The organism is Tessaracoccus sp. MC1756 (genome assembly GCF_014164735.1).
Lineage (GTDB): Bacteria > Actinomycetota > Actinomycetes > Propionibacteriales > Propionibacteriaceae > Arachnia.
This window is the reverse complement of record NZ_JACJFZ010000001.1, coordinates 57,672-173,014: the sequence shown is the minus strand read 5'-3', so window position 1 is coordinate 173,014 and position 115,343 is coordinate 57,672. Positions and strand designations below refer to the sequence as shown.

The following is a 115,343-nucleotide window of genomic DNA, read 5'->3' as shown; positions in this document are numbered from 1 at the left end:
TCAACGGCTTCCAGGTGGACGCCACCTGGGGCGACGGGCTCGACGGCTACGCCGACCAGAGCGTCGACGCGCTGGTCACCAATCCGCCGTTCCACCAGGGCGTGGCGAAGGACTCCAGCGACACGCTCGACATGTTCGTGGACGCCCGACGGGTGCTGAAGCCGGGCGGCCAGCTGTGGTGCGTGTACAACTCGCACCTGCCGTACCGCCGGGCCCTCAACGAGACGCTCGGGCGCACCCGGGTCGTCGCGCAGGACAGGCACTACACCGTCACGGTCACCTCGTCGGGTCGGTGAACCGCAGAGGTCCGAAGCTGACACAAAGAAACCTCACAGGAATCACATAGACTGGACGGGTTATCTAGGCGCGTACCCACCAAGGAGCCCAGATGAGCAACGAGCAGAACCAGCAGCCGGATCCGATGAACCGCCCGCCTCAGCAGTGGCAGCCCCCGGCGCATCCGCAGCCTTCTCAGCAGCAGCCCGTCCATCCGCAGCAGCAGTACCCGCCGCGGCCCACGTACCAGCAGTCGGGTCCCTCCTTCCAGCAGTCGGCCTACCCGCCCAGGCCCGCGTCGTACCCCAGCTACCAGCAGTCGGGGGCCACCAGCACCTCGACGCGGCCCCCGCAGAAGCGCGGCGGAGCCCGGGTGGCGGGCGTGCTCGCCATCGCGATGCTCGCGGCAGGCGTCGGCGGCGGCACGGGATTCGTCGCCTCGCGCTACGCCGCTGAGGACGCCGCGGCCCCCGGCATCACGTCGACGTCGCCGAGCGCCGGCCCCTCGACGGAGACCACCGAGGACGCGTCGGGCGGCCAGCAGACCACGGTGGTGCAGGGCGACCCCACGAACCCCGACTGGAGCGCAGTAGCGGAGGTGGCGTCGAAATCGGTCGTGGCTATCCAGGTGGCCGGTGGCGACGGGGGCAGCCAGGGCTCGGGCGTCGTGATCGACGGCGACGGCCACATCGCTACGAACAACCACGTGGTCGCCAGCGCAGGATCCGGCGCGCAGATCACCGTGCTCCTCGGCAACACCGCCTACCAGGCTGAGGCCGTGGGCTTCGACCCGTCGACGGACCTCGCCGTGATCAAGATGATCGACCCGCCCGCAGATCTCGCCGTGATGGGCTACGGCGACTCCCGGGAACTCGTCGTGGGCGACCCCGTGATGGCCATCGGCAACCCGCTGGGGCTGGCAGACACCGTGACCACCGGCATCGTCTCCGCGCTGAACCGCCCGGTGACCACGCGCGCCGTGTCGAACGAGACCGTGTCGCAACAGACCTCCGACAGCGTGGTGGTGACCGCCGCCATCCAGACCAACGCCGCCATCAACCCGGGAAACTCGGGCGGTGCGCTGGTCAACAGCGCCGGCGAACTGGTGGGGATCACGTCGTCGATCGCCTCCATCCCGTCGCCCGGGCAGAACCAGGCCGGCAACATCGGCATCGGGTTCGCCATCGGCTCGGACCAGGTGCAGTACGTGGCCGAGCAACTGATCGCCACCGGCCGGGCGGAGCACCCGCAGCTCGGCGTGAGCGCCAGCGACGTGCAGAGCTACGGCCCGATGGGCGCCGAGATCGTCCAGGTCGTGCCCGGCTCCCCCGCTGAGCAGGCCGGCATCGCCGTGGGCGACCAGATCACCCAGGTGGACGGCCAGCCCGTCAGCTCGACCGAGTCGCTCGTCGCCCTGGTGCGGGCCGGACGCGTGGGTGAGGAGATGGAGATCACCTTGCTGCGTGGCGGCAAGGAGACAAAGGTGGCGGTGACCCCCATCGCCGCACCCAACTGACGCCCCGGCCCGCTCGGGCATCCCAGCCGAGGCCGAGTGAAGTTGTGCAGCTACTCCGCTGCATAACTTCACTCTGCTTGGGGCCGGCTGGCCGCTGGGCGCCGGGCGACGGCGGGGCAAACCCCCTCTAAAGTTGGGGCCTATGGACATCCGCGTGACGCTGGCGGCCGTGGGCCCCATTCCCGAGTCGCTCCTCGCCTGCATTCCCGACCCGATCTCCAAGACCGTGGACCGCACGGCCTACGGGCAGCGGATCAACGTCTACGCCCGCCACGACGAGCCAGAGCAGTTACGCCAGGCGCTCCGCGCCGTCGCGGGCAAGGTCGCCGTCGGGGTACTCACCCGGCCGCTTGCCGCCCAGCCAGCCCAACTGCTGCTCATGGACGTCGATTCCACACTCACGACAACCGAGGCCGTGGACCTGCTGGCCCACCATGCGGGCGCGGGCGAGAAGGTGGCGGAGATCACCGAGCGGGCCATGCGCGGTGAACTCGACTTCACCGCGTCCCTCCGCGAGCGCGTCGCCACCCTGGGAGGATTGCCCGTCTCGGTGTTCGAGGACGTGGCGCCGGCCATGACGCTGTCGCCGGGCGCTGAGGACCTCATCCGCGCCGCGCGCGCCGTCGGGGCGAAGGTGGGCGTCACCTCCGGCGGGTTCACGCAGCTCGTCGGCCCCCTCGCCGAGCGGCTCCGGTTGGACTTCTTCCACGCCAACGAACTGGAGACCGAGACCGTCGACGGCGTGGAGCGGCTCACCGGCCGCGTGATCGGCACCGTCGTCAACCGCGAACAGAAGGCCCGCGACCTCCTGCGCTTCGCCCACGCCCACTCCATCGACCCCGAGATGACGGTGGCCGTGGGCGACGGCGCCAACGACATCGACATGTTCGACGCGGCAGGCCTCTCCGTCGCTTACTGCGCCAAGCCCGTCACGGCCGCGGCCGCGGATGTCGCCATCCCGTTCGCCAGGCTCGACGCGGTGGCCGCCTTCGCATTCAACCGCTGAGCGGCACCGTCGCAGAGACGGCCACAGGCGCGCCCCTGGACACAGAACAGCGCCTGAGCCTCCACGGCTCAGGCGCTGCCATTGACGGTTCCCTTCAGGTTCAGCTCACGAGGTGGCGCAGCGCCGCCTGGTAGAGCTCCACGAAGCGGTACTCGCGGGCGCCCTTCTCGTCGGCGTCGAACTTCTCCTCGGCCGCCAGGAAGTCGGCGATCGACTCCCCCTCGGCCAACGTGGGCTGGCCCAGCTCGTCGATGCTGGCTTCCTTCATGAGGGCCTGCACGGCGGGATCGGCGCGGAAGGCCTTGGCCTTCTCGGCCAGCATGAGGTACATCTCCATGTTCGCCTTGGCGGAATCCCAGATGCCCTGGACACCCTCGGTACGCGACGGCTTGTAGTCGAAGTGGACAGGCCCTTCGTAGCGGGGCGCCTCCGGCGAGAACGGGAAGCCGTTGACCAGGAGGTCGACGGTGAAGAACGCGCTGATGAGGTCTCCGTGGCCGAACACGAGGTCCTGGTCGTACTTGAGGCCGCGCTGGCCGTTGAGGTCGATGTGGAACAGCTTGTTCGAGTGCAGTGCCTGGGCCAGCCCGTGGGTGTAGTTGAGGTTGGCCATCTGCTCGTGACCGACCTCAGGGTTGAGGCCCACGATGTCGCCGTTGTCGAGCGTCGCGATGAGCGCCAGCGCGTGCCCGATGGTGGGTAGGAAGATGTCGCCGCGGGGCTCGTTCGGCTTGGGCTCGAGCGCAATGCGCAGGTCGTAACCCTGCTGCTTGATGTAGCCGGCGACGGTATCGAGGCCCTCGGCGTAGCGGGCATGGGCCGCGTAGAGGTCCTTCGAGGACTCGTACTCGGTGCCCTCACGGCCGCCCCACATGACGAACGTGCTGGCGCCGAGCTCGGCGGCCAGGTCCACGTTCTTCAGCACCTTGCGCAGGCCGAAGCGACGCACGGACCGGTCGTTGGCGGTCAGCCCTCCGTCCTTGAAGACGGGGTGCGAGAAGGTGTTGGTGGTGACCATTTCGATGACCAGCCCGGCCTTGTCGGCGGCGTCCTTGAGGCGGCCGACGCGGGAGGCGCGCTCCTCGTCGGTGGAGCCGAACGGGAAGACGTCGTCGTCGTGGAACGTGATGCCCCACGCGCCGAGTTCGGCGAGCTTCTCGGCGTATTCCCACGGGTCGAAGGCGGGGCGGGTGTTGCCGCCGAAGGGGTCCGTGCCGGTCCAACCGACGGTCCAGAGGCCGAAGGAGAACTTGTCTTCAGGGGTTGGTGTGCGGTTCATGCTCTTCACTCTCTTGGGCCGGGGTCTCCGGGGCGACTTTTCATCATCGAGGCGCCGCCACTTTTGTTTTGTGCTGAGACTAAAGAGGATCGGGCCGCAGAGTCAAGCTGATGCGATAACGATTCGGACACGTCGTAGTAGCACGCCATGCACAGCCGGAACGGCCACCGCTGCACCGTCCAATTTCGCCCCGACAGCCCCGGCAAAACGCCAGCCGGTATGGTGGGCCACGCCACCGAAATTCTTCAAGGAGGACAGATGTCAGGTCGCATCCGATACGAGGCGTTCAAGAACAAGGTGATGTCGGCCCACGACGCCGCCGCCCTCGTCGAAAACGGATGGAACATAGGCTTCTCAGGGTTCACCGGTTCCGGTTACCCGAAGGCGTTCCCCGAGGCGCTCGCCGCCATCATCGACGCCGCGCACAACCGCGGCGAAGAGTTCAAGATCGGCGTCTGGACCGGTGCGTCCACGGCCCCTGAGCTCGACGGCGCCCTCGCCCGCACAGGCGGCATTTCCTACCGCGCCCCGTACCAGTCGGATCCCGACATGCGTAACACCATCAACTCCGGCGTGTCCTACTACCAGGACATCCACCTGTCCCACATGGGCCCCCAGGTCTCCCAGGGCTTCCTGGGCAAGCTCAACGCGGCAGTCATCGAGGTGACCGCCATCACGGAGAGCGGCGACCTCATCCCGTCGTCCTCGGTGGGCATGAACCGCACCTACCTCGAGCACGCCGACAAGGTCATCATCGAGGTCAACGAGTGGCAGTCCGAGGGCCTCTTCGGCATGCACGACATCTACTACCCCATCGGCGCCCTTCCCCCGAACCGCGTCCCGCTGCCCATCCAGAACCCGGGCGACCGCATCGGCGGCAAGTACCTCACGGTGGACCCGGAGAAGGTCATCGCGATCATCGTGACGAACTCGCCGGACCGCAACACGCCGTTCAAGCACCTCGACGACGACTCCCGCGCCATCGCCGGCAACTTCTTGGATTTCCTCGGCCACGAGGTCAAGGTCGGCCGTCTGCCGGAGAACCTGCTCCCGCTGCAGTCCGGCGTCGGCAACATCGCCAACGCCGTGCTCCAGGGCCTGCTCGAAGGCCCGTTCGAGAACCTCACCTCGTACACCGAGGTGATCCAGGACGGCATGGTGGATCTGCTGGATTCAGGCAAGCTCAGCGTCGCCTCCGCGACGGCCTTCTCGCTGTCGCCGAAGGCCGCGGAGAAGATGAACGACAACGCCGCGCACTACGCCAAGAAGATCGTGCTGCGCCCGCAGGACGTGTCGAACCACCCCGAAGCCATCCGTCGCATGGGCGTCATCGCCTGCAACGGCATGATCGAGGCCGACATCTACGGCAACGTGAACTCCACCCACGTGATGGGCTCGCGCATGCAGAACGGCATCGGCGGCTCCGGCGACTTCACCCGCAACGGTTGGATCTCGTCGTTCGTCACCCCCTCGACAGCCAAGGGCGGCGCCATCTCGTGCATCGTGCCGATGGTCAACCACGTGGACCACACCGAGCACGACGTCCAGGTGATCATCACCGAGCAGGGCCTGGCGGATCTGCGTGGGCTCGCCCCGCGGCTGCGCGCCAAGGCGATCATCGACAACTGCGCGCACCCGGATTTCAAGGAGCCGCTGCGTGAATACGTGAAGCTCGCGGAGAAGAAGGCCAACGGCATGCACACGCCGCACGACCTGGCCACCGCGCTGGGCTGGCACGTGCGCTTCCTCGAGACGGGCACCATGGCTCAGTGAGCTGACAGCCACACGGGCACCGGGGGTGGGTTTCCACCCCCGGTGCCCTTTTCTGTGGGCCTGCGACGGGGATCTGTGGCTGGGCTCTGTTGCCGGGCTTTGAGCCTGCGTCGCCACCCCGCCCCCACGCGGGCGGCCGGACTCTGGCAGGCTGAGCACCGCCGCGCCCTGAAAGGAGCCCACACCCCGTGCTTTCCGCCGCCTTGACGTTCTTCCTGGTCATGGACCCGTTGGGCAACGTGCCCCTCTTCCTGACCGCACTGCGCAACACCCCGGAGGAACGGCGACAGTGGGTGATCCTGCGCGAACTCCTCATCGCCCTGGCCGTCATGGTGGCCTTCCTGTTCGCGGGGCGGGGCCTGCTGGACCTGCTCAACATCGGCAACGCCGCGCTCGAAACAGCCGGTGGAGTGATCCTATTGCTCATCGCCATCCGGATGGTGTTCCCCACCGCCGAGCGCAACCTGCGAGAGCCCCACACCGACGACGAGCCGTTCATCGTCCCGCTGGCCGTGCCCTATGTCGCCGGGCCGTCGCTGCTGGCCGTCGAGGTCGTGCTCATCTCGCAGAACCCGGCAGACTGGCCGATCTTCCTGGGCGCGCTGATCCTGGCGTGGTCGGTGACCGCCGGGATCCTCTACCTCTCGGGCTTCCTGCGTCGGGTCGTCGGCGACAAGACCCTCATCGCCATCGAGCGGTTGATGGGAATGATCCTGGTGATCCTCGCGGTCCAGATGATGCTGGGCGGCATCAAGGCCTTCTTCACGGGCTGACGCGGGGCGGCCGTCCGCCGCGACTGGTATGAATAGGGCCATGATCGACCTGGTTGCCCTACGCCGCGAATTCCATCAGATCCCCGAGGTGGGCCTGCAGCTCCCCCAGACCCAGGCCCGCGTCCTCAGCGCGTTGGAGGGGCTGCCGCTGGAGATCACCCTGGGCGAGTCCGTGACCAGCGTCGTGGGCGTGCTGCGCGGCGGGAAACCGACGGAGGGCAAGCGCCCCGTCGTGCTGCTGCGGGCGGACATGGACGCGCTGCCCGTCGAGGAGCTGACCGGCCTGGAGTACGCGTCGGCCAACGGCAACATGCACGCCTGCGGGCACGACCTGCACATGGCGATGCTAGTCGGCGCCGCCCACGAACTCTCCGCCCGCCGGGCGGACCTCGCCGGCGACGTGGTCTTCATGTTCCAGCCGGGCGAGGAGGGCGTCGACGGCTGCCGCTACATGCTGGAGGAGGGCCTCCTCGACGTGGCAGGGTCGCGGCCGGACTGGGTCTACGCCATCCACGTGTGGTCCGCCCTGGACCCCCATGGCACCTTCAGCACCAAGCCCGGCACCGTCATGGCCAGCTCGGACGTCGCCCGCGTTCGGGTGGTGGGCCGCGGGGGTCACGGGTCCACCCCGCAGCTCGCGGCAGACCCGGTGCCCGCGCTGGCGGAGATCACCACCGCGCTGAACACCATGGTCACCCGCCGCTTCGACGTGCAGAACCCCGTCGTGGTCACCGTCGGGTTGCTGCAGGCCGGCACCATCGCCAACGTCATCCCGGAGGACGGCCGCCTCGAAGCGACGCTGCGCACCTTCGACACCGGAGTGCGGGCCAAGCTCATCGAGATCATCCCCCAGGTGGTGGAGGGCATCGCCGCTGCGCACGGCGTCACGGGCGAGTTCTCCCTGCTCGAGCAGTACCCCGTCACGGTCAACGACGACGCGGAGGCCGACGTCGTGGCCGCAGCGGTGACAGACCTCTTCGGCCCGGAGCGCCACGCGCGCTGGGAAAAGCCGCTCGCCGGCGCGGAGGACTTCTCACGCCTGCTGGAGGAGGCGGCCGGCTGCTTCATCGGTCTGTCGGCCTGCCCGCCGGATCTAGACCCCGCCACCGCACCGTTCAACCACTCCGCCTACGCCCTCTTCGACGACGCGGTGCTGGCGGACGGCGCCCGGCTCTTCACCGAACTGACCCTGCGCAAGATCGCCTGAGAAGGCGCATCGCCACCATACGGGTGTGGCGGCGAGGGGGCGGGTCACGGGTACTGTCGAAGGATGGAACTCGACGACGCCGTTGCGGCGGCACTTGCCCACCCGCTGGTGGTCGCCGCCGCGCCCAGCAGCGAGCATCCGGGAATGATCACGCTCACGCTGCTCACTGGTGAAGACATCATCTGCAACCCGCAACTCGCCGAGCCTGATCCCGGCGAGTCGGGCGAGGACGCCCTCATGCGCTTCCATGCGTCACTGGACAAGCTCCTCGTCACCGTCCAGACCACGCTCGACGAGGAACACAGCCTCGACGACGCCATCCCCCTGGTGCGCAGCGCCGACTACTTCACCAGGCCGGAGGCCAGCCCGGCGCTGACGTTCCCCCTCACCGACTACATCGGCGTCGGGCTCGCCTTCGACCTGCCCACCGCCGTCATGCCCATCAGCGAGGACCAACTCGCCGGCGACACCGCCGAGGAGGCCGTGAACCGCGCGGCACGCGCGGTGCTGAACCTGCGCGACATGGCTGAGCAGTTCGGCCTCGCCCCCGTCGTCGAGGACAATTCGATCCTCGTCGTGCACGCCACCGAGGGCAACGACTCCGCCTGGTTCGCGGACCTCCAGACCATGGAGGCGGCGCTCACCCAGATGGAGAGCGTCACCGGCTCCGAATGGGCAGCGGTGCCCGCCTCCCGCGAGGATCTCTTCCTGCTGGACACCGACACCCTGCACTGGCCGGAGTTCCTTGACGTGCTGGAGTCGGTGCACGGCAGCCACAAGGAGGTGTGCCCACTGCCCCACGTGCAGGCGGACCACGCGTGGCGGGAGTGGCTGCCACCGGCGGGGCACCCGGCGGAGCAGAGACTGACCCGGCTGCGCGCCGACATCCACGCCCAGCAGCACGCCGAGCAACGCGAGCGGCTCCAGTCCGGCGGGCCGTTCCCGTCGTCGATGCTGCAGATCGAGCGCTCCGGCCGCTGGGAGACCCTTGCGGTGACCGCCGACGACGTGACCAGCATCCCGCGCACGGACCTGGTGGTCTTCTTCCGCGAAGGTGACCAGGAGCCGCTCGGCGTGAGCCTCGGCGACGCACTGGTGCTGTGCCCGCATCTCTTCTCGCTGCACGAGGGCACCTTCCCGCCCCGGCTGCTCGTCAAGCCGCCCACGGACGACGACCGCCGCGCGCTCGATCAGAATCGCGTCCAGTGGGGCGCCCGCGCCTGACAGAGGGGAGAATGGGCCGATGCGTCCCATGCTCGCCACCCCCACCGCCACACCCGGGGTCCCCCCCATCGGGCCGGGCTGGGTCCATGAGATCAAGTGGGACGGCGTGCGCTCGATCGCCGAGACCCGTGGCGGGGAACTGATCCTGTTCAACCGCACCGAGGGGCAGATCACCCTCGCCTACCCCGAGGTGGTAGAGGGCGCCCGCGGCCTGCCGGACGGCCTCATCATCGACGGCGAACTCATCGCGCTGAACAGCGACGGCGTGCCGTCGTTCCACGCCATCCAACCGCGGATGCACGTGCGCAACGCGGCGCGGGCGGCCAGGTGGTCCGCCGAGCGGCCCGTCACGTTCGTCGCGTTCGACCTGCTGAAGCTCGCCGATGAGGACCTGACCCGGCTGCCGCTGGCAGAACGGCGCGCACGGCTGGAGGAGCTCGACCTCGCCCGGCCGCACTGGCAGTTGTCGGACCAGCACGACGACGGCGAGGCGCTCGCCCGTGCCACCCGCGACGCCGGGCTCGAGGGCGTGATCAGCAAACGGGCCGATTCCCTCTACCTTCCCGGTGCACGGACCACGGACTGGGTCAAGACTCCGCACCGCACCGAACTGGTGGGCGTGATCGGCGGTTGGCTCCCGGAGACCACCAACCCGGCACGGCTGGGCGCGGTGTGGATCGGCCACCCGGCTGACGAGGCGACGTTCGAGACCGCACCGGTGCTGTACTCGCTCGGCCGCGTGGGCTCAGGGCTGAGCCACGCGGAGAAGGACATGTTGCTCGAGGTCCTCCGCACGACCGAACGCCCCACCCCGCCCTTCGATCCCGTCCCCTCAGACCCGGCAGTCCGTCGCACGCACTGGGTGGAACCCATGCTGTGCGTCCAGGTGCGCTACCTCAACGTCACGCCCGACGGGGTGCTGCGGCAGCCGGTGATGATGCGGCTACGCCCAGACGTGTCGCCGGCCGAGGCGGCCGTCGCCGAGATCGGTTGAGCCGGCCGCCGCTCAGTTGAGCCGCTGCGCCACCAGCACCACGTCGTCGCGGTGCTGCGCACCGGCCCCATGGGTGACGGCACGCTCGCGGTTGTCGAGGGTGATGACGCCCCACCCGTCGGGCAGCTGTTCGGAGATCAGCTCCGGGCTGAGGAGTTCCCGGCCGTAGGCCGGATGGTCCGCGTGCACCTGGGTGTCGAAATCTGCGTGGTGCACAACGAGGAGGTGCCCGCCGGGCGCCACCAGGCTCGTGAGGAGATCGGCCGTGTGCGCATCAGTGAACAGCGGGACATAGCTGGCGGTGACCAGGTCGTACTCGGCGTGCGGCAGGAAGGCGGACCCGAGTTCACCGTGCACCCACTCCACCTCGACGCCGGCGGCCTTCATGGCCCTGGTGGCACGCTCGATGGCCACCGACGACGGCTCCAGCCCGACGACCTCCCAGCCCTGCTGCTCGAGCCAGATGGCGTCCGCGCCCTCGCCCGAGCCGACGTCGAGGGCGAGCCCGGGGGAGAGCTTCGAGGCCTCCGCCACGAGTGCCGCATTGGGGTTGCCGGACCACATGGCCTCGGATTCGCTGTAGGTCTCGTCCCAGTCGTGGTCGTGCATGGCTCAAGTATGCCTCTGCCGCTGGGGCTGAACGGCTTGTAGTCTTGGCGGCGATGGACACCACCAAGCAGATCGCGACCCTCCCTCCGCTGGAGGAACTGCAGGGCGGCGTGCCGCTCAGCAGGCGCACGGGCGAACCCCGGCGCCCCGTCGTGATCGCGGTGGCGTCGGTGCTGCTGTACCTCGCCGTCGCCTCGGCCGTCGGCGCCTACGCCTGGCACTGGTGGATGGCGGCACACCCGGCCAGCTACGCCAACTCCGCGTGGCTCATCTCGTGGACGGATCCGGCACCGGGCAAGTGGTTGTCGCTGACGCTGGAGGTTGCGCTGGCCGGCGCGCTCGCACTGGCCGCCGGGGCCGCCGGCATCGCCGGGTTCCAGGCCTGGAACGGGTGGCGCTGGGCGCGCTGGGCCGGCCTCGTCGCGGCGGCACTGATGGGCGGCTTCATGGCGCTCACCCACTGGTACGCCGCCGTGCCCGTCGGCCTGACGGTGCTTGGCGCCGGGCTGCTGTTCCTGCCACCCGTCACCCGCTACTTCCGCCACTGGACTCAGGTGCGCGCCACCCGGCCCGCCCCGTACCGCCGGCCCGGCGAGATCCACTACGGCCGGCTCGCCCGGTTCCGCTGACTTATAGACTCCCCGGCATGGCCAACCCGCTCCTCAACGGTCTCCTCCGCGTGCTCCGCGACGCGGCCACCCGCTCGCTCCGGCGCCCGCAGGACGCCCCCGGCGGTGGGCCCCGCACCCGCGCGCGCTTCAAGCGGAACGAACCGTCGCCGGGGCGGCGCCGGGAGGAACCCTCGGGCGACTACCCGGGGGACTTCACGCAGCTGCCGGAGATCAGCTACGCCCCCCATCTCGACGGCCGTCCGGACCCGGGCGAGATCGTCTGGACCTGGGTGCCCTACGAGGAGGACCACACCCGCGGCAAGGACCGCCCCGTGCTGCTGATCGGGCACGACGGCCCCTGGCTGCTGGGGTTGCAGATCACCAGCCAGGACCACGATCGCGATGAGGAGCAGGAGGCGCGGGCCGGCCGGTACTGGGTCGACATCGGCGCCGGCGCCTGGGATTCGCAGCGCCGCCCCAGCGAGGTGCGGGTCAACCGGATCATCCGCATCGATCCCGACGGCGTGCGCCGCGTAGGCGCCATCCTCGACGAGTCCACCTTCCGCACCGTCGGGCGCGAGGTGCGCAGCCACTACTGACCGGGCGTCAGTACGCGGCCTCCGCCTCCAGCAGCAGGCGCTCGAGCCGGTCCGTATACGGGTCCGGGTGGGTGAGGTTCACCATGTGGGTGCCGTACCCCAACACCACCAACCGACCGCGCCGGGCGGCCCGCGCGAAGCGCCGTTCCTGCCCCCGGAACTGGTCGAACCGGCCGTTGAGGATGGTCACGGGGGCGTCGATGGCGGCCAGGTCGGAGAGCAGGTCGAACCGAGCCACCGCCCGCACCCCGGCCGCCACCGCAGCCAGATCGGCGCGGCCCCGCCGCAGATAGGCCTCCGCGCCGGCCGGGCCGAGCACGCGGCGCAGTGGCGCCTCGCCCGCCCGGTCCGTCCAGCCGATCAGCCGGCCGTAGAACGCGGCGCTGCGACGTCCAGGCTGGGTGGAGCACCCGGCCGCCACGAGCGAGCGGACCAGTTCAGGGAAGCGGGCGGCGGCATGGATCGCCAGCATGCCGCCCAGCGAACAGCCCACCAGGTGCGCCGGCCCCGCCGTCGACGCTTCGAGCAGGGCGGCCCTGATGGTGTCGAGGGCGCTCTGAGAGGTGAAGGTCTCGTCGCGACGGCTTCCGTGCCCCGGCAGATCCGGGCTGACGCAGGTCCAGCCGCGCTCGCGGAGCCGCGCCACCTGGGGGTCCCACATGGTCGACGAGGTGCGCAGACCATGGACAAAGACCACCGTGCGGCTCATGCGTCCCACCCTACGCACCCCGCCCGCCCAGGACTCCGTGAGCAATTGGATGGGGTCATGGGGCGCCGAGCCCGCATTTCTCGGCGTGTCGCGCCGTGACCCCATCCAATTGCTCACACAACGAGGGGCGGGGTACGCCGGTGGTGAACAAGTGGCCGGCCGATTCGGAGCGCCGGGCACCCGAGTGGTTGAATGATCGCGCAGAAGCACAGGAGAGTTCATGATCACCGTCACAGACCTCAGGAAGGTCTACCACCAGGGCAAGCGTGAAGTGCGCGCCCTCGACGGAGTCTCGCTGACCGTCCCCGCCGGGTCCATCCACGGCGTGATCGGGCACTCGGGCGCAGGCAAGTCCACCCTGGTGCGTTGCCTCACCATGCTGGACCGGCCGTCGTCCGGCACCGTAGAAATCAACGGCGTGGACCTCACCGCTGCCCGCTCCGACGCGCTGCGCACGGCACGCCGTCGCATCGGTCTTGTCTTCCAGCAGGCCAACCTCTTCGATTCACGCACCATCCTGGCCAATGTCGCCTACCCACTCGAACTCATCGGTGTGAGCCGGGAGAAGCGCCACGAGAAGGCCCAGGAACTGCTGCGGCTCGTCGGCCTTTCCGACGCGGGCAACGCCTACCCGGCGCAACTCTCAGGCGGCATGAGGCAGCGGGTCGGCATCGCCCGCGCCCTGGCCACAGACCCGGACGTGCTCTTGTTCGACGAGCCCACCTCGGCGCTGGATCCGCGCACGACGGACGAGATCCTCGACCTCATCGTCTCGCTGCGCGACCGCAGCCCCCAGGACCTGGCGGTCCTCGTGATCACGCACGAGATGCACGTCGTCAAGAAGATCTGCGACTCCGTCTCACTCCTCGAAGCCGGCCGGATCGTCGAATCCGGGCCGCTCACGCAGGCCGTCCAGCACCTCAGCGGCAGGCTCAGCCAGGCGCTGCTCGGCATCCCGCCACACGCCCCAGTCGAGGCCAGCGACGCGACCCTCGTCGACGTGCTGGCCAGCGGTGACCGCGCCGCCCTGCCGATGATCGCCCACACCTCCGGCGCCGTTGGCGCGGACCTCGCGATCGTCGCCGGCTCGGTGGAGCAGCTCGCCGGCACCACGTTCTCCCATCTCCGGCTCGCGGTGCCCCACGGAACCGACGCCAACCGCGTCGTCGACGAACTGAAGCTGCTGGGGGCCGACGCCCGCCTCACCACCGAGATCCGTCAGGAGGAACCCATCGCATGATCCTCCTCGACACCTGGTTCAACAACCCGGCGCTGCAGAAGGCGCTGCTCCCCGCGTTCGTCGAGACCATCCAGATGGTGGGCATCTCCAGCATCGCCACCGTCCTCATCGGCCTCCCGCTGGGCGTGATCCTGTTCGTCACCCAGCGCGGCGGGCTCGCCGAGAACCGGGCGCTCAACTTCGCGCTGTCACCCATCCTGGTCAACATCACCCGCTCGCTGCCCTACGCCATCCTGATGGTGGCGCTCATCCCGTTCACGCGCTGGCTCGTGGGCACCTCGCTGGGCCCCATCGCCGCGTCGGTGTCGCTGGCCATCGCCGCCATCCCGTTCTTCGCGCGCCTGGTTGAGACATCGCTGCGCGACGTCCACGTCGGCAAACTCGACGCCGCCCACGCCATGGGCTCCACGAAGCTACAGTCGGTGGCCAAGGTGCTGATCCCTGAGGCCATGCCGGCGCTCGTCGCGTCGATCACCACCACGGTGGTCACCATCGTCGGCTACTCGGCCATGGCCGGCCTCATCGGGGGCGGCGGCCTGGGCCGGTTGGCCTACAACTACGGGTTCCAGCGCTATCAGGCCGACGTGATGATCGTCACCGTCGTCATCCTGGTGGTACTCGTCCAGGTGATCCAGATGGCCGGCGAGGCCGTCACCAAGAAGATCGACCACCGCTGACCCACTCCCACAGACTCCCGCCGTCGAGGCGGGCGGCCCTTCGGGGCCACAGTAAGGAAGATGGCCGACTTGTTGTCGGCCCAGTAGCTAAGGAGAAAGACCTATGCGCAAAATTCTCACCGCCGTCGCTGCCTCGTTGGCAACTGTCATGGCCATGACGGCCTGTGGTTCTGACCCCGCCACGCCCGGCGCCGACGCCACGCTGGACCCGGCGAACCCCACCAAGGTCGTCGTCGGCGCCAGCCCCGTGCCGCACGCCAAGATCCTGGAATTCGTCAAGGAGAACCTGGCCGCTGAGGCAGGCATCGAGCTGGAGATCCAGGAGTTCGACGACTACGTGCTGCCCAACGAGGCGCTCGCCTCAGGTGAGCTCGACGCCAACTACTTCCAGCACGTGCCGTACTTCGACAACCAGGTGGCGGAGAAGGGCTTCGAGTTCGAGCACGGCGAGGGCGTCCACATCGAGCCCTTCGCGCTGTTCTCCGACAGGCACGAATCGGCGGACCAGGTGCCCGACGGCGGCGTCATCGCGCTGACCAACGACCCGTCGAACCAGTACCGCGGTCTGAAGCTCCTTGAAGAGGCCGGCCTGCTGCAGGACATCGCCGAGGACACCACCGCGCTCACCATTTCCGACGAGCAGAACCCGAAGGGCCTGAAGTTCGAGGAGGCCCAGCCTGAGGTCGTGGTGCAACAGCTCGAAGACCCGAAGGTCGACGCGGCGCTGATCAACGGCAACTTCATCCTCAACGCGGGCCTGAACGCCGACGACGCGATCGCCGTCGAAGCCGTCGAGGGCAACCCGTACGCCAACATCCTCGCGTGGCGCACGGACAACACCAACCCGGGTGTCGCCAAGCTCGACGAGCTGCTGCACTCGGACGAGGTGGCCGAGTTCATCAAGCAGGAGTGGCCTGCAGGCGACGTGATCCCCGGCTGATCACATCCCTTTGACGACGGGGCCACGCGGTTGATCCGCCTGGCCCCGTCGTCGTTTTTCCCCTTGTGAAATTCGGTTTCTCGGACTCTTCTCCCCGGACGCACCCAGGCGTACATTGTTTTCAAGACCCGGGCGACGCCGCCCGAGCCGGTTGGAAACAGGGGGATTCTGATGCGGCACATCACGAGGTGGATCATGACCGCGCTGACGCTTGCGTTGGTCGCGGCGGGCTGGGTGGCGGCACCCCCGGCCCAGGCCTTCGACGTCTACACCACGCCGGGCGAACACATCAGCGCCGGACGCGAATGGCGCACCTGGTGCGAGCCCTACTCGCAGACGGCGCGCTGCACGTCGCAGCTCAAGGTGGGGGGCGTGTGGACGTTCAACAACCTCACGTACCTGCCGTCGCCGAGGAGCCTGTGGACCGGCAATCCCCTGGCCACTCCGGGCGAGCACCACATCAACGGGCGCACCTGGTGGACCGAATGCGAAACGGCGACCACCGGCCGCAACGGCTGCCGTTCCTACCTGTGGAACGGGCGGCAGTTCGTGTTCAACAACATCGTGCAGTTCGGCACGATCCGCCCGGATCTCGCGTCGCTCTACTGGTACCGCCCGCCGGCCACACAGGCACCGTCCGTGCCGGCGCCCAGCCCCTACAACATCAACAAGGGCCCCAACGCGACGAACCGGGTGACGCTCACGTTCGACGACTGTCCCACCTCGCTCTCGGCCTTCAAGACCACCGTCAACGCGGCCACGGACCTGGGGATCGCCCTGGTGCTGTTCCCGACGGGGAACTGCATCAGCGCCGAGAGGTTCGACGCCGCGTATGCCCGCTCCAAAGGCCACTACGTGTTCAACCACTCCATCACCCACCCCGACCTGACGACGCTGACCTATTCGCAGGTCGTCCACGAGCTGGGTGCGCCGGGCGTGGTGACCACCTACGGCCGGCCGCCCGGTGGCGCCTACAACACCGACACCGTGAAACGGGCTTACGCCGCCGTCGGGATGAAGATCTGGCTGTGGAACCTCGACACCTTGGACTACCGGGGCCGCACCAGCCAGCAGCTGATCAACACCGTCGTCACCTCGGCCCGCCCCGGGGACAGCGTGCTGATGCACATGAAGTGGTACGCGTTCAACGGGCCCACGCTGAGGGCGATGCGTGACGGGCTGAAGGCCCGCGGCATCGGGGTGTGCGTCAACCGCGGCCCTGTCGTGGCGAAGCCCGCCGGCCTCGCCTGCTGAGCATGACGTCAGCCCTCGAACAGGGGCTCCTCCACCGCCGCCGCTGAACAGGGACCACAGCCGCACGGGGCCTGTCCAGCGGCCGACCATGCTTCTTGATCGAAGCCGAGGGGAAAGTTGAACAGATCCATACGTTGTCAAGGAACAGTGGTCAGATCAGCCGGAAGGACCGGCACCTGAATGAGGGAGACCACGATGATCACCAAGCGCAGGATCGCCGCCATCGCCGCCGCAGCCGCGGCCGTCGTCGCGATGACCGCCACCTCCGCCGGAGCAGTCGAACCCACCGGCCGCGAGTTCGCCGGCCACGTCCGCATGATGGCCCAGTCAGACATGGGCCTCGACGGCACCCACAACCCCGGCCTGCACCAGGGATTCTCCAGCATGGAGCACCACCACTCCTCCTGACCAGAGAGCTCAGCTCGTCACGTGATCCCCGCCGGGCCACAGGCCGGGCGGGATCGCACCGACTCAAGCCGCTCAACGCCGCACCGGTGGCGAAACGAGCGGCGAACACCCTGTACAAGACCCTCACGCCATCCTGCTCGTCGAGTTCGGGGCGCCAGAATGCGTGCGCACGGACGCTCGCCGTCAACCTCCCGGAACGAGCCAGCTGCCTCAACGGGGGGTGGCGACAACTCGACCAGCGCTCAGGAGCCGAACCGACAGTTGACCCGCGATGCGGTGGCCGAGGTCATGGCCGCCAGTCGTGACCACAGCGGCACCGGGTACCCGTGCGATTGAACGTGCGCCAGTCCGGCGGCTGCGGTGGCTAGGGTTGTCCTCATGACCCGCGCTGTTCTCTTCGACCTCGACGGCACGCTCGCCGACACCGTGCCCCTCATCGCCGAGTACATCGCCGGGGCGCTCAATGCCCACGGCATCGAATGCGTCCCGCGCGACGTCTACCCGCTGATCGGACGCCCCATCGAGTTCGCGATGGGCGAGTTGCACACGTTCGCCGACGACCCGGAGCGCATGAACCGCATCATCGTGGAGTACCGCGACGCCCTCCACCTCGCCGTGAACGCCGCCGGTTCCAAGCTCGTCCTCCCCGGCGTGCGGGAGATGTTGGAGGACCTGCGTCTGGCGGGCTACCGCGTCGGCGTGGTGACGGCGAAGGGCACCGGCTCGGCCATCCACCTGCTCGACATCACGGAGTTGAGCCACCTCATCGACGCCCTGGTCACCACCGACGACGTCGAGCACGGCAAGCCGGCGCCGGATTCGGCGCTGCTGGGCCTCGAGCGCCTCGAGGTGCAGGCCGAGGGCACCTGGTACGTGGGCGACGCCGTGAGCGACATGACCATGGCCATCGCGGCCGGGATGCGCCCGCTGGGCATCACCACCGGCGCCGCGACCCGCGAAGAGCTGCTAGCCGGCGGGGCCGAGGTCGTTGTGGACTCCGCCGCCGAGGTCACGGCACTGCTGACCACCGACAGCTGACCCTTCGGCGGGAGATTTCTGCCGCATCGGGCTGTATACGGGCGATGTGGCAGGAATGTCCCTTTGTTTCCGGGTCACCTCGGCCTGGGCGGGCGCTGGTGCAGGCCGGAACGCAGTTCCGCCCGCAAGGAGAGCTTCGTCGCATCCCAGGAATGGTGCACCTGGCTGAAGGCCAACCCGACGGGCGTGTAGCCGAGGTCACGCAGGCCGAGGTAGCGCTCGTAGTCCGCGTCGCGGTACTGGTGGAACTCCGCACTGTCGCACTCCAGGACGAGGGACCTGCCCACCAGGAGGTCCACCCTCCCCACACCCACGATCCACACCTAGGCCGTCACCGGAATGCGCTGCTGCTGCAGCCAGAGCCGCACTCGGGTCTCGGAACCGGATTCCGCAAGCGGGTTGAAGAACTTGAGCAACCGTTGTTTCCGCGCCGGGGCATCGGCGATGAGCAGCCGCGCCTGGCCCGGGGTGATCAGTGCCTTGTTGGCGGCAGACTCAAGGACCATCAGCGCTTCCCCCGGAGTGTGGTGCCGGATGACCTGGGCCAGGCAGTCGAGGACGGGGAACACCGCCTGCCCCGGGAGAGGACCGCTGTGGCGGTGCCGCCCGGTCCGCCCCACAGTGGCGCCTTTGCCGACCACGATGTGGGGCTCCGGGTGCGACGGGGTCCAAAGCCCGTGATGGCTGCAGCCCGACAGGCACCCCAGCCGGCCGCCCTTGCGCACAGCCTCGACCACCCAGGATTCAGCGCTCGGGTGGCGTACCAACCGCGGGCGATGTTCATGAGGGTGCCCGCCGCCACGGCGGCCTCGATGCTCTTCCGGGTCCAGTCCTGAGCCAGGAGGCCGGCCCGGGAGATGACACGCTGGTTCATCGGATTCCGGAGGGAGATTTCTGCCACATCGGGCTGTATACGGGCGATGTGGCAGGAATCTCCCTGCGAATTTCAGTGCCATATTCCATGGCAGCACTGTGGCCGGTCAGGCCACCGATTCACCGTTGTCCACAGCTTCCGCCACGCTGGCCTCGAAGCCGCCTTCGGCGTAGACCGGGTAGAAGCCCAGCGCCTCGTTGACCCGCAGCATGTGGCGGTTCTCCTCGGCGTTCCACGTCAGGATGGCCTGGGCGTTGGGCTCCTTGTCGCGCACCTGGATGAGGTTGGAGGCCTTCACGAGCATGCCCAACCGGTGGCCCCGGTGGTCCGGCAGCACGATCGTGTCCCACTGGTCCACGAAGGCCAGCGGATTGGACCGGTCCACGTGCATCTCGCTCAACGCCACCAGGTCGCCGGTGGGCAGGTGCCGCACCACGACCCGGTAGATCCGGTCGGTCAAGAGCCTCGTCGCCTCGGCCTGCCGTACGCGCTCGGCGTCCCATTTGCGCTCCACGACGGTGAGCTCACCCTGCGGAGGATCCACGGCCATCCGCTCCATCAACACGGCGTAGCCCGCCAGCATGTCGTCGGGCATCCGTCCCTCGACGGCGACCACCTCGTAGTCGGCACCCGCCACCCCTTGGGCCTCGGCCAGCGCCTCGGCCGGATCGACCAGGGGCCGGGCGAAGTCGTAGCGGCTGACGCGCTCCGCCTGCTTGAGCTTCAGTCCGTTCGCCAGGGCGAGCCTCACTCCCCCGTGGCCCGGGTCGACTCCCCCGAAACCCGACGACGGCCTCAGCGGCTCGTCGACGATGGGCGTGGTGATCCACACCTGGAACATGGTGACGCCCTCGGCCACCAGCGCCTCGCGCACCGTGTCGACCAGCGCCTGCCCCAACCCGGTCCCGCGGTGGGACGGGGTGACGTACAGCGTGACGTAGGCCAGCTCCGGCTCGTCGACCATGTTGCGGGCCGTGCGCGCCCACCCCACGGCGACTTCGCCGTCGCGGGCCAGGAACCAGCGGGTGGCCCATTCCTTCTCGGCCCTGGCAGAGACGAGGTCCGCCTCAGGATCGACGTCCCGCTCGGGCCCGCCGATGATCTCGCGGTTGCATTCGGTTTCGAGCCGCTTGTGGTCCGCCCAGTCGGGATCGGAGGCCAGTTCGGGCAGAGGGATTTCAAAGATGTCCATGCTGATTCCTAAAGAGGGTGCGATGAGGTCGTCGGGAAAGGCTGCAGCGACGTTGCCCGGGGCCGCGGAGACACAACGGCACGCACAGCGACAACGCCTGGGATAACCCGCGCGCTCAGAGCCTCATCATCATGGAAAATACCTTGGCACTGGGACGACGGCTGCGCAAGACCCCGCGCGGAAATTAACCCAAGCGTGCGGCCCGGTCTACAGTGGAGGCGCCCTCGAGAGAAAGCACGATCTGCATGCGCGAGACCCCCGTCGAGTCGGAGCACCGCGACACTGACGCGTCACCCGTCCTCCAGCCGGATTCCTTCGGTCGCTGGATGGCCCGGCTCCTCAAGGGCATCGCGGTCGGCGTCGGCGCGATCCTGCCGGGGCTGTCCGGCGGCGTGCTCGCGGTGATCTTCAAGCTCTACGACCCGCTGATCCGCTTCCTCGCCAATCCCCGCCGCAACTTCCTGCGCAACGTGCTGTTCTTCATCCCCGTCGGCATCGGCGTTGGGCTCGGCATTCTCGGCTTCGCCGTCGTGGTCGAAGCGGCCTTCGGCAAGTACGCCGCGCAGTTCGTGTGTCTGTTCATCGGCTTCGTCATCGGCACGTTCCCGTCGTTGTATTACCAAGCCGGCAAGCGCGGGCGCAGCACCAAACACCTCGTGATCATGGCTGTCTCCGCCGCCGCGATCTTCGCGCTGATGCTGGTGGGCGGCCAGTCCGGCGAACTCCTGCACGTGGAGCCCAGCATCCCCGCCTGGTTCGGCTCCGGCGCCCTGATCGGCCTGGGCCTGATCGTCCCGGGCATGAGCCCCTCGAACTTCCTCATCTACTTCGGCCTCTACGACAAGATGGCCAGCGGCATCAAGGCGCTGGACCTGGGAACCGTCCTCCCGCTCGCGCTCGGCCTCATCGTCTGCGTGCTGATCTTCGCCAAGGCCGCCGCGTGGGCCTTCGACCGCCACTACGCGGGCATGTACCACTTCATCCTGGGCATGGTGGTCGGTTCCTCGCTGGCCATCTTCCCGACGGTGGTCTTCCCCGCCTTCTCCGCCGAGGGGCTGCGCGCCGCAGACCTGAGCTTCACCAACGCCGTGCTGTTCGCCGTCGTGCTCCTGGTGGTGGGCGTCATCGCGTCCTGGCTGTTCAGCAAGGTGGAGGACCGGGTGACGGATCAGCGAGAGGCGCTCGCGGAGGCTGCCGACGAATAGTTCCGGGCAGCAATGGAGCGGGCGACGGGAATCGAACCCGCGTGTTCAGCTTGGGAAGCTGACGCTCTACCATTGAGCTACGCCCGCGTTTGCGAACCCAAGACTAGCAGGCATCCAGCGCCTATCCGGCGCACCCCCACATTGGCAGGACATGAGTACCCTTGGAGCCGTGACTGACGCACAGGCCCACCTCAAACGGGATGAACGCGCCATCACGCGCCTGGCCATGGCCCACGACGCGTCACATTTCCTGCTGACGCCGGCCGCCGTCGTCACCCCCACCAGCGTGGAGGACGTCTCAGACCTGATGGCGGAGGCCTCCTTCATCCGTCAGCCCATCACCTTCCGCTCGGGCGGCACCAGCCTCTGCGGGCAGTCGGTGACCGACGGAGTGCTGGTCGACGTGCGCAAACACTTCCGCGGCGTGGAGGTCCTCGACGGCGGTGAACGGGTGCGCGCCGGAGCGGGAGCCACGCTCGCGGCGGTCAACGCCCGGCTCGCGCCGTACGGCCGGCGGATGGGGCCGGATCCCACCAGCGAGGTGGCGTGCACCATCGGCGGCATCATCGCCAACAATTCCAGCGGGATGCTGGCCGGCCACGACGAGACGGCCTACCACACGCTCGAATCGATGGTGTTCGTCCTGCCAAGCGGACGCATCGTCGACACCGCTGACCCCACGGCCGACATCACGCTGCGTCTGGAGGAGACCAAACTGATCGGCGGGCTCCACATGCTACGCAACCGGTTGCGCACCAACCCCACCTCGATCGCCGAGATCAACCGCCTCTTCAGCATCAAGAACACCATGGGCTACGGCATCAACGCGCTGCTGGAGTTCCACCGCCCCGTCGACATCATCCCCCACCTGCTGGTCGGCTCCGAGGGCACGCTGGGGTTCGTCGCGGAGGCCACGTTCCGCACCGTGCCGCGCTACAGCCACTCGGCGGCGGCGCTCGCGGTGTTCCCAGACCTCGACGCGGCGGCCACCGCCGCCCAGGGACTTGTCGAACACGGGTTCGAGGCGATCGAATTGATGGACGTGGCAGCGCTGCGCGTGGTGCGCGAGCAGCCCACCGCACCGTCGATCATCCGCGACGCGGACCTCACCACGCAGGCCGTGCTGCTGGTAGAACTCCACGACACCTCCGCCGAGAACCTCGCAGAGCGCGTGACCCAGGCGGAGACGGCGCTCAGTGAACTGAACGCGGTGGACGTCGTCGAACTCACCACTGATCCCACGGAGCGCAACGCGCTCATCGAACTGCGCCGGGGCCTCTACGCCCTGGTGGCGGGCGCGCGCACCTCGGGCACCACCACCCTGCTCGAAGACCTGAGCCTGCCGCTCGAGAACTTCGCCGACATGTGCAAGGCCCTCGACGTGCTGTTCGACAAGCACGGTTACGGCATCGACAACGTGCCCCTGTTCGCCCACGCGCGCGACGGCAACATCCACTTCCTGCTCAGCGAACGCTTCGACCAGCCGGCCGGCCTGCTGCGCTACCGCAAGTTCACCCGCAGCCTGGTGCGCGAGGTGTTGCGCCGCGGCGGCGTCCTCAAGGCGGAGCACGGCACGGGGCGCGCCATGGCGCCCTTTGTCAACGCCCAGTACGGCGACGAGTTGTACGAGGTGATGCGCGAGATCAAGCACCTCTTCGACCCCGCGGGCATCATGAACCCCGGCGTCATCATCTCCGACGACCCGGACGAGCACCTGCGCAACCTGAAGCTCATGCCCACCATCGAGCCGGAGGTCGACTCCTGCATCGAGTGCGGCTACTGCGAATCGGTGTGCCCCTCGCGCGACCTGACGATCACCCCCCGCCAGCGCATCGTCCTGCGCCGCGAACTGGCAGCCCGCCAGTCGGACCATGAACTGCTCGACCAGATCACCGACGACTACCTCTACGCGGCCATCGAGACCTGCGCCGTCGACGGGATGTGCTCGGTGGCATGCCCGCTCGGCATCAACGTCGGCGACCTCGTGCGCCACCAACGCCAGGAACTCGCGCAGGGCGTGGAGAAGACCGCCTGGACCTCGGCGGCAAAACACTGGGGGCTCGCCACCCGGATGGGGTCTGCCGCCCTCACCATGGCCAAGACCACCACCCCACTCGCCCTGGCCGTGACCAGCGCCGGCCGGCGCAGGCTCGGCGAGGAGGCCGTCCCCGGCTACGACGAGGATCTGCCACGCGGTTCAGGGCTGAAGCGCAGGCCGAGCAGGAAGGACCGCGGCCGGATCTACGGGGTCGCGGCGTACTTCCCCAGTTGCCTCCAGACCGTACTCGCCCCCGCCGGGCAGGGCACCTTCCAGGCGTTCCGCGACGTCTCCAACCGGGCGGACGTCTCCGTCTCGCTGATCGATGCCACAGACCTGTGCTGCGGCGCCCCCTGGAAGGCCAAGGGTCTCGTCGAGGGCTACGAGATCATGACGGCCAAGACCCTCAAGAGCATCGACGTGCACGGCCCCGACGGCGCCAGCCTGCCCATCGTGATAGACGCCTCCAGCTGCGCCCTCGCGCTCCAGGAGATGGCCGAGGGACACGACATCGAGGTCCTCGACCTCGTCCAGTTCACCGCAGAGCACCTCCTGCCCCACCTGAAGGTCACCCACCCCATCGACTCCATCGCGCTGCACCCCACGTGCGCGTCGACCCGGATGGGGATCAACGAGCACCTGCTGGCCATCGCCAACGCCATCAGCGACGACGTGGTGGTGCCGGACACCTGGGCCTGCTGCGGCTGGGCAGGCGACCGGGGTGTGTTGCACCCCGAGCTGACGGAGTCGGCGACGCGGGAGATGGCCGAAGAACTCGGTGGGCGGCAGTTCGCCGCGTACGCGTCCACCAACCGCACCTGCGAACTCGCCATGACCCGCGCCACGGGGCAGACCTACCGCCACGTCATCGAACTGCTCGCGCAGGCGACCCGCCCTTGAGCTGACCGCCCGGTCTCGCCCGGGCGTCCCTCAGGAGGCGTCGGCGGCGGCCCGGATCAGCTCGGCGAGCCCCAGGTCGCGCGACTCGGGCGTGAACCCCATCCGCACCACCACCAGGTCCAGGCTGGGCGCGACATACATCCGCTGGCCGTCGTGGCCCTGCGCCCAGAACAGGTCCTCGGGGAGGTCCGGGTGTGCCAGGGTCCCGTCGCCGCGCAGGTTCGTCCACCACGACGACGCGTAGCCCGCCTCCTCCGTGGCGTACTCCCCGGTGTCGGCCCCGGTCAGCGGCACGACGGTGGTGGACTCCTCCACCCAGCCCTCCGGCAGCAGCCGGACATCGTCGACCACGCCGTCGTCCAGCACAAACTGGCCGATCCGGGCCCAGTCGCGGGGCGTGGCCCACAGGTAGGACCCGCACACCGGCGTGCCGGCCGCGTCCGGTTCCAGCACCGCTGAGGCCAACCCGAGCGGGGCGAACAACTGTTCGCGTGGCATGGTCGGGCCCGCCCCCAGACGATCGTTCAGGACCGAACACACCAGGGTCGTCGACCCCGACGAGTACTGCTGGAACGTCCCCGGCTCGTGCGCGGCAGGCTGCCCGGCGACGTAGGCCGCCATGTCGTCGGAGTTGAACAGCATCTCGGTGATGGGCGTGCCCAGGTCGTACTCCTCGTCCCATTCCAGCCCGCTGGTCATCCGCAGCAACTGGTCGACGGTGATCTCAGCGCGCTCATCCGTCCACTCCGGGCGCAGGTTGGCGTCGTCGAGGGCGACCGCTCCCTGCATCACCGCCCGACCCGTCAGGAGGTTCGTCACGGACTTGGTCATCGACCAACCGAGCTGGGGCGTGTTGGCCGTGAAACCGTCGGCGTAGCGCTCACCCACGATCACCCCGTCCTTGACCACCACGATGGCGCGGGTGCCCAGCGCCCGCGCCTCGTCGTCGGAGAGCCCGTCGCCGAACGCGCGGCCGATCGCCTCGTCCAGGGAGGCGTCGAGGGAGGGCTCGTCCGTCAGCAGGGAGGTGGGCGGCAGCGCCTCGGGGGTCGGGAAGACGGGGCGCCGCGGCGACAGCGTGCAGCCCAGGCCCTCCGTGTAGTAGGCGGTCTGGCCCGCGAACAGTCCGAGGACGTTGACGTAGGCGTAGCCGCCGTTCTTGAACTGCGTCAGGAAGGGCACCAGCGGGTTGGGCGGCAGGTCCTCCGACGCGTCGGTGCGCCCCGCGACCTCGGTGACCGCGCACAGGCTGTGCGCCGCGTAGCCCGTGCCCGTCCGCAGCAGCGGCCGCACGTAGAGATAGCCCGCCAGCACCATCGTCACCACGATGGCGAGCACCACGCCCACCACGACCCACCGGGGCCGGCGGCGTCCCACCCTCGTGGCCACTCAGTCTCCCAGGTTGGTGCCGACCCCGCGCGCGGCGCGGACCCACTCGTGGTCCACGGGCACGGTCTTCAGGTTGCCGGCGACGTCCTCCAGCGGGACGGGCACCGCCGCGCCGCACTGCGAAGCGACCGTGATACCGAAGGTGCCTTCCGCCACGAGATCCGCCCCGGCGGATCCCAGCAGGGTGCCCAGCACCCTGTCGTTGGCGTCCGGGATGCCACCGCGCTGCACGTACCCCAGGATGGTCACGCGCGATTCCAGCCCGGTGATCTGCTCGAGCGATTCGGCCAGCTTGAAGGCGTTGTTGCGGTGGCTCGCCACCACGGCGTCGCGGTGCTTGTCTGCGGCCGCCTTCGCCTCCGCGGTGGAGGCGTGCTTGCGCAGCACCTCCGCAGCGGCCAGGTCCGCCGAGTCCTTCTCGTCGCGGGCGCCCTCGGCCAGCGCGATGACGGAGAAGTTGCGGCCCGAGGCGGCCCGCCGGTGGACCGATTCCGCCACCGCCTCCACCGAGTACGGGATCTCCGGGATCAGGATGACGTCGGCCCCGCCGGCGATGCCTGCGCCCAGCGCGAGCCAGCCGGCCTTGTGGCCCATGATCTCCACGACGATGATGCGGTGGTGCGAGTGGGCTGTGGAGTGCAGCCTGTCCACGGCCTCCGTCGCGATGCCCAGCGCCGTGGAGAAGCCGAAGCTGGTCTCGGTGTGCGCGATGTCGTTGTCGATGGTCTTCGGCAGGTGGATGACGTTGAGCCCCGCCGCGGCGAGGCGCTTTGCGTTCTTGGCCGTGCCGCCGCCCCCGATGCACACGAGGCCGTCGAGGTCGTTCTTCTCGTAGTTCTCGAGGATCGTGGACGTCATGTCGCGGACCTCGCCGTCGATCACCATCTTGTGCGGCTTGTCCCGCGAGGTGCCGAGGATGGTGCCGCCGATGGTGAGGATGCCCGACAGCGCGTCCGAGTCGAGCACCTGGAAGTTGTTCTCGACGAGGCCCTTCAGCCCGGATCGGAAGCCGAGCAGCTCCATGCCGTGCTGCCCGATCGCAGCCTTGCCGAAGCCGCGGATGGCCGCGTTCAAGCCGGGCGAGTCGCCGCCTGCCGTCAGAATCCCGATGCGCTTTGCCATGTGCCCACCCTAGAGCGGCGGGGCCCCTCCCGTGTGCCGTTCCGCGCCCGCAGCCCCCGGCCATCCGTGGCATCCCTGAACCGACCCGGGATGCGGCCCGCCCGGCTGTCGGCGGGACGGGTAGACGACCTACAGTGGATCCATGTCGATCGAACAGAACCGGCTGCAGGGACTGCGGTGCGCGGACCAGGACCGTGAGTTGGTGGCGCAGTTGCTGAACAACGCCTACGCCGACGGGCGGTTGACGTTCGACGAACACGCGGACCGCATCGCCAAGGCCTACGACGCCAAGACCTTCGGCGACCTCACCCCCCTGACAACCGATCTGGTGGCCCCGCAGCCCCAGCCCGTCGTGGAGCCGTATTCGGCGCCCTCCCCGGTGGGGTCGCCGGGCCGCATGCCGGTGCCCGCCCAGTTCGCGGGGCCGCCCGCGGTGCCGGGGATCGACGCGTTCACCGGCGGTAACGCCGTGATGTCGACGTTCAAGCCCGGCCAACTCCACACGATCGCGTCCAACGTGACGATCAACTCGTGGCTGGGTGATGCCAGGATCGACCTGGTGGGCGCGGCCTTCGAGAGCCGCGACACCACCATCAACGTCGGCGGGCTGATGGGCGAGATCAGCATCCGCGTGCCCGAGGGCGTCTCCGTGGACGTGTCCCGGTTGAACATGATCATGGGCGAATCGAAGGTGGACGGTGCCGTGCCCCACCCGGACGGCATCCGGCTGCGGCTCGTCGGCACCTTCATCATGGGCGAGGTGACCGTGTTGGGCCCCGACACGACCCGCGTCCGCAAATACCAGAGGTTCACCCGTTGATGAATGACCTGTTCGACCCGCCCGGCACACCGTGGCAGCGTCTCTCCGGCAACTACCTGACCCAGAAACTGATCCTCATCCCCCTGGGATGGGGGTTCTTCTTCGCGTTCCTCGCTGTGCCCGTGCTCCTGTGGGGCGCCAGTTGGATGCGCTGGTCCTTCTTCGCCCTGGCGGTGGTGGTGATCGCGTGGCGGATGATCCGCGCGCCGCGGGTCTTTCGACGGTGGGGTTACGCCGAACGCGACGAGGACGTCTACCTCACCCGGGGCCTCTGGAGCCGGAGCCTGCAGTGCGTGCCCTACGGCCGGATGCAGCTCGTCCAGGTCCAGTCCGGGCCGCTCGACCGGCTGTTCGGCCTTGCCACCGTCCAGATGATCACGTCGTCCACCAGCGGCACCGTCACCATCCCGGGTCTCCCCGCCGCTGACGCGGCCGCTCTGCGCGACCGACTGATCGTCCGCGGCGAGCAGCAGCAGGCCGGGATCTGATGACCCACGGGCCTGATTTCCTTCCGCCTCTGCCTCCGCCGGATCCGGCGGACCGCGTCGAGGCGGCCGAACCGGTGGGGGTGCCGTCCGTCGATCCGCCGTCACTCGTCCCCCACGACGGCGCCCCGGTGCCGCAGCCCGATCCGTCGGCCTTCGCGCCGCCCTACCCGCTCGCGCCGGAGGTCCCCCACGCCAAGATCATCGAGCGTCCCCACCCCCTCACTGGCCTCGCCCGCGGGGGGATCGCGCTGGTGGCGGGCGGCTACTTCCTCACGCGCGAGATCCTCGAAGGCTCCTCGGGCTTCGGCAGCAGCGCCCTGTTCATCGGCGGCGGCCTGCTCCTGGTCGCGCTGATCGCCGGCGTCTCGGGGATCTTCACCTGGCGCACCACCACCTTCATCGCAGACGACGACGAGTTCCGCGTCGAGCGACGTTTCCTCTCCGAGACCTCCACGAAGGTGGACTACACCAAGGTGCAGTCCGTCGAGGTCTCCCAACCGCTGATCGCGCGCCTCATGGGGCTCGCCAAGGTGCACATCGACGTGGGCGGCGCCGGCGGAGTGGACCTGGCGTTCCTGTCCCTCGGCCGTGCGGAGTCGATGCGCGAGCACCTCGTCGCGCGGATGCGGCGGGCCCACACACCCGTCGCCGCCCCGAGGTATCCGGCCGACGTCGGGCCCACCCTGGGCGGCCAGCCCCCGGCGCAACTGCCCCAGGCCCGGGAGGACCTGGTAGTGGCGGTGCCGGCGAGCAACCTGCTGCTGGGCGCACTCGTGTCGCTGGGCACCGGGGGCGCAGTGGTGGGCGGCGGCATCCTGGTGGTCTTCGCGCTCCTCGCCCAGACGCCGGTCACCATGCTCGCGGCGGCACTGGGCATCGGCGGCTGGATCTGGAACCAGACCGGCCGCAACTGGAACTTCCGGATGACGCGCAGCGACGGCGCGCTGCGGCTCACGCGCGGTGCCCTGAGCACCACCAGCCAGGGGCTGCGCCCCAACCGCATCCAGGGCGTGGCCATCAAGCAGGACATCCTCCAGCGCGCCACCGGGCTCTACCAGATGACGGTCACGGTGCTGGGCTACGGCGACCCGTCCGGCGATGAGAACCGGCAGACCAACGCCGTCGTCCTCCCCTACGGGACGTGGGACGACGTGCTCACGGTCCTTCGGGCCCTCTGGCCAGAGGTGGAGCTGACCCAGGTGCAGGCCCATGCCCAGCCGGAACGGGCCCGCTGGCTCACGCCGTTCAACTTCGGCAGCCACACCTGGGGCATCGGCGAGCACGTCGTCGTGACACAGCACGGGTTGTTCGAGCGGGTCATCAGCATCGTTCCGCACCGACGGATGCAGTCGGCGAGCATCCACCAGGGCCCCCTGCAGCGCCGCCTGAGACTGGCGCACGTGCACGTCCACACCACCGACGGGCCGGTCACCCAGAAGCTCTACCACCTCGACGAGGCCGACGCCCGGCGGGTCTTCGAAGAGCAGGTCGCCCGCGCCCGCATCGCCCGCGCCACCGCCTGAGTCCCAGCAATCCGGGCGCGCCCCATTTGATCGTGCCAAGCTCCGCTACGCTTGTGCGTCATGAGCATCATCCTTGGCATCGATGTTGGCGGCTCCGGCATCAAAGGCGCACCCGTCGACCTGGCAGCGGGCGACTTCCTGACGGACCGCAAGCGCATCCCCACGCCGGAGAAGTCCACCCCGAAGAACGTCGCAGCCGTCATGGCCGACATCATCGAGGAGTTCAAGGAGCAGATCGGTGACGGCCCCGTGGGCATCACCATCCCGGCCCCCGTGGTGCACGGTCGCATCCCGTTCATCGCGAACCTCGATCAGAAGTGGGCCGGCCTGCAGGCCGACCAGTTCCTCGAGGACAAGCTCGGCCGCAAGATCACGCTGGTCAACGACGCCGACGCCGCCGGTCTGGCCGAGGTGCACTTCGGCGCCGCCAAGGGTCACCCCGGCCTCGTCATCCTGACCACGCTGGGCACCGGCATCGGCACCGCGATCATCTACCGCGGCGTGCTGATCCCCAACGCCGAGCTGGGCCATATCGAGATGATGGGCAAGGACGCCGAGACGCTGGCCGCCTCGTCGGTCAAGGACAAGGAGGGCCTGTCCTACCAGGTCTGGACCGAGGAACGCCTGCAGCCCTACTACTCGCGCCTGGAGATGCTGCTGTCGCCAGATCTGTTCGTCGTGGGCGGCGGCGTGAGCCGCGACTGGGACAAGTTCGGCCCGCAACTCCAGCTCACCACGGAGATCATCCCGGCCCAGCTCCGCAACCGCGCCGGCATCATCGGTGCGGCCATCGCCGCGCAGGACGCTGCGGAGAACCCGGACCTCCTCGCCAAGCCGCACTGACGCCGTCAGGACTCGCTGTGCCCCTTGCCCAGCGGGTCCGGACCGGGGATGGGGTCTGACGCCCCTGGCGTGGCGACGCCGAGGTTGACGTCGCCCGCCTCATACGTGGCATTGAGCCGTCGGTAGGTGCGCGTGAAGAAGACCAGCGTCGTCAGGATCAGGCCGCCGATGCTGACGATCACGAACACCAACGCAATGCCCCGCGCGTCGCCGTGCCCCAGCAACCAGCCCCACTGTCGCCGCCCGGCGGGCGACTCCGCGTAGGGGATCAGCCAGAACTGGGCCATCGGCCCGATGACGAAGGCGCTGATCGGGGCCGCGGACACCTCGACGGCCTGCGCGAACCCGAACACCCGGCCCTGCTTGGCCAACGGCACCACCTGTTGCAGCAGGGTCTGCTCGGCGCCCTCGATGAACGGCATCAGCGCCATGTAGGACACCAGGCCCGCCACCAGGAGCACGACGGAGTCGCGGACGGTGAACGCCCCGGCGACGACCCACATGGCGAGGCTGGCGAACAGCAGTGTGCGCAGCGGGAGCCGGCCCAGGCCCTTCCTGGCGATGATGCCGCCGCCGATCAGGAAGCCGAAACCCGACAGGCCGAACAGGATGCCCCACCATTCCACGGACACCAGTTCCAGGCCGTACGGGTCGAGCAGGCCCATGAAGACACCGCCCAGGAAGTTGTTGAAGGTGGAGAACAGGATCAGCCCCATCAGCCCCGGGACGGCGGCGACGGCGAGCCAGGCGCCCTTGAAATCCACGGCCTTCGGCGCCCCGTCGGCGTGCACGATCTCCGGCTCCGGGATCCGGATGGTCAGGAGGTGCACCAGTGACACCAACACGATGGCCAGGGAGATCATCAGCGTCCAGAACAGGCCCAGTTGTCCGATGGCCAGGCCGGAGAAGATCCCGGTCACCATCATGGTCATGCCGTTGACCGTGCCCACCAGGCCGTTGGCGTTGGCCCGCCTGTCGGACTCGACGAGGATGGTCACGCAGGTGGCCAACGCGATGGAGCGGATGCTGGCGAGCAGGGCACCGGAAAGCACCAGGAGGCAGAACACCCAGAACCAGGGCCGCCCCAGATCGACGAGGACCTCGGGCGGGGTCAGGAGATAGACGGCCACGGCCAAGAGGAACACCAGAGCCGTGCCGACGGCGGAAGCCACCATCACCTTGTGCTTGTGGTGCCGGTCCACCAGGGTCCCGAACGGCACGCCCATGACCGCCATGCCCAGCATGTAGGCGCCGCCGAGGAACGATGTCGCGAGCACCGACCTGGTCTCGAGGTAGGCCCAGAAGGTGATGCCGAACCAGATGAAGGCGGTGCCCAGCATGGCCGCCGCCGTGTTGCCCAGGACGCGGCCGAAGGTGCCGGGTCTTGCTGCCTCTCGTGAACCCACGAGGCAACCTAACACGCAGCGATGCCCGCCGGAACACGAGATCCGCGTCAGGTGCGCGGGAGCAGCGCGACCTCCCGGTCGGTCACATCCGGTCCGGCGCGTCGATGCCGATCAGGTCGAGGCCCTTGGCCAGCACCTGCTTCGTCGCCGCGCACAGGGCGAGGCGCGACGCGCGCACGTCGCCCTCGGACTTCAGCACCGGGCACGCCTCGTAGAACGACGCGAGCGCTCCCGCGAGGTCGTACAGGTAGGCGCAGAGCTTGTGGGGCTGCAGGTGGTGGGCCACCTCGTCGACCGTCTCGCCGAACCCGCTCAGCAGCAGCGCGAGTTGCTGTTCGGCCGGCTCCTCAAGCACGGTGACCGAACCCCAGTGGATGTCCTCGGCCTCGGCCTTGCGCAGGATCTGGTTGACCCGCGCGTGGGCGTACTGCAGGTAGGGGCCGGTGTCGCCGGTGGTCTGCACCATGCGCTCGGCGTCGAAGGTGTAGTCCTTCTGCAGGCCGTTGGAGAGATCGGCGTACTTGATCGCGGCCAGCGCGATGTTCGGCGCCGCGACCTCCTCAGCCGCGTCGAGCAAGGAGCCCAGGGTCGCGGCGGAGCCGTCGCGGGTCTTGAAGGGGCGGCCGTCGGTGCCGAGCACCATGCCGTAGCCGACGTGCTGCGCGGTGACGTCTCCCGGCAGGAAGCCCGCCTTGCGCGCGGCCGCGAACACCTGCGCGAAGTGACCCGCCTGGCGCAGGTCCGTGACGTAGATGATCCGGTCGGCGTGCAGTTCGTTCACGCGGCGACGGATGGCGGCCAGGTCCGTGGTGGCGTAGCCGTAGCCGCCGTCGGACTTGCGCACGATGAGGGGGGCTTCGAAGCCGTCGACGAACACGCAGAGGGCGCCGTCGTCGACCACCGCGACCCCACTCTCCTCGAGCTCCCTGACGAGGACGGGGAGGTCGGCGTTGTAGGTGGACTCGCCGGCGAGGTCGTCGTCGGTGAGCTTCACGCCCAGGCGGCGGTAGGCCTCGTTGAAGGCGGGCTTGGAGATGTCGACGAGCTGCTGCCAGATGCTCAGCGACTGCTTGTCGCCGCCCTGGAACACGGCGACGCGGGCGCGGGCGCGCGTGGCGAACTCGGTGTCCTCCTTGAAGCGGGCGGCGGCGCGCTTGTAAAGTGCGTCGGCCTCGTCGAGGCTCAGCGTGGAGACGTCGATCCCCTCGTCGAGGACCTGCTCGATGAGCATGCCGAACTGGGTGCCCCAGTCACCGATGTGGTTCTGCGGGATCACCGTGTGACCCAGCGCGGAGAGGACGCGGTTGAAGCAGTCGCCGATGATGGTGGTGCGCAGGTGGCCCACGTGCATCGTCTTGGCCACGTTGGGCGCCGAGTAGTCGATGACCACGCGCTGCGGGTGGTTGGCGGGGTTGATGCCGCCGTGGGGGTCCTCCAGCAGCGACGACACGGCCGCAGCGAGGACGTCGGAGCGCATCCGGAAGTTGATGAAGCCGGGGCCTGCGATCTCGAGAGGTTCGCACAGGTCGTCGACGTCGAGCTTGGCCACGATCTCCGCCGCGACCTCGCGCGGCGGCCGACCCTGCTGCTTGGCCAGCCGCAACGCGACGTTGGACTGGAAGTGACCGAACTGCGGCTTGGTGGCGGGACGCATCTCGGGGTCGACGCCGGTGACCTCACGGAGACGCGCGTCCAGGAGCGCGGGGAGAGACTGCATGAGGGCCATTGTTTCACCTGACGTGAAGCAGTCCCAACCGACGGCCGTTCGGCCGCACCTGCGGGCAATGAGGGGAGCTGATGGGGGCGCTGATCGGCCCCGGCGTCAGCTGGCGTCGACCGCGGCCCGTTCGATCGCGAGGCCCCGACGGTAACGCTCCATGAACTGGTTGAAGCCCTCGACGTCGCGGGGTTCCGGGTCCATCGTCGAAATCTCGGCCCCGGCGAAGACCTGAGTGGCCAACCACTCGCCCAGGCTCACGTCGCCCGCGTCGAGGAACGCGGCCAGCAGGGCCATGCCCCACGCGCCACCCTCACCGGCGACCTCACCGACGGACACCGGGGTGTTCATGGCGGCGGCCAGGAAGCCCTGCGCCACGCCCTCGGTCTTGAAGAGCCCGCCGTGGGCGAACAACGAATCGAGCCGGACGCCCTCGTCCTTCAGGAGCACGTCCATCCCGACGCGGAGCGCGCCGAACGTGGAGAACAGGTGGGTGCGCATGAAGTTGGCCAGGTTGAACGCGCTGGAGGGGTGCCGCACGAACAGGGGACGCCCCTCCTCCATGCCGACGACGTGCTCGCCCGCCAGGTAGTTGTAGGCGAGCATCCCCCCGCCGTCGGGGCTGCCGTTGAGCGCGGCGCGGTACAGCGACTCGAAGAGCGTGGTGGTGTCCACCTCGGCGCCGCAGGCGGCCAGCGCCTCGCCGAACAGCGACACCCAGGCCGCCAGGTCCACCGCGCCGTTGTTGCAGTGCGCCATGGCGACCAGGTCGCCAGCGGGCGTCGTGACCAGGTCGATCTCCTCGTGGAGGGCCTTCAGCTCGCCCTCGAGTACGACCATCGCGAAGATCGACGTGCCGGCCGAGACGTTGCCCGTGCGCTGGGCGACGGCGTTGGTGGCCACCATGCCGGTGCCCGCGTCGCCCTCCGGCGGCGCCATGGGCGCCCCGGGCTGCAGCGCGCCGGTGGGATCCAGCAGGCCCGCGCCCTCGTCGGTGAGCGCGCCGGCGTCCTGACCAGCGCCGAGCACGGTGGGCAGGATGTCGCCGATCTTCCAGCGGTAGCCCCGGTCCGCTACCAGCGCGTCGAACTGCCCGAGCATCCGCTCATGGAAGGCGCCGGTGGCGACGTCGATGGGGAACATGCCGCTGGCGTCGCCGACGCCCAGCACCCGCTGGCCCGTCAGCTTCCAGTGCACGTAGCCGGCCAGGGTGGTGAGGAAGTCGATGGACCCGACGTGTTCCTCGCCCCGCCGGATGGCCTGCTGCAGGTGGGCCACGCTCCACCGCTGCGGGATGTTGTGCTGGAACAACTGCGTGAGCTCCGCCGACGCGTCCTGCGTCATGGTGTTCTGCCAGGTGCGGAACGGGGTGAGCAGCTCGCCGTCGGCGTCGAACGGCAGGTAGCCGTGCATCATCGCCGAGACGCCCAGCGCCTTCAGCTGCTTCAGCTCGACCCCGGCCGCTTGGCGCACCGCTGCGGCCAGATCCGCGTAGGCGGCCTGCACGCCCGACCACACGTCGTCCAGGCTGTAGGTCCACACGCCGTGCGCCAACGTGGAGCGCCATTCGTGCCCCCCGCTGGCGATGGGCTGCAGGTCCGGGCCGATGAGGACGGCCTTGATGCGGGTGGAGCCGAACTCGATGCCGAGCGAGGCCCGGCCCTGCTCGACGGCGGTGCGGGCGTTGACGATGGGATCCACTGTGACCTCCGGAAAGAGTTTGTGCTCCCCCATCATCCCGCAGCACGCACGGGGCGCGCACCTCCGCCCCCGATTCCTGGCTAATCTGTGGGCCATGCGCATTTCTGTGATCGGTTGCGGTTACCTGGGAGCTGTACACGCGGCCTGCATGGCCGAGCTGGGCCATGATGTGGTGGGCCTGGACGTGGACGAGGCGAAGATCGCGAAACTCTCTCAGGGGATCGCGCCGTTCCACGAGCCCGGGCTCCCGGAACTGCTCCGCAAGCATGTGTCCACCGGCCGGATGCGCTTCACCACGGACCCGGCTTCGATCGCCGACGCACAGATCCACTTCATCGGCGTTGGCACGCCGCAGCTCCAGGGGCGGCTCGCGGCGGACCTCACCTACGTCAACCAGGCCGTCGACACCATCCTCGAGCACGCCGTCGTCCCGGCGGACGGCAGACCGGTGCTGGTGGCGGGCAAGTCGACGGTGCCCGTGGGCACGTCCGAGGGCATCGCCGCGAAGCTCGCCGCATCAGGCAAGGACATCCTCCTGGCCTGGAACCCGGAGTTCCTCCGCGAGGGGTACGCGGTGGGCGACACGCTGACGCCGGACCGCATCGTCTACGGCCTGTCCGAGGACAAGGAGAGCGGCCACCGCGCCAAAGCCCTCCTCGACGAGTGCTACGCGATCCCGCTGGCCGCAGGCACCCCGCTGATCCTGTCCAACTACCCCACTGCGGAGCTGGTGAAGGTGGCGGCCAACAGCTTCCTCGCCACCAAGATCTCGTTCATCAACTCCATGGCTGAGCTGTGTGACGCCACCGGCGGCGACGTCACGCGGCTGGCCGAGGCGATCGGGCACGACGACCGCATCGGCAAGAAGTTCCTCCAGGCCGGCATCGGCTTCGGCGGCGGCTGCCTGCCCAAGGACATCCGCGCCTTCATGGCCCGTGCCGGCGAGCTGGGTGTCGACGAGGCGCTCACGTTCCTGCGCGAGGTGGACACCATCAACCTGCGCCGACGCGACCACGCCGTCAACTTGGCTGAGGAGGCCGTCGGGGGCCGCCTCGTCGGCAAGAAGATCGCCGTGCTGGGCATCACCTTCAAGCCGGACACTGACGACCTGCGCGACTCCCCCGCCCTCGACATCGCCGGCCGCCTGTCGGCCCGCGGCGCGGAACTGGCCATCGTCGACCCCGCCGCATCGCACACCCTCCGGCAGCGGCGGCCGGAGCTCGACGTGCCGGAGACGGTCGAGGAGGCCGTCACAGGAGCCGACGTCGTCATGCTGCTGACCCCGTGGCGCGAGTACGTGGACCTGGACCCCGCGTCGCTGATCGACCTGGTCCAGACGCCCAACATCATCGACGGCCGCAACGTGCTCAACCCACACGACTGGGCCGACGCGGGCTGGACCTACTACGGCATGGGCCGCAGCGTCTCCACCTGGTGAGCCGACGACCGGCTCAGGTCAGGTGGAAGCGCTCAGCCTTCTCGATGGGGCCGGTGACGAGGATCTCGTCCTCTGCCGACAACACGGAGTCGCCTGAGACGTCCACCCAGCGGCCGTCCGCGCGCTTCGAGGCGATGACCGTCACCCCGAATTCGGAGCGGACGTGCACCTCGCGCAGCGGCTTGCCGAGCACCGCCGCGGGCGCGGTGGTGCGCACCAGCGCGTAGCCGCCACCCAGATCGATGTAGTCCTTCAGCTGGGCGCGCACCTGGTGCGCCACGCGCATGCCGCTCTCCCGCTCCGGATGGACGACGTGGTGCACGCCGATCTGCTCCAGGATGCGGCCGTGGGCGTCCGAGACGGCCTTGGCCCAGACATGCGGGATGCCGAAGCCGATGAGCAGCGAACTGGTGAGCAGGCTGGCCTCGACGGAGTCGCCGATGGCGACGACGGCGTGCGTGGCCTCGTGGATCCCCAGCTGGCGCAGCACGTCCTCGCGGGTGGCGTCCGCCAGCACCGCGTGGGTGATCCTGCCGTTGAACTGCTGGACCAGGTCCTCGTCGCGGTCGATGGCCAGGACGTCGGCCCCGTCGTTCATGAGTTCGAGCGCGAGCGACTGGCCGAACCGGCCCAGCCCGATGATGACGATGCTATCGGCCAGGGGTACGTTGCCCGGCCTCTTGAGGGGGCGCAGATTAACCAATGATCGGCCTTTCCTTGGGGAGTTCGTAGAGCCGCTGGCGGGGGCTCAGGGCGAGCGCAGAGGCGAACGTGATGGGGCCGAGGCGGCCGACGTACATGAGGAAGCACAGCACCAACTGCGAACCGCCATCCAACTGCGCGGTGATGCCGGTGGACAGTCCCACCGTGCCGAAAGCCGAGATGACCTCGAAGAGGACGTCGTCCAGGCGGAAGGGGCTCAGCAGCAGGACGGTCATGGTGGCGAGCACCACCAGCGCCACCGCCAACAGCGCGACGGAGATGGCCTGCCGGTGCACGGCGCGCGAGAGGCGTTTGCCGAAGATGTGGACGGCGGTGTCGCCGCGCACCTCCGTCCAGATGATGAAGAAGAGGACGGCGAACGTGGTCACCTTGATGCCGCCGCCCGTGCCGGCAGGGCCGGTGCCGATGAACATCAGTACGTCCATCCCGAACAGCGTGACGGCGTGCATGGCGCCGATGTCGATCGAGTTGAAGCCGGCGGTGCGGGTCTGCACCGACTGGAAGAAGCCGGCCAGCAGCTTGTCGTCCCACGCCAGGGGGCCGAGCGTGCCGGGGTTGGTCCATTCCAGCCCTGTGATGAAGACGGTGCCGCCCACCAGTAGCAGCGGCGTCATGATCACCACGATGCGGGTGTTCATGGTCCACGCGAGGAGGTCGGCGTGGTGGCGCCACAGTTGTTGCAGCACGGGGAAGCCGAGACCGCCGAGGATGGTGGCCCCCGCCATCGGCAGCAGGAGCCAGGGGTCGGCCACGAAGCCCATCATGTTGTCCGCGAACAGGGCGAAGCCGGCGTTGTTGAACGACGACACCGAGTGGAAGAGCCCGCGCCACGCCGCCTCGGGCAGGCTGAACCCATGCCCCAACCAGAACCGCAGCGTCAACATCATTGCGGTCACCGCCTCGATCGCGACGGTGGTCTTCATGATCCCGCCCAACACATGCGGCACCCCACCCGGGCCCTCCATGTGGCTCTCTACGGCGGCGGTCAGGCGTGAGCGCAGCGACAGCTTGCCCAGCACCGTCAGACCGATCAGCGTGGCCAGCGTCATGACGCCGAAGCCACCGATCTGGATCAGGGCGAGGATGACCACCTGCCCGAACGGCGTCCAGTAGGACGCGGTGTCCACGATCGTGAGGCCCGTGACGCAGATGGCGGACGTGGCGGTGAAGAGGGCCTCGATCAGCGAGGCGCCACCGGCGCCCCGCTTGGAGATCGGGAGCATGAGGAGGCCGATCCCCACCCAGGCCGCCGTCGTGAAGGCGACGAAGATCGCCCGCACCGGGGACAGCCGACGTAGCGCGTTGAGCACGGCGTCACACTAGACCCCAGCGGGGCCGCGCACCACTGCGGAGTGTTACTTGAAGCGGACGATGTTGTTGAAGACGTAGTCGACCTTCGACGTGAAGGTGTAGCCGCCGCCGGCCTTGGCGGTGGCGGTGACGACAGGAGTCTGGATGTAGGAGCGGCAGCCGTTGCGCCCGGTGGCGGCGGAGTCGCAGTCGGTGCGCCACTTGCGGCCGCTGATGACGTGGTCGCCCTTGGTGGCCAACGGGTTGCCCGCCCACAGGCTGCGCGCCGACGGCTGGTAGGTCAGGTTGTTGAAGGCCCAGCCGGTGCTGCGCTGGTAGTTGCCGCTCTTGTAGGAGATGACGGTGGCCCAGATGTCCGTACGGCAGCGCTGCGTCTGGGAGTACGGCTCGCAGGCCACCTTCCACAGGCGGTTGTTGTAGGCGTAGGTGCCGGTCTTGGAGTAGACGTCGTCGGCCTTCGCCGGGTTGACGGCAGTGATGTTCTGCTGCACTGCGGTCAGCCACTGCGTTCCCGAGTCGTAGGCGGTGCCGGCGTCGATCAGCGGCTCCTTGTAGAAGTTCACCGCGGCGTAGATCTCTGATTCAGAGCGCACCAGGCCCACGGCGATGTGGGTGTAGGACGCTTCCAGGATGTTGGCGCGATGGCTGTCCGAGGCCATCCAGTCGTCCATCATCGTCTGGACAGGATTGGCATAGCCGACGTTCCAGCCGACGTTCTCGCCCCAGGCCTCGGCCCCGTCCCAGCGGAAGTCGTCGTTGTGGGAGATCTTGCCGGCCTTCTGCATGGAGATGGCCCAGTCCTGCGCGATGGCCGCGGCCACCTTCGGCACGAACTTCAACGGTTTGAGGCCCTTCGACACCCGGATGGCGTTGTGCGCGTCGACCATGGTGGCGATGTCGGCGACGTTGGCCTTCTGCGACGCCTCGTCGGCCTCCGCCCGCGGGGCGACCATCCCTGCGAGTGCAATGGCGACGATGAACATCAGGGCGAACAGTCTCTTCACGGTGAGCACCTTCCGGGGAAGTGGGGTGGCTTGCGGTTATGACGGTAACACCGCACCCCCACGCCAACGGACAGCGGCACGCGGCCAGGCGCGAGATTCAGGACTGGGCCGCGGCCAGCAGCGACGGGTCCGGCGCGTCCGCCTGTGGGCGCCTGTGGGTGAGGAGGTCCCACTCCATCTTGAGGTTCGCCGGGAACTCGCGGACCCAGCCCTTGACCCAGTTGTAGGGGAAGCGTCCGAGCATGCTGGTGTCGCCGACACCGACGGTGTCGACGCCCACCTCGCGGCAGATCGCGATGGTGCGGCCCAGGTGGTAGTCCTGCGTGATGACGGTCATCTCCGCCACGCCGAACACGTCGCGGGCCCGCACGCACGAGTCGTAGGTGTCGAAGCCTGCCGGGTCCTCGACGATCCGGTCCGCCGGCACGCCCCGCTCCTCCAGGTACCGACGCATGATGAGCGGCTCATTGTTCGACCCCGGCCCGCCGTCGCCGCTGACGAGCACGGCGCGGATCTTGCCGGCCTGGAACAGGCGCACCGCGACCTCGAGGCGAGCAGCGAGGAACGCCGACGGCCCGGAGGGGTCAGCCTTGGCGCCGAGCACCATGCCCACGGGCCGCTCCGGCACGTCCTCCACCGTGTGCACGTGACCAGAGGCGAGCCACGCCACCCTCCCCGCGCTCAGCACCACCGGAAGCGCCCCCAGCAGGGCGACCACCCCGACGGCGATCAGCGCGGTGCGCCACCGTCGGGGCCGGACGGAGGGCTGCGGTTCAGTCACGGTTCTGTAGGTACCAGCTGACGAGGGACTGCGTGGACGGGTCCTGCTGGGCCAGCGCCTCGGCGTCGCCGAAGACCGCCGGGGCGATCTCCAGGGCGAGCTTCTTGCCGAGCTCGACGCCCCACTGGTCGAACGAGTCGATGCCCCACACGACGCCCTGGACGAACGTGATGTGTTCGTAGAGGGCGATGAGCTGGCCGACCACGGACGGTGTGAGCGCCGGCGCCATGATCGAGGTGGTGGGCTTGTTGCCCTCGAACACGCGGGCGGGCACGATCTCCTCCGCAGTGCCCTCGGCGCGGACCTCTTCGGCGGTCTTGCCGAAGGCCAGCGCTGCGGTCTGCGCGAAGAAGTTGGCCAGGAAGAGTCCGTGGACGTCGGTTTCGCCGTCCTTGACGGGGTGCGCCGGGTTGGCGACTGCGATGAAGTCCGCGGGGATGATGCGGGTGCCCTGGTGGATCAGCTGATAGAACGCGTGCTGGCCGTTGGTGCCCGGCTCGCCCCAGAAGATCTCCCCGGTCTCCGTGGTAACGGGGCTGCCGTCCCAGCGCACGGACTTCCCGTTGGATTCCATGGTGAGCTGCTGCAGGTAGGCCGCGAACCGGTGCAGGTACTGGGCGTAGGGCAGCACCGCGTGGCTGTGCGCGTCGAAGAAGTTGACGTACCAGACGTTGATCAGGCCCATCAGCAACGGCACGTTGCGCTCTGCCGGCGCGGTGCGGAAGTGCGTGTCGACGGCGTGGAAGCCAGCTAGGAAATCGCTGAACCCGTCCGGACCGATGGCGATCGCCACGGGAAGTCCGACGGCGGAGTCCACCGAGTAGCGGCCGCCCACCCAGTCCCAGAAACCGAACGCGTTGGCAGGGTCGATGCCGAAGTCGGCCACCTTGTCCAGCGCCGTCGAGACCGCGACGAAGTGCCTGGCGATCGCGCCGCCCCGGGCCTCATCGGAATCGTCGATGGCGCCGTCGGCGACGAGCGCGTTCAGGAGCCAGTCGCGGGCCATGCGGGCGTTGGTGAGGGTCTCCAGGGTGGTGAAGGTCTTCGACGCCACGATGAACAGCGTCGTGGCGGGATCGAGGTCCTTGACCTGCTCGTAGCAGTCGTTGGGGTCGATGTTGGAGATGAAGCGGCACTCCAGGCCGTCCTGCTTGTACGGCAGCAGGGCCTCGTAGACCATCACCGGGCCCAGGTCTGAGCCGCCGATGCCGATGTTGACCACCGTCTCGATCCGCTTCCCGGTGACGCCCTTCCACTCGCCCGAGCGGACCTGGTCGGCGAAGGCATACATGCGCCCGAGCACCTCGTGCACGTCCGCCACGACGTCCTGCCCGTCGACGGTGAGCTCAGCATCTGCCGGCAGGCGCAGGGCGGTGTGGAGCACGGCGCGGTTCTCGGTGACGTTGATGCGCTCGCCGTTGAACATCGCGTCACGACGCTCGGGCAGGTCGACCTGCTCAGCGAGGCGTACCAGCGCGCCCACGACGTCTTCGGTGATGAGGTTCTTGGAGAGGTCCACCCGGAGGTCTGCCAGGTCGAAGGTGAGTTCCTCGGCGCGATGCGGATCAGCTTCGAACCAGTGCCGCAGGTCGGGGACGAGAGCGTCCTTGAGGATGCGAAGGTCTGCCCAGGCCTCTGTGGCAGTGGCGTCTACCGGAGTGTTCATGGGCCCCAGCCTAGAACGCTCCCCCGGTCGGCGTCCCGCCGGGGCGTCACACAGACGCGAGGGTGCGGTTGGCCACCCGACGGACACCGGCCACAATGAGGGGCATGATGCGAGCCCTCTTCGAGGATGACCAGTACGGCGACGAGACCCCCGACCAGGGGACCGACGACGGGGCCGAGCGCACAAAGAAGCGGCGCGGCCCGCTGTTCGTGTTGTTCATGGTGTGCATCCTCGTGCTGCTCATCCCCGCCCTGGTCGTGGCGTTCTACGTCGGCCGGGGCTGGGTGGCACTGGACAGCATCGAGCGCGACCCGGGGCTCACGCCGTCGGAGTATGTGGGCCGCCCCTCCCCCGCCGCTCCCAATCCGGAGAAGCCGGAGGCCACCGCCCCGGTCAACTTCGTGCTCATGGGCTCGGATTCCCGGGAGGGCGACACCGGCCGTTCCGATTCGCTCATGGTGGCCCACGTCTCCGGCGACCGCGAGCACGTCTACCTCATCTCCTTCCCCCGCGACATGTGGGTGGAGGTGCCCGAGCGGGGCGAGGCCAAGATCAACGCCGCCTACGCGTGGGGCGGCGCGCCGCTGACGGTGCGCACGCTCGAGAGCCTGCTGGGCGTGCGGATGGACCACACCGTGGTCATCGACTTCGAGGGCTTCGTCAACCTCACCGAGGCCGTCGGCGGCGTGACCGTCTACAACCCGTGGGCCTCGGGGCAGGGCGCGAACAGGTTCGAGGAGGGCGAGATCAGCCTGGAGGGCGAGCGCGCGCTGACCTACGTCCGGGAGCGCAAGTCGCTGCCCAACGGCGACCTCGACCGCGCCTACCGGCAGCGCACCGTCGTCAAGGCCATCATCCGCAAGCTGGCGACGCCGGACACGATCACCAACCCGACGCGGTTCAACGACGTGGTGGGGCAGGTGGCGGACACCCTCACGGTGGACGACCAGATGACCAACGGGTACGTCACGAACCTGGGCACGCAGCTGCGGATCTTCGGCGCCGACGGGGTGCGGATGCTGCAGGCCCCCATCCGCGGGTTCGCGACGATCGACGGGCAGTCGGTCGACGTGGTGGACCAGGGTCGCCTGGAGATGCTGGCCAGGGCGCTGTCCACCGACACCATGGAGCACTACTTCAGCAGCTACGGCGCGGACTCCTACGCCAAGCTGCCGCAGGTCGACCCCGACGAATGAGTGGGGGCGGTCCCGTGGGGGCGCGGAGCTCGCGTGGTCAGGCCTCCTCGAGCGCCTTGTCGGTGTATTCGGGGAGGAACCACGCGGCCACCATGGCCATGGCGAACATGCCACCCAGCACCATGAACAGCGTGGGCCGGCCGGCTGCGCCCACGATCACGGGCACCAGCAGCGGTGCGGCCATGGCGGCGATCCGGCCGAACGCCGTGGCCGCGCCCGCACCGCTGGCCCGCACCGCCGTCGGATACACCTCCGGCGTGATGGCGTAGAGGGCGCCCCAGGCGCCGAGGTTGAAGAAGCTCAACGTGCAGCCGGCGGCCAGCGTGATGGCATAGGCGGCGGAGGCGCTGCCCGGGGCCACCGACTCGGCGATGGCGGGCGCCATGCCGAAGGCGAGAGCACCGACGACGGAGCCGCCCAGGAACGTGACCAAGGTGGGGCGACGGCCCCACACCTCGATGAGGATGGCCGCGACGAGGTAGCCGGGGAGTTGGGCCAGCGTCATGTACAGCGTGAACTCGAACGAGCGCACCAGTGTCATGCCACCCTCGAAGAGCAGCGTCGGCAGCCAGATGAACGCGCCGTAGTAGGAGAAGTTGATCCCGAACCACACCAGCCACAGCGCGACGGTGCGCCGGCGGAAGCGATCGCCGAAGAGTTCCTTCTTCGTCACCTTCGCTGCGGCGGACACCGGGGCGTCGGGAGCCTTGTCGCGGTCGTCGACGGTGACGCCCGCGGCGTCCTCGAACTCGCGCACCGCCTGCTCCGCCTCCGCGTGCCTGCCCTTCGCCTCCAGGAAACGGACGGATTCGGGCAGCCCGAAGCGGACGAACAGCGCGTAAGCGGCCGGCACCGCGCCCAACGCGAGCGCCCACCGCCAACCGTTCTCGGACGGCACGACGAAGTAGCCGATGGTGGCGGCGCCCAGCCAGCCGATGGCCCAGAACGACTCGAGCGCCACCACGACGCGGCCGCGGATCTTGCGCGGCGCGAACTCGCTGACGAGGGTGGACGCCACCGGAAGTTCTGCGCCGAGGCCGACTCCGACGATGAAGCGCAGGACGATCAGCATCGCCAGGCCGGTGGACAGGGCCGAGATCCCCGTCGCGATGCCGTAGATCAGCAACGTGAGCGCGAAGACCTGGCGGCGGCCGATCCTGTCTGCCAGCAGCCCGCCCAGCGAGGCGCCCACCGCCATCCCGACGAAGCCGATGGAGGCCAGCATGGACAGCTGCCCGGAACCCAGCCCCCACTCCGACGCGAGCGCGGCCATGATGAATGAGATGAGCCCGATGTCCATCGCGTCCAGGGCCCAGCCGATGCCGGAGCCGAAGAGCAGCTTGCTGTGCTTGCGGGTGTAGGGCAGTTCGTCGAGACGCTGCGCGCGGCTGAGGTTGAGGCTCATGCGCGGAAGCCTAGGCCCAAGCCGGGGCGCCGCGATAGGGCCGCCGGTTCAGGCGACGGCGGGCGTACGGCAAGATGGTCGCCATGACTCTGCGTGGAATTGTGGTGTGCCTGCCTGATGCGTCGCTTGACGACTACGTCGGCGTCATCGAGGTGCTCATCCAGGAGGGGTTCTCGCGGTTCGCCCTCCCGGCCGGCGCGGCGGCCTTCGCGGACGTGACGACGATCTTCGGTGCGCGGGCCGACTTCGGCGCGCTGAGGGTGTCGTCGAGCGCTGAGGTGCACCGCTCAGCCGAAGCGGGAGCCGCCTTCGTGTTCTCGGACGTGGCCGACAGCGATGTCGCCGACGCGGCGGACGAGCGCGGGCTCGAATGCTGGTGCTCCGCCATGACCCCGCGCGAGGTGCGGGCGGCACTGCAGCTGTCCAACGGTGCGCTGCTGTACCCCGCAGACGTGGTGGGCCATGCCATGGCAGCTCGGCTCAAGGAACTCGGCGTCGTGGACCGGGTCGTCCCCCTGGGCGGCATCGGGGCGTACGCGGCGGGCGAATGGTTCAAGGCCGGCGCCCCGGCCGTCGGGGTGGACCAGACGCTGCTCGGCGACGCGTTCGACGGCGGCTCGTTGTCGCAGCTGCGGGACCGCTGCAACTCCTTCATCGCGCTGGAGCGCCGCCTCGTGACCGACCCGGAGAACTGACCGTCCAGCATTGACTGGAGGCGATGTCTCTCAGCTTGGATTCCGCTCAAGCACGACCTATTCTGAGAAAATCTTAAGGCATTCTCAGGAAAGACGAAGGTATGGGAACACCCAAAAGGGCCGCAGCGAACGATGCAGCAGTGCAGGACGATGCAGCCGAGCTCCAGACAGTGACAGACGCCCGAAGGGCGGTTGGCCTCACCCGCGGACGGGGCAGGGCGGTGCGGTTCGCCATGGCGCCGGTCGCCATGCTGACGGTCGGCGGGCTGGCTGCGGGTGTGTTCTGGTTGGGACAACCGGCTGACAGCACGGAGACGGTTCAGTCTGCGCGCCCGGTGGCCAACCTCGGGGTGTCCCGGAGCCAGGCCAGGCCGGAGTTGTCGCCGTCGGCCTCGCCGTCGCCCTCCCGGGAGCCGCTCGACACTGCTGCCGCCGCTGCCGCGAATCCCGCGTTGCCGACGCCCACTCCCGTGGTGACGCCCAGCACCCCTGCCCCGGCCCCGGCGCCGGCCAAAGCGGTCTCCGACGAGGCGGCCTCGGGCGAAGTGGCCGGTGTCGCCGAATCGGCGCCCGCCGCGGTTGAGTCGGCAGAGCCGGTGGCGGAGGTCGTCGAGGAGCCCGCCGTTGACTACACCGCGCTGGGCGAGGCGTCCAGCACACTGTTCGTCACGGCGGCCGTGAACGTACGCACCGGCCCCGGCACGGAGTTCGATGTGCGGTCCTCGCTGGCTGAAGCCGCCCAGGTCGCGACGACGGCCTGGGAGGTGGACGGCTGGCGGCAGGTGTCGCTCGACGGGGAGGCCGGCTGGGTCAAGGGCACGTTCCTCACCGACAGCAAGCCCGCCGTCGAGGCCGTGCAGGAGGCCGCCTCGGGTTCGGGTTCCAGCTCGGCGGCCGCGGCACCCGACGCGGTGTGCGAGCAGGCCTCCGGCCTGGAGCGCAACCTCACCGACCGCACCGCCAACGTGCTGCGGGTGGTGTGTGCCGAGTTCCCGAGGGTCACCTCCTACGGCGGCTACCGCCCCGGCGACACCGACAGCTACCACGGCAGCGGTCAGGCGATCGACGTCATGGTCAGCGGTGAGTACGGCTGGGACATCGCCCGCTGGGCCCGCGCCAACGCCGGCGAGTTGGGCATCATCGAGGTCATCTACGCACAGCAGATCTGGACCACGCAGCGCGCGGGCGACGGCTGGCGGCCGATGTCGGATCGCGGTTCCGTGTCCGCGAACCACTACGACCACGTGCACATCTCCGTGCGCTGATCGATGACCGCCGGGGTCAGGTGCCGTCAGGGGCGACCTCTGGCGGTGCCGCGCTGCCGCCGGGGCTCTCCACGGGCACGACGGTGACCGCTCCCCCGCCGAGCCCCACCTCGGTGCGGCTGAGGGCCATGAACTGCAGCGCGGCGTAGTCCCCCGCCTCCCAGATCACGCCCAGCCGCCCGTCAGGCAGTTCAGCCGCGACCGAATAGGCCGCCGCTCCCGCGTCGAGGAGCACGGAGTCGCCCCAGGTGGCGCCGCCGTCGGAGCTGACGCGTAGCGCGAGTCGCCGTCGCTGACGGGGGTCGTCGAGGAGGGTGCAGACGAGGTCGTCGCCCCAGCGGGCCAGCCCGCCGTTGCAGGCCGGGTCGACGAGTTGTTCGTGCGGCACCGGCGCCGAGAACGTGAGGCCCCCGTCGTGGGAGATCGCCCACCGCCGACGGGGCCGGGTACGGGCATGCAACAGGACGCTGCCGTCGGGCAGTTCGACCACCTTGTTCTCGTCGCAGTCCGGGCCGATGCGCTCGCCCAGCTGCCAGCTGTCGCCGTTGTCGTCCGAGTAGGCCATCGCGACGTAGTGCTGCTCGTCCAGGGTGCGCAGGACGAACGGCTGCAGGAGCCGCCCGGTGCCGAGGGTGGCCCCGTGGCCGGAGGAGGCGAACATGCCGGTGACGTCGTCGGGCTTGAGTTCGTCGGTGAGGTCGCGGTGCGTCCAGGTGTCGCCGTCGTCGATGGACGTGGCGAGCCAGAGCCTGAGCCCCTCGCCGTCCCGCCCGGCGTCCGCGGTGAAGAACGACCGCCCCGTCGACCCTACGTACCAGCAGTAGAGGGTGCCGGTGGGGTCGACGACGAAGCTGGCATCCCCGAAGCCACCCTTGGCGGTGCGGGCGCGGAGGACGCGGACGTCCGACCAGGTGTCGCCGTTGTCGTCGGAGAGGCGGTAGACGACGTCGAAGGGGCCGGGGAGGTCGCGCCAGTCCGCCCGGACGTCCCAGGCGGCGATGACCCGCCCGGTGGGCGTCACCGCGAGGGCGGGGATCCGGTAGCAGGGCGCGTCGAAGGCCGAGCCCTCGAGCGGTTCGCCTGTCTTCGCGAGTGTGAACACGGATCTAGCCTTTCTGGCCGCCGCCCCAGGCTCAAGGAGTGTCCGAGGACGGGGGGTTGCAAGTGTGATCGCGGCACCGGACCCCACTCAGGTCGATGTTGCCCGGCAAGGACGATCAGAAGCGGCGTACCCCGTCCTCGGACGCTCCGGCAACCCGGGCTACGAACGGTATCGGCGGCGGCACAACGACCGCGAAACCTACAGCGAAGGTCGGGGAATGAAGGGTGCGAGTTTCGAGTCCACCCCAACCCGCACAGAGCCAACGTCGCCCGAACAGCGTAGGGAGAACACTCGCACCCTTCTTTCCCCGACGTTCGCGGAACACTGCGCAGTCGCGCCGAGAGACTCAGCCAGCGTTGTCGACGGCCTCGGCGAACCAGCCGGTGATGGTGGCGGGATGCGTGATGGCGGTGCCCACGACGACGCTCCAGGCGCCGCGCTTCATCGCCTCCACCGCCGCCTCCGGCGAGTGCACCCGGCCTTCGACGAGGACGGGGCGGTCGACTGCGGCCACGATCTGGTCCACGGCCTCCCAGTCGACACCCTTGGTCTTCGGGCGTTCGCCGCTGTAGCCCACGAGAGTGGTGCCGATCAGGTCGGCGCCCGCCGCCTCAGCGGCGATGGCGTCACCCTCGGACCCACAGTCGGCCATGACCAGCACGTCGGGGAACTGGGCCTTGAACTCGGTGATCGTCTCGGCCAGCGTCCGGCCGTCGGGGCGTTCGCGACGGGTGCCGTCGATCGCGATGATCTCGCAGCCCGTCTCGGCGACCTCGATGCAGTCCTTCAGCGTGGGGGTGATGTACACGCCGCTGGCGCCCACCTTCACCAGGCCGATCAGCGGCACGTCGACGCGCTGCCGGATGGCGCGGAGGTCGTCGAGCCCCTTGGCACGGATGGCCGCGGCGCCGCCGCGCACGGCGGATTCGGCGACCTGGGCCATGGTGTTGGGGTCCAGCATCGGCTCACCCGGGTAGGCCTGGCACGAGACGATCAGTTTGCCCTTGAGTTGGGCGATGGCGTCCATTTACTTCTCCTCGCTGGCGAAGACCTGGGCGGCGGCCCCGACCAGGGCGGCCGACGATCCGAGTTCGGCCTTGAGTACAGGTAGATCTGCGAGGACGGAAACGACCTCGCCGCGGATGGTGTCGCGCAACGGCTGCCACCAGACGGAGCCCGCATCGGCGACTCCCCCGCCGATCACGACGGCGGCCGGGTCCACCACGGTGACGACGCCGGCGATGGCCTTGCCCAGCGCGACGGCTGCTTCCCGTACGACGCTGAGCGCATCGTCGTCGTAGCCCGCGGCACGCTCCATGATCTCGCGGCCCGAGGCCCGGTCCCCGCCCAGCGACGCGTAGCGCCGCTCGATGGACGGCCCCGCTGCGATGGCTTCGAGGTGACCGAAGCGGCCGCAAGGGCACCGAAGCGATTCAGCACCGGGAGTGGGGATGTGCCCCATCTCCCCGGCGACGTGGTGCGCCCCGGTCCGCAGCCGCCCGTCGAGGACGAGCGCACCCCCGACGCCGGTGCCCACGGCCACCATGAACAGCGACTCGAGGCCGCGCGCGGCGCCGAAGCGGTATTCGCCCATGGCGTGGGCGTCGACGTCGTTGATGACCTGGATGCGGCGGCCCGGCGCCCAGCCGAGGCGGGCGCGGAGACCGGCCGTCACGTCGGTGCCCACCCAGTGACGAAACGTGTCCGTGGACGAGATGATCCGTCCGGCGCGCGAGTCCACGACGCCGGCGGTGCCGACCCCTAGACCCACGACGTCGTCGTTGGCGAGCTGGCGGATGAGGGCGGCGACCGTGTCGAGCACCGCTTCGCCGCCTTCACCGGCAGGGGTCGGCGCGGTCACGACATCGCCCAGCACCCCGTCAGAGGACACCAGTGCGACGGCGGTCTTCGTGCCGCCGAGATCGACCCCTACCGCGTAGCTCATGCGAGCAGGCCGACCTCACGCAGGATGCCTTCGATGGCAGGCTTGCACTCACCGTCGAGGGCGCGCAGCGGGGCGGGCATGGCGGGCGAGTCGATGACGCCGAGGCTGGCCATGGCCTGCTTGAAGGCACCGATGCCGCCGGCGTCGCCGGACATGCCCTTGGGCACGAAGGCGATCTCGAACAGGTTGGTGATGCGGTCCTGCTCGTCGCGCACTGCGGTCCAGTCGCCGGCTTCGGCGGCCTTCCACATGCGGGCGTAACCCTCGGGGTCGACGTTGGCGAGTCCGGGGACCGCACCGTCGGCGCCGAGCAGCAGCATGCCGTCGACCATGACCTCGTGGCCGGTGAGCAGTTCCAGCGGCGAGCCGGCCGCCTTGTTGGCCTGCACCAGGCGGCGGAAGCCGACGTCGTCGCCGGAGGAGTCCTTCACACCGGCGATGACACCCTCGAGGCCGAGGCGCACGAGCATGTCGACGGCGAGGTAGTTGTGCACGCGCACCGGCACGTTGTAGGCGTAGACGGGGAGGTCGACGCCGGCGGCCACGATGCGGAAGTGCTCCTCGATCTCGGCCATGTCGTTGAGCGCGTAGAGCGGCGAGGTGACGACGATGGCGTCGGCACCCAGGGCAGCGGCGCGGCGACCACACTCGACCATACGACGGGCGGTGAGGTCGGGTGTGCCGACGAGCACCGGCACGCGGCCGGCTGCACGTTCGACAGTGCGCTTGATGACCTCGTCGCGCTCGGAGTCGGTGAGGTAGGCCACCTGGCCGGAGGAGCCGAGCACGAACAGGCCGTGCATGCCACCCTCGATGAGGTGGTCGACGACCTTGTCCAGGCCTTCGTAGTCGACGGAACCGTCGTCGTGCATGGGGGTGATGACGGGGGGAACGATGCCACGCAGTTTCTGCATGATGATGGGATCTTCTTTCCGGTGGTGCGAGGGGATTACAGGAGCGAGGGGACAGCACCCAGGAGGGTGCGCGTGTATTCGTGCTGGGGGTTGCGGAACAGTTCGTCAGCGGGGCCGGTCTCCACGATCCGGCCGGCGAGCATCACCGCCATGCGGTCCGAGATGAAGCGCACGGTGTTGATGTCATGGCTGATGAAGACGAGGCCGAGGCCGAGCTGGTCCTTGAGGTCGGTGAGCAGGTTGAGCACCTGGGCGCGCACCGACACGTCCAGAGCAGAGGTGGGTTCGTCCGCGATGATCACGTCCGGCTCGAGCGCGAGCGCCCGGGCGATGGCGACACGCTGCCGTTGACCACCCGAGATCTGCCGGGGCAGGACGTCGAGGGCCGACTGGGGCAGGCCGACGACGTCGAGCAGGTGCTTGACGCGCTGCTCGCGCTCCCTGGGGCTGCCGACGCCGTGGACCTTGAACGGGTCCAGCAGCGCGTCGCGCACCAGCATGCGCGGGTTGAGGGCGGTGGCGGGATCCTGGAAGACCACCGACACTGCCCGGCCGAGCTTCTTGCGGCCGTCTGCGTTGAGCTTCATCTCTTCGCCGAAGTACCGGACCGTGCCCTCGGTGATGGGCTGGAGACCCACCATCACGCGGGCAAGGGTGGACTTGCCGCAGCCGGACTCTCCGACCAGGCCGAGGGTCTCGCCCTTGCTGACCTGGAGGTTGACCCCGTTGACCGCGTGGACGCGGTCCGGGCGGAAGAGCTTGCCCGTGCGGGCCTTGTGGACGACGTGGACGTCCTTCAGTTCGACGACCGGGGTGGTGCTCATCGGACTGCCTCCTTCTCCAGCAGATCTGCCAGTTCATCGGTGCGGGCGTAGAGGTGGTCCTTGCCCGGCACCGGACGCAGCGTGGGCTTCTGTTCGAGACCCACCGTCGGGTAGGACGATCGCGGCGCGAACCGGTCGCCCTGGACGAACTCCCTCGGCGAGGGCACGACGCCGGGCACCTGATGGAGCCGTCCGCCGCCCTGTTCGATGGAGAGCACAGCGCCGAGCAGGCCACGGGTGTACTCGTGGATGGGGTTGCTGAGCAGCTCGCGGGTGTCGGCCTGTTCGACGACCTGGCCCGCGTACATGACGGTGATCCGGTGCGCCACCTGGGCCACCAGGGCGAGGTCGTGCGAGACGAAGACCATGGCGAAGCCGAGCTTCTCGCGCAGGTCGTTGAGCAGGTCCACCACCTGGGCCTGCACCGTGACGTCGAGCGCCGTGGTGGGCTCATCGGCGATCACCAGTCGCGGGTTGCGGGTGAGCGCCATGGCGATGAGGACGCGCTGCCGCTGACCGCCCGACAGTTCGTGCGGGTAGGACTTCAGCGTGCGGACCGGGTCGAGTCCGACCAGTTCGAGGAGTTCCTCCGCAGTGCGCTGACCGCCGCGCTTGGTGAGCTGCCCCATTTGGCTGCGGATCAGCATCGACGGGTTCAGGGAACTGAGCGCGTCCTGGTAGACCATGCTCATCTCGTGGCCACGCAGCGCGTTGCGCTCCTTCGGCGACTTGGTGAGCAGTTCCTGGCCGGCGAACTTGATGGAGCCCTCGATCTTGGCGGTCTCGGGCAGCAGGCCCATGATCGCCATCGAGGTGATCGACTTGCCACAGCCGGATTCGCCGACGAGGCCCATGGTCTCGTTGGGGCGGACGGTGAACGACACGCCGTCGACGATCTTGACGTCGCCGTGGGCGCCGGGGAACGAGATCGACAGGTTGTCGACGACCAGCAGCGGCTCGGAATCCGGGTTGTCCAGGACGAGGCGGTCCGTGCGGGCCGACTCGGCCTGCATCAGTGCTCCCAGGCGGGCGTCGAGTGACTCACGCTGGGTGGCGTTGGAGTGGGCGATACCGTCGGCGACGGAAGCGCCGGCCATCGCGTCCTCTTCGGCCTGCACGTTGACGCGGACCTTGATCTTGGGCGAGGCCAACGCGTCGGTCAGGCCTTCGGAGAGGATGTTGAGGCTCAGCGTGGTGACCAGGATGAACAGGCCGGGGAAGAACGTGACCCACCAGTGGCCCGACAGCAGCAGCGCCTTGCCCTCGGAGAGGATGTTGCCCCAGGTGGCGGCGTTGACCGACGTGATACCGGTGCCGATGAAGGACAGCGAGGCCTCGAAGACGATGGCGTCGGCGACGAGCACGGTGGCGAACACCATGATCGGAGCCAGGCAGTTGCGGGCGACGTGCTTGATGAGGATCCACCAGGTGCGCGCACCCATCACCTTGGACGCGGACACGTAGTCCTCGCCGAACTGGGACAGCACGTTGGCGCGCACGACTCGGGTGAGCTGTGGCACGTAGAGGAACGCGATGGAGATGATCACGACTGGCAGGATCGGGAGTCGCGACGCCAGAGCCGTCACCATCACGGCTGCCAGCGCGATGCCGGGGAAGCTCATGATGATGTCCAGGATGCGCATCAGTACCTCCGCGACGACCTTGCCCGCGGTGGCGGCGATCGAGCCGAGGACCGCAGCGACCGCCAGCGCCAGGCCGGTGGCGGCCAGGCCCACGAGCAGGGAGACCCTCGTCCCGTGGATGACACGCGAGAGGATGTCACGGCCGGCGTCGTCGGTACCGAACAGGAACGTGGAGTTGGGGGGCACCGAGTTGTCGGGGATCACCTGGGTGCCGACACCCTCGATGGTGATCTCCTGCAACACGACCATGTCCTCAGGGACGAGGCCGGAGGCGTTGGGTGAGTAGGGGGCGATCAGCGGCGCGAAGAGGGCGAGCAGTCCCATGAAGACGAGCACGGCGATCGCGATCTTCGAGCTGATGGGCAGCGCCTTCAGACTCTGGAACCGCAGGCCGGGCTGCGCGAGCTTCTTCTTGGCTTCGGCAGACAGTGACAGCATCAGATGCTCCTGATCCGCGGGTTGACCATGACGTAGAGGAGATCCACGATCAGGTTGATGACGATGAAGGCGATCGCGACCGTGATGGTCACGCCCTGGACGATGTTGACGTCGTTGCGGGTGATGCCCTGGAAGATGAGCTGGCCCATGCCCTGGATGTTGAAGATCATCTCGATGACGACGGCGCCGCCCATGAGGTAGCCGACCCGGAGGCCGAGCACGGTGAGCGGGGTGATGAGCGCGTTGCGCAGCACGTTGCGGCTGACAACGACACTCTTCGGGATGCCGGCGCCGATGGCGGTGCGCACGTAGTCACGGTCGAGTTCCTCGACCATGGCGGTGCGCACGACGCGCGTCAGGGAGCCGGCGACGGGCACGGCCAGCGCGAAGGCGGGCAGGAAGACCATGTTCGCGTAACCCGCGGGATCCTGGCTGAACGGGACCCAGTTGACGACGGCGGGGAACCATCCCAGGCCGCCTGGGATGTTGCCGAAGCCCTGGATGAGCAGCAGCGCCAGCCAGAACGACGGCGTCGCGAGGCTCGCGATGGAGAACAGGCGGATGGCCTGGTCGGGCCACCGGTCGCGGTAGAGGGCAGCTAGGACACCGAGGATCAGGGCGAGCAGGACGGCGATCGCCAGACCGATGAAGGTGAGCTGCAGAGTCTTGGGGAAGTTCTCGGCGACCATCTGCGAGATGGGCACTCCGGTGAAGGACTCGCCGAGGTCGCCCTGGACCAGGCCGCCGAGGTACCTGAAGAAGCGCACCAACATGGGGTCGTTCAGGCCGAGGGCCTCGCGGTAGTTGTCAAGGGCCTGCTGTGAGGCGCTCTCGCCGAGGGCCAGTCGGGCGGGGTCTGCGCTGGAAAAAGACATCACGATGAAGACCAGCAGCGTGACGCCCAGCACCATGATCGGCAGCGCGATGAGGCGCCGACCCAGTAGCCGGATGAGATTGGACACGTGTGTCGCTCCTTGCGGGCGGGTTGTCCGCCCATAGGGGTGCGTCAGAGGGGACGGCTCGCACGGGGCCCCTTGTCAAGGGGCCCCGCAGAGGCCTGTGGGGTACCGCTTACGGGGAGACTGCGGCGGGGTGGCCGGGCCCCGGCATTGCCAGGGGCCCGGCGGGCACGCTACCGGTACTACTTGGTGGAGCCGACGCCGACGAAGGACAGGCCGGTCACGGGGATCGGCTTGAAGTCCTGCAGCGTCTCAGCATCGAACGCGGTCGGGGACTTGCGGTGGAAGATCGGGTACAGCGGGGCGTTCTCGGATACCAGGTCGAAGACCTGGTGCCAGATTCCGACCTGCTCGTCGCCCGTGGACTCGGAGGCCTGGCCCAGAAGGTCCTGGACCTGGTTGTAGGAATCCTGGCCCTTCCAGTGCATGCGGGCGTCGGTCCACGTGTCACCGGCGTACCACCAGCGCAGCAGGAGGTCAGCGTCGTCACCGAACACCGACGGGTCACCGGGGGCCATGACGACGTCGTAGGCGTCGACGGCACCGTCAATGGTGGCGTAGACGTCCGAGGACTTCTTCTCTTCGTAGGCGACGGTCAGGCCGGCGGCCTCCAGCGACTCCTTGACGATCGGGCGCACAGCGGCGAACCAGCCGTGGTCCGAGGACAGCAGGCGCACGCTGGTGAGACCGGTTTCGGCCAGCAGTTCCTTGGCCTTCGCCACGTTGCCGGCGTACTGGACGGACGCTTCCTTGAACGCGGGGTGCGCCTCGTGCACGAAGGACTTGGCCGGGCTGGCCAGGTCCGACATGCCGACCTTGCAGATGCGGTCGTAGTCGAGGGCGTACAGGATGGCCTGACGGTTCTTGACCTCGTTCATCGGAGCGGCGCCACAGTTGAACATCATGAACAGCAGACCGAAGCCCTGCTCAGCGGCGACCGACTTGGTCTCGGCCAGCTGCGCCAGGTTGGCGGCCGGCACGGAGTCGATGGCCTGGACCGTGTCGGAGCTCAGCGCGTTGGTACGGGTGGAGTCATCGGGGATGATCTGCCACTCCATTTCGGCCGCGCGGGCCGCCTGCGGGCCGGTGTACTGGTCGAAGCGCTCGAACTTGAGCACCTGCGAGGCCGCACCGTTGTCGGTGAGCTTGTAGGGGCCGGTGCCGATGGGGGCCAGGTCGAAGGCCTTCTGGTCCGCCTCGACGAGGGCCTTGGGGACGATCTTGACGACCGCCAGGCGCTCGGGGACGAGGGAGAAGGGGTACGACGTCTTGATCGTGACAGTCTTATCGTCCTTGGCCGTGACCGACTCGATGAAGGGGATGAATGCGGCGTAGAGCGAGGCGTTGTCCGGGTTCAGGACGCGCTCAAAGGAGAACACCACGTCTTCGGGGGTGACCGGGCTGCCGTCGTGGAACACTGCGCCGTCACGGAGGGTGACTTCCCACGTGGTGTCGTCGACCTGCGACGGCATGTCGGAACCCAGTGCGGCGAACACCTCACGCGTGGCGGGGTGGAGTTCCGTCAGGCCTTCCATGGTGTGCCAGTTGGCCGCCACGGTGAGCGCGGCGGTGGTGGTCATCGGGTCATACCCGTTGGTGCCCAGTTCGTACGAAATGGCGGCGGTGATCTTGCCGTCGGTGACCGCCGCGGCCGACGGGCTCGCGCTCTCCGAACCTGCCGGCGACGTGCTGGCGCCCGGGGTTGGCTGCGACGCCGACGGGCTGCACGCCGCGAGCGACCCGGCGAGCGCCGCGGCCGCGCCGAAGGAACCAGCGAGCTTGAAGATGGAACGGCGCGAGGGGTGCGCGCCCATGGGATTCGTCATTGAAAACTCTCCTAGTTATCGGACATCCGATGTCTGACCTGCTGTCAGTATTGCATGATACATGGCGATACACTCGTCACGCTCACCGAAAGTGCGCAGCCCGATCGAAAGAGTCTGAATTGTGACCAACAGCCACGAGCCGCAGCGTCTCCGGCAGACCGCCCAAGCGGTGAAGGAGCACATCCTGCGCGAAAAGCTAAAGACCGGCGACCCCATGCCCACGGAGATCCAGCTCGTCGAAGCGCTGGGCGTCTCACGCTCAAACCTACGCGAAGCGATCCGCAGCCTCGTCACGCTCGACATCCTCGAAGTGCGCCACGGCACGGGGATGTTCGTCGGCCGGATGTCGATGCGTCCCCTGGTGGAGGCTCTGGCCTTCAAGGGCGTGGTGCTGCCGGGCGAGGATTTCGAGACCCTGCGCCAGATCGTCGAGATCCGCACGGCGCTCGACTACGCCCTGGCGCCCGGCATCGTCGAGCGCATGAGCGGGCACGACGCCCCCGAACTGGCCGGACTGTGCAATGCCATGACCGAGAAGACGGCCGCCGGCGAGAGCTTCGCCGCCGAGGACCGCTCCTTCCACCTCAAGCTCGCCGAGGTGCTCAGCAACGAGTTGTACGCGCAGCTCGTGGGCGCCTTCTGGGATGTGCACACGCTGATCGCTCCCCGTCTGGGCGTCCCCACCCCCCGGGACCTGGACGAAACCCTCGACGCCCACCACAGCATGCTCCAAGCCGCCCTGGCGGGAGACCTTGACGCCTATCGCGACGCCGTCGACCGGCATTACGCCCCCCTGCTCAGGGTGCTGGACTCGTCGAAGAAGGCCGTCGCTTCAGGGTCCTGAACCGCAGGTCGCCGCCCCTCTCTCACCGCTGAGTTGGTTGCCACAAGAAAAGCGGCCCAGCCCCAAGGGCTGGGCCGCTTCCCACTTTCAGGCGAGGCGCACCACTGCGGCGCCCGGGCGGTCCGGGGCCAGGGTGAGCACGCCGTCGACGAGGCTCCCCCACTCAGGAGTGAGCAGCTCGCCGTCGACCTCGACGGGGGTGTCGGCGTCGATGAACGCCAACGTGGACCCGTCCTCGGCCGCGCCGAGGCGCACCCAGACGTCGTCGCCGAGGCTGAGCGTGCGGTCGGTGGGCGCCACCTGCAGGAATCCTCCGGCGGGTCGCACCCACCTGCCGACGGAGGCGACAACTTCGGACTGCCACCCGGGCAGCTGGCCGTCGGCCATCGGCCCGACGCCGAACAGGAGCCGGCCGCCGCGGGTGACGACGTCCACGAGGTGGCGGATCGCCATCGGACCGGCCAGTGCGTGTGACAGGTCCTCCTCCTGGTTGTAGGCGAATGACAGGCCCACGCCGCGGCAGTTCTCCCACATGCGGGCGTCCTCGTTGTCCAGCATGTGCTGGTACTCGCTGGTCACATAGTCCGCGTGCGGCACGTTCCAGCGGTCGTTGACCACACCGTCGGGATTGGCGGCGTAGAACTCCTCGAAGACCGAGCCGATGCCGTGCGCCTCGAAGTTCTTGCCTGCATCCGGCCACTCGATGTCGTCCCACAGCACGTCCGGCTGGTAACGCTGCACCAGGTCACGGACGTGGCTGGCCGCGTAGGCGGCGTAATCCTCGTCCAGCGGGCGCAGCCCGTCCCAGGACCAGGTGTCCGCCTCGCCGATGGGGGCGAACGGCCGCTCGTGCCAGTCGAGGCCGCCGGAGTAGTAGGCGCCGAACCGGACACCGTGCTCACGGCACGCGTCGGAGTACGCCCCGACGAGGTCCTTCTTCGGACCGCGGGCGACCGTGTTTCGGTCCGTGCCCGGGGCATCCCACAGGCAGACGCCGTCGTGGTGCTTGGTCGTCAGCACTAGGTAGTCGGCGCCGGCCGCCGCGAGCTCCCCCACCAGAGCGGAGGCGTCGAAGTTCTCAGCCTTCCACTCGTCGATGAAGTCGTCGTAGGGGCGGCCTCCGTAGACCTCCTGCTGGTGCTTCCAGGCCGCACTGCCCTCGAGCCGGATGGTGTTGTAGTACCACTCCGAATACGGGTTGTGCGTGTACCACTCGGTGGCGGATTGGATGGTGCCTAGCTCGCCCGTCGGTTCCGCCCACGCCGGCACCGAGTACGGCCCCCAGTGGATGAAGAAACCCAGCTTGGCGCGCCGGAACCACTCCGGCGTTGCCCTGTCATTCAGCGCCTCCCAGCGCTCTTGGTCATCGACCACCGAAACCTCCGATATTCATGCCTCGGGACAGCTGGCGCTGCATGAGGAAAACAATGATGAGAGAGAACGCCACTGCGACGGAGCAGGCGGCCATCAGCGGACCCCAATCCGTGCCGCGCTCGCCCGAGAACATGGACAGACCCAACTGCAGCGGAGCCTTGGCCGGATCAGTGATGATGATCAGCGGCCACAGGAAGGCGTTCCAGTAGTCGATGAAGGCGAACGCCGCGACGATGGCGATGGGTCCGCGCAGCAGCGGCACGATCACGTGCCACAACAGTTGGATCTGGCTGGCGCCGTCGATCCGCGCGGCCTCTTCGTAATCCGGGGGCAGCGACAGCAGGAACTGGCGCAGCAGGAAGGTGCCGAACGCGCCGAACGCGAAGGGCAGGATGACCATCGAATAGGTGTTGACAGCACCGAACTCGTTGGCCCCGATGAACAGCGGGATGACGAGCACCTCGATGGGCAGCATCAGCGTGGCGATGAACACGGCGAACAACTGGTTGCGGCCCTTGAACTGCAGGCGCGCGAACGCGAACGCGCTGAGCACCGAGACGGTCACTGCGATCAGCGCGCCCATGCCGGCGATGAAGAACGTGTTGAGCAGGATTCGAGCGAACGGGATTGCCGTGAAGACCTCCGCGTAGTTGCTCCACCGCACCTCGGAGCCAACCAGGTCGGCCCCGCCCAACAGCACTTCCTGGCTGGGCTTGATGGAGCTGATGAACATCCAGAGGAACGGCACGAAGAACACGAAGCCGAACATCGCGAGCAGCACCTTGCTGATGATCCTCGTGGGGCGCACGCGGCGCGCCCTGTTGCTCACTTCGGCGACCCGGAGGGTTTCTTCCCTTGTCAGAGTGTCAGGCATCGTAGCTCACCCACTTCTTCTGCCCCAGGAACTGCAGGGCGGTAAACAGCATGATGATGACGAACAGCACCCACGCCATGGCCGACGCGAACCCCAAGCGGTCGTAGGAGAAACCGGCGCGGTAGAGGTACAAGACGATGGTGTTGGTGGTGTCGCCGGGACCGCCCTTGGTCAGCATGTAGGGCTGCGTGAACACCTTGAACCCGCCGATGACCGTCATCACCGAGGCGAAGAACAGGGACGGGGACAGCATGGGGAACGTGACCCGCCAGAACCGGCTCCACGCGCTGGTGCCGTCGATCCTGGCGGCCTCCATCACCGAGGGGTTGATGTTGTTGAGGCCTGCGGCCAGCACCACGATGTTGTAGCCGACGCCCTGCCACAGAGACATCATCACCAACGAGATGAGCGCCCAGTTGCCGTCACCCAGCCACGAGGGGCCAGTGATACCGATGTTGCCCAGCAACGTATTGACCAAGCCGTTGTCCTGCAGCATGAGCCGCCACACCAGGGCGTTGGCCACCATGGGGGTGACCACCGGGATGAAGAAGAGGATCCGGAAGAAGGCTCCCCATTCGGGCAGCGAGTGCAACCACACCGCGATGCCGGTGCAGATGATGAGGTTCGCGATGGTGTAGCCGATCGCGAAGACCGCGGTGTTGCGCAGCACGGTGAAGAACACCGGATCGGCACCCGACAGAAGCTGCACGTAGTTCTCCACCCCCACGAACTCACGCTCGCCGTACAGGGGCCAGTTGTACAGGCTGATCACCAGGGAGGCGATCAACGGCACCACGATGAAGATGAAGAAGCCAGCCATCCCGGGGGTGAGATGGAGGAAGGCCAGCAAGCGCTGGTTGAAGCCAGGCTTGCCGGTCCGTTCCACCTTCACCCTCGGCCGAGCTTCAATCGGAGCTGCCGAGGAGGTCATGATCAGCCAACACCCTGGGAGATCTGGGTGAGGATGTCTTCAGCGGTCTTGTTGCCCCGGTAGCCATCGGACGAGTACTGCGCGAACTGGGTCACGACCTGGTTCCAGGTGGGAGTGGTGACCAGCGGCCGGCCGCCGGCAAGAAGCGCCTTGACGACCTCGACATCAGCCTCGGGCTTGCCCTCGGCCCAACCGTCGATGGCGGACTCGATGGACGGCACGGTGCCGCGGTTGGCCCCCACGTAGGCAACCACGTCCGGCGTGGTCATCTTGATGATGTTCTCAAAGGCGGCGGCCTTGTCCGGGCAGGAGTCAGCGATGCCGAAGCCGGAGCCCTGGATCATGCCGCCGGGGGTGCCGTCGTTCGAAGGGGGCGCGGCGATGCCGACCTCGAAGTCTGAACCCTCCTGGTAAGTGGAGTAGAACCAGGGGCCGTCGATGAACATGCCGACGTTGCCGGCCATGAACGCCTGGCGACCGATCTCATCGGTGTCGCCGGGGTTCGGCGCAGCCGCGACCTGCTCCTTGTTGACCAGGTCCATGGTCCACTGCACATCCTCGATCAGCGCCGGGTCCGTGAGGTTCAGTTCGCCGTCCTCGGTGGGGCCGACACCGTTGGCGAAGCTGAGGGCGAGGGGCGGGTAACCGATGTCGGCGGACACGGCGAAGCCGTACTTGTCGTCCTTGGTGAGGGCCTTCGCGTCGGAGAGGAACTGCTCGCGCGAGTAGTCCGCACCCGGCAGTTCAAGGCCGGCGGCCTCGAACATCTCCTTGTTGAAGAACAGCAGCATGGGCTCTGCGTCGTAGGGGATGGCCCGAATAGTGCCGTCCACCGTCAGGCCCTGCATCATGGCCTCGTTGTACTGGTTGAGGTCGAGGCCTGCATCCTTGGCGAGGTCGTCCAGCGGCGAGAGGAGGCTGCCGAGCTCCTGGGCGCGCGCGGCCTGCGTCGTGATGATGCACGGGGCGTCGGAGGCGGCCATACGGGTCTTGACGAGGGTCCAATATTCCTGGAACGACGGTCCGTCCAGCGTGATGTCGAACTCGCTGTCACCGCCCTCCTGCACGCCGGTGATGAACGTCTCCCACTGTTCACGGTCGGACTCGTTCGAGACCCACGTGTACATCTGGTTGGCGCGGGGGTCCGCCTCACCATTGGCTCCATCGGTGCCGGTGCCGGAATCGCCGCCACAGGCCGCGAGGCCCAGAGCGAGAGTTGCACAGGCCGCAATTGCCGTGACTCGACGAATGTTCATTGGGATAAGCCCTTCTTCTTTGAATGGGTTTCGAGGGTTCGGCCCAGGCCAGCGGTGGTCTTGGTGATGCCCTCTGGAGCAATTGTAAGAGCAATGCTAACTCAGGTCAACCAAAATTGCTAACGTTCCCATAGGGTGTTGCGGCGTATGTTTGGCTGGCATCACGGAACTTGAGCCCCCCGGCGCTGCAGTTGGGCTTTTATGTACACACATGCACCGCGCCTGCGTCAACGATTGTGCGTTACGCCTTCGACGGGCGGGACGTCGTGCCACCGGCCGTCGGCGGCCGACGCCATGGCGGCTTCGTCGACCTCGGCGGCCGCCAGCCCGTCATAGACCGACGGGGCAAGCTGCTGGCCGGCGAGCACCGACCCGATGAACTGGGACGCCTCGACGACCTTCAGGTCATCGAACCCCATCGACGTACCCGGGGAGGGCTGGAAGTTACCGAAGCGCGGGAAATCGTGCCCCGCCATGACATGCTTGTAGCCGGTGAACTCCTGACCACGCCCCACGGCCACCAGCAGGTCGTTGAGGTGTTCGAAGTTCCAGCGCACCGAACCGTCGGAACCGTACACCTCGACGACGTACTCGGCGCGCGGGCCGGTGGCCACCCGGCAGGCCTCGAGCGTGGCCAGGGCCCCGCCCTCCAGGCGACCGATCATCGCGATCCAGTCCTCGTTCTCCACGGGGCCCTTCTTGTCGCTGACCTCCCAGCCGCTGTGCCCGACGCCCGCCTTGAGCGGGATGGGGCGCTCGGTGATGAACTGCCCGGTGGCCGCGGTCACCGATTCGATGCGCCCCACCAGGTACTGCACGAGGTCGACGCCGTGGCTCATCAGGTCGCCGATGACACCGCTGCCGCCGTATTCGCGGCTGTCGCGCCAGGTGAGCGGCCCGTCCGGCGACGAGGCGTAGTCGGCGATCAGCCAACAGCGCACATTGGTGATCCGGCCGAGACGGCCGCCGCGGATCAGCTCGCGGGCGCGCTCGATGGCAGGGGCGTGGCGGTAGTTGAAGCCGACGGCGGTCACCAGACCCGCGGCACGCGCGGCCTCGGCGATGTCGCGCGACTGCGCCGCGTTGGTGCCCATCGGCTTCTCTATCCAGAACGGCTTGCCGGCGGCGGCCGCGGCGAGGGCGATCTCGCGATGGAGGAAGTTGGGCGAGCAGATGGACACGACGTCCACCTCGGGGTCGGCGATCACCTCGCGGTAGTCCTCCACCGCCCGCTGGAATCCCATGCCCTCCAAAGCGGCCTTCCTGGTTTCGGGCTGCGCGTCGCAGGCGCTGACGAGGCGCACCGTGGCGCCGAGCTCAGGGAACTTCTCCGCGAGGGCGCGGTAGCTGCGCGAATGCAGGCGCCCCATCCATCCCAGACCTACAGCTCCGACACCGATGCTGCGATCCGTCACTGGACCACTACCCTTCACAAGACCGATCATTTTCGTTGTCCAGGCGGTGGGAACTCACTCTTCGCGCTTGAAGGACATGGTCGCTTCGAAGGTGCGCTCGGACGGCCAGCGGCTGGTGACAGCCTTCAGGCGCGTGTAGAACGACACGCCCTCGGGGCCGTGGATGTGGTGGTCGCCGAGCAGCGAATCCTTCCAACCACCGAATGAGTAGTAGGCGACGGGGGTCGGGATCGGCACGTTGATGCCCACCATGCCGGCCTGCACGTCGAGTTCGAAGCGGCGCGCGACACCACCGTCGTTGGTGAAGATCGCGGCGCCGTTACCGAACGGGGAGCCGTTCACGATCTCGATGGCCTCGTGGTAGCTGTCCGCCACCACGATGGTGAGCACAGGGCCGAAGATCTCCTGGTGGTACGCCGGGGCATCCAGCGGGACGTTCTTCAGGACGGTGGGACCAACCCAGAAGCCATCCTCGTAGCCGTCGACGGTGAGGTCGCGGCCGTCGAGCACCACCTCGGCGCCACGCTCCTCGGCGTCGGTGATGAGGCCCTTGATGCGCTCCTGCGCCTTGCGGGTGATGACGGGGCCCATCTGGACGCCCTCGTCGAGCCCGAAGCCCACCTTGATCTTGGCGGCGTTGGCCTTGACCAGATCGGCGAGCTTGTCCTCCACACCGCCGACGGCGACGACCACCGGCAGCGCCATGCACCGCTCACCGGCGGCACCGAAGGCCGCGGCGGAGATGTGCTGGGCGGCGAACTCGAGGTCCGCGTCGGGCATGACGATGGCGTGGTTGTTCGCGCCGCCGAGCGCCTGGACGCGCTTGCCTGCCAGGGTGGCCTTCTCCTGGATGATGTGGGCCACCGGGGTGGAGCCCACGAAGGAGATGGCGTCGATGCCCTTGTGCTCGAGCAGCCCTGTGACGGTCTCGACGTCGCCGGCGACGACGTTGAAGACCCCGTCGGGGAGGCCGGCCTCCTTGTACAGCCGGGCCACGACCAACGACGCGGTGGGCGTCGGGGTGGCGGGCTTCAGGATGAAGGCGTTGCCGGTGGCGATGGCGATGGGGTGCATCCACATCGGGACCATGACCGGGAAGTTGAAGGGGCACACGCCCGCGACGACCCCGACGGGCTGGCGGATGCTGTGGATGTCCACGCCGGAGGAGATGTCGTAGGAGTGGTCGCCCTTGAGGGCGGTGTTGATGCCGCAGGCGAAGTCGAGGGTTTCGCGGCCGCGCTGGATCTCGCCGATCGCGTCGCCGTAGTCCTTGCCGTGCTCGGCCACGATGGCCTTGGCCAGCTCGTCCTGGTTCGCAAGCACGAGCTCGCGCATCTTGAACATGATGGCGGTGCGCTTGGCCAGCGAGGTCGCGGCCCAGCCCTTCTGCGCTTCGCGGGCAACCTCGACGGCATGGTCGATGTCGGCGAGCGACGCGGCGAGCAACTCACCGGTCACCTCACCGGTAGCTGGGTTCTCCACGGGGATGCGGTGTGTGGGCGAGCCCTCGTACGGGGCTCCGCCGATCCAGTGGGTGATGGTCTCAGTCATGGCTCAACCTTCCATTCTTTGGCCACGTCGCCTATTTGTTCTAACAATAGCACGGATCAGGCCAGAGCCGAAAGAGCGTCGAGCGAGGCCTTCGCGTTGGCCACGGGGCCACCGTCTGCCGGGGGCTCCTCGTCGAGCATGATGTCCTGTTCCAGGACGTAGTAGCCGTCGAAGCCCGCCTTGTCGAGGAGGTCGACGATGGCGGAGAAGTCGATGTCGCCCTGGCCGATGGGGGTGAACATGCCGGCCTTGATGCCCTCGCTCCAGCTGAGCTCGCCAGTGAGGAGTCGGTCCGTGAGGTCCTTGCGGATATCTTTTGCATGAACAATGTCGACGCGGTCGGCGTAACGGCGCACGAGGTCGACGACGTCGGCGCCGCCAGCGCTCAGGTGACCGGTGTCGAGGCACAGGCCCACCGTCGAGTTGTCCAGCACGCGCTCCACCTCGTCGAGGTTCTGCACCATCGTGCCCCAATGGGGGTGGATGCAGGCGGTCACGCCGCGGGCGGCGCACACCTCGGTGATGCGCGAGAGGTTGCCGAACAGCGTCTGCCAGCCGGTCTCGTCGAGGACAGGACGGTCGTCGTAGCCCTCGCTGCCGGAATCCGCGGCGAGGATGAGGAACTCGCCGCCGGCCGCCTCGAACGCGTCGAGCTCCTGGTTGACCTGCGGGATGGGATCGAATTCGGGGTCGTGCATGACGGCGAGGAAGAAGGAGCCCACCGGCTTGAGGCCGAACTCGCGCACCGCGGCAGCGCGCTCCTCGGCGTCGATCGGCAGCCAGCCCTGGGGACCGAACTCCGTGGCGGCGAGGCCGATTTCCTTCATCTCCGTGAGCACCCGCTGGGGGCTCATCTGGTAGCCCCACCCCGGGACCTCGCATACGCCCCAGCTGATGGGGGCACCGGCGATCTTCATGGTTCTCCTATTTCTCGGTCAGAGGTAGTGGCGCTGGGGGACGCGGTTGGTTTCGTAGCGGGCGCGAGCCTCCTGCGTCGAGGAGATGCGCGACACCTCGGCGATCGGCACGTCCCACCAGCTGCTGCTGGGCGGGTTGGGGCCGATGAGGGCCGTCTCGATGTAGATCATCACGGCGCGGTCCATGGCTTCGGCCTCGCGGTAGGCGGCGCGGAATTCCTCCATGGTCTTCACGCGCAACACTGTGACGCCCCAACTCTCGGCGTTGGTGGCGATGTCGACGGGGAGCAGGTCACCGTCCCGGTTGTGCGGCACCGAGCCCTTGCGGTACCGGGTGCCGAAGCGCTGCGAGCCGTGCGATTCGGACAGCGCGCCGATGGACGCGAACCCGTGGTTCTGCAACAGGACCAGGATGACCTTGAGGCCCTCCTGCACGATGGTGGCCAGTTCCATCGGCAGCATCTGGTACGTGCCGTCGCCGACGATGGCCACCACTTCGCTGTCCGGCAGCGCGAGCTTGACGCCCATCGCCGCGGGGATCTCATAGCCCATGGTGCTGAACGCATACTCCACGTGGTACTGCACGGGGGTCTTGGCGCGCCACAGCGACTGGAGGTCGCCGGGCATGGAGCCGGCCGCGTTGATCACGACGTCGTTCTCGCCCATCATCTCGTTGAGCGCGCCGAAGACCTCGATCTGGGCGGGCTGCGGCTGATGGCCGACGTTGACGCATTCGTCCGTGGTGGTGGCCCACTCGTCACGCAGGCGGGCGACCTCGGCGGAGTACGCCTCGTCGACCCGGTAGCCCTCGAGCGCCTCGCTCAGGGCCACCAGGGCCTCGCGCGCATCGGCCACCACCATCTCGGCGGCGTGCTTGGCCGCGTCGAAGGCGCCGACGTTGATGTTGACGAACTGGAGGTACGCGCTGCGGAACGCGGTGTGCGACGCGGTGGTGAAGTCGGAGTAGCGGGTACCGATGCCGATCACCACGTCCGCCCCGCGCGCCAGTTCGTTGGCCGACTCGGCGCCGGTGGACCCCACGCCGCCCACGGAGCACTCGTGGTCGGCGTCGATCGCGCCCTTGCCCGCCTGGGTGTCCGACACCGGGATGCCGGTCGCCGAGGCGAAGGCACGCAGCACGTCGCTAGCCCCGGAGTAGATCGTGCCACCCCCGGAGACGATGAGCGGGCGCTTGGCGCCGCGGATGATCTCGGCGGCGCGCTCGATGGCGACCCTTTCCGGCGCAGGACGGCGGATCCGCCAGACCCGCTTGGCGAAGAACTCCACCGGGAAGTCGTAGGCTTCGGCCTGCACGTCCTGGGGCAGGGCGACGGTGACGGCTCCCGTGTCGGCCGGATCGGTCAGCACGCGCATGGCCTGCATCAGCGACGGGATGAGTTGTTCGGGGCGTGTGACGCGGTCGAAGAACCGCGACACGGGCCGGAAGGCGTCGGTGGCCGCCGTCAGCGGCGACACCGGGTCCTCGACCTGCTGCAGCACCGGATCCGGCGCGCGGGTGGCGAACTGGTCCGACGGGAACAGCAGCACGGGCAGCCGGTTGGTGGTGGCGACGGCGGCGCCGGTCACCATGTTCAATGCCCCCGGGCCGATGGACGAGGTGCACATCCATGTCTGCGTGCGGTTGGTGGACTTGGCGTACGCGGCGGCGGCGTTGACCATGCCCTGCTCGTTGCGGGGCATGATGTAGGGCATCTCACCGCCATCCGGTTCCGGGTCGAGGTCGTTCTGGAGCAGCGCCTGGCCCATGCCGGCGACATTGCCGTGGCCGAAGATGCCGAAGGCCCCAGCGATCAGGCGGCGCTCGACGCCGTCGGATTCGGAGAACTGGTTGACGAGGAATCGGACGACAGCCTGCCCGACGGTAAGGCGAACGGTGGTGCTCATGCTCACTCCTGGGGATTGAGGGGGGTCATGGGGAGACGGGGGTCGACCTCGGATTCTTCCCAGGCCTGGCGGATCCACGTGTAATGGGGGTCGTCGGTCATCAGCCAGGTGGAGTCCTCGGAGGGACCGGCCATGACGTTGAGGTAGTACAGGTCATAGCCGGGGGCGGCGACCGACGGGCCGTGGTAGCCGAACGGCATCACCACGACGTCGCGAGAGTTGACCTCGGTGCACACGTCGATGGGCTTCCCGGGCGACGGATAGATGCGCTGGAGCGCCATCCCCTTCGAACCGTCGCGGCCGGGGCGCACCTCGTAGTAGTAGATCTCCTCGAGGACGCGTTCGTCCTGAGTGTGTTCGTCATGCTTGTGGGGCGGGTAGCTGGACCAGTTGCCGCCGGGCGTGAGCACCTCGCACGCCAGCAGGTGGGACGTCTCCAGCGGGTTGCCCAGCGCGTAGTTGTTGACCTGCCGCGAGCAGTTGCCGGTACCGCGCAGCGTCGTGATGACCTGCGACGACGGGCAGTACACGACGGGGAGGTCCTTGGTGGCCTTCGATCCGGGCAGCGCGAACCGGCCGCCCTGCTCGCTGTGGATGACGGCGGTCTTGCCGCGCGGGACGTACAGGTAGTCGGTGATCTCGGTCCAGACCTCGCCGCGGCCCTCCAAGCGGTGGGTCTCACCGTCGACCTTCACGGTGCAGGATCCGCTGAGCGGCAGCACCAGGATCTCCTCGCCGCCGGTGTCGACGGTCTGCGCGGCCCCGGCCGGCAGCCCGAGCACCCGGATCGAACACCACTCCCAGCCGGCGCGCTGCGCGGTCACGTCCGTCTCGAAGTTGCCATGGGCGGTTTCCCCCGCAGGGATGACGTACTTGGCGTTGTCGTTCACAGAACCTCCACGAGTCGGTCCACCGCGCCGGCCACATCACCGTCGCGGGGGAAGAGCAGGGCGCGCCCGATGACGAGCCCCTTCACGCTGGGATTGCGCAGTGAGCTGGCCCAGGCACGGACGGTTTCGTCCATCTGCTCCGGCACCGGGCCGCCCAGCAGCAGGACCGGCAGCGTGGTGGACTCCAGCACGCGGTCCATGTCCGCCACGCACGGCAGCTTCAGCCAGGTGCGCGCCGAGGTGTGACCCAACGCGGAGGCCACGCTGATGGCGCGGATGACTTCGTCGGGAGACAGGTCGTTGGTGAGTTGACCCTCCACGCGGCGGCTGATGAAGGGTTCCAGCATCGCGATGCGCCCCGCCGCGGCCAGGTCGTCGACGGCGCGCGCGGCCTGTTCCAGCATGGCCGGGGTGGCCGGGTCCTGCAGGTCGATGCGCAGGAGGAGTTTGCCCCCGTCGAGGCCCGCCTGCTCGATGCCGGGCGCGGTGTAGCCGGTGATGCGGTCGTCCACCTCGAACGTGGAGCCGGCCAGGCCGGAGCGGTTCATGGAGCCGAACACCAGCTTGCCCTCAAGCGCGCCGAGGAGGGCGAGTTCCTCGATGAGGTCCGGGGTGCCGAGGAACCCGCCGACGCCGGGCCGGGCGATCGCCACGGCGCACCGTTCGAGGAGTACGCGGCGCGACGCCATGGCCAGCTCGTCGCTACCGGCCTTGAGGGCCCCGCGGCCCGGGTGGTCTGCCGCGATGACCAGCAGCTTCTCCCCCGGTGCCGGCATGACGCCGGGCGCGCGAGCGGCGAGGGCCGCAGCCACTGCGTCGGGGCGCGTGAAGCGCACGTCAGTGAGGTCGTCGAAGGTGATCATGCCTGCCCCCGTGCGTCGGTTTCCACGTGGCGGGCCAGCATGTCCTCGACCTCCGCCTGGTCCGGCATGGCGGGGGCCGTCTCGAGCTTGGACGCCACGATGGCGCCGGCCGCGGAGGCGAACCGGATGAGCTGCGGCAGTTCCCAGCCGTTGAGGAGGCCGTGGCACACCGCGCCACCGAACGCGTCGCCGGCGCCGAGGCCGTTGACGACCTCGATCCGGCTGGCCGGCACGAAGGTGCTCTGGGTGCGGGACTTGGCGAAGGTGCCGACGGGGCCCTGCTTGACGATGGCGATGTCGACGCCCCGGTCGAGCAGCGCGTCGGCGGCTCGCTCCGGGTCGGTCTCACCCACCGCGATGCGACACTCCTCGAGATTGCCGATCGCGACGTCGGCGTGTTCCAGCATGGAGCTGATGTGCCCCGAGGCGGTGACCTCGTCGTCCCAGAAACGGGCGCGGTAATCCAGATCGAACACCAGCATTCCGCTGCGCTCCGTGCGGGCCAGGGTTCGGTGGGTCTGACGTGAAGGCTCAACCGACAGGCCGCTGGCGGTCATCCAGAGGATGCGGTAGTCGGCGAGGTCGGCCGGCAGATCTTCCGGACGCAACTCGAGATCCGGTGCGGTCGGCGCGCGATAGAAGTAGAGCGGGAAGTTGTCCGGCGGGAAGATCTCGCAGAATGTCACAGGTGTGTTGAACGCGGGATTGGTCACCACGTGCGAGGCATCCACCCCGCGACGCCCCAGCTCGGCGATGATGAAACGGCCGAACGGGTCGTCGCCCACGCCGGTGAGCGCCGTGACGTTGCGGCCGTAGCGCGCGGCCGCGACCGCGACGTTGGTGGCGGAACCGCCGAGGAACTTCCGGAAAATGCTCACATCCTCGAGGTGGACCCCGACCTCGAGCGGATACACGTCGACGCTGCAGCGCCCCACCACGAGAATCTCGGGCACGTGTTCGCCATCCACAGTGATGACCTCCTTCGTCGGCCCTCAGTCTGCCTGACTGGAACAGCGTGGTCAACTCTTTGTGCACACATTCGAGACGCGCGCTTCCGGAGTATGATCTGTCGCAATACCGCTCTGGCGGTTCATACCGCTGCCAAAGTCGGCCAGGTCAAGGAGTATGCATGGACGAGACCTACACACCGGACATCACAATCGACCGCCACTCGGATCGTCCCCTGTATGAGCAGATCGCCCAACCCATCGAGGCGGCGATCCTCTCCGGTGAACTCGCAGCAGGCGCGCGCATCGAGGACGAGGTCTCGATGGCCCAGCGCCTCGACGTCGCCCGCCCGACGGCGCGCCGCGCTCTCCAGGAACTGGTCGCCAAGGGCCTGCTGACCCGCCGACGCGGCGTCGGCACCCGCGTCGCCCCGCCCCACGTGCACCGCCCCATGAAGCTCTCCTCTCTCAATGAGGACCTCGTGGAGGCAGGCTTCTCCCCCTCCACCAAAGTGCTCAAGTACCAGGTGCGCGAGGCGGCGCCCGACGAAGCCGAGAAGCTCGGGATGAAGCCCGGCGAGGGACTGCTCGAAGTCAGCCGCCTGCGCTACGCGGACGACCACCCCCTCGCCATCCTCACCAACCTCATCCCGCTCGACATCGCCCCCACCTGGCAGGAGCTGGGCGAACACGGCCTCTACCAGTGTCTGCAGAAGCGCGACGTGCTGATCGCGGCGGCGCAGCAGTCGGTCGGCGCCCGCGGCGCCACGGCCGAAGAGGCAGAGCTCCTCGGCGAGGACAAGGGCGCGCCACTGCTGACGATGCACCGGGTGGGCCGCACAGCCGAGGGCCGCGCCGTGGAACTGGGCAACCACGTCTACCGCCCCTCGCTGTACTCGTTCCAGTTCACGTTGTTCACGTCCTGAGTAAATGTTCTGACAATCGCTTGACTATGCATAGACAATGCGATTAACTGAGGTCACATACGGCGACGCCGCCGCTCTCCGTGAAAGCAGGAGCCAGATGACTGACTACACCCCCGGGCCGCTGCTGGCCGCAGCGCAGACCACCCCCACGTCCCTGTGGAACGATTCCTCGGATCTCGATGAGCTGAAGCAGTCCATCGCGTTCGGCGGGGTCGGGGCCACATGCAACCCGGTGATCGCCTACACCACCATCAGGCAGCACCTCGATGAGTGGCGTCCGCGCATCGAGGCCATCGCGGCCGAGCACCCCACCTGGGGCGAGTCGCAGATCGGTTGGCAGGCCGTGAAGGACATGTCCGTCGAAGCAGCCGCGCTGCTCGAGCCGATCTTCAGGGAGCACAACGGCCGCAACGGTCGCCTGTCGGTACAGACCGACCCGCGCCTCCACCGCGACGCCCAGGCGCTCGCGGACCAGGCCGTGGAGTTCCATGAGCTGGCCGACAACATCGTTGTGAAGATCCCGGCCACCAAGACGGGCCTGGAGGCCATCGAAGAGGCCAGCTACCGCGGCGTGTCCATCAACGTGACCGTCTCCTTCTCCGTACCCCAGGCGGTGCAGGCGGGCGAGGCCATCGAGCGCGGCCTGAAGCGCCGCGAGGCCGAGGGTCATGACGTCTCCGAGATGGGCCCCGTCGTCACCATCATGGTGGGACGCCTCGACGACTGGCTCAAGGAAACCGCCGAGCGCGAGGGGCTCTCAGTGGACCCGGAGGCCCTCGAGTGGGCCGGCGTCGCGTGCATGAAGCGTGCCTACAAGATCTTCCAGGAGCGCGGGTACCGCTCGCGGGTCCTGTCCGCAGCCTTCCGCAACGTCAACCACTGGGCTGAGTTCGTGGGCGGCGACGTGGTGGTCTCCCCGCCGTTCACGTGGCAGAAGACCATCAACGAGTCCGGATATGAGACCGTCCCCCGCATGGACGAGCCCGTCAAGCAGGAGCACCTCCAGGAGTTGCTGAAGATCGAGGACTTCCGCCGCGCCTACGAGGTCGACGGGATGACGCCCGAGGAGTTCGAAGACTTCGGCCCCACCCGCAAGACCCTCCGCCAGTTCCTCGCGGCAGACGCCGATCTCGATGCTCTCGTCCGCGACATCCTCGTTCCAGCCCCCTGAGGAGTGGGTACATGACAGACAAGTTACTCCGCGTAGCCATCATCGGCGCCGGCCGCATCGGCCGGGTGCACGCCCAGGCGATCGCGTCGCACCCCCGCGCCGAACTCGTGCTCGTGTCGGATCCGTTCGGTACCGCGGCAGAGGATCTCGCCGCCGCGCATGGCGCACGGGCCGTGAAGGACGCCGCGGAGGTGTTCGCAGATCCTGAGGTGGACGCCGTGATCATCGGCTCGCCCACCCCGCTGCACGCCGAGCAGGTCCTTGCCGCGGCACGCGCCGGCAAGGCCGTGCTCTGCGAGAAGCCGGTTGCTTCGTCGGTGGCGCAGGCGCGCGAGCTGGAGGCCGATCTGGCCACCTTCGAGCACCCGCCGGTGATGGTGGGTTTCCAGCGTCGCTACGACCCGTCGATCAAGAAGGCGCACGATCTCGTCGCCGCCGGAGAGATCGGCCGCGTCGAGCAGATGACCATCCAATCGCGCGATCCCGCCGCTCCCCCGGCGAGCTACATCGCGTCGTCGGGAGGCATCTTCAAGGACTGCACCATCCACGACTTCGACCAGGCCCGGTTCTTCATGGGCGACATCGCCGAGGTCACCGCGTTCGGACAGAGCAACATCCCCGAACTGGCGGGCACCGGTGACTTCGACGGCGCGGTCGTCGTGCTGCGCAGCGTCGACGGCGCCGTGGCGTCGATCACCAACAACCGTCACTGCGCCGCCGGCTACGACCAGCGGATGGAGGTGCACGGTGCGGACGGTTCGCTGTTCGTCGACAACCTGCGCCCCACGTCGTTGACCGTGAACAAGAAGGACTTCAGCGCGGCCCAGGACCCGTACCTGGACTACTTCCTGGAGCGCTACGCCGACGCGTACCGCGACGAGCTGGCGTCCTTCATCGACGCGATCAACGAGGGCGTCGAGGTGTCGCCGACCATCAGTGACGGCATCGAGGCCCTGGTGCTGGCCGAGGCGGCCGAGGAATCGGCCCGCAGCGGCCGCCCCGTCAAGGTTCAGTAACGCAGACCCCGTGAACCCGCCGGTTGCCTCCCAGGCACCCGGCGGGTTTTCGCTGCCCGGTGCCTGACGCACGGCGTCGTCCCCCTATGCACCGCCCCTTCGCGACATCTAGTCTCATCCCCATGCTGGAAGACATCCTCGGGCTGCCGGCCCACCCGCTGTTCGTGCACCTGCCGGTGGTGTTGCTGCCGTTGTCCGCCGTCTCGATCGTGGCGCTGACCCTCCGGCCGGCCTGGCGGCCGAGGTTCGCCCTGCCGGTGCTGGGGCTCCTCGCCCTCGGCGCCCTGGGGGCGGTTGCCGCCTGGGGAACCGGCGACGACCTGGCCGCGAAAGTGGGCCTCCCGGTCACCCACTCGGAACTGGGCATGTGGACCGCGCTGGCCTCCGCCGTGCTGCTCGTGGCGGGCGGCGTCTGGTTGTGGCGCGTGCGGCGGGCCGACCCGTCGTCGGCGCGTGGCGTGTTCGGCTGGGTGGTGTCGGCGCTGGCTCTCGTGGTGCTCGTGCTCGTGACCCTCACCGGCCACTCGGGCGCGACGGCCGCCTGGTCCGGCGTGGCGGCGACGGCTGCGGCACCTGGGCAGAGCGCCTACACGATGGCCGACGTGGCGGCCCACAGCACCCCCGCCGACTGCTGGATCGCCGTCGACGGCAATGCCTACGACGTCTCCAGTTGGATCCCGCAGCACCCGGGCGGCCCCGAGCGGATCGAGCCGCTGTGCGGCACTGACGCGACGGCCCAGTTCACCGGCCAGCACGGTCAGACCGAAGTCGCGCAGGCGACGCTGAAGACCTTCCTGCTCGGACCACTGGCCTGACGGCGCTCGCTGACCCGGGGATCGGTGGCAGGTCAAGCCCACCGCGGGCGAACGCGGATCAGTACCGCGGAAGCGGTCAGGACCACCAGCGCAGATACCCAGAGGTTCACTTCGCCCCAGAGCCAATGCGCGCTGCCTTCCTGCCCGCCCATCACCTCGACGATGGCTCCGACGGCGAAGGTCAGGAGCGCGCCGGCGACCACGACGCCGACGAAGGACAGCACGCGGGTCCACCTGCGGGCGCCGCCGGTTGCTGCGGTGACGAGTGCGACGACGGCGATGACGAACGCCAGCAGCCCGCCGAAGAAGAGCGGGTCTTCGAGAGGGCTCCTGCCCGGTCCGCCGGCGACGCCGATCGCAGCCGCCTTGAGTGCCCAGATGATGACGGCCGCGACGGCGGCCCATAGCGCGAGTCGGTGTGCATTCATGGGTTCAACGCTCGCTCAGGCAGGGCAGTTCCGTCATCCCTCCGGAGAGTGACGTGTGATGAGATTGCGGTGACTAAACTCGGTTTCGTGACACGCAGGGTCATCGCGGCCACACTGTTCGTCTGCTGCGGACCGGTGTCTCTCTTGGCCGCCTGGAACGGCTTCGACTGGTATCTCGACGGGCCCACGCTCCTCATCGCGATCCTCGCGGGGTACACGGCCGGGGCATGGTTGCCGCGCCTGGGGGCCGCTGGCAGCGTCGCGCTGAGCACCAGCCTGTTGGTGCTCGCCAACCAGGCCCTCGGCGACGGGTTCCACTGGCTCGACGACCTCGTGTTCTTCGCGGTCCTCGTCGGGGGTCCCGCGCTCGCCGGGGCCGCAGTCAAGGCCCGCGCGCTGCACGTCGGTCGACTCGCTCGGCTCCAGGCGCAGTTGGAGGAGCAACAGCGCATCGACGTCGAGGCGGCGCGGCTGGACGTGCTCAACGGGGTGCAAGCCGAGGTGCACGCGGACCTGGCCGAGCGCATCGCCGGGATCGCGCTCAGGGCCGAAGGCGCACTCCGCGGCGGTGACCGCACCGCGTTGCCCGTGCTCGAGCGCCAGGCGCGCCAAGTACTTGACCTGCTGCGCGACGCGGTCGGTTTCATGCGTGAGGAGGCCCCGACGGCGGCGGCGGACGTGCCGGGGCCGGAGCCCACGGCGCCCCGGACCGACTGGTCTCCGTCTGACGCCCTGATGGCAGCCGCGCTGGCCGTCGCGATGGGGGTCGAGGTGGCGTTGATCTCCGACGGGGAGGGTCCCCTCCTCTGGGTAGCTGTCGTGGGGGCCGCCGCCGTTTGCACACCCCTCGTCTGGCGCCGGACCCACCCCATCTTCGCGGCTGCCGCCGCCTCGGCACTCGGGGTACTGGTGAGCGCGTGGCTGACGCCGATCTCCTCCCTCGTCACGGGCATCGCTCTGCTTTCGGCCCTCTTCTACAGCATCGGCGCATGGTGCCCGGCGCGCCGGTGGCTGTTGGGCGGGGCGATCACCGCCGCCGGTGTGGTCGCGATCGAGTTCGTCGGCCCTGGAGAGGGCGTTGGGCCCGTGCTTCTGTGGTCGCTCAGCGCGCTCCTACTGGGCCGAATCGTCAGCGGATGGCAGGAACGGCTGCGTCGGACACGGGAGGTGGTGGAAGCGCTCGAGAGCGGGCGGGGCGCGGCGGTCCGGCTCGCTGTCGCGCGGGAGCGCGAGGCGCTGGCCAGCACGCTGCACGACACCGTCGCACATGGGATGACCGTCGTCTGCCTGCATGCGGGCGCACAGCAGCGGCAGGGATCCGGCCAGGATGCCACGCTGAGCCTCATCGCGCAGGTCGCGGCGCAGAGTCTCGACGAGCTGAAGAACGGCCTCGAAACCATCGAATCCCGCGCGGCACCCCTGGACCCGGCCCGCCTCGCCGCCATCGGCCGACGAGCCGGCGTCGACGTCACGGTGAGCGCGGACCCCGTGCCCGCCGGCGCCGCCGCCGTCCTCGCGTACCGTATCGTCCGCGAGGCGATCATCAACGTCGCGCGCCACGCCGCCGGAGCGACGGCGCACGTGCGCGTCAGGAGACTCCCCGGGGCGATCATGCTCGAGGTCGTCGACGGCGGCGCTGAGCACACCGGCAACGCGCTCACCGGTGCCGGCACGGGCTCAGGATTGAAGGGGCTCGCCGCGGCCATCGCGGCGGTCGGAGGAACGCTCGACACCGGCCCCACCGTCGGGGGCGGCTTTCGCGTCGCGGCCACCATCCCCCAGGAGAACCCATGACCACCATCCTGCTGGCTGACGACCAGGAACTCGTCCGCACCGGCCTGAGGATGATCCTCTCCGCGGAAGATGACCTCGACGTTGTCGCGGAGGCGGCGGACGGGCGGGAGGCGATTGACCTGGCGCGCACGCTCCGCCCGGACCTCGTGCTGATGGACATCCGGATGCCGAACGTCGACGGCATCGACGCAACACGAGCGATCATCACCGCCACCTCGGGCGTCCGCGTCGTCATGCTCACCACCTTCGACCGGTCCCAACTCGTCTACGACTCGCTCGTTGCCGGCGCGAGCGGCTTCCTGCTCAAGGACGCACCCACAGACCAGCTCCTCTCGGGCGTGCGCGCCGTTGCCCGGGGAGAGGAACTGTTGGCGCCAAGCATCACCAGGCGACTGATCGAACAGTTCACGCGCACAGGACACGTGGGCCCGCCGCCCGGGTACCACTTCCTCACCGAGCGGGAGGCCGAGGTGCTGACACTCATCGCCCGGGGAAAGTCGAATGCGGAAATCGCCGAAACGCTGTTCGTCGGCATCCAGACCGTGAAGACGCACGTCGCGCGGGTGTTGCAGAAACTCGGGCTCCGGGATCGCGTCCAGGCTGTCGTCCTGGCCTATGAGCACGGGATCGTCCGCCCCGGGGAGTGACCGGCCGTCAGTACGGGTTCAGGGAGAAGTAGATCCACCCGGCGATCACGAGGATGAGCACCATCGTCGAGACAATGATCCGCGCCGTCCTGTGCTGGACCACGCCCGTGACGATGCCCCAGATGGCACCCAGGCACAACAGAATTGCGACCACCATGTCGGCCTCCCCAGGACCCCGGGCCGCTCGTCAGCCCGTGGGCTGATTCTGTCATCCCGGGCCCATCCATGCGCCGTTCCTCCGCAACGGCGCAGAACCGCCCCTGCTACTACAGCGCGCAGTACAGTTCGCTCGTGTCTACCACCCGCACGTCGAACTCCGCCCTCACCTGGTCCCTGCCCATCGCCGTCCTCGTCACCATGGCGAGCGTCGTGGGGCTGATGGTCCCGGCCGTCTACGCCCAGGAAACCGCGAACTGGACCCTGCAGGCCAAGGGACAGGACATCGGCAACCTCATCGCCGTCGTCGTCCTACTGCTGTCGGCGCGTGAGTACCGTCGGGGCAGCACGCGCGCCGGCCTCGTCTGGTTGGGCACGGTTCTCTACCTGATCTACGCCTACGTCGTCTATGCCATGGCCGTGCACTTCAACGGGCTCTTCCTGGTCTACGTCGCGGTGCTGGGGCTCTGCGTCTACGCCGTCGTGTACTCCATCGACGGCCTCCGGGGCCATGACATCGCCTTCCCCGACGGCGGGCGGCGGCTCGCGGCCTGGACGCTGCTGGGCACCGGCGTCCTCTTCGCCGTGCTCTGGCTCTCGGAACTGATCCCCGCGCTCGTCTTCGGCCAGGTTCCCGGCAGCCTCGTAGAGGCGGGGCTCTGGGTCAACCCCATCCACGTGATCGACCTGGCGATGGTTCTCCCAGCGTTCATCATTGCGGGTGCGCTGGCGCCGAGGGGCCGGCGCAGCGGGCTGTTCTGGCTCGCGCCGTGGCTGGCGTTCTCGGTGCTGATGGGCACCAGCATCGTAGCCGCGATGCTCCTGATCGCGACGGCGGGTTTTGACGGCACGCTTCCCCCCACCGTCATGGTGTCGGTGGTGGTCATCCTCAGCGCGGTCGCCCTGGTGCGCTATCTCGCAGGCGCCGAAGAAGCAGTGACTTCGGCCTGACGGGCTCCGGCTGCGACGATCCTTCTGAGTTCGTCGGCGAGGGCGCGACCCACGCTGCGCTAGCCATGCCATCTCCTCAAGGACGACTGCGCCATCCCTTGTGTCAGGTTTGTTCAACGTTTACAGTCGCCTCCATGGATAACCACACGACTTCGGCGGAGCACGCCGCTAATCTCGAGGACCTCATCAAGGGCCAGCGCTTCGTGATGTTCACCACGCGCGACGCCGACGGCGCGCTCATGAGCCGCCCCATGACCATCGCGGAGCGGGAGGAGTCGGTCTTTCGTTTCATCACACAGGACGACAACGACGTCTCGACCCAGTCCGACGGGCAGCAGGTGAACCTTTCGATCATGGACGGCAGCGCCTACGTGTCGATGTCGGGCACTGGTCGGGTCGAACGCGACACGGCCAAGAAGCGCGAACTGTGGAACCGCATCCAGGAGGCGTACGCCGGGGATGCCGAAGACCCGGCCAACGTCGTCCTCGAGGTGAGCGTCAACACCGCCGAGTATTGGGACGGCGGCAGTCAGGTGGGGACGCTGATCGCGTTGGCCAAGGCCGCTGTCACGGGCAAGCGACCAGACCAGGGTGAACACGGCACGGTCCAACTCTGACCTGGCCACATCGCGCTGCGTCGCTACAGACAGGAAATCCCCAGCCGGGGTGACCGGCTGGGGATCTCTCACCTGTTGTGGTGGTTGTCGTCGTGCGCGCGAGAGGAGTTGAACCTCCACGCCCTTGCGGGCACCGGCACCTGAAGCCGGCGCGTCTGCCATTCCGCCACGCGCGCATCCGGGTCTCTCGACCCGACGTCAAACCTTAGCACCCCCTCACCGCGGCGCACAAAACGACGACAGCCAGGGGCCGCCGCGGCATCACGGGACGAGGTACCCGGCGGCCCTGAACAGCTCGTACCACTCTGGGCGGGAGAGCTCGACGTCGGCCCCGGCGGCTGCCTTCGTGACGCGCTCTGGAGTGGTCGTGCCCAGTACAACCTGGATGCTGGCAGGGTGGCGGGTGATCCAGGCGGTGGCAATGCCCTCCGGCGCGACCCCGTACTTGGTAGCCAACCGGTCGATGACGGCGTTGAGCTCCGGGTAGTCGGCGTTGCCGAGGAACACGCCGTTGAAGAACGCCGCCTGGAACGGCGACCACGCCTGGACGGTGATGTCATGGAGGCGGCAGTAGTCGAGGATGCCCAGGTCCAGGCTCGCCGACTGCTTCACGTCCACCATGTTGGCCGCCACGCCCTGCGCGACGATGGGCGCGTGCGTGATCGACAGCTGCAGTTGGTTCGCGACGAGGGGTTGGCGCACGTATCTCTTCAACAGCTCGATCTGGTTCGGGGTGTGGTTGGAGACGCCCACGTGCCGGACCTTGCCGGCGGTCACCGCCTCGTCGAGCGCGCGGGCGACCTCCTCGGGTTCCACCAGCGCGTCGGGACGGTGGAGAAGGAAAACGTCGAGGTAGTCGGTGTCCAGCGCCGTGAGCGAGTTGTCGATCTGGCGCACGAGGTGTTCGTAGGAGAAGTCGAAGAAGGGGCCGTCCTTGTTGATCCCGGCCTTCGTCTGCAGGATGATCTCACCGCGCTCCGCCGCGCTGAGCTGCAGCGCCTCCGCGAACCTCTTCTCGCACCCGTGGTACGGCGCCGAGCCGTAGATGTCGGCGTGGTCGAAGAAGTTGATCCCCGCCTCGCGGGAGGCGGTGTACAACGCGCGGATCTCGTCGTCGGTCTTGTCCTGGATGCGCATCACGCCGGTGACGACAGCGGGAACCTCAAGGTCCGTCGTGCCGAGCCGATGAGTCTTCATGGGGCCCTCCTAGCCGCCCGTCACCACTGACGGGTTCTCAGCCCCAGCCTATTACCGACGCTCACCGAGCACTCAGGTCAGGCACCGATGGCGCGACGGTGGCCCGGGCGTCGCTCGAGCAGGTCCCGGTGCACCGCAGCAAGGTCCGTGGACACCTCGAGCAGGTCGTGCTGGGCCGCCAGCAACCGCCCGGCCTCGGTCAGGTCCGGCGCCTCGCCGGAGAGGACGGCCCGCGCCGTCGTCTCGAACTCGCGGGTGGTGGACGCGCGGTGCACGGCCACCTCGTGGAGCCAACCGTCGTACACGGGGATGTCGCGCACCAGCACCGGTACGCCGCTGGACAGCGCCTCCAGCACGACGATGCCCTGGGTCTCCTCGTGCGACATGAAGCAGAAGAGGTCCGCCCCCGCGTAGGCGTCGCGCACCTCGTCCGGCGGGATGTGCCCCAGGAGGTGGAGGTTCGACGGCGGGTGGGCCAACGCCGCCCGCACATCCGGCGTCATCGCCGCATTGGGCGCGGTGCCCGCCCAGTAGAAATCCGCCTCCGGCATGGAGCGGGCGAGATCGATGTATTCGAGGATGCCCTTGCGCACCATCAGGTGCCCGACACTCAGCACCACGTGGCGATCCGACGCGATGCGGTGCCGGGCGCGGAACCGCGCGCGGGCCGCGTGGCCGCCGGAGAAGAAGCGGGTGTCGACGCCGTTGGTCAACACCCGGATGGGCGCGGTGATCCGGTAATTCTCAATGATGCCGCGCGAATAGGGCGTGGGGGTGACCACGACGTCGCCGCGGCGGTACACGACGCCCAGCCACTTCTCGAACAGCGGCGCGAAGGTTCGCGCGCCCACCCAGGACTGTTCGAAGTCCTCCCTCGTGGAATGCGCGAACACGACGACGGGGATCCCCAACGCCCTGGCGAGAACGCCGACGAGCACGGAATCCGGGAAGATGGTGTTGAGCTGCACGATGTCAGGCCGCTTCCACAGCTTCACCAGTTGCGAACCCAGATTGAGCAGCATCTTCGCCTGATGCCGCATGGCGGATCCGACGCCGCTGCGTTCCATGAGCCGGCCGGCTCCCGAGTAGAGACAGACCCGCAGACCTGCGTCGGGGTGCGTCTCCGCTGCTGGCACTAGAGACCCAGCCATGGGAACACCACCTTCAGAATGGTCATAACGCCTGTTGTGTAGAGCACCACTCCCCACGGCTTGCACAGGAAGATGATGAGCAGGTAGGTGCGCCACCGCATGTTGGTGAGCCCAGCCATGTAACACAGTACGTCGTCAGGGGCCAGTGGAAGGGCAATCGCGATAGCGAAATACTTCATGAACTTTGGATGGTCCAGCCATTTGCCGTACCGCTCCAGTGTGCGCTGCGAGAAACGGGCGACGACGATGTCGCGGCCGACGTGGCGCGAGATGAAGAACACCAGGGTGGAGCCCAGCACGGTGGTGAGGTACGCCCAAAGGGTGCCCTCGATCTGGCCGAAGATGATGGGCGCCGAGATGATGGCGCCGGAACCCGGGATCACCGGCACGACGGACTCGAGCGACCCGATGAGGATGAAGGCCGCGGGGGCAAGCAGGCCGAAGCCGTCGACGAACTCACGCAGCGACGCCACCGACGTCAGCACCCCACTGGTGAAACCCAGGACGACGAGGGTGACGACGCAGGCGAGACCGATGAAGGTCAGCACGTGGATCAGGGTTTTCAGCCGTTTGGCGCGCACCGGATCCGACGGCGTTGTTACGTCCTCGTGTTCCAGCGGCTCCATGACCTCCCCTTGCATCGGGACGATTCTCCCCTGCCCAGTGTGCACGTCGGAGGCATCAAGAGTGGTCATGGACCCCATCCTTCACCAGAAATCAGCTGAGCCGCATCAGGCCAACGTCTGGTTCCAACCCCTACTTCAGTTGGATATCCCCGGGGTTTGACTCGGGGTCGGCCGGTACCGGTGAGATGGTGCGCCACGGCGGGGTCGCGGGGAGCAGCGACTCGTATTCGGCCACCAGTGCGTCCTGGTACTCACCGCGATACGTCCCGCCCAGGAAGCGCGGGAGGGCCTCCTCGCGGAAACGCTGCCAGCTCGCCGCCTCGCTACCGGGCATGATCGGGTAGAACAGCACCCCTTCGGAGAAGGCGCTGTCCCGGTCGCCCGGGGCGTCACCGATCAGCATGATGTGGTCGTCTTCGTACTTACCCTTGGCGGCCCAGTGCACGTGCTGGGCCTTGGAACCCATCTCCTGGCCGGCGATGACCTTCATGTACCCGGCCAGGTCGTGCTCGTGCCATTCGCGCTCGAGCGCCTCCATGGGGGTGGCGGAGACCGTCATGCAGTCCACCTGCCCGGCCATGGCGTCGAACGCCTCACGCACACCGGGGAACGGGGCGCAGCCGTGCACCATCCACTCGATCAGCTCGTTGACGCCCTTGCCCCACTCCATGCACTCCTCGATCTCCACCGACGGCTGGGCCGCGGCGAAGTCGGCGATGCCGCGGTCGGAGCGGGGGTAGCCGGAGTCGAGGAACTTCTGCAGTTCCCGCCCCTCGGGGATCCGCACACCGCGCTCCAGCACCTCCGGGCGCTGCCTCAGCAGCTCGAAGAGCCGGGCCAGCGCCACCCACCGGTTCTGGCCGCGGGTGGTGGAGTACAGGTTCACGAAGAGGGCGGTCTCCCGCACCAGGGTGGAGGCGGCCTGGAGGTTGAAGTACTTGATGTAGGCCGGCGTGAAGCACTCTTGGTGCTTGATGTCCATGGCGTCCATGGCGCAGCCGTCGGAGTCGATCCCAACGAAGAATTCCCTGGTGGGCTTGAAGTCGACGAGGACCTGGGCCCGCTCCGGCATCTTGGTTTCGGTCATGAACATCTCCGTCAGATTCTGGTGTCGGCGAACGGGAACATCTCGGTGGCGGGGGTGCCCTTGAACTCGGAGCGGCCCTCCAGCTTGTCGAGCATGATGTCGAGGTTGAAGTCCTTGTCGTCGAAGCCCGCCACGTAGGTCTTCACCTGCGGCATGTCGGCCAGCAGGTTCGGCGAGGCCGTCGACACGAGGATGGTGGGCAGTTCGTGCACGTACCAGGGCATGTCGAGCGTGCCCTTCGTACCGGGCCAGTAGGGGCGCTCGATCGGCTGGCCGAGGCCGTAGACGTGGGCCACGGACAGGACCATGTCGTAGTTGTCGGTCAGGTCCGAGACCGGCGACTTGCCGGCGTAGGCGTTGGCGAGGATCTTCTTGATCTCGTCGGGCTCCTTGCCCTTGACCTTCTCCAGCTGGGATTCGTAGCGGTCCGCCCGGTAACCACGCTCACGCAGCTTCTCGACGAACCGGTCTGCCGGGTGGCCGCCGCCGTTACCGGCGAGCATCGCGAAGGGGCTGGGCGCGGCGCCGATCGGCACGACGAGGACGCGGGGGTACTTCTGCGGTGACATCGGCAGGTTCCCGGGCTGCTTGTTCTTGACCAGCGTGATGGCGGCGTCGGCCACCTGCTCGGCGACCTTCTTCGACTCGGGCAGGCCGATGCGCGCCATGGCCTCCTCCTTGGGAGGGAGGATCTCCTCGCGCTTGCGGTTGTGCAGGCCCAGCATGGCCTTGAGGCCGAGGATGCGGGTCAGGGCGTCGTGGAGTCGCTCGTCGGACAGCTTGCCGGACTTCCAGCCCTCCATCATCCAGCCGAAGTCCTCGTCGGGGTCGTTGAAGAAGAGGAACAGGTCGCAGCCGGCCTCGATGGCCGTGGGCAGGATGTCGGAGCGCTTCATGGCGCCCGTCAGGCCCACCATGTGGGACGCGTCGGTGACGACGACGCCGTTGAAGCCCAGCTTGCCCCGGAGGAGGTCGGTGTTGATCTCCTTCGACAGGGTGGCCGGCAGGATGTCCTCGTCGGTCATGTCGGGGTTGAAGTGCTTCTGGTACGACGGGAGCGCGATGTGGCCGGTCATGATCGACGGCAGGCCGGCGTCGAAGAGGCCCTGATACAGCTTGCCGAACGTGGCGTCCCATTCCTCGGTGGACAGCCAGTTGGGGGCGTGCGAGAGGTGCTGGTCGCGCTCGTCGATGCCGTCGCCGGGCCAGTGCTTCGCGGCCGGGGCGATGCCGGACTCCTGGATGCCCTTCATGTAGGCGAGGCTCATCTCGAGGACCTTGTCCACGTCGCCGCCGAACGAGCGCAGCGACACGACGGGGTTGCGCCAGTTGCGATACACGTCGACGATGGGCGCGAACGACCAGTTGCAGCCGATGGCGGCGGCCTCGATGCCGGACACGCGGCCCATCTCGTAGGCCCACCGGGCGTCGTCGGTGTTGCCGATCTTGGCTTCGTAGCCGATGTACGTGCCGTCGGTGCAGGCCCCGTTGCCGCCGGCCTCGGTGTTGGCGGCGATCAGCATGGGCAGCTTCGACTTCGTCTGGAGGATGTAGTTCTGCTCCCACACCTCTTCGGCCTTGCCGGGGTTATAGCGCACCGCGCCGATGTGGTAGTTGTCCAGCACCCCGGTGAGGTACTCCTCGGAGCGCTCGGCGCCCATGTTGACGAACAGCTGACCGATCTTCTCCTCGTCGGTCATCTCCGAAATGGTCTTCTCGACCCAGGCGACCGCCTCGTCGTCCAGATTGAAGGGTTGCGCTGTGAGATCCACCATGAGTCTGTCCTCGCTCCGTTGCTGTGGGTTACGGTGTCAACTCCACCAGAGTCGTCTTTCGAGACGGCCAAGTTTCCATTTGTTGCCACCGACGGCGCGGTCAGCGCCGCTCCCTTCCCAGGCCCCCGAGGCCTCCCGCCATCCCCACGGAGCCGGGCGGTGGCAACTTACTGCAACACCTCCGGCGCCACCACCACCTCGCGACATGCTGGAGCCACACAACGTAGAAGGAGAACCCGATGGCACTCGCCACCCCCACCCCGTCCAGCGCTGACATCGGCGTCACCGGCATGGGCGTCATGGGATCCAACCTGGCGCGCAACCTTGCCCGCCACGGCCACAGGGTGGCCATCCACAACCGCACCGCAGCCAAGACCGAGGCCGTGATGGCCCAACACGGCGACGAGGGAACGTTCGTCCCCGGCGAGTCGATGGACGACTTCGTGGCCTCCCTCACGTCGCCCCGCGTCGCGATCATCATGGTTCAGGCCGGCCCCGCCACCGACGCCGTCATCGAGGAGCTCGCCTCCCGGATGGACGAGGGCGACATCATCGTCGACTGCGGCAACGCCCTGTTCTCGGACACCCGCCGCCGCGAGGCTGCGCTCCGCGAGCGCGGGTTGCACTTCGTCGGCTGCGGCGTCTCCGGCGGCGAGGAGGGAGCGCTGCTCGGCCCGTCGATCATGCCCGGCGGCTCGGAGGAGTCCTACCGTCGCCTCGGCCCCATGCTGGAATCCATCTCCGCACATGTCGACGGCGAACCCTGCTGCACCCATGTCGGCGCGGACGGCGCCGGCCACTTCGTCAAGATGGTCCACAACGGCATCGAGTACGCCGACATGCAGGTCATCGGCGAGGCCTACGACCTCCTCCGCCGCGCGCTCAGCCTCAGCCCCGCGGAGATCGCCGACATCTTCGAGGAGTGGAACAAGGGCGACCTCGATTCCTACCTGATGGAGGTCTCCGTCGAGGTGCTGCGCCAGGTCGACGCCCGCACCGACACGCCGCTGGTTGACGTCATCGTCGACGCGGCGGGTCAGAAGGGCACCGGCGCCTGGACCACCCAGACCGCACTGACGCTGGGCGTACCCGTCACCGGCATCGGTGAGGCGACCTTCGCCCGCGGATTGTCGTCGTCGCCCGTCCAGCGCGAGGGCGCACACGGCTTCGCGTCCGAGGCCGCCGGCTGGTACATCGAGGACAGCGACGCCTTCATCGAGGACGTCCGCCAGGCGTTGTACGCGTCGAAGCTGGTGGCCTACAGCCAGGGCTTCAACCTGATCCAGGCCGCCGCCGCCGAATATGACTGGGACATCAGCCTCGGCGACATGGCCCGCATCTGGCGCGCCGGCTGCATCATCCGGGCCCGCTTCCTCGGCGAGGTCACCCGCGCCTACGAGGGCAACCCGGATCTCCCGCTGCTCATCGGCGACAAGTACTTCTACGACAAGGTGGTGGCCGCGCTCCCGTCGTGGCGCCGCGTGGTGAGCCTCTCGGCCCTCCACGGCGTGCCGGCCCCGGTCTTCTCGTCGTCGCTGTCCTACTACGACGGGGTGCGCAGCCCCCGCCTGCCCGCCGCGCTCATCCAGGGTCAGCGCGACTACTTCGGCGCCCACACCTACAAGCGCGTCGACGACGAGGGCAGCTTCCACACCCTGTGGGCAACCGACGAGCGTCAGGAAGTGGTGAGCTGACATGCAGCTACGGGAAGATGCGAAGTGGGCACTTGTGGTGCCAACCTCCATGGGTGTGCGGATCACGCCGGAGAACCGGCAGCCGGTGCACTCCTCGAGCCGCTACCTGATGCAGGCCACCTCGGCCGAGACCAACGTCGCCTCCGTGGCGTCCCATCTTGGCCTGCCGGTCAAGGTGCTCACCAGGTTCGTCGACGGCTCCCCCATCTCGGCGTTCATCAAGGCGGATCTGCGCGCCCGCGGCATGGCCTACGAAGGCCCTGAGGTGCCGCAGGGCGACGCCTGGGGCAACCGCCACCAGTTCAACATCGCCGACGCCGGGTTCGGCGGCCGCGCGCCGCGCGTCTGGAACGACCGCGCCGGCGAGGTGGGACTGGACCTGAAGGTCGCCGACTACGACCTGGACAAGCTGTTCCGCGACGAGGGCGTGAAGATCCTGCACCTGTCCGGCCTGGTGGCGGCGCTGTCTCCCCAGACCTCGACGTTCTGCGTGGAGCTGGCCAAGAAGGCCCGCGAGCACGGCACGGCGATCAGCTTCGACCTCAACTTCCGGGCGTCGTTCTGGAAGGGTCGCGAGGACGAACTGCACAGGGCCTTCCACGAGATCGCCCAGCTCTGCGACATCCTCTACGGCAATGAGGAGGACTTCCAGCTGTGCCTGGGCATTCCCGGCCCGGAGGCCGGCGGCGAGGACATCGCCGACGAGATCGGCAGCTTCAAGGCCATGATCGCCCGCATCTCCGAGCGGTACCCCCGCGCCTCGTTCATCGGCACGTCGCTGCGCGAGGTCATCTCCGCCAACCACCACCGCTGGGGCATGGTGCTCTGGGGCGAGGGTGAGTTCCACGTCGCCCACCTCCGCGACATCGACGTTCTCGACCGCATCGGCGGCGGCGACGGCTCTATCGGCGGCGTCCTCCACGGCCTGCTGCGCGGTTGGCCCGCGGAGAAGTGCATGCAGTTCGGCTGGGCGACGGGGGCCCTCGCTGCCACGTCCCTCAACGACTACGGCTCCCCCATGGATGAGGCGCAGGTTTGGTCCATCTGGGAGGGCAACGCGCGTGTCCAGCGATGAATGAAGCCGCTGAGCCGTCCCGCGCCCCAGGTGCGGGACGACCGGCCGGACGTAGGGTGGTCCCATGACGAAGCTGTATCCCGGAGTGCCCGACGCTGCAACCGTCGGAGGCCCAGACCAGGTCCTCACCGAGGAGCAGATCCGCACGTTCGTCCTCGATGAGCTGCGTCGCTACGACTTCGACGGCAAGCGCGTCACCCTCGTCGTGCCGGACGGCACGCGCCACGCCCCCGTCGACATGGTGGCCAAGGTCATCCACGAGGCCCTCGGCCAGCGCCCGAAGGACGTCCGCGTGGTCATCGCGCTGGGCACCCACGACTACATGGGCGACGAGGCCATCGGCCGGCTCATGGGCTCGGCGCCGGGACGGTTCGAGGAGACCTACCCCGGTTGGGAGATCCACAACCACGACTGGCGCAACCACGACACCTTCGCCCACCTCGGCACCATCCCGGCCGCGCGCATCGGCGAGCTGACCGACGGCCGCCTGACTGACCGCGACATGACGGTGCTGGTCAACAAGATGGTCGTCGACACCGACATCTCGCTGGTGCTCGGCCCTGTCCTTCCCCACGAGGTGGTGGGCATCTCCGGTGGCAACAAGTACTTCTTCCCCGGACTCTCCGGCCACGACGTCATCGACATGTCCCACTGGGTGGGCGCCCTGATCACCAGCTACGAGATGATCGGATCCGTCGGCATCACCCCCGTGCGGCAGATGATCGACGCGGCGGCCGCGCTCGTCCCGTCGACGAAGCTGCTGCTCGGCATGATCGTCAAGCCCGGCTCCGACGACCTGCAGTTCATGGCCTTCGGCGACACCCGCTCCTCCTGGGAGGCCTGCGCCGAGGTGTCCAGCCAGGTGCACGTGAAATACGTGCCGAAGGCGTACAAGCGCGTGGTCTCCGTGATCCCGCAGATGTACGAGGACATGTGGACGGGCGCGAAGGGCTTCTACAAGATGGAGCCCGTCGTCGCCGACGGCGGCGAGCTGATCATCTACGCCCCGCACATCAAGGACGTGTCCGTGATGCACCCGGGCATTGAGGAGATCGGCTACCACAACCGGCAGTACTTCGTCGGACAGTGGGAGCGGTTCAAGGACCACCCGTGGGGCGAGCTGGCGCACTCGACGCACCTGCGCGGCCTGGGCGACTACGACCCGGCCACCGGGGTCGAGACCAACCGCGTGACGGTGACCCTGGCCACCGGCATACCGCGGGAGGTGGTGGAGAAGATCTCGCTGAACTACCTGGACCCGGCGGATGTGGAGCTGGAGGCGATGTCGGCAGACCCGGACACGCTCGTGGTGCCCAACGCCGGCGAACTCCTGCACCGGACTGAGGGCCAGAGGGGCAAGCTCCCCGCCTGAGGTGGTGGCAGATCTGGCCCGCGAAGACGTGGTGCCAGATCTCGCAGTACTGCGCAGGCGCGCCGCTTAGTGCGAAATTTTGCACCGAAGTCGGTGCTGGAACCGACACTACGACGGCGGGTCGAGCCGTCTTGCGACTCTTGCCACCGTCCCATCAGCACCGCCAACCATCGAGCGGGCATCGGCCTTCAGCACCCGCGTCGTCTGCGCATTGCTGCCGTCCACCGCAGCAATAGACAACCCGCAGCCCGCCGACGGGTGGTGCCAGACCGGCTCAGGTCGCCGTCGGTCACCCACCGGAGCCCCAGGCCCAGGATGGTGACGCTGAGCAAGGCAGCCAACACGGCAGGTAGCCGAGACCTGAGCCCGCCTGGCCACCTGGGCGGTCCTCGGTGAACGAGCGGGGCCAGATCCCGCACTACGGCCCGGACACGTCGCGTAGTGCGAGACTTCGCACCGAAGTCGGTTCTGGAACCGCCCCTACGCCGGCGGGTCGAGCCGTCTTGCGACTTCTGCCACCGTCCGGACAGCACCGTCAACCCCGGAGCGCCCAACGGCCGCTGCCACCCGCTTCGTCCGCGCATTGCTGCCATCCACCGCAGCCATAGACAACCCGCAGCCCGTCAGCGGTGCCAGAACCGACACTCCGACGGAGACCTGAGCCGTTCTGCCAGATCTGCCACCACCCACGTCGTCGAGGAATGCTGTCAACGCTCGAAGTGTTGTCCGAAGCCCACCGGGTGTTGTCCGTTTCCAGTCAGCTGTTGTCCGTCTGCTCAGGTCCCTTCCCAGCGCCCGACACCCAGTCCCAAGCTGGGCCCGTGTATGCGCGCAAGAACATCCCAGACTCGCTCCTCAAGCAGATCCGCGAGCAGGCCCAGGTCGTCAGCACCCGGCAACTGCTCGACGGCGGGCTGACCGCACGCATCATCGCGCGCATGGCGCAGGAGTGAACCCCGGTTGCGCCCGGTCTCCACCTCCTTGGCCCACCGTCGTTCGCGGCCGCAGCGTGGGCGGGGCTGCTGCGCGGAGGCAGCGAGGCCGTGGTGGGCGGGCTCGCCTCGGGCCACCTGCACGACGCGGTGCGCGACGCCCCGTCGAAGGTCACCGTCTGGGCGCCCAAGGCCCGGGCCGACTTTGATCTCGACCGATGGCAGATCCGGTTCCGCCGCGCCACCCGGCACGGTGTGCTGAGCCTCCGTCGGACCACCGTCGAGGTGACGCTGCTGGACATCGCGGACGAGACGACGGAGAACGACGCCGTCTCGGCAGTCGCGCGGGCACTGGCGAAAGGGCTGACGACCCCCGAGCGGGTCCTCAAGCAACTGGAGGCGACACCCGGGGTCAGGCACCGGGCTGTCCTGCGCGAACTGTGCGGCCAGGCGGGCCGCGGAATCGAGAGTGCGCTCGAGTGGCGGTTCCATACCGAGGTGCTCCTACGCCACGGGCTGCCCATCCCGGAGCGGCAGGTGCAACGCATGGCGGGCCGAGCGGACGCCTACTACCGCGAGTACAACCTCATCATCGAGCTCGACGGGATGCGCGACCATGCGGACGGCTCGCAAGACATGCTGAGAGACAACGACAACGCCGTCCACCACGACGGCCGGACGCTGCGCTTCGGCTGGAACGGCGTCATGTACGAAAGTTGCCGCGCGGCCGGACAGGTCGCCTCGCTGCTCTGGAAAGGCGGCTGGCCAGACCTCCCCTCCCGCTGCGCCCGCTGCGTGCCGGCCCGGTGACCGACGGTCACATAACCGACACGTCACCTCGACCCCCCGTCGTAGTGACAGATGTGGCACCCGGGACGGTTCCAGAATCGTCACTACGCGGGCTCCGGAAGCGTTGTGTCGAGTTGGACACCTGGACAGCAACGAAACGGCCCCCGCACCAGGAGTGCGGGGGCCGTGCCGTGGGAACAGAGGTCACTCGCGCGGATCGTTGGCGATGTTGCCGCGGCGGGCGCCGGTCTCGCCGTGGGTCACACCGCTGGCGGCCGGGATGACGTCGGCGGCGGCCGGGTCGACCGACTGAGCCGAATCGGGCTCCACAGCGGCGGCGCGGGCCCGCAGCGTCTGGAAGTTGTCCATGACCTGCCTGCGGCCGAGCGGGTACCAGAAGAGCATGATGGCGGAGGTGATCAGGTACAGGATGCCCGGCACCAGCAGGAACAGCAGGTAGATGCCGTTCTTGGTCTCCAACGACTGCTGGACCCCTGCCTGCGCGGCCTCGGAGCTGTAGCCGATGGAGCCCACGGCCCAGCCGACGACGTAGCCGGCGGCGGCCTGGCCGAGCTTGCGGCTCCAGCTGTAGATGGCGTACACGGTGCCGTCGTCGCGTTCGCCGGTCTTGATCTCCTGGTAGTCGAGGACGTCGGTGATGACCGCCCAGACGAGGGTGTTGTACATCGCCACGCCGATGGACAGGACGAAGAACAGCGCGATGAACAGCCAAGGGTTCGAGATCTTCATGATCCACATGACGATCGAGAGCAGCCCGGAGACGGCGAGCATGGTGCCGATCATCTCCTTCTTGCCGAATTTCATGGCCAGGCGGGTGGCGACCAGCGCGATGATGAAGACAGGGGCGATGGCGACGATCTGCGCGGTCGACATCATGCCGCCGTTGTTGAAGTAGTCCTTCCACAGGTACGCGGTGGTGGTGGAGGCGATCTGGTTGCCGATGAGGAAGACGATGGCGCCGATGACCAGGGCGATCAGGGGGCGGTTCTTCGTCAGGGTGCCCAGCATCTGACCGAACGAGGCCTGCTGGTCCTTGGGCTTGAGGATGGACTGGACGCGCTCCTCGACGTTGAAGTAGCACAGCGCGTAGCAGGCGACTGCGGCGATGGCACAGGCGACGGCGGCCAGCGCCATCCGGGTGGGGTCGAGCTGGTCGACGCCGTTGGCGTTCTGCACGAACACAACCTGGGGCAGCACGGCCGAGATCAGGAGGAAGGCGAGTTGGGCGCCCACGGAGCGGAACACGGACAGCGACGCGCGGTGCTCGGGATTGTTGGAGATGACCGCAGCCATGGAGCCGTAGGGGATGTTGATCATCGTGTAGAAGACCGAGCCCCACACCACGTAGGTGACGCACATGTAGATCACGCGCACCGCGTAGCTCGCATCGACGGCGAACGGCATGAACATCATCGCGCCGGCCAGGGCGACTGGGATGGCGATGCGGAGGATCCACGGCTTGAAGCGGCCGCTCGACGAGGGCTTCAGCACGTCGACGAGGCGCCCCATGCCCACATCGGTGAAGGCGTCGAGGAGGCGGGCCAGCAGGAACAGCAGACCAACATGGGCCGGGTTGATGCCCATCACGTCGGTGTAGAACACCATGAAGAACATCATTTGGAGCATGAAGGTGAAGTCGTTGCCGAAGTCACCGAAGAGGTAGCCGATCTTGTCGCGCCACCCGAAGGGGCGAACCGTCCGGTTCTGAGTGCTGATGGACATTTGTTTCCGTCTCCTTCGACGAGGCAGCACCCGTGCTGCCGAGGCCAGTGCAGTTCGGTACCGCACCGATCTGCTCCCATAGGTTGATGAAGTAAATGTCTCATTCGAGCCGCTGGGCACCTCAAAGTTGCCGTCTGTTGCACCCCAGCCAACGTGACAATTCAACAATGGGTCGGATGCGCCGAGCCATACCGGGCCACTGCAACTTATGGCAATCTGGGGGAAGGCAAAGTTGCCGCGGGTTGAATTGAGGCACTGACCCGGACCCTCAAGCAAAGGAGCTCACATGTTGGGCGCCCGTACCTCCCTCTCCCGCACCATCACGTCGCTCGACGGTGTGTGGGACTTCTCGGTCGACACGCAGAACAGCGGCATCGAGCAGCGCTGGTTCGCCGGGCCCCTGGAGCAGCCGCGCCCCATGCCGGTGCCGGCGTCGTACAACGACATCACCACCGAATCCGCGGTCCGCGACCACGTCGGCTGGGTCTGGTACCAGCGCACCGTCACGGTGCCCCTCCTCGCGGACGGCGAGCGGTTGTTCCTCCGCTTCGGCTCGGCCTCGCACGAGGCCCGCGTCTGGGTCAACGATGACGAGGTGGCCTCCCACGTGGGCGGCTACCTGCCGTTCGAGGCCGACGTCACGGATCTCGCCGGGCGACAGTTCCGGCTCACCGTCGCCGTCGACAACCGCCTCAGCTGGCAGAGCATCCCGCCGGGCTTCGTGTCCGTGGACGAGGTGGGCAACGCCACCCAGTACTACTTCCACGACTTCTACAACTACGCCGGCCTGCACCGCAGTGTGTCGCTCTGCACGCGCCCCCAACTGGCGGTGACCGACGTGACCATCACCACGCGGATCGACGGCAGGGCCGGCGTCGTGGACTACGCCGTCGAGGTCGCGGATGCAACTCAGGGACCGGCGGAAGCGGCGACCACCCAGGTGTCGGTGCGCGTCCTGGACGCCGCGGGCGTGGAGGTCGGCAGCGCAGCGGGCGCCGCCGGCCGGGTCCGCGTCGAGGACGCCGAGCTCTGGGAACCCGGCCGCGGCTACCTCTACACGCTGGAGGTCACCGCCGGCAGGGACGTCTACCCCCAGCCGTTCGGCATCCGCACCGTCGAGGTGAAGGACTCGCAGTTCCTCATCAACGACCGGCCCTTCTACTTCCGCGGCTACGGCCGGCATGAGGACAACCTGGTGCGCGGCAAGGGCCACGACGACGCGCTCATGGTGCACGACTTCGAACTCATGACCTGGCAGGGCGCCAACTCCTTCCGCACCTCGCACTACCCGTACGCCGAGGAGGTCATGGACCACGCCGACCGGATGGGCTTCGTCGTCATCGACGAGACCGCCGCCGTCGGCATGAACCAGGGCCTCTCGGGCGGCATCTTCGGCGACGGCAAGCCACGCTCCACGTTCTCCCCCGAGACCATCAACGACGAGACCCGGCGCGTCCACGAGGCGCACATCCGCGAGCTCATCGCGCGCGACAAGAACCACCCCAGCGTCGTGCTGTGGTCGATCGCCAACGAGCCCGAAACCTGGTCGGACGCGAGCCGCGCCTACTTCGAGCCGCTCGTAGCCGCCACCCGCGACGCGGACCCCAGCCGCCCCGTCGGCTACGTCAACGTTCAGCTGTCCACGCCGGACAAGGAGAAGGTGGCAGACCTCTACGACGTCGTCATGCTCAACCGGTACTACGGCTGGTACTGGGACAACGGCAACCTCGAACTCGCGGAGAAGCACCTCCGCGAAGAACTCGACGGGTGGCTCACCCTCGCCCCCGGCAAGCCCATCCTGTTCACCGAATACGGCCCCGACACCCTCAACGGGTTGCGCGACTTCCACCGCCGCCCTTGGTCCGAGGAGTACCAGGTGGACATGCTCGCCATGTTCCACCGGGTGTTCGACGACTACCCCGAGGTGGTCGGCGAGCAGATGTGGAACTTCGCCGACTTCCAGACCACCCCCGGCATCATGCGCGTGGGTGGCAACAAGAAGGGCATGTTCACCCGCGACCGGCTGCCCAAGTCGGCCGCCTACGACGTGCGCAAGCGCTGGCACCAGCTGCGCTCCGAGCAGGGCAACTGACGGGAAGGACCGCCATGCAACCCATCGACCTCCACGCCCCGCTGTCGGCCGACCTCCAAAGGGTCGCCGACGCGGTCGCGGCCTCGGTCCTGAGCGGTACCGAGGGGCGGGCGAACGCAGCGGAAGACTCCTCGCCCCGCCTCCGCGTCGGTGTCGCCTACTCGGGCGGAGTCGACTCCACCGTCCTGGCAGCCCTCACCGCCCGCGCCGTGGGCGAGGCGAACACGGTGCTGCTGCTGGGCGTGTCGCCGTCGTTGGCCAAGCGGGAGCGACGGCTGGCCCACCGCCAGGCGGAGCAGCTCGGGCTGCCCCTGGTGGAGGTCGCCACCAACGAGCTCGCCAACGCCGACTACGCAGCCAACCCGGTGGACCGCTGCTACCACTGCAAGGACGAGCTCTTCACCGTCCTGGACACCCGCGTGGCCGACGAACTGCAACTCACCGCCATCGCCTACGGCGAGAACGCCGACGACGCCTCCCGGCCGGACCGTCCCGGCAGCCGCGCGGCCGCCGAGCACCGCGTCCTCCATCCCCTCGCCGACGCCGGCGCCGGCAAGGCGGACGTCCGCGCGGTCGCCGTCGAACTCGGTCTGGCCAGCGCGCTGAAGCCCGCGGCCCCGTGCCTCGCGAGCCGGATCCCGCACGGGGAACCGGTCAGCGCCGAGAAGCTGGCGGCCATCGACCTGGCGGAGGACGCCGTGCTCGCCGCGGGATTCTCCGACTGCCGGGTGCGTCACCACGGCAGCATCGCCCGCATCGAGGTGCCCGCGGACGAGTTCCACCTCATCGCCGACACCGCCGTGCGCCAGGAGCTTTTGAGCCGCGTCAAGGCGGCGGGTTTCCAGCACGCCACGCTCGACCTGGGCGGCATCCAGTCCGGGAACTTCACCCTCACCCTGCTCAACCGGCGCCCGGAGGCCCTGTGATGGACATCGCCACCCTGGACTTCGACCGCTACCGCCGCCGCGGCTACCCGGAGGCCGTGTTCTGCATGGGCAAGACACTGGCCCAGGTGCACGCCATCGCCCGCGCGTGGCGGGAGAAGTCGGAGCAGACCGACCAGGAGCTGGGCACCGTCCTGTTCACCCGCGCCACACCCGAGCAGCTCACCGCCATCCGCGACGAGCTGCCCGGCGTCTTCATCGACGACACCGCCTCCCTCGCCGCCTGGCCGGGCGAACCCCCGGCGCCCAGCGGCGGCCGCGTCGTCGTCGTGTGCGCCGGCACCTCGGACCTGCCCGTCGCCCGCGAGGCGGCGCTGACCGCCCGCTACCTCGGGCGCGAGGTCACCGAAGTGATCGACGTCGGCGTGGCGGGCCTGACCCGCGTCCTGGCCCGCCTCGACGAACTGCGCGTGGCCGACGTCATCGTGCTCGCCGCGGGGATGGACGCCGCGCTGGTGCCCGTCGTGGCCGGTCTGGTGGCCTGCCCCGTCGTCGCGGTGCCGACCTCGGTGGGATACGGGGCGGCGTTCGAGGGAGTCGCGGCGCTGTTGAGCATGTTGAACTCCTGCGCCCCCGGCGTGGGAGTCGTCAACATCGACAACGGCTACGGGGCGGGCCACTTGGCTGCCCAGATCGCGGCGCCCGGGAGGCATCGTGCATGACCCCTCGCACCGCCACGATGACCACGGGCATCACCATCCCCACGTGACCACCGCAGACGGTGACTCCGTCCCCTCCGGCACGAGGGTGCGGCCCACCCGGGTGGCCCCGTCACGGGAGCGCACCCGTCGCCTGTGGATCGACGCGTCCCAGGGCGCCGCCGGCGACATGCTGCTCGCGGCCCTCATCGACGCCGGGGCCGACGCCGGCTCGGTCGCCGCGGTCCTCGACCTCGTCGCCCCAGGGAAGCTGCACCTCCAGACCCGACGGGTACGCCGCGGCCCGTTCGACGCGCTGAAGGTCGACGTCATCGCCGACGAGCCCGACCCGCCCGCCCGACACCTGAGCGACATCGAGCGCCTGCTCTCCGCCGACGGCATCCCGGCCGTCACCCGCGAGCTCGCCCTCGCCGCGTTCCGCCCCCTGGCCGAGGCCGAGGCGGCCGTGCACGGCACCACCGTCGAGGAGGTCCACTTCCACGAGGTGGGCGCGCTCGACTCCATCGGCGACATCGTGGGCGTCGCCGAAGCCGTCCGCACCCTCGGCGTGAGAGACGCCTCCAGCTCCGTCGTCGCGGTGGGCACCGGCACCGTCCGCACGCAGCACGGGCTCCTCACCGTGCCGCCGCCCGCCGTGGTGGCACTCGCGAGGGGCTGGCAGGTCGAGGCCGGTGGGCCGCCTGAGGCCGGCGAGCTGACCACCCCCACCGGCATGGCGCTGATCCGCGCCCTCTGCAACCAGGTGGAGGCCCTGCCCGCCATGACGCTCGACGGCGTGGGCACCGGCGCCGGAACCCGCGTCCGCAGGGACCGCCCCGGTGTGGTGCGCGTGCTGCTCGGCACCGCCGTCGGCACCGCACTGCAGGACGAGACGCCGTTCGAGGTGCAGGAGATCGCGGCCAATGTCGACGACCTGGACCCGCGGCTCTGGCCGGCGGTCCTCGACCGCCTGCTCGATGCGGGCGCCGTCGACGCCTGGCTCACTCCCATCATCATGAAGAAGGGCCGCCCGGCCCACACCGTGACCGCGTTGGCGTCGAAGGCCGACACCGGCGCCGTCGTCGAAGCCCTTGTCATGCACACGTCGACCATCGGGGTGCGCATCGCCCACCCGTCGCACCGCCGGGTGCTGCAGCGGACGTGGCGACCGGTCGACATCGATGGCCACCAGGTGCGGATCAAGCTCTCCGGCGACGGGGAGGGCCGTCCCATCCAGCAGGCCACCGCCGAGTTCGTCGACGTGCAGGCGCTGGCTGAGGCCCTCGGCGTGGCCGAGCGGGTGGCGCTCGGGCGGGCCCACGCAGTCGCCTGGGCGCAGGGTCTACACCCCGGGGCCCCCTGGCCGGAGGACGACCATGAGTGAGCCGAAGAAGCGCCGCAAGCAGGTCACGATCTACGACGTGGCGCTGGAGGCTGGGGTGTCGCCGTCGACGGTGTCGCGCGCGTTCTCCAGGCCCGGCCGCGTCAACGCCGAGACCAGCGAACAGATCCACGCCGCAGCCACGAAGCTGGGCTACCGCACCAAACCGGTGCAGCACCCGGAGCAGGGCGTCGAGAAGAAGGCCCTCGGCCTGGTCGTGGCGGACGTCACCAACCCCGTCTACGCCCACATCATGCGCGGCTTCCAGCAGGAGGCGGCGCAGGCCGGCTACACGGTGCTGCTGATGGACTCCCAGGAGGACGGGCACACCGAGTACCAGGCAATCCAGTCGGTGCTACCGCTGCTCGACGGCCTGGTGTTGTCGGCCTCCCGCCTCACGGATTCGGCGATCACGCAGATCGTGAAGCGGATGCCGGTGGTGGCCACCAATCGGATCATCGCGGGTCTGCCGTCGGTGGTGCCGGATTCCGCCCGCGGGATCCGGCGCGCAGTCGAGCACCTGGCAGGCCTGGGACACACCCGGATCACATATCTGGGCGGCCCGGAGGCGTCGTGGGCCAACGGTGTGCGCTGGCGCGCAGCGACGGAGGCGTGCCACGAACTCAGCCTCCAGTTGCGCCGGGTGGGCCCATGCACGCCATCGATCCAGGGCGGCGTGAGAGCCGCCAAGCTGTGGCGCGAGCATCCCACCACCGCCGTCATCGCCTTCAACGACATCATGGCCATCGGCTTCATGAAGGCGGCGCAGAGTTACGGGCTGAGCCTGCCGCAGGACGTGTCGGTGGTCGGCATCGACAACTCCATCTCCTCGGTGCTCACCACTCCCACCCTGACGACGGTGTCGCCGCAGCCCAGCCTCATCGGCGCCCGCGCCGCCCGCGCGCTGCTCAGCCAACTCAAGCACCGCAACGCGCCCACCATTGAGACCATCGTGGTGCCGATGGATCTCATCGCGCGCGACTCCACCGGCATCGTGCCGCCCCATCCCCCTGTATTCACCGCCGAAAGGTAAGTAGAACCCATGTCCCCCACCCCCCTCGCCCCGCACGCCGACCGGCTCCTCCCGGCGGACCCGGGCACCCGCGACATCGCGCGCGAGCTGTACCGAACCGTCGCCGATGCGCCGATCGTCTCCCCCCACGGGCACGTGCCCGCCGAATGGCTGGCCGACGACGAGCCGTTCTCGGACCCGACGTCGCTGTTGCTGACACCCGACCACTACACCAACCGGATGCTGCATGCCGCCGGCGGCGTTGACCTCGCGGACCTGGGTGTCCCCGTCGGCACCGAGCTGAGCGAGGAGCAGTCGCGCGGCGCCTTCCGGAAGCTGTGCGAGAACTGGAAGGTGCTGCGCGGCACCCCCGTGCAGTTCTGGTTCGAGTCCGAGTTCCACGACGTGTTCGACGTCCAGGTGCGGCCCTCCGCGGAGACGGCTGACGAGATCTACGACCAGATCGCCGGCTGCCTCACGCGCGACGAGTACCGGCCGCGCGCGCTGTACAAGCGGTTCAACATCGAGGCCATGGCCACCACCGACGACCCGTGCAGCCCGCTCGACGCCCACCAGCGCCTCGCTGCGGACCCCACGTGGGAAGGCCGCGTCGTGCCCACGTTCCGGCCGGACCAGTACCTCGAGCCGGCGCGCCCCACCTGGCGCACGCTGACGCAGAACCTGGCGGCGGTGACCGACGTCGAGATCGACGGGTACGCCGCGCACGTCGAAGCCATGCGGGTGCGCCGCCAGTTCTTCAAGGACAACGGGGCGGTCTCCACCGACCACTCGCACGCCGACGCCGGCACCCAGCGCCTCTCCGACGCCGAGGCCGAGCGGCTCTTCCGCGAGGCGCTGGCCGGGACGATCACCCCGTCCGACGGTGACGCCCTGCGGCGCCACATGGTCAACGACCAAGCCAGGCTCGCCGTCGACGACGGGCTCGTCATGACCCTGCATCCGGCCGTCCACCGCAACCACGACTCGGCGACCTTCGAGCGCTTCGGCGCCGACGTGGGCGGGGACGTCCCCCACGCTGTCGAATTCACCCGTGCGCTGCAGCCCATGCTCGACGCCTACGGCAACGCCGAGGGCTTCCACCTGGTGGTCTTCACCATGGACGAGACCGCGTTCTCGCGCGAACTCGCGCCGCTCGCCGGCTGGTACCGCGGCCTGTTCGTCGGCGCCCCCTGGTGGTTCATCGACGAGGCCGACGCCATCATGCGGTTCCGCCGCTCCGTCACCGGCTACGCCGGCTTCGCCAAGACCTCCGGCTTCATCGACGACACCCGAGCGTTCTGTTCCATCCCCGCCCGGCACGACGTCTCGCGCCGCGTCGACTCCGCCTTCCTCGCCAACCTCGTCGCCGAACATCGGCTGGCGATGGACGAGGCCCTCGAAACCATCGTCGACCTCACCTCGACCCAGCCCAAGAAGGTGTTCAAGCTGTGACCACGCTCACCCGCGCCGATTTCGGCCGCCCCGCCGCCCCCGTCCGCATGGTCCACCTCGGCCTCGGCAACTTCACCCGCGCCCACCAGGCCTGGTACACCGAACACGCCTCGGACGCCGCCGAATGGGGCATCGCGGCCTTCACCGGGCGCCGGCCCACGATGTCGGACCTGCTCACCCCGCAGGACGGGCTCTACACGCTGGTCACCCAGGGCGCCGACGGCGACCACTTCGAGGTCATCTCGTCGGTCGTGGCCGTGCACCCGGCGTCGGACTTCCGCGCGCTGATGGACTACTTCGCCTCCCCCGAGCTCGCCGTCGTGACCTCGACGGTGACCGAGGCCGGCTACTACCGGCTCCCGTCCGGGGCCCTCGACGTCGCCGATGAGGCCGTGGCCGCCGACCTCGCAGCGCTGAAGACGCTGGTGGAGGAGGGCCGGGTGACCGTCGACTCCATCGCCGGACTGGCCATCTCCACTCCCCCGGCGCGCATCCTGGCCGGCCTGCTGGGCCGCCGCGCCGCGGGCTCGGGCGCGCTCACCGTGCTGCCCTGTGACAACATCCCCGACAACGGCACCGCCTTCGGGCAGGTCGTGCGGGACGCCGCCCATCAGGTGGACCCCACTCTCGTGGGGTGGATGGACGAGAACGTGGCCTGGGCCACCTGCATGGTGGACCGCATCACGCCGGCCACGACGGAGGCCGAGGTCCGGCTCGTGGCCGAGACGCAGGGTTACTCCGACGCCTCCCCCGTTCCCACCGAGCCGTTCTCCGAATGGGTCATCTCGGGCGAGTTCCCCGCAGGCCGCCCCGACTGGGAGTCGGCCGGTGCGCAACTGGTCCTCGACGTGGAGCCCTACGAGCAGCGCAAGCTGTGGATGTTGAACGGTTCCCACTCGCTGCTGGCGTACGCGGGCCCCATCCTGGGCGTCGAAACCGTCGCCGAGGGCATCGCGCACCCCGTCCTGCGCGAGTGGGTGCTGGCGTGGTGGAACGAGGCCGGACCCGGCCTCCAGGTGCCGTGGGAGGAGTACGCCCGCGCCCTGGTCGAGCGCTACGAGAACCCCAACATCCGGCACCTGCTGGCCCAGATCGCCTCCGACGGCTCGCTGAAGCTGCCCGTGCGGATCGCCCCGACGCTGCGCGCGTGGCGCGGCCGCGGTGAGATGCCGGTGGCTGCGGTGAAGGCCGTCGCCGCCTGGCTGCTGCATCTGCGGGGCCTCGGCGCCCCAGTGAAGGACGCTCAGGCGGACGTGGTGCTCGCCCTGGCCGCCGGTGAGCTCACCGAGGCCGCAGCGCGCGTCGTCGGCTTCGTGGCCCCGGACCTGGCCCAGGACCGCGCGCTGATCGACGCGGTGGTCGCCGCCGCGGAGGACCTGGGGTCGCGCCGGCAGTAGGCTCAGCCCATGCGGGTCGCCTTCATCTCCATGCACACCTCACCGGCCGAGCGGGCGGGCACCGCGGATGCCGGGGGGATGAACGTGCTCATCCGCGCCCTCGCCACGGCCCTGCAGGAGACGACGGGCGTCGACGTCGAGTTCTTCACCCGCCGCTCGTCGGCGGACCAGCCCGACGTCGACACGCTGGACGACGGCATCATCCTGCACCACGTGACGGCCGGCCCTGCGCGGTCGCTGCCCAAGAGCGAGATCGACCAGTACATCGACGCGTTCCGCAGCAACCTCGAACCCCTCCTGGCCGCAGGTCACTTCGACCTGGTCCACTCACACCACTGGATGTCCGGCGTCGCGGCCATCCCCCTGGCCCGCGCGGCCGGCATCCCCCACGTGATGACCTACCACTCCGTCGCCGCGCACCCCAACTCCCCGTTGCGCGACGGCGAGCCGCCGGAGTCGCCGGCGCGGCTCGACGGCGAGGTCCAGTGCGCCCGGGAATCCGACCTGATCCTGGCCGTCTCGCACCACGAGGCCGCCGTGGTCATCGGCCGTTGCCAGGCAGACCCGGAGCGCGTCGCGATCGTGCAGCCCGGGGTCGACATCGACCTCTTCCACCCCGCCACGCCGGGCGACACCTGGACACCCGCCCCCGGTGTGGACCCGGGCTACCTCCTCTTCGCCGCCCGGCTCCAGCCCCTCAAGGCGCCGGACATCGCCATCCGCACGCTGGCGCTCCTTCCGGCCGACGAGCGGCCCAGCCTGGTCGTCGTGGGCCAGGTATCGGCGGATTTCGCCGCCTACGAGGCCGAACTCCACTCGTTGGTGACGGAGCTCGGGTTGGAGAGCAGGGTCACCTTCCTGCCCGGCCAGGACCGCGACTCCTTCGCGCAGATCATGCGCCACTCCTCCGTGCTGCTCGTCCCGTCGCACTCCGAAACGTTCGGCCTGGTCGCGTTGGAGGCGTCGGCCTCCGGCATCCCCGTTCTCGCGGCGGCCGCAGGGGGGCTGACCGAGGCCATCTGCAACACCCACACCGGTCTGCTGCTGCCCACCCACAACCCGCACGACTGGGCCGCCGCCCTCCGCCCCCTGCTACGCGACGCGGCCGAGCGGGAGAAGCTCGGCCGCACCGGCCGCGAGCGCGCGGAGAAGATGACGTGGGCGCACACGGCCCGGCACACCGTCGACAACTACCGCCGGGTGCTGGCCGAACGGTGCGTCAAGCGGGTCACCTTCGTCCACGCCCATCCCGACGACGAGACTCTGGCCTCCGGTGCCCTCATCGCCCACCTGGCCGACGAAGGGGTCAGGGTCTCCCTGCTCACCGCCACGCGCGGTGAGATGGGTGGCGTGGTGCCCGGCCCGCTGTCCGTCCTGGCCGGCACGCCGGAACTCGAACGGCGCCGGGAGGCGGAACTGGCCGGCGCGATCGACGAACTCGGTGTGGCCGTGCACGCCTATCTGGGGATGCCGCCCGCCCGCATGGCGGGGGGAGAGCCGCGCCGCTACCTCGACTCGGGGATGCAGTGGATCAGCGAGACGGTCGCTGGCCCGGGCGACACCGCCGACGACCGCTCGCTCTTCGCGGCCAACGATGCCGAGGCGGTCGCCGACATCGCCGCGTTCCTGCGCCGCTCCAACGCCGACCTGGCCGTCAGCTACGACGCCGACGGCGGCTACGGCCACCCGGACCACGTCCGTCTGCACCACCTCACCAAGGCTGCGGCCGACGAGCTGGGCATCCCCTACGCCTCCCTGACAGCGGACCGGTCGAAGGCCGACGTCTGGGTCGAGCTCGAGCGCTACCGCCCCCGCGTCGCCACGGCGCTGCGGCACCACCGCACGCAACTGACGGTGCACGACGAGCACCACATCACCCACAGCGGCGGCCAGGCGGACACGATCCTCACCTCCACCGGCCTGCGGGGCGACGTCCCGCGGCTGCCCTGACAGCCGCCGCAATTTCAGGGTCACTGCCAGGCTGGCTAGGCTTCGGGTCATGCGCCTGATCCTGATCCGTCACGGGGAGACCGACTCCAACGTCAACCGTCAACTCGACACCGCCCATCCGGGCGCGCCGCTGAACGAGACCGGCCTGGCGCAGGCCGAGGCCCTTGTCGAGGCCATCGCCGACGAAGAGATCGACGTGCTGTACGCGTCCACGCTGATCCGCGCGCAGCAGACCGCCGCACCGTTGGCCGAGGCCAGGGGCCTGGAGCCCATCATCGTCGACGGCATCCATGAGATCGCGGCCGGCGTCGAGGAGATGAACACCGACTGGACCGCGTATGTGGGGATCCTCAACACCTGGCACCCGGAGAACATGGACATCGGCCTGGAGGGTGGCGAGACGGCCCGCGAGTTCATGGCCCGCTTCAGCAACGCCGTCGCGGCGATGGAACAGGCGGGCGACGACCACGTCGCGCTGGTCAGCCACGGTGCCGCCCTGCGCGTGTGGGCGATCTGGCAGGACCCGGAGTTCGGCTTCGACAACGCACCGCCGCTGAAGAACACCCAGTGGATCGTGCTGAACGGTTCGACGGCGGACGGCTGGCAGATCGAGCGCTGGGGCGACTTCACCGTGGGTGCCACCAACTGACAATGACGGCCCTGAGGCGGTGGACGCAGCCGCGTGGGCGCTCATGTCACCGGACAAAGATCAGCACATATTCGCGTCTTAATACGTCGGTGCATCTAGACTGTCACCAGCCAGCCCAACGGCGGGCTGCCCCAGGGGAATCACGGGAAGCAGGGTCGGACGCACCATGCCGAGCACCAAACCATACGTAGTGGACATCACCATCGACCGCGACAGCACGGTCCCACTGCACGCGCAGATCGCCGAACCCCTCGCCAGTCTCATCGAGACGGGCGAGATCGCGCCCGGCACCCGCCTGGAGGACGAGGTCTCGATGGCCGCCCGCCTCCGCGTCTCGCGGCCCACCGCCCGCCGCGCGATGGAGACCCTCACCAATCGCGGCCTCATCGTGCGTCGACGGGGCGCCGGCACCCAGGTCACCCCCATGCGCGTGCACCGCCCCATGTCGCTGACCTCGCTGAACGACGACCTCGAGAAGTCCGGCGTGGACCCCAGCACCACCGTGCTGTCGTGGCTGCAGGAATCGTCGACGCCCGGGGTCGCGGCCGCGCTCAACCTCGAGCCCGGCGCGGAGGTGGTCTACTTCAAGCGCCTACGCATGCTCCGAGACGAGCCGCTCGCCGTGATGCAGAACTGGCTGCCCGCCACCATCGCCCCCAACCGCGAGGAACTCGAGGAGAAGGGTTTCTACGCCTGCCTGCGGGAGCGCGACATCAAGGTGACCGTCGGTTACCAGCAGATCGGCGCCAGGCTCGCCACCGCGGAGGAGGGCCGGCTGCTGAACGAACCCGCCGGCAGCGCGCTCCTGACGATGCAACGCACGGCCTACGACGAGCAGCACCGCGCCGTCGAATTCGGCATGCACGTCTACCGGGCGTCGATGTACTCCTACGACCAGACGGTGCTGGCCTAGTCCTTGGGCTCCCCCTCCTTCTCCGGGTAGCCGCGGGACCAGCCGAGCGGCAGCATCAACCACACGACGAAGAAGAAGACCGCGGCGACGCCGCCGCTGATCAGGCCCGCCGCCCATCCCGCGACGACGCTGAACACCAGCGCCGACACCAAAGTCAGGGAGAGCGCCAGCAGCGCCAACCCCAGCTTGGTGACGAACGCGGAGACTCTGATGAGGTTCTGCCGCAGCCGACGGCGGAACAGCGCCCGGTGGAAGGCCACCGGCGCGATCAGCAGCGCAGCGCTCAGCGTGGCGAACGACACGGCCCCGAGGTAGACCCAGCGTTGCGCCTGGTCGACGGCCTCGAACCGGGCCTGGAACGGCAGCGTGTAGAGCAGGCCGGCGAGAATCTGCACGCCCCCCTGCGTGACCCGCAACTCCTGGAGAAGCTCGTTCCAGTGCCGGTCCAGCCGCTTGTGGGGCGGTTCCTGGTCGCGCCCGATGTCGTCGGGCCTGGGCTGCTCGTTCGCCATCCGAGAAGCGTACTTGGCGCTGGGTCGATCAGGGCCGAGCGCGCGTCCACAAGATCCGGAACCGGCAGTTGGGGCGCCACCGTAAAATGTCCGGCATGAGCAAAATCCGCCTCATCGTGACCACGGCCTCCGGCGTCATCGCCGCGACAGCCACGCTGCTGTCCGCGCTGCGCGACAACCCCCAGATCTCCGAGAGCATCGACGGTGCCGTGGCCAAGCTGAAGGAGGCCACGAACTCGGAGAACCCGAAGCTCCGCTTCGAGGCCAAGCTCAACGCGATCGAGGTGGCCGCCGAGGCCGTCTCCGAGACCTTCCCCCAAGCTGTGGAGCCCACCGGTTGGCGACGACAGGCCCAGGCGCTGCGGATGCGTGGTGAACTGGCGTGGCACGCCAACAGCGGCGCCACCCGCCGCAAGGCGATGAAGTCGCTGAACGCGGAGACCGCCGAGGTGCTGGCCCAGGTCAACGAACGCCTGACGCAGTTGCAGACCTCCCCCACCGAGGTGACGGACGGCCTCTGAGCCGGCCGCCTCCAGAGAAACCGAAGACTTCGCCCGACGCGAAGCTCAGAGCCGCGACTCCGCCGAGACGAGCGTGAGCGCCCCGCCCACTGCGGCGATCCCGGTGCCCACCAGCAACATCAGCGGCACCCCGCTCGCATCCAGCAGCAGGCCGCCCAGCAGCGAGCCCACCACCGAGCCAGCGGTCGCCGTCATGGTCATGTAGGCCTGGCCCTTGATCCGGTCGCGCGCCGGCAGCATCCGCTCCACGTAGTACACCGAGGCCATCACCATCGCCGCGAAGGCGCCGATCTGAAGCGTCTGTGCCCCGTAGATGCCCAGCACGCTGGGCGCGAGCCAGGTCAGCGCCGTCTTCACCACGAAGAAGACGCCGGACAACTGCAGGAGGCGTCCCGGCGACCAGCGGCCCATCACCCTGCCCCAGAGCACCATCACGGGCAGTTCCATCAGCGCCGCGATCATCACGGCGGTGCCCATCTCGCCGGTGTCACCGCCGTGGTGGCGCATGACCTGCAGCATGTAGTTGTTGATCATCGCGTGAGAGGTCATGAGCACCGTGATGCCGGCCAGCAGGACGAAGAAGCGCTGCCACCGGGCGCGCGTCATCGGCTGGGTGGGTGCCGCCACCGGTTCGTCGGGGGCACCCGACACGACGGCGATCCCACCCCGGTGCACGAAGGTCACCGTCGCCACGAGGAAGGCGATCTGGAACGCGATGATCAGGAGCGGCACCATCACGCTTCCGGCCACGGCCACGATCCAGCCGGCGCCCACCGAGACGAGCGCGAAGACGCCGGAGCCCGCCGCCCGCGCCACCCCGAAGTTCAGCTTCACGCCACGCGCCATCGCCGCGATCCCCAGCGCGTTGACCAGGGGTTGCAGCAGCTGCACGGTCAGCACCAACAGTCCGAAGAACACGGCGGTGAGCAGCCAGTGCATCCCAGGGATGAGGAGGATCGCGCCCACAGCCACCATCAACGCGGAAAGGGCAGCGGCCCACACCCGCAGCGGCACGCGGCGCGACCTGTCCGCGGCCCCGGCCACGACCGGCTGCAGCACCGCCGACAGCGCGCCACCGGCGGCGATCACCAGGCCGATCTGGGAGTTGGTCAGCCCCGCGTCGAGAAGGTAGGCGCTGGCGAAGAGCAGCACCATGCAGAAGCCGCTCCAGTAGGCGGCCTGGATCACGCCGTAGCGGGTGGTGGGGGCGTGCATCACCCTCGCATCCTACGGCCGCCGCTCGCCTGAGCTCGCCGTCGCTGCCTGGGACCGGGGTTCGGCGGCGGCAGGGTGGGCGATAATCGACCCCATGCGACGCGTCCTCGGCATCCTCCTCACGGCGACCCTTGCATTCAGCGCCTGTTCGCCTGCCTCCGAAGCGCCCTCGGACACCACACCGTCGACGACGACCTCGGTGGCTCCGGCGCCGGCCACACCCCACGTCGGGGTGCAGCTGTTCCAGTGGAACTGGAAGTCGGTCGCCCGCGAGTGCACCGACGTGCTAGGCCCCGGCAAGTTCAGCTTCGTGCTCCTCTCCCCCGCCCAGGAACACATCGAAGGTGAGCAGTGGTGGACCTCCTACCAGCCGGTGAGCTACCGGATCGAGTCCAAGCTGGGCACCCGCACCGAGTTCCAACAGATGGTGACGGACTGCCACAATGTCGGGGTCAAGGTGATCGCCGACGCGGTCATCAACCACATGGCCGGCATCGACGGCGGCACCGGCGTCGCCGGCAGCGCGTTCACGCACTACGACTACCCCGGGCTCTACACCGAGGCGGACTTCCACGACTGCGCCACACCCTCGGGCGACATCGAGAACTACCTCGACCAGCAGGAGATCCAGGAGTGCGAGCTCAGTAACCTCGCGGACCTCCGGACGGGAGAGCCCGCGGTCCAGCAGAAGATCTCGGCCTACCTCGACGACCTCCTGAGCCTCGGCGTCGACGGCTTCCGCATCGACGCCGCCAAGCACCTTCCCGCCCGCGACGTGCGGGCCATCGTCGACTCCCTCGACGGCGACCCCCTCATCATCTCGGAGGTCATCCGCGGCTCCGGCGAACCCATCCAGCCGGAGGACTACCTCGACGCCGGCTCGGTGTTCGCGTTCCAGTTCGCCAAGGACATCGCCGGCATCGTCCCCGGCGGCGCCGTCCACCGGGCCCTCGAGATCCGCGACGGCGAGGTGCCGTCCGAGCAGGCGTACACGTTCGTCACCAACCACGACACCGAACGCAACCGCCAGACGCTGTCCTACAAGGACCCGGAGAAGTACCGCCTGGCCAACATCCTGCTGCTGGCGGTGCCGTACGGCACCCCGGTCCTCTACAGCGGGTACGCCTTCACCGACCGCGACGCCGGCGCGCCCCAGTCCGACGGCGTGGTCACCGACACCGAGTGCGCCCAGCCGACGCCCACGGACAAGCCAGCACCGGGCACCTGGCTCTGCCTCCACCGCAGCTACGCGGGGCTGGTGGAGTGGGCCGCCGTCGTGGGCGATGCAGAACCGGAGAACCTGTGGCAGGAGGGCTACGCAGTCGCCTTCGACCGCGGCGATCTGGGCCTGATCGCGATCAACGGGAACTCTACCAAGGCCATCGAGCCGGAGCTGACCACCAACCTCGCCGACGGCACGTACTGCGACGCCCTGGTTCCCGAGGACTGCACCTTCGAGGTGAAGGACGGGAAGGTGAAGGTCACCGTGGAACCCATGACCGCCGTCGCGCTGCACGCCTAGACTCGGCGCCATGTTCTCCTCGCCTGCGCCCCTCGTCCTCGGAGGCCGGCGCTTCGATGCGTCCCGCCCAGCCGTCATGGGCATCATCAACCGCAACAGCGACTCCTTCTACACCGCAGCCCGCTACGCCGACACCACCGCAGCCGTCGAACGCGCCAAGCAGATGATCGACGAGGGTGTGGACATCATCGACATCGGCGGCGTCCGCGCGGGTCAGGAAGGCGAGTGGGTCAGCGGCACCGAGGAGATCCAGCGCGTGCTGCCGGTGCTAGAGGCCCTGCGTGAACTGCCGGTGCTCACCTCCGTCGACACCTGGCGCACCGAGGTCGCCCAGGCGTGCGCCGGCCTGGTGGACCTCATCAACGACACCTGGGCGGGGGCCGACGCCGACCTGGTCCACGTCGCCGCCGAGACCGGCGCCGGCTACGTCATCTCCCACACCGGAGGGCTCCCTCCGCGCACAGACCCCACCAGCGTCGACTACGGCCCCGGAGACGCCGTCGTCGAGCACGTGCTGGATGGGCTGCAGGCGGGCGCCGGCCGAGCCGAGGAGGCAGGGCTCCCCCGGGAACGCATCCTCATCGACCCCACGCTCGACTTCGGCAAGACCACCGTCAACTCACTGGCGCTGGTGGCCAACACGCACCGCATCGTCGCCTTGGGCTACCCCGTCCTCCAGGCGATCTCCCGCAAGGACTTCGTGGGCGAGACCCTCGACCTGCCCACCGACGAACGCCTCGAAGGCACGCTGGCGGCCACGGCGATCTCGGCGTGGCAAGGGGCGACGGTGTTCCGCGCACACGACGTCCGGGCCACCAGGCGGGTGCTGGACATGGTGGCCTCCATCCGCGGGGACCGCGCGCCGGTCCGCGCCGACCGGGGACGATGAGCCACTGGCGCCACATCCGGGGGGAGAATTCTGCCACATCCCTCCGCAGCAGCGCCGATCCTGCAGAAAAGTCCCTGCAATTTTAGCCGCACCGATTTTCGTTCAATCTCTGGCCTCGGGTTATGAGCGAAAAGCGCTGGTCTAGGGTTGAAACGTGGGTTTCACCCCCTAGAAAGACGGAGAGCTATGAGCGATCAAGCCACCAGTGCGGCCGATCTCAGCCTGGCCGCGGACTTCGATACTCCTTCCCAGGCGGACTGGGAGAAGGAGGTCCTGAAGGTCCTCAACCGCAGGCGCCCCGAAGGGACGGAGCTGAACATTGAACAGGCGTACAAGCGTCTGACCAGCACCACCGTCGACGGCCTGACCATCAAGCCGCTGTACGCGAAGAGCGACGGCACGGACGACCTGGGCTTCCCCGGCGTCGCCCCGTTCGTGCGCGGCACGACCGTGCGAGACGGAAGCATGGATGCCTGGCACGTCGCCCAGCTCCACGAGGACCCCGACGCGGCGGAGACCCGCCGCTTCATCCTGCAGGATCTGGAGCGCGGTGGCACCGCCGTCTACCTCCGCGTCGACCCCGACGCGATCCAGCCTGGAGACCTCTCGACCGTGCTCTCCGACGTCCTCCTGGACCTCGCGCCGGTCTACCTCACCTCGAAGACCCAGCAGCTGGAGGCGGCCAGGGCGCTGGCCGCCGTGTTCGAGGCGTCCGACAAGGACAACTCCTCCTTCACCGGCAACTTCGGCATCGATCCCATCGGTGCGGCCGCCCTGGCCGGCACTGAGCCCGACCTCAGCGTCCTCAAGGGCGCCGTCGACCTGGCCGAGCCGTTCCCGGGCGTGCGCCCGGTGGTCGTGGACGCCACCATCTACCACAACGCCGGCGCCGGCGACGTGCACGAGCTGGCCTACGCGGCCGCGGTGGGCGTCGAGTACGTCCGCGCGCTGACCGACGCCGGGCTCACCGTCGACGATGCCTTCGACGCGATCCTGTTCCGCGTCTCGGCGACCACGGACCAGTTCGCGACCATCTCGCGGCTGCGGGCCCTCCGCGGCGTGTGGAACCGCGTCGGCGAGGTGCTCGGCGTGACCGACACCAAGCGCGGCGCCGTCCAGCACGCCGTCACGTCGGAGCGTCAACTGTCCCGCGACGACGCCTACGTCAACCTGTTGCGCGGCACCATGTCGTCGTTCGCGGCGGCTGTCGGTGGCGCCGAGGTGCAGACGGTCCAGCCCTTCGACACCGCATGGGGTCTCCCGTCGGAGTTCTCCCGCCGGACCGCCCGCAACACGCAGATCCTCCTCGCCGAGGAATCCAACGTGGGCCGCGTCAACGACCCGGCCGGCGGCGCCTGGTTCGTCGAGTCGATGACCCGCCAGATGAGCGAGAAGGCGTGGGCCGTCTTCCAGACGCTCGAGGCCGACGGCTTCGCCAAGGCCCTGGCCGACGGCACGGTGGCGGCGCAGCTCGATGAGCTCAACGCGTCCCGCAAGAAGCTGCTCGCCACCCGCAAGCTGCCGCTGACCGGTGTGTCGATGTTCCCCAACCACACGGAGAAGCCGGTCGAGGCCAAGCCCCGCCCTGCCGCCCCCGAGTTGGGCGGCCTGAAGCTGGTGCGCGACTCGCAGGACTTCGAGAACCTCCGCGACCGCGCCAACAAGGCCCGCGCAGCGGGCAACGCCCCGAAGGTCCTGCTGGCCTGCCTGGGCCAGCGTCGCGACTTCGGGGCCCGCGAGGGCTTCACCGGCAACCTGTTCCACGTCGGCGGCATCGACACGCCGCTGGCCGAGGGCGCCTCGCCGGAGGACTTCGCACGTCAGTTGAAGGAGCAGGGCACCACCGTTGCGGTGCTGTGTTCCTCCGGCAAGGTCTACGCCGATCAGGGTGTCGCCGTCGCTGAGGCCCTCCGGGCCGCCGGCGCGCAGACGGTGCTCGTCGCAGGACAGATCAAGGAGCTGGGCGAGGGCGGAGAGACCGCCGTCGACGGCAACGTGTTCGACGGCATGAACGTGGTCGAGCTGCTCACCACCACCCTCGACCAGTTGGGAGCTGAGAAGTGACTATCCCCCGCTTTACCGATATCGACTTCGCGTCGGCCGTACCGGCCAACGCGGAGGAGACCTTTGACGCGATCAACCACGAGGTCGGCCACTCCGCCGGATGGCAGACGCCGGAGCACATCCTGGTGCCGCCGCTGTTCCGCGGTGCAGACCTGGACAAGCTCGACTTCCTCGAGACCGCGCCGGGCATCCCACCGTTCCTGCGCGGCCCGTACGCCACGATGTACGTCAACCAGCCCTGGACCGTGCGCCAGTACGCGGGCTTCTCCACCGCTGAGGAGTCGAACGCCTTCTACCGCCGCAACCTCGCGGCCGGCCAGAAGGGCCTGTCCATCGCGTTCGACCTCGCCACGCACCGTGGCTACGACTCCGACCACCCGCGCGTGGCCGGCGACGTGGGCATGGCTGGTGTCGCCGTCGACTCGATCCTCGACATGCGGCAGCTGTTCGACGGCATCCCGCTGGACCAGATGTCTGTGTCGATGACGATGAACGGTGCGGTGCTTCCGGTGCTGGCCCTGTACGTCGTCGCCGCCGAGGAGCAGGGCGTCAAACCCGAGCAGTTGGCCGGAACCATTCAGAACGACATTCTGAAGGAGTTCATGGTCCGCAACACCTACATCTACCCGCCGTCGCCGTCGATGCAGATCATCGCCGACATTTTCGCCTACACCTCCAACAACATGCCGCGGTTCAACTCGATCTCCATTTCGGGTTACCACATGCAGGAGGCCGGCGCGACGGCCGACATCGAGATGGCCTACACCCTGGCCGACGGCGTGGAGTACATCCGCGCCGGCGAATCGGTGGGCCTCAACGTGGACCAGTTCGCACCCCGTCTGTCCTTCTTCTGGGCGGTGGGCATGAACTTCTTCATGGAGGTCGCCAAGATGCGCGCCGCCCGCATGCTGTGGGCGCGTCTGGTGCGCGATTTCGGCCCGAAGAACCCGAAGTCGATGTCGCTGCGGACGCACTCGCAGACCTCCGGCTGGTCGCTGACCGCGCAGGACGTGTACAACAACGTGGGCCGTACCTGTATCGAGGCGATGGCCGCGACGCAGGGCCACACCCAGTCGCTGCACACCAACGCGCTCGACGAGGCCATCGCGTTGCCGACGGACTTCTCCGCCCGCATCGCCCGCAACACCCAGCTGTTCATCCAGCAGGAATCCAAGACCACCCAGACGGTCGACCCGTGGGCCGGCTCCGCCTACGTCGAGAAGCTCACCGAGCAGCTCGCGCGTCGCGCCTGGGAGCGGATCCAGGAGGTGGAGCAGGCCGGCGGTATGGCCAAGGCCATCGAGCAGGGCATCCCGAAGATGCGCATCGAGGAGGCGGCTGCCCGCACCCAGGCGCGCATCGACTCCGGCCGCCAGCCGGTCATCGGCGTCAACAAGTACAACCTCGACAGCGAGGACGCGCTCGACGTGCTGAAGGTCGACAACCGCGCGGTGCGTGGGGCGCAGATCGCCAAGCTCGAACAGCTACGCGCCGAGCGCGACGAGACTGTCACGCAGGAGATGCTGGAGCGCCTCACCTGGGTCGCAGCCAACCCGGATTCGACGGACCCTGATCGCAACCTGCTGAAGGTGGCGATCGACGCGGCCCGCGCCAAGGCGTCGCTGGGCGAGATCTCCGACGCGTTGGAAAAGGTCTACGGGCGCTACACCGCGCAGATCCGTACGATCTCTGGTGTGTACAGCAAGGAGACCGGCAACAACGAGGCCGTGGACAAGGCACGCGCCCTGGTCGAGGAGTTCGAGACCAAGGAAGGCCGCCGCCCGCGCATCCTCATCGCGAAGATGGGCCAGGACGGCCACGACCGTGGCCAGAAGGTCATCGCCACTGCCTATGCCGACCTCGGCATGGACGTCGACGTAGGCCCGCTGTTCCAGACCCCCGAGGAGACCGCACGCCAGGCCGTCGAGTCCGACGTCCACGTGGTGGGCGCCTCCTCGCTGGCAGCCGGCCACCTCACCCTGGTGCCTGAGCTGCGCAAGGAGCTGGACAAGCTGGGCCGCAGCGACATCATGGTGGTCGTCGGTGGCGTGATCCCCGCGCAGGACTTCGACGAGCTCCGCGAAAGTGGCGCCGACGCGATCTACCCGCCCGGCACGATCATCCCCGAGGCCGCGATCGACCTGCTGACGAAGCTGAACGAGCGTCTCGGCGAGTGACCAACAGCGAAGCCCCCCAAGCGGCACGCTTGGGGGGCTTCGTGCTGCCCGGACTACGTGCGCAGCAGCCAGGCGACCTCGTTGAGCAACAGCTGGCGACGCGACGCAGACTCGTAGGACTGTTCGTCGTGCCCGAGGCCGTCGAAGACCACCTGGTCGCCGACAGCCCAGCCCATCACCTCGTCGCGACCCTCCAGCGTGTGCTGCACCAATGGCGTGGCACCCTCGTCGATGTCGAGGCGTGAGTACTTCTCGTCGAACACCTCGACGGCGTCCAACCCCTCCCACACCGGGTGGCCCTCGGCGCCCGCCGCCGGCTCGAACGTCGCGTCGGAGATGTCCGGATGCCACGAGTCCGGCCCCCAGTTCCCGCCGACGGCGGCCCGCCACTTCGGCTGTTGCCGGAAGGCCCCGTTGGAGGTGTGGATGCTGAGCGCCCGCCCGCCTGCGTCCAGGTAGTCACCCAGAGCGCGGAGGTCGGCCTCGAACTCGGCCGAGGGCGACTCCGGCTCGTCGGCGATCCCGCCGCCGGCGTTGACCACCAGCAGGTCGAAGGAGGCCAGGTCGAGCATCGAGCCGGCTACCGTCTCGCGCACCTCGACCGCGTGGCCGGCGTCCCGCAGCACCTCCGCGATGCGCGGGGTCGTCCGCTCGAACGGGTGCCACGGATCCGCGTAGGGACCCACGCCGCTCACCACCAGAATCCTGCCCATCGCCACTCCTTTGTCCGGTATCGCAACATTATCGCGGCGGACCAGTGGCGGCAGCGCCAAAGTCCGCTACTGAAGACCCAGGTACCCCTGCAGAAGACGACGCACCAGCGCGAGGCTCTCCTCTGCCGACGGCGCCGGCTCCCCCGCACGAACGGGTTGGCAGGCCCGCACCGTCATGGCGTTGAGGATGTCGGTTGCCTCGGCCACCTGCGGCTCGCCCAGGTCCGTCAGCGCCTCGACCAGTGGCACCTGCAGCTCAGCGTGGAAATGCTCCATCGGCCCCTGCAGCACCTGAGGCTCCAACGCCTGCGCGAGGGTGGTGGCGATCGCCTGCTCAGGGCCGGTGAACAGGGCGACGTTGGCCTCGATGTAGGCCCACACCCGCTCCCCCGGGGACCCTGCGGCCGACACGCGCTCGTTGACGCGGCGCAACCAGCCGGGCAGGACGTCCTCCATCACCTTCTGCAGCAGGTCGTCCGGGGAGGAGAAGTACTGGTACACGCTGGAGCGCGCCAGGCCCGCCCGCTTCCCCACCTGCGCCATGCTGGGCGGGCTCAGGTTCTCCGCGAGGAGGTCCTTGGCCGCCTGGAGCAGGGCGCGCTCCTGCCGGGCGCGGTGCTCGGCGAGGCTGGGGGCGTCGATGCGGGGCACAGGTCTCCTCTCAGATCAGTGCGCCCATCTTAGGCTCGGAGAGCCTGCCGTCGGCCATCTCGTGAACGCGGTCACAGTGGTGCAGCACGTCGTGGTCATGGGTCACCATGACAGTGGCGACCCCGGCGTCGTGGGCTTCGCGTGCCAGCAGCGCGACGATGTCCTGGCTGCGGTGCCGGTCGAGGGCCGCGGTGGGCTCGTCGACGAGCAGTAGCGAAGGCCGGTGCATCAGGGCTCGTGCGATGCCGACGCGCTGGCGCTCACCTCCGGAGAGCTGGTGTGGGCGGCGGTTGGCCTTGTGCCCCATGCCCACCTGCTCCAGCAGCTGGGCGGGGTCACGCGGGTTCTCGACCGGCCCGAGGGTCAGCGGCAGGCGGAGCTGGTCCATGGCCGTGAGGGCCGGGATCAGGTTGCCCTGCTGGAAGACGAAGCCGAT

Annotated in this window: 104 protein-coding genes and 2 tRNA genes (2 of these 106 cut by a window edge); 55 read left to right on the top strand and 51 right to left on the bottom strand. The window is 68.7% G+C overall.

The window, feature by feature from the left end; genetic code table 11:
* The 3 genes from H5393_RS00775 to serB all read left to right on the top strand — a co-directional run.
* Positions 1-296, top strand: the 3' end of a protein-coding gene (locus H5393_RS00775) for a class I SAM-dependent methyltransferase (RefSeq protein WP_182765138.1). 703 nt of this gene lie to the left of the window's left edge; only the last 296 of its 999 coding nucleotides appear in the window; its start codon lies off the left edge, out of view; the stop codon is at positions 294-296.
* A 92-nt stretch (positions 297-388) separates the two neighbouring features.
* Positions 389-1,792: a S1C family serine protease gene (locus H5393_RS00770; RefSeq protein ID WP_182765137.1), complete on the top strand. Its 1,404-nt coding sequence runs from the start codon at positions 389-391 to the stop codon at positions 1,790-1,792.
* A gap of 142 nt (positions 1,793-1,934) precedes the next feature.
* A complete protein-coding gene (serB, locus tag H5393_RS00765) occupies positions 1,935-2,798 on the top strand; it encodes a phosphoserine phosphatase SerB (protein ID WP_182765136.1) in 864 nt (287 codons plus the stop codon).
* Between the two features lie 100 nt (positions 2,799-2,898).
* Here serB and xylA read toward each other — a convergent pair whose 3' ends face one another.
* A complete protein-coding gene (gene xylA / locus H5393_RS00760; protein ID WP_182765135.1) occupies positions 2,899-4,077 on the bottom strand; it encodes a xylose isomerase in 1,179 nt (392 codons plus the stop codon).
* A gap of 258 nt (positions 4,078-4,335) precedes the next feature.
* Here xylA and H5393_RS00755 point away from each other — a divergent pair, with 258 nt between their 5' ends.
* The 5 genes from H5393_RS00755 (at position 4,336) to H5393_RS00735 (ending at position 10,048) form a co-directional block, all read left to right on the top strand.
* Positions 4,336-5,850, top strand: a complete 1,515-nt coding sequence (locus H5393_RS00755) for an acetyl-CoA hydrolase/transferase family protein (protein WP_182764095.1) — start codon at positions 4,336-4,338, stop codon at positions 5,848-5,850.
* Positions 5,851-6,038: 188 nt separating this feature from the next.
* Positions 6,039-6,623, top strand: a complete 585-nt coding sequence (locus tag H5393_RS00750) for a MarC family protein (protein ID WP_182764096.1) — start codon at positions 6,039-6,041, stop codon at positions 6,621-6,623.
* A 40-nt stretch (positions 6,624-6,663) separates the two neighbouring features.
* Positions 6,664-7,830, top strand: coding sequence for a M20 family metallopeptidase (locus tag H5393_RS00745; RefSeq protein WP_255436234.1), 1,167 nt, complete (start codon positions 6,664-6,666; stop codon positions 7,828-7,830).
* A 63-nt stretch (positions 7,831-7,893) separates the two neighbouring features.
* A complete protein-coding gene (locus H5393_RS00740; protein WP_182765133.1) occupies positions 7,894-9,054 on the top strand; it encodes a hypothetical protein in 1,161 nt (386 codons plus the stop codon).
* Between the two features lie 19 nt (positions 9,055-9,073).
* Complete coding sequence (locus tag H5393_RS00735) at positions 9,074-10,048, top strand: DNA ligase (RefSeq protein ID WP_182765132.1); 975 nt, start codon at positions 9,074-9,076, stop codon at positions 10,046-10,048.
* Between the two features lie 12 nt (positions 10,049-10,060).
* Here the strand turns inward: H5393_RS00735 and H5393_RS00730 are convergent, their stop codons facing one another.
* Entirely contained in the window at positions 10,061-10,657 is a 597-nt protein-coding gene (locus H5393_RS00730) for a bifunctional 2-polyprenyl-6-hydroxyphenol methylase/3-demethylubiquinol 3-O-methyltransferase UbiG (RefSeq protein ID WP_182765131.1), read from the bottom strand.
* Between the two features lie 53 nt (positions 10,658-10,710).
* On the opposite strand from H5393_RS00730, the gene H5393_RS00725 reads away from it, so the two are divergent.
* On the top strand, positions 10,711-11,286 hold the full coding sequence (locus tag H5393_RS00725) for a hypothetical protein (protein WP_182765130.1): 576 nt from the start codon (positions 10,711-10,713) through the stop codon (positions 11,284-11,286).
* 17 nt (positions 11,287-11,303) lie between these two features.
* Complete coding sequence (locus H5393_RS00720) at positions 11,304-11,867, top strand: type II toxin-antitoxin system PemK/MazF family toxin (protein WP_182765129.1); 564 nt, start codon at positions 11,304-11,306, stop codon at positions 11,865-11,867.
* Between the two features lie 7 nt (positions 11,868-11,874).
* Here the strand turns inward: H5393_RS00720 and H5393_RS00715 are convergent, their stop codons facing one another.
* On the bottom strand, positions 11,875-12,576 hold the full coding sequence (locus tag H5393_RS00715; RefSeq protein ID WP_182765128.1) for an alpha/beta fold hydrolase: 702 nt from the start codon (positions 12,574-12,576) through the stop codon (positions 11,875-11,877).
* Positions 12,577-12,796: 220 nt separating this feature from the next.
* On the opposite strand from H5393_RS00715, the gene H5393_RS00710 reads away from it, so the two are divergent.
* The 6 genes from H5393_RS00710 to H5393_RS00685 all read left to right on the top strand — a co-directional run bounded on the left by H5393_RS00710 (position 12,797) and on the right by H5393_RS00685 (position 18,133).
* Positions 12,797-13,816 (top strand): methionine ABC transporter ATP-binding protein, encoded by a 1,020-nt coding sequence (locus H5393_RS00710; protein ID WP_182765127.1) that lies wholly within the window; start codon positions 12,797-12,799, stop codon positions 13,814-13,816.
* Entirely contained in the window at positions 13,813-14,493 is a 681-nt protein-coding gene (locus H5393_RS00705; RefSeq protein WP_182765126.1) for a methionine ABC transporter permease, read from the top strand. The genes H5393_RS00710 and H5393_RS00705 overlap by 4 nt, the downstream gene beginning before the upstream one ends.
* 103 nt (positions 14,494-14,596) lie before the next feature.
* Positions 14,597-15,433: a MetQ/NlpA family ABC transporter substrate-binding protein gene (locus H5393_RS00700; protein WP_182765125.1), complete on the top strand. Its 837-nt coding sequence runs from the start codon at positions 14,597-14,599 to the stop codon at positions 15,431-15,433.
* Between the two features lie 171 nt (positions 15,434-15,604).
* On the top strand, positions 15,605-16,687 hold the full coding sequence (locus tag H5393_RS00695) for a polysaccharide deacetylase family protein (protein WP_182765124.1): 1,083 nt from the start codon (positions 15,605-15,607) through the stop codon (positions 16,685-16,687).
* Between the two features lie 180 nt (positions 16,688-16,867).
* The gene (locus tag H5393_RS00690; RefSeq protein ID WP_182765123.1) at positions 16,868-17,095 is read left to right on the top strand and encodes a hypothetical protein; all 228 of its coding nucleotides are present in this window, start codon (positions 16,868-16,870) and stop codon (positions 17,093-17,095) included.
* Between the two features lie 378 nt (positions 17,096-17,473).
* Positions 17,474-18,133 (top strand): HAD family hydrolase, encoded by a 660-nt coding sequence (locus H5393_RS00685; protein WP_182765122.1) that lies wholly within the window; start codon positions 17,474-17,476, stop codon positions 18,131-18,133.
* 74 nt (positions 18,134-18,207) lie between these two features.
* Here H5393_RS00685 and H5393_RS00680 read toward each other — a convergent pair whose 3' ends face one another.
* From H5393_RS00680 to H5393_RS00670, 3 genes are all read right to left on the bottom strand, one after another.
* Entirely contained in the window at positions 18,208-18,447 is a 240-nt protein-coding gene (locus H5393_RS00680) for a hypothetical protein (protein WP_182765121.1), read from the bottom strand.
* Between the two features lie 9 nt (positions 18,448-18,456).
* Positions 18,457-18,870: a hypothetical protein gene (locus tag H5393_RS00675; protein ID WP_182765120.1), complete on the bottom strand. Its 414-nt coding sequence runs from the start codon at positions 18,868-18,870 to the stop codon at positions 18,457-18,459.
* Positions 18,871-19,113: 243 nt separating this feature from the next.
* Entirely contained in the window at positions 19,114-20,199 is a 1,086-nt protein-coding gene (locus H5393_RS00670) for a GNAT family N-acetyltransferase (RefSeq protein WP_182765119.1), read from the bottom strand.
* Positions 20,200-20,444: 245 nt separating this feature from the next.
* Here H5393_RS00670 and H5393_RS00665 point away from each other — a divergent pair, with 245 nt between their 5' ends.
* Positions 20,445-21,404, top strand: a complete 960-nt coding sequence (locus H5393_RS00665) for a DUF368 domain-containing protein (RefSeq protein ID WP_182765118.1) — start codon at positions 20,445-20,447, stop codon at positions 21,402-21,404.
* A 13-nt stretch (positions 21,405-21,417) separates the two neighbouring features.
* Here H5393_RS00665 and H5393_RS00660 read toward each other — a convergent pair.
* Positions 21,418-21,491, bottom strand: a tRNA-Gly gene (locus H5393_RS00660).
* An 82-nt stretch (positions 21,492-21,573) separates the two neighbouring features.
* Between H5393_RS00660 and H5393_RS00655 the strand changes: the two genes are divergently transcribed.
* Positions 21,574-24,342 carry an FAD-binding and (Fe-S)-binding domain-containing protein gene (locus H5393_RS00655; RefSeq protein WP_220488132.1) on the top strand — a complete coding sequence of 923 codons (2,769 nt, stop codon included), beginning with the start codon at positions 21,574-21,576 and terminating at the stop codon, positions 24,340-24,342.
* Positions 24,343-24,372: 30 nt separating this feature from the next.
* Here the strand turns inward: H5393_RS00655 and H5393_RS00650 are convergent, their stop codons facing one another.
* Together H5393_RS00650 and H5393_RS00645 are read right to left on the bottom strand one after the other, a co-directional pair.
* A complete protein-coding gene (locus H5393_RS00650; RefSeq protein WP_220488131.1) occupies positions 24,373-25,731 on the bottom strand; it encodes a serine hydrolase in 1,359 nt (452 codons plus the stop codon).
* Complete coding sequence (locus tag H5393_RS00645; protein ID WP_182765116.1) at positions 25,732-26,853, bottom strand: 6-phosphofructokinase; 1,122 nt, start codon at positions 26,851-26,853, stop codon at positions 25,732-25,734.
* Between the two features lie 142 nt (positions 26,854-26,995).
* Between H5393_RS00645 and H5393_RS00640 the strand changes: the two genes are divergently transcribed.
* The 4 genes from H5393_RS00640 to ppgK are packed head-to-tail and all read left to right on the top strand — an operon-like array spanning position 26,996 to position 30,527.
* Positions 26,996-27,673 carry a DUF1707 domain-containing protein gene (locus tag H5393_RS00640; protein ID WP_182765115.1) on the top strand — a complete coding sequence of 226 codons (678 nt, stop codon included), beginning with the start codon at positions 26,996-26,998 and terminating at the stop codon, positions 27,671-27,673.
* Entirely contained in the window at positions 27,673-28,161 is a 489-nt protein-coding gene (locus H5393_RS00635; protein WP_182765114.1) for a PH domain-containing protein, read from the top strand. Before H5393_RS00640 ends, H5393_RS00635 begins: the two co-directional genes overlap by 1 nt.
* Complete coding sequence (locus H5393_RS14380; RefSeq protein ID WP_255436233.1) at positions 28,161-29,684, top strand: PH domain-containing protein; 1,524 nt, start codon at positions 28,161-28,163, stop codon at positions 29,682-29,684. The genes H5393_RS00635 and H5393_RS14380 overlap by 1 nt, the downstream gene beginning before the upstream one ends.
* Positions 29,685-29,744: 60 nt before the next feature.
* Entirely contained in the window at positions 29,745-30,527 is a 783-nt protein-coding gene (gene ppgK, locus H5393_RS14375; protein WP_255436232.1) for a polyphosphate--glucose phosphotransferase, read from the top strand.
* Between the two features lie 5 nt (positions 30,528-30,532).
* On the opposite strand, the gene H5393_RS00620 is transcribed toward ppgK, so the two are convergent.
* The 3 genes from H5393_RS00620 to H5393_RS00610 all read right to left on the bottom strand — a co-directional run bounded on the left by H5393_RS00620 (position 30,533) and on the right by H5393_RS00610 (position 35,351).
* Complete coding sequence (locus H5393_RS00620) at positions 30,533-31,933, bottom strand: MFS transporter (protein WP_220488130.1); 1,401 nt, start codon at positions 31,931-31,933, stop codon at positions 30,533-30,535.
* An 82-nt stretch (positions 31,934-32,015) separates the two neighbouring features.
* Positions 32,016-33,659, bottom strand: coding sequence for an arginine--tRNA ligase (gene argS / locus H5393_RS00615; protein WP_370585887.1), 1,644 nt, complete (start codon positions 33,657-33,659; stop codon positions 32,016-32,018).
* 96 nt (positions 33,660-33,755) lie between these two features.
* On the bottom strand, positions 33,756-35,351 hold the full coding sequence (locus H5393_RS00610) for a xylulokinase (RefSeq protein ID WP_370585886.1): 1,596 nt from the start codon (positions 35,349-35,351) through the stop codon (positions 33,756-33,758).
* Between the two features lie 94 nt (positions 35,352-35,445).
* Here H5393_RS00610 and H5393_RS00605 point away from each other — a divergent pair, with 94 nt between their 5' ends.
* Positions 35,446-36,789, top strand: a complete 1,344-nt coding sequence (locus H5393_RS00605) for a UDP-glucose/GDP-mannose dehydrogenase family protein (RefSeq protein ID WP_182765112.1) — start codon at positions 35,446-35,448, stop codon at positions 36,787-36,789.
* Between the two features lie 13 nt (positions 36,790-36,802).
* Here the strand turns inward: H5393_RS00605 and H5393_RS00600 are convergent, their stop codons facing one another.
* From H5393_RS00600 to pgi, 5 genes are all read right to left on the bottom strand, one after another.
* Entirely contained in the window at positions 36,803-37,492 is a 690-nt protein-coding gene (locus tag H5393_RS00600) for a TrkA family potassium uptake protein (RefSeq protein WP_220488129.1), read from the bottom strand.
* On the bottom strand, positions 37,485-38,822 hold the full coding sequence (locus H5393_RS00595; RefSeq protein WP_370585885.1) for a TrkH family potassium uptake protein: 1,338 nt from the start codon (positions 38,820-38,822) through the stop codon (positions 37,485-37,487). Before H5393_RS00595 ends, H5393_RS00600 begins: the two co-directional genes overlap by 8 nt.
* A 45-nt stretch (positions 38,823-38,867) precedes the next feature.
* Positions 38,868-39,827, bottom strand: a complete 960-nt coding sequence (locus tag H5393_RS00590) for a CAP domain-containing protein (protein WP_182765111.1) — start codon at positions 39,825-39,827, stop codon at positions 38,868-38,870.
* A gap of 97 nt (positions 39,828-39,924) precedes the next feature.
* Positions 39,925-40,560, bottom strand: a complete 636-nt coding sequence (locus H5393_RS00585; RefSeq protein ID WP_220488172.1) for a vancomycin high temperature exclusion protein — start codon at positions 40,558-40,560, stop codon at positions 39,925-39,927.
* A 40-nt stretch (positions 40,561-40,600) separates the two neighbouring features.
* The gene (gene pgi, locus H5393_RS00580; protein WP_182765110.1) at positions 40,601-42,274 is read right to left on the bottom strand and encodes a glucose-6-phosphate isomerase; all 1,674 of its coding nucleotides are present in this window, start codon (positions 42,272-42,274) and stop codon (positions 40,601-40,603) included.
* A gap of 104 nt (positions 42,275-42,378) precedes the next feature.
* On the opposite strand from pgi, the gene H5393_RS00575 reads away from it, so the two are divergent.
* Positions 42,379-43,470, top strand: coding sequence for an LCP family protein (locus H5393_RS00575; protein WP_182765109.1), 1,092 nt, complete (start codon positions 42,379-42,381; stop codon positions 43,468-43,470).
* 37 nt (positions 43,471-43,507) lie between these two features.
* On the opposite strand, the gene H5393_RS00570 is transcribed toward H5393_RS00575, so the two are convergent.
* Entirely contained in the window at positions 43,508-44,875 is a 1,368-nt protein-coding gene (locus tag H5393_RS00570; RefSeq protein ID WP_182765108.1) for an MFS transporter, read from the bottom strand.
* Positions 44,876-44,958: 83 nt separating this feature from the next.
* Here H5393_RS00570 and H5393_RS00565 point away from each other — a divergent pair, with 83 nt between their 5' ends.
* Positions 44,959-45,570, top strand: coding sequence for a hypothetical protein (locus tag H5393_RS00565; RefSeq protein ID WP_182765107.1), 612 nt, complete (start codon positions 44,959-44,961; stop codon positions 45,568-45,570).
* Positions 45,571-45,710: 140 nt separating this feature from the next.
* On the top strand, positions 45,711-46,835 hold the full coding sequence (locus H5393_RS00560) for a hypothetical protein (RefSeq protein ID WP_182765106.1): 1,125 nt from the start codon (positions 45,711-45,713) through the stop codon (positions 46,833-46,835).
* A gap of 16 nt (positions 46,836-46,851) precedes the next feature.
* Here the strand turns inward: H5393_RS00560 and H5393_RS00555 are convergent, their stop codons facing one another.
* From H5393_RS00555 to H5393_RS00520, 8 genes are all read right to left on the bottom strand, one after another.
* Positions 46,852-47,937, bottom strand: a complete 1,086-nt coding sequence (locus tag H5393_RS00555; RefSeq protein WP_182765105.1) for a sialidase family protein — start codon at positions 47,935-47,937, stop codon at positions 46,852-46,854.
* Positions 47,938-48,283: 346 nt separating this feature from the next.
* Positions 48,284-48,964: an N-acetylmannosamine-6-phosphate 2-epimerase gene (locus H5393_RS00550; RefSeq protein ID WP_182765104.1), complete on the bottom strand. Its 681-nt coding sequence runs from the start codon at positions 48,962-48,964 to the stop codon at positions 48,284-48,286.
* Positions 48,965-49,882: an ROK family protein gene (locus tag H5393_RS00545; protein ID WP_182765103.1), complete on the bottom strand. Its 918-nt coding sequence runs from the start codon at positions 49,880-49,882 to the stop codon at positions 48,965-48,967.
* Positions 49,879-50,796 carry a dihydrodipicolinate synthase family protein gene (locus H5393_RS00540; protein WP_182765102.1) on the bottom strand — a complete coding sequence of 306 codons (918 nt, stop codon included), beginning with the start codon at positions 50,794-50,796 and terminating at the stop codon, positions 49,879-49,881. The genes H5393_RS00545 and H5393_RS00540 overlap by 4 nt, the downstream gene beginning before the upstream one ends.
* A gap of 35 nt (positions 50,797-50,831) precedes the next feature.
* The gene (locus H5393_RS00535) at positions 50,832-51,620 is read right to left on the bottom strand and encodes an ATP-binding cassette domain-containing protein (RefSeq protein WP_182765101.1); all 789 of its coding nucleotides are present in this window, start codon (positions 51,618-51,620) and stop codon (positions 50,832-50,834) included.
* Positions 51,617-53,701, bottom strand: a complete 2,085-nt coding sequence (locus H5393_RS00530; RefSeq protein WP_182765100.1) for a dipeptide/oligopeptide/nickel ABC transporter permease/ATP-binding protein — start codon at positions 53,699-53,701, stop codon at positions 51,617-51,619. Before H5393_RS00530 ends, H5393_RS00535 begins: the two co-directional genes overlap by 4 nt.
* On the bottom strand, positions 53,701-54,663 hold the full coding sequence (locus H5393_RS00525; protein WP_182765099.1) for an ABC transporter permease: 963 nt from the start codon (positions 54,661-54,663) through the stop codon (positions 53,701-53,703). The genes H5393_RS00530 and H5393_RS00525 overlap by 1 nt, the downstream gene beginning before the upstream one ends.
* 179 nt (positions 54,664-54,842) lie before the next feature.
* Positions 54,843-56,486, bottom strand: a complete 1,644-nt coding sequence (locus H5393_RS00520) for an ABC transporter substrate-binding protein (RefSeq protein WP_182765098.1) — start codon at positions 56,484-56,486, stop codon at positions 54,843-54,845.
* A 121-nt stretch (positions 56,487-56,607) separates the two neighbouring features.
* Here H5393_RS00520 and H5393_RS00515 point away from each other — a divergent pair, with 121 nt between their 5' ends.
* Positions 56,608-57,330 carry an FCD domain-containing protein gene (locus H5393_RS00515; protein WP_220488128.1) on the top strand — a complete coding sequence of 241 codons (723 nt, stop codon included), beginning with the start codon at positions 56,608-56,610 and terminating at the stop codon, positions 57,328-57,330.
* Positions 57,331-57,417: 87 nt separating this feature from the next.
* Here H5393_RS00515 and H5393_RS00510 read toward each other — a convergent pair whose 3' ends face one another.
* The 11 genes from H5393_RS00510 to iolC form a co-directional block, all read right to left on the bottom strand.
* Positions 57,418-58,704, bottom strand: coding sequence for an alpha-L-fucosidase (locus H5393_RS00510; RefSeq protein ID WP_182765097.1), 1,287 nt, complete (start codon positions 58,702-58,704; stop codon positions 57,418-57,420).
* Entirely contained in the window at positions 58,694-59,578 is an 885-nt protein-coding gene (locus tag H5393_RS00505) for a carbohydrate ABC transporter permease (RefSeq protein ID WP_220488127.1), read from the bottom strand. Before H5393_RS00505 ends, H5393_RS00510 begins: the two co-directional genes overlap by 11 nt.
* Positions 59,571-60,464, bottom strand: coding sequence for a carbohydrate ABC transporter permease (locus tag H5393_RS00500; RefSeq protein WP_370585884.1), 894 nt, complete (start codon positions 60,462-60,464; stop codon positions 59,571-59,573). The genes H5393_RS00505 and H5393_RS00500 overlap by 8 nt, the downstream gene beginning before the upstream one ends.
* Positions 60,465-60,511: 47 nt before the next feature.
* Entirely contained in the window at positions 60,512-61,765 is a 1,254-nt protein-coding gene (locus tag H5393_RS00495) for an ABC transporter substrate-binding protein (protein WP_182765096.1), read from the bottom strand.
* Between the two features lie 227 nt (positions 61,766-61,992).
* Positions 61,993-63,210 (bottom strand): Gfo/Idh/MocA family protein, encoded by a 1,218-nt coding sequence (locus H5393_RS00490; RefSeq protein ID WP_220488125.1) that lies wholly within the window; start codon positions 63,208-63,210, stop codon positions 61,993-61,995.
* Positions 63,211-63,234: 24 nt separating this feature from the next.
* Positions 63,235-64,731: a CoA-acylating methylmalonate-semialdehyde dehydrogenase gene (locus H5393_RS00485; protein ID WP_182765094.1), complete on the bottom strand. Its 1,497-nt coding sequence runs from the start codon at positions 64,729-64,731 to the stop codon at positions 63,235-63,237.
* Positions 64,732-64,787: 56 nt separating this feature from the next.
* Positions 64,788-65,648: a sugar phosphate isomerase/epimerase gene (locus H5393_RS00480; protein ID WP_182765093.1), complete on the bottom strand. Its 861-nt coding sequence runs from the start codon at positions 65,646-65,648 to the stop codon at positions 64,788-64,790.
* Between the two features lie 18 nt (positions 65,649-65,666).
* Positions 65,667-67,553 (bottom strand): 3D-(3,5/4)-trihydroxycyclohexane-1,2-dione acylhydrolase (decyclizing), encoded by a 1,887-nt coding sequence (gene iolD, locus H5393_RS00475; RefSeq protein ID WP_182765092.1) that lies wholly within the window; start codon positions 67,551-67,553, stop codon positions 65,667-65,669.
* A gap of 2 nt (positions 67,554-67,555) precedes the next feature.
* Positions 67,556-68,443 (bottom strand): 5-deoxy-glucuronate isomerase, encoded by an 888-nt coding sequence (gene iolB, locus H5393_RS00470; RefSeq protein WP_076061198.1) that lies wholly within the window; start codon positions 68,441-68,443, stop codon positions 67,556-67,558.
* Positions 68,440-69,306, bottom strand: coding sequence for a deoxyribose-phosphate aldolase (locus tag H5393_RS00465; RefSeq protein WP_182764146.1), 867 nt, complete (start codon positions 69,304-69,306; stop codon positions 68,440-68,442). Before H5393_RS00465 ends, iolB begins: the two co-directional genes overlap by 4 nt.
* Positions 69,303-70,280 carry a 5-dehydro-2-deoxygluconokinase gene (gene iolC, locus H5393_RS00460; RefSeq protein ID WP_182764273.1) on the bottom strand — a complete coding sequence of 326 codons (978 nt, stop codon included), beginning with the start codon at positions 70,278-70,280 and terminating at the stop codon, positions 69,303-69,305. Before iolC ends, H5393_RS00465 begins: the two co-directional genes overlap by 4 nt.
* Positions 70,281-70,435: 155 nt before the next feature.
* Here iolC and H5393_RS00455 point away from each other — a divergent pair, with 155 nt between their 5' ends.
* The 4 genes from H5393_RS00455 (at position 70,436) to H5393_RS00440 (ending at position 74,181) form a co-directional block, all read left to right on the top strand.
* On the top strand, positions 70,436-71,179 hold the full coding sequence (locus H5393_RS00455) for a GntR family transcriptional regulator (protein WP_182764147.1): 744 nt from the start codon (positions 70,436-70,438) through the stop codon (positions 71,177-71,179).
* 97 nt (positions 71,180-71,276) lie between these two features.
* Complete coding sequence (locus tag H5393_RS00450; protein ID WP_182765091.1) at positions 71,277-72,350, top strand: transaldolase family protein; 1,074 nt, start codon at positions 71,277-71,279, stop codon at positions 72,348-72,350.
* A gap of 11 nt (positions 72,351-72,361) precedes the next feature.
* Positions 72,362-73,366 (top strand): inositol 2-dehydrogenase, encoded by a 1,005-nt coding sequence (iolG, locus tag H5393_RS00445; RefSeq protein ID WP_182764149.1) that lies wholly within the window; start codon positions 72,362-72,364, stop codon positions 73,364-73,366.
* A 122-nt stretch (positions 73,367-73,488) separates the two neighbouring features.
* Positions 73,489-74,181, top strand: coding sequence for a cytochrome b5-like heme/steroid binding domain-containing protein (locus tag H5393_RS00440; protein WP_182765090.1), 693 nt, complete (start codon positions 73,489-73,491; stop codon positions 74,179-74,181).
* A 32-nt stretch (positions 74,182-74,213) separates the two neighbouring features.
* Here H5393_RS00440 and H5393_RS00435 read toward each other — a convergent pair whose 3' ends face one another.
* A complete protein-coding gene (locus H5393_RS00435; protein ID WP_182765089.1) occupies positions 74,214-74,609 on the bottom strand; it encodes a hypothetical protein in 396 nt (131 codons plus the stop codon).
* Positions 74,610-74,696: 87 nt separating this feature from the next.
* Here H5393_RS00435 and H5393_RS14770 point away from each other — a divergent pair, with 87 nt between their 5' ends.
* Positions 74,697-76,403, top strand: a complete 1,707-nt coding sequence (locus tag H5393_RS14770) for a histidine kinase (RefSeq protein WP_182765088.1) — start codon at positions 74,697-74,699, stop codon at positions 76,401-76,403.
* Positions 76,400-77,050 (top strand): response regulator transcription factor, encoded by a 651-nt coding sequence (locus tag H5393_RS00425; RefSeq protein ID WP_182765087.1) that lies wholly within the window; start codon positions 76,400-76,402, stop codon positions 77,048-77,050. The genes H5393_RS14770 and H5393_RS00425 overlap by 4 nt, the downstream gene beginning before the upstream one ends.
* 7 nt (positions 77,051-77,057) lie before the next feature.
* On the opposite strand, the gene H5393_RS00420 is transcribed toward H5393_RS00425, so the two are convergent.
* Positions 77,058-77,207 (bottom strand): hypothetical protein, encoded by a 150-nt coding sequence (locus H5393_RS00420; protein ID WP_182764154.1) that lies wholly within the window; start codon positions 77,205-77,207, stop codon positions 77,058-77,060.
* A gap of 134 nt (positions 77,208-77,341) precedes the next feature.
* On the opposite strand from H5393_RS00420, the gene H5393_RS00415 reads away from it, so the two are divergent.
* Positions 77,342-78,157, top strand: a complete 816-nt coding sequence (locus tag H5393_RS00415; protein WP_182765086.1) for a hypothetical protein — start codon at positions 77,342-77,344, stop codon at positions 78,155-78,157.
* Positions 78,158-78,291: 134 nt separating this feature from the next.
* Positions 78,292-78,774: a pyridoxamine 5'-phosphate oxidase family protein gene (locus H5393_RS00410; protein ID WP_182765085.1), complete on the top strand. Its 483-nt coding sequence runs from the start codon at positions 78,292-78,294 to the stop codon at positions 78,772-78,774.
* A 93-nt stretch (positions 78,775-78,867) separates the two neighbouring features.
* Here H5393_RS00410 and H5393_RS00405 read toward each other — a convergent pair.
* From H5393_RS00405 to H5393_RS00380, 6 genes are all read right to left on the bottom strand, one after another.
* A tRNA-Leu gene (locus tag H5393_RS00405) sits at positions 78,868-78,950 on the bottom strand.
* Positions 78,951-79,035: 85 nt separating this feature from the next.
* Entirely contained in the window at positions 79,036-79,971 is a 936-nt protein-coding gene (locus H5393_RS00400; protein ID WP_182765084.1) for an aldo/keto reductase family oxidoreductase, read from the bottom strand.
* Between the two features lie 77 nt (positions 79,972-80,048).
* A complete protein-coding gene (locus H5393_RS00395; protein WP_182765083.1) occupies positions 80,049-81,122 on the bottom strand; it encodes a glycosyltransferase in 1,074 nt (357 codons plus the stop codon).
* Positions 81,107-81,817, bottom strand: coding sequence for a TVP38/TMEM64 family protein (locus H5393_RS00390; RefSeq protein WP_182765082.1), 711 nt, complete (start codon positions 81,815-81,817; stop codon positions 81,107-81,109). Before H5393_RS00390 ends, H5393_RS00395 begins: the two co-directional genes overlap by 16 nt.
* Positions 81,818-81,878: 61 nt before the next feature.
* Positions 81,879-82,835 carry an HAD family hydrolase gene (locus H5393_RS00385; protein ID WP_255436231.1) on the bottom strand — a complete coding sequence of 319 codons (957 nt, stop codon included), beginning with the start codon at positions 82,833-82,835 and terminating at the stop codon, positions 81,879-81,881.
* An 11-nt stretch (positions 82,836-82,846) separates the two neighbouring features.
* Entirely contained in the window at positions 82,847-84,610 is a 1,764-nt protein-coding gene (locus H5393_RS00380; RefSeq protein ID WP_182765081.1) for a glycoside hydrolase family 3 protein, read from the bottom strand.
* Positions 84,611-84,849: 239 nt separating this feature from the next.
* Between H5393_RS00380 and gndA the strand changes: the two genes are divergently transcribed.
* From gndA to H5393_RS00360, 5 genes are all read left to right on the top strand, one after another.
* Positions 84,850-86,304 (top strand): NADP-dependent phosphogluconate dehydrogenase, encoded by a 1,455-nt coding sequence (gene gndA / locus H5393_RS00375; protein ID WP_182764160.1) that lies wholly within the window; start codon positions 84,850-84,852, stop codon positions 86,302-86,304.
* 37 nt (positions 86,305-86,341) lie between these two features.
* Entirely contained in the window at positions 86,342-87,379 is a 1,038-nt protein-coding gene (locus tag H5393_RS00370) for a PfkB family carbohydrate kinase (protein WP_245244006.1), read from the top strand.
* Between the two features lie 64 nt (positions 87,380-87,443).
* The gene (locus tag H5393_RS00365; RefSeq protein WP_182765080.1) at positions 87,444-88,751 is read left to right on the top strand and encodes a lactate racemase domain-containing protein; all 1,308 of its coding nucleotides are present in this window, start codon (positions 87,444-87,446) and stop codon (positions 88,749-88,751) included.
* A gap of 821 nt (positions 88,752-89,572) precedes the next feature.
* Complete coding sequence (locus tag H5393_RS14360) at positions 89,573-89,704, top strand: hypothetical protein (RefSeq protein WP_255436230.1); 132 nt, start codon at positions 89,573-89,575, stop codon at positions 89,702-89,704.
* A gap of 93 nt (positions 89,705-89,797) precedes the next feature.
* Positions 89,798-90,493 (top strand): hypothetical protein, encoded by a 696-nt coding sequence (locus tag H5393_RS00360; RefSeq protein WP_220488124.1) that lies wholly within the window; start codon positions 89,798-89,800, stop codon positions 90,491-90,493.
* Between the two features lie 183 nt (positions 90,494-90,676).
* Here H5393_RS00360 and H5393_RS00355 read toward each other — a convergent pair whose 3' ends face one another.
* Positions 90,677-92,215: an MFS transporter gene (locus H5393_RS00355; RefSeq protein WP_182765078.1), complete on the bottom strand. Its 1,539-nt coding sequence runs from the start codon at positions 92,213-92,215 to the stop codon at positions 90,677-90,679.
* A gap of 286 nt (positions 92,216-92,501) precedes the next feature.
* On the opposite strand from H5393_RS00355, the gene uidA reads away from it, so the two are divergent.
* From uidA to H5393_RS00305, 10 genes are all read left to right on the top strand, one after another.
* The gene (uidA, locus tag H5393_RS00350; RefSeq protein ID WP_182765077.1) at positions 92,502-94,307 is read left to right on the top strand and encodes a beta-glucuronidase; all 1,806 of its coding nucleotides are present in this window, start codon (positions 92,502-92,504) and stop codon (positions 94,305-94,307) included.
* Between the two features lie 14 nt (positions 94,308-94,321).
* The gene (larE, locus tag H5393_RS00345; protein WP_182765076.1) at positions 94,322-95,233 is read left to right on the top strand and encodes an ATP-dependent sacrificial sulfur transferase LarE; all 912 of its coding nucleotides are present in this window, start codon (positions 94,322-94,324) and stop codon (positions 95,231-95,233) included.
* Complete coding sequence (gene larB, locus H5393_RS00340) at positions 95,233-95,913, top strand: nickel pincer cofactor biosynthesis protein LarB (RefSeq protein WP_182765075.1); 681 nt, start codon at positions 95,233-95,235, stop codon at positions 95,911-95,913. The genes larE and larB overlap by 1 nt, the downstream gene beginning before the upstream one ends.
* A 43-nt stretch (positions 95,914-95,956) precedes the next feature.
* Positions 95,957-97,273 carry a nickel pincer cofactor biosynthesis protein LarC gene (gene larC, locus H5393_RS00335; protein ID WP_220488123.1) on the top strand — a complete coding sequence of 439 codons (1,317 nt, stop codon included), beginning with the start codon at positions 95,957-95,959 and terminating at the stop codon, positions 97,271-97,273.
* Positions 97,266-98,303, top strand: a complete 1,038-nt coding sequence (locus H5393_RS00330) for a LacI family DNA-binding transcriptional regulator (RefSeq protein ID WP_182765074.1) — start codon at positions 97,266-97,268, stop codon at positions 98,301-98,303. Before larC ends, H5393_RS00330 begins: the two co-directional genes overlap by 8 nt.
* A gap of 9 nt (positions 98,304-98,312) precedes the next feature.
* Positions 98,313-99,734, top strand: a complete 1,422-nt coding sequence (gene uxaC / locus H5393_RS00325) for a glucuronate isomerase (RefSeq protein WP_182764169.1) — start codon at positions 98,313-98,315, stop codon at positions 99,732-99,734.
* Complete coding sequence (locus tag H5393_RS00320; protein WP_245244008.1) at positions 99,731-101,131, top strand: mannitol dehydrogenase family protein; 1,401 nt, start codon at positions 99,731-99,733, stop codon at positions 101,129-101,131. The genes uxaC and H5393_RS00320 overlap by 4 nt, the downstream gene beginning before the upstream one ends.
* Before the next feature lie 9 nt (positions 101,132-101,140).
* Positions 101,141-103,081, top strand: a complete 1,941-nt coding sequence (locus H5393_RS00315) for a glycosyltransferase (protein WP_182764170.1) — start codon at positions 101,141-101,143, stop codon at positions 103,079-103,081.
* A 49-nt stretch (positions 103,082-103,130) separates the two neighbouring features.
* Positions 103,131-103,730 carry a histidine phosphatase family protein gene (locus H5393_RS00310; protein WP_182764171.1) on the top strand — a complete coding sequence of 200 codons (600 nt, stop codon included), beginning with the start codon at positions 103,131-103,133 and terminating at the stop codon, positions 103,728-103,730.
* Between the two features lie 166 nt (positions 103,731-103,896).
* Positions 103,897-104,643, top strand: coding sequence for a GntR family transcriptional regulator (locus tag H5393_RS00305; protein ID WP_182764172.1), 747 nt, complete (start codon positions 103,897-103,899; stop codon positions 104,641-104,643).
* Here the strand turns inward: H5393_RS00305 and H5393_RS00300 are convergent.
* Positions 104,640-105,155: a DUF6328 family protein gene (locus tag H5393_RS00300; protein ID WP_182764173.1), complete on the bottom strand. Its 516-nt coding sequence runs from the start codon at positions 105,153-105,155 to the stop codon at positions 104,640-104,642. The genes H5393_RS00305 and H5393_RS00300 overlap by 4 nt on opposite strands.
* A gap of 95 nt (positions 105,156-105,250) precedes the next feature.
* On the opposite strand from H5393_RS00300, the gene H5393_RS00295 reads away from it, so the two are divergent.
* Positions 105,251-105,676: a hypothetical protein gene (locus H5393_RS00295; RefSeq protein WP_143570939.1), complete on the top strand. Its 426-nt coding sequence runs from the start codon at positions 105,251-105,253 to the stop codon at positions 105,674-105,676.
* A 45-nt stretch (positions 105,677-105,721) separates the two neighbouring features.
* On the opposite strand, the gene H5393_RS00290 is transcribed toward H5393_RS00295, so the two are convergent.
* A complete protein-coding gene (locus H5393_RS00290) occupies positions 105,722-106,891 on the bottom strand; it encodes an MFS transporter (protein WP_255436259.1) in 1,170 nt (389 codons plus the stop codon).
* Between the two features lie 94 nt (positions 106,892-106,985).
* Between H5393_RS00290 and H5393_RS00285 the strand changes: the two genes are divergently transcribed.
* The 4 genes from H5393_RS00285 to scpA all read left to right on the top strand — a co-directional run bounded on the left by H5393_RS00285 (position 106,986) and on the right by scpA (position 113,543).
* A complete protein-coding gene (locus tag H5393_RS00285) occupies positions 106,986-108,413 on the top strand; it encodes an alpha-amylase family protein (RefSeq protein ID WP_182765072.1) in 1,428 nt (475 codons plus the stop codon).
* A 10-nt stretch (positions 108,414-108,423) separates the two neighbouring features.
* Positions 108,424-109,302, top strand: a complete 879-nt coding sequence (gene folP / locus H5393_RS00280) for a dihydropteroate synthase (RefSeq protein ID WP_182765071.1) — start codon at positions 108,424-108,426, stop codon at positions 109,300-109,302.
* 186 nt (positions 109,303-109,488) lie between these two features.
* Positions 109,489-111,366, top strand: a complete 1,878-nt coding sequence (gene mutA, locus H5393_RS00275; RefSeq protein ID WP_182765070.1) for a methylmalonyl-CoA mutase small subunit — start codon at positions 109,489-109,491, stop codon at positions 111,364-111,366.
* Positions 111,363-113,543 (top strand): methylmalonyl-CoA mutase, encoded by a 2,181-nt coding sequence (scpA, locus tag H5393_RS00270; RefSeq protein WP_182765069.1) that lies wholly within the window; start codon positions 111,363-111,365, stop codon positions 113,541-113,543. The genes mutA and scpA overlap by 4 nt, the downstream gene beginning before the upstream one ends.
* Positions 113,544-113,596: 53 nt before the next feature.
* Here the strand turns inward: scpA and H5393_RS00265 are convergent, their stop codons facing one another.
* The 3 genes from H5393_RS00265 to H5393_RS00255 all read right to left on the bottom strand — a co-directional run.
* Positions 113,597-114,256, bottom strand: a complete 660-nt coding sequence (locus H5393_RS00265) for a ThuA domain-containing protein (RefSeq protein ID WP_182765068.1) — start codon at positions 114,254-114,256, stop codon at positions 113,597-113,599.
* 66 nt (positions 114,257-114,322) lie between these two features.
* Complete coding sequence (locus H5393_RS00260) at positions 114,323-114,907, bottom strand: TetR/AcrR family transcriptional regulator (RefSeq protein WP_182765067.1); 585 nt, start codon at positions 114,905-114,907, stop codon at positions 114,323-114,325.
* A 10-nt stretch (positions 114,908-114,917) separates the two neighbouring features.
* Positions 114,918-115,343 carry the 3' portion of an ABC transporter ATP-binding protein gene (locus tag H5393_RS00255; protein WP_182765066.1) on the bottom strand. It continues 261 nt past the right edge of the window, so 426 of the gene's 687 nt are visible here — the last part of the coding sequence; its start codon lies off the right edge, out of view; the stop codon is at positions 114,918-114,920.

Excerpts from the sequence above, each read along its gene's own strand:
- H5393_RS00290 (WP_255436259.1), bottom strand. The coding sequence starts at position 106,891 with ATGCACGCCCCCACCACCCGCTACGGCGTGATCCAGGCCGCCTACTGG.
- H5393_RS00755 (WP_182764095.1), top strand. The coding sequence starts at position 4,336 with ATGTCAGGTCGCATCCGATACGAGGCGTTCAAGAACAAGGTGATGTCG.
- H5393_RS00565 (WP_182765107.1), top strand. The coding sequence starts at position 44,959 with ATGACTCTGCGTGGAATTGTGGTGTGCCTGCCTGATGCGTCGCTTGAC.
- H5393_RS00720 (WP_182765129.1), top strand. The coding sequence starts at position 11,304 with ATGGCCAACCCGCTCCTCAACGGTCTCCTCCGCGTGCTCCGCGACGCG.
- uxaC (WP_182764169.1), top strand. The coding sequence starts at position 98,313 with ATGTCCCCCACCCCCCTCGCCCCGCACGCCGACCGGCTCCTCCCGGCG.
- iolD (WP_182765092.1), bottom strand. The coding sequence starts at position 67,553 with ATGAGCACCACCGTTCGCCTTACCGTCGGGCAGGCTGTCGTCCGATTC.
- H5393_RS00310 (WP_182764171.1), top strand. The coding sequence starts at position 103,131 with ATGCGCCTGATCCTGATCCGTCACGGGGAGACCGACTCCAACGTCAAC.
- H5393_RS00450 (WP_182765091.1), top strand. The coding sequence starts at position 71,277 with ATGACTGACTACACCCCCGGGCCGCTGCTGGCCGCAGCGCAGACCACC.
- H5393_RS00645 (WP_182765116.1), bottom strand. The coding sequence starts at position 26,853 with ATGGCAAAGCGCATCGGGATTCTGACGGCAGGCGGCGACTCGCCCGGC.
- H5393_RS00570 (WP_182765108.1), bottom strand. The coding sequence starts at position 44,875 with ATGAGCCTCAACCTCAGCCGCGCGCAGCGTCTCGACGAACTGCCCTAC.
- H5393_RS00545 (WP_182765103.1), bottom strand. The coding sequence starts at position 49,882 with ATGAGCTACGCGGTAGGGGTCGATCTCGGCGGCACGAAGACCGCCGTC.
- H5393_RS00490 (WP_220488125.1), bottom strand. The coding sequence starts at position 63,210 with ATGATCGGTCTTGTGAAGGGTAGTGGTCCAGTGACGGATCGCAGCATC.
- argS (WP_370585887.1), bottom strand. The coding sequence starts at position 33,659 with ATGGCCCTCATGCAGTCTCTCCCCGCGCTCCTGGACGCGCGTCTCCGT.
- H5393_RS14380 (WP_255436233.1), top strand. The coding sequence starts at position 28,161 with ATGACCCACGGGCCTGATTTCCTTCCGCCTCTGCCTCCGCCGGATCCG.
- H5393_RS00670 (WP_182765119.1), bottom strand. The coding sequence starts at position 20,199 with ATGGACATCTTTGAAATCCCTCTGCCCGAACTGGCCTCCGATCCCGAC.
- H5393_RS00740 (WP_182765133.1), top strand. The coding sequence starts at position 7,894 with ATGGAACTCGACGACGCCGTTGCGGCGGCACTTGCCCACCCGCTGGTG.
- H5393_RS00295 (WP_143570939.1), top strand. The coding sequence starts at position 105,251 with ATGAGCAAAATCCGCCTCATCGTGACCACGGCCTCCGGCGTCATCGCC.
- pgi (WP_182765110.1), bottom strand. The coding sequence starts at position 42,274 with ATGAACACTCCGGTAGACGCCACTGCCACAGAGGCCTGGGCAGACCTT.
- H5393_RS00485 (WP_182765094.1), bottom strand. The coding sequence starts at position 64,731 with ATGACTGAGACCATCACCCACTGGATCGGCGGAGCCCCGTACGAGGGC.
- H5393_RS00300 (WP_182764173.1), bottom strand. The coding sequence starts at position 105,155 with ATGGCGAACGAGCAGCCCAGGCCCGACGACATCGGGCGCGACCAGGAA.
- H5393_RS00705 (WP_182765126.1), top strand. The coding sequence starts at position 13,813 with ATGATCCTCCTCGACACCTGGTTCAACAACCCGGCGCTGCAGAAGGCG.
- H5393_RS00480 (WP_182765093.1), bottom strand. The coding sequence starts at position 65,648 with ATGAAGATCGCCGGTGCCCCCATCAGCTGGGGCGTATGCGAGGTCCCG.
- H5393_RS00440 (WP_182765090.1), top strand. The coding sequence starts at position 73,489 with ATGCTGGAAGACATCCTCGGGCTGCCGGCCCACCCGCTGTTCGTGCAC.
- larE (WP_182765076.1), top strand. The coding sequence starts at position 94,322 with ATGCAACCCATCGACCTCCACGCCCCGCTGTCGGCCGACCTCCAAAGG.
- H5393_RS00305 (WP_182764172.1), top strand. The coding sequence starts at position 103,897 with ATGCCGAGCACCAAACCATACGTAGTGGACATCACCATCGACCGCGAC.
- H5393_RS00695 (WP_182765124.1), top strand. The coding sequence starts at position 15,605 with ATGCGGCACATCACGAGGTGGATCATGACCGCGCTGACGCTTGCGTTG.
- H5393_RS00390 (WP_182765082.1), bottom strand. The coding sequence starts at position 81,817 with ATGACCACTCTTGATGCCTCCGACGTGCACACTGGGCAGGGGAGAATC.
- H5393_RS00550 (WP_182765104.1), bottom strand. The coding sequence starts at position 48,964 with ATGGACGCCATCGCCCAACTCAAGGGCAAACTGATCGTCTCGTGCCAG.
- folP (WP_182765071.1), top strand. The coding sequence starts at position 108,424 with ATGTTCTCCTCGCCTGCGCCCCTCGTCCTCGGAGGCCGGCGCTTCGAT.
- H5393_RS00540 (WP_182765102.1), bottom strand. The coding sequence starts at position 50,796 with ATGCAGAAACTGCGTGGCATCGTTCCCCCCGTCATCACCCCCATGCAC.
- gndA (WP_182764160.1), top strand. The coding sequence starts at position 84,850 with ATGGCACTCGCCACCCCCACCCCGTCCAGCGCTGACATCGGCGTCACC.
- H5393_RS00380 (WP_182765081.1), bottom strand. The coding sequence starts at position 84,610 with ATGGTGGATCTCACAGCGCAACCCTTCAATCTGGACGACGAGGCGGTC.
- H5393_RS00770 (WP_182765137.1), top strand. The coding sequence starts at position 389 with ATGAGCAACGAGCAGAACCAGCAGCCGGATCCGATGAACCGCCCGCCT.
- H5393_RS00410 (WP_182765085.1), top strand. The coding sequence starts at position 78,292 with ATGGATAACCACACGACTTCGGCGGAGCACGCCGCTAATCTCGAGGAC.
- H5393_RS00400 (WP_182765084.1), bottom strand. The coding sequence starts at position 79,971 with ATGAAGACTCATCGGCTCGGCACGACGGACCTTGAGGTTCCCGCTGTC.
- H5393_RS00420 (WP_182764154.1), bottom strand. The coding sequence starts at position 77,207 with ATGGTGGTCGCAATTCTGTTGTGCCTGGGTGCCATCTGGGGCATCGTC.
- serB (WP_182765136.1), top strand. The coding sequence starts at position 1,935 with ATGGACATCCGCGTGACGCTGGCGGCCGTGGGCCCCATTCCCGAGTCG.
- H5393_RS00745 (WP_255436234.1), top strand. The coding sequence starts at position 6,664 with ATGATCGACCTGGTTGCCCTACGCCGCGAATTCCATCAGATCCCCGAG.
- H5393_RS00605 (WP_182765112.1), top strand. The coding sequence starts at position 35,446 with ATGCGCATTTCTGTGATCGGTTGCGGTTACCTGGGAGCTGTACACGCG.
- H5393_RS00285 (WP_182765072.1), top strand. The coding sequence starts at position 106,986 with ATGCGACGCGTCCTCGGCATCCTCCTCACGGCGACCCTTGCATTCAGC.
- mutA (WP_182765070.1), top strand. The coding sequence starts at position 109,489 with ATGAGCGATCAAGCCACCAGTGCGGCCGATCTCAGCCTGGCCGCGGAC.
- H5393_RS00465 (WP_182764146.1), bottom strand. The coding sequence starts at position 69,306 with ATGATCACCTTCGACGACCTCACTGACGTGCGCTTCACGCGCCCCGAC.
- H5393_RS00640 (WP_182765115.1), top strand. The coding sequence starts at position 26,996 with ATGTCGATCGAACAGAACCGGCTGCAGGGACTGCGGTGCGCGGACCAG.
- H5393_RS00495 (WP_182765096.1), bottom strand. The coding sequence starts at position 61,765 with ATGAACATTCGTCGAGTCACGGCAATTGCGGCCTGTGCAACTCTCGCT.
- H5393_RS00520 (WP_182765098.1), bottom strand. The coding sequence starts at position 56,486 with ATGACGAATCCCATGGGCGCGCACCCCTCGCGCCGTTCCATCTTCAAG.
- H5393_RS00505 (WP_220488127.1), bottom strand. The coding sequence starts at position 59,578 with ATGCCTGACACTCTGACAAGGGAAGAAACCCTCCGGGTCGCCGAAGTG.
- H5393_RS00685 (WP_182765122.1), top strand. The coding sequence starts at position 17,474 with ATGACCCGCGCTGTTCTCTTCGACCTCGACGGCACGCTCGCCGACACC.
- uidA (WP_182765077.1), top strand. The coding sequence starts at position 92,502 with ATGTTGGGCGCCCGTACCTCCCTCTCCCGCACCATCACGTCGCTCGAC.
- H5393_RS00355 (WP_182765078.1), bottom strand. The coding sequence starts at position 92,215 with ATGTCCATCAGCACTCAGAACCGGACGGTTCGCCCCTTCGGGTGGCGC.
- H5393_RS00435 (WP_182765089.1), bottom strand. The coding sequence starts at position 74,609 with ATGAATGCACACCGACTCGCGCTATGGGCCGCCGTCGCGGCCGTCATC.
- H5393_RS00425 (WP_182765087.1), top strand. The coding sequence starts at position 76,400 with ATGACCACCATCCTGCTGGCTGACGACCAGGAACTCGTCCGCACCGGC.
- H5393_RS00385 (WP_255436231.1), bottom strand. The coding sequence starts at position 82,835 with ATGACCGAAACCAAGATGCCGGAGCGGGCCCAGGTCCTCGTCGACTTC.
- H5393_RS00395 (WP_182765083.1), bottom strand. The coding sequence starts at position 81,122 with ATGGCTGGGTCTCTAGTGCCAGCAGCGGAGACGCACCCCGACGCAGGT.
- H5393_RS00265 (WP_182765068.1), bottom strand. The coding sequence starts at position 114,256 with ATGGGCAGGATTCTGGTGGTGAGCGGCGTGGGTCCCTACGCGGATCCG.
- H5393_RS00715 (WP_182765128.1), bottom strand. The coding sequence starts at position 12,576 with ATGAGCCGCACGGTGGTCTTTGTCCATGGTCTGCGCACCTCGTCGACC.
- H5393_RS00690 (WP_182765123.1), top strand. The coding sequence starts at position 16,868 with ATGAGGGAGACCACGATGATCACCAAGCGCAGGATCGCCGCCATCGCC.
- H5393_RS00710 (WP_182765127.1), top strand. The coding sequence starts at position 12,797 with ATGATCACCGTCACAGACCTCAGGAAGGTCTACCACCAGGGCAAGCGT.
- H5393_RS00735 (WP_182765132.1), top strand. The coding sequence starts at position 9,074 with ATGCGTCCCATGCTCGCCACCCCCACCGCCACACCCGGGGTCCCCCCC.
- H5393_RS00730 (WP_182765131.1), bottom strand. The coding sequence starts at position 10,657 with ATGCACGACCACGACTGGGACGAGACCTACAGCGAATCCGAGGCCATG.
- H5393_RS00365 (WP_182765080.1), top strand. The coding sequence starts at position 87,444 with ATGACGAAGCTGTATCCCGGAGTGCCCGACGCTGCAACCGTCGGAGGC.
- larB (WP_182765075.1), top strand. The coding sequence starts at position 95,233 with ATGGACATCGCCACCCTGGACTTCGACCGCTACCGCCGCCGCGGCTAC.
- H5393_RS00665 (WP_182765118.1), top strand. The coding sequence starts at position 20,445 with ATGCGCGAGACCCCCGTCGAGTCGGAGCACCGCGACACTGACGCGTCA.
- H5393_RS00315 (WP_182764170.1), top strand. The coding sequence starts at position 101,141 with ATGCGGGTCGCCTTCATCTCCATGCACACCTCACCGGCCGAGCGGGCG.
- H5393_RS00725 (WP_182765130.1), top strand. The coding sequence starts at position 10,711 with ATGGACACCACCAAGCAGATCGCGACCCTCCCTCCGCTGGAGGAACTG.
- xylA (WP_182765135.1), bottom strand. The coding sequence starts at position 4,077 with ATGAACCGCACACCAACCCCTGAAGACAAGTTCTCCTTCGGCCTCTGG.
- ppgK (WP_255436232.1), top strand. The coding sequence starts at position 29,745 with ATGAGCATCATCCTTGGCATCGATGTTGGCGGCTCCGGCATCAAAGGC.
- H5393_RS00575 (WP_182765109.1), top strand. The coding sequence starts at position 42,379 with ATGATGCGAGCCCTCTTCGAGGATGACCAGTACGGCGACGAGACCCCC.
- iolG (WP_182764149.1), top strand. The coding sequence starts at position 72,362 with ATGACAGACAAGTTACTCCGCGTAGCCATCATCGGCGCCGGCCGCATC.
- H5393_RS00700 (WP_182765125.1), top strand. The coding sequence starts at position 14,597 with ATGCGCAAAATTCTCACCGCCGTCGCTGCCTCGTTGGCAACTGTCATG.
- H5393_RS00455 (WP_182764147.1), top strand. The coding sequence starts at position 70,436 with ATGGACGAGACCTACACACCGGACATCACAATCGACCGCCACTCGGAT.
- H5393_RS00530 (WP_182765100.1), bottom strand. The coding sequence starts at position 53,701 with ATGCTGTCACTGTCTGCCGAAGCCAAGAAGAAGCTCGCGCAGCCCGGC.
- H5393_RS00635 (WP_182765114.1), top strand. The coding sequence starts at position 27,673 with ATGAATGACCTGTTCGACCCGCCCGGCACACCGTGGCAGCGTCTCTCC.
- H5393_RS00330 (WP_182765074.1), top strand. The coding sequence starts at position 97,266 with ATGAGTGAGCCGAAGAAGCGCCGCAAGCAGGTCACGATCTACGACGTG.
- H5393_RS00535 (WP_182765101.1), bottom strand. The coding sequence starts at position 51,620 with ATGAGCACCACCCCGGTCGTCGAACTGAAGGACGTCCACGTCGTCCAC.